Consider the following 110,885-nt stretch of genomic DNA (forward strand, 5'->3'; position numbering starts at 1 on the left):
CACCCTCAACACACCCCAGCTGAAGGAAGATTTCGGCAAACCGGCCCCGCGCTTCCTGGCCGACCCACACCTCGCACTCGACAGTCCCCCGGTCGCCAAAGCCCTCATGAACGCCGGAATGGACAAAATCTCGTACACGGCAGCCCAAAAGCTCCAGAGGCCAGGTCTACTGCCCATGTACCAAGCCCAGATCTCCCACCGGGAAGAGTCGAGCAGCCACACCTCGACAAGCCAGCCGACTCAGCCGCACAACCTCTACGCCACGTCCACCGTCGCGTCCGTCCTGGCACAGGCTGAAGAGAGCCTGACGGCCGAGACCGCCGCTCTGGACGTGTACCAGGCCCACCGGCAGATGTATCCGGATCTGCCGACGATGCCTCCCCGCGGACTTCAGGTCGCCCTTCACCCGGCATCGGTCGGAAAGGTGGGCGGAGATCCCCTCATCGTCACCCTCAACACACCCCAGCTGAAGGAAGATTTCGGCAAACCGGCCCCGCGCTTCCTGGCCGACCCACACCTCGCACTCGACAGTCCCCCGGTCGAGAAAGCCCTCATGAACGTCGTAGTGGACAAAGACTCGTACACGGCAGCCCGAGAACTCCAGAAGATAGGTCTACTGCAGGAGTACCAAGCCCAGGTCGACCGCCGGAACGAGTCGAGCGCCCACACCCCGCCAAGCCAGCCGACCCCGCCACACAACCCCTACGCCACGTCCGCCGCGGCCTACCTGCCCACCGCGCCGGGCACCGGACAGCACGAAGATGCCAGGGCCGCAACCACACATCCCGCATCAGGCCCCGCCTGGCAACCGTTCCATTCCTTCCCCGCCGCGCCTGCCAACCGGCCCGCCCCCGGCCGATGACGACCCCGCCCCCCTTGCCACGGCGGTCACGCGATCCGCTGCCTGACGATCCTGTCCGGATCCGCCACTCGTCGAGGGACGCAGCACACCGCACCCACACACCGACCCGGCCGGCCCCTGGCCCAGGATGACCCACCCCTCAGAACAACTCCGCCGAAGGCCCACAGAAAGGCACATCCCCTATGCCTCCCCTGAACGACGACCAGCAGCGCAGAGCACAACAGTTGGCGGAACCGCGCGCCGACGACCTCTCAGCGTTCACCCGAGACGAGCTGGGGTTGCGGCACATCGCGGGCCAAGAGGCTGCCGCCGACTCCGCCCCGGCGCAGGTTGACGAGAGTGAGACGGCGCAACTTGCCGCACTGGACGTGTACGAGGTCCACCGGCAGACGTCCGAGGGATGGCCGGTGATGCCTCCCCCCGGACTCCGGGTCGCTCTCCACCCGAAATCGGTGGGGAGGGAGGGCCAGCAGCCACTCATAGTCACCCTCAACGCACCCCAGCCACCCGAACAGGCCAACGTGTCGCCCCCGCCCTTCCTGGCCGACCCACGACTCGAACTCAGTGATTCCGCGGTCCACGGGCCCATTCGGAACGCCGGAGTGGACGAGACCTCGTACCAGCGAGCCCAACAGCTCCAACAGCCCCAATGGCAAGATCTCCTGCTCCGGTTCAACGCCCGGGTCCTCTTGCGCGGAGAAAATTTCGACCGCCGATCCCTGGCGGCCCAGCCGACCCAGCCGCCTCAGCCGACCCTGCCACACAACCCCTACGCCGCATCCGTCGCCGCCTACCTGCCCACCACACCGGGCAGCGGACAGCACGCAACTGCCGGAGCCGCAACCACACAACCCAGGTCAGGCCCCGCCGGACAACCCTTCGGGCACTCCCCCGCCGCACCTGCCAACCGGCCCGCCCCCGGCCGATGACGACCCCGCGCCACGCATCACCGACGGCCTTCCCGGGAACACCCTGCTGAACCTCCGGGAAGGCCCCGGCGCTCACCGCTCCCGCCCCCGTTCCTTCCCGCCTCCGCTGGAACCGTCTTTCCCGGTGCGGCAGTCTTCTCTCCCGTGGGGAACGTTCCGATGCAGAGTGGACCGGGTGGTGCGCCCGCGCCCATGGTGGTGTGCGGCGACGACGGGCTCGCGCACCGGCTGGCCGCCGAGTTGCGCGGGGTGTACGGCGCCCAGGTGACCCTCGTCGTACCGGCCGGCGCGCGCACGGCACGGCCCCCGGTGGTCGGGCGGGCGCGGGCCGCGTCGGCCGCGCTGCTGGACCGGGTGAACGCGGCCGTCGGCCGGGCCGCGGGCAACGGCACCGGACTCGCCGGACTCGGCACCGGACTCGCCGGGCTCGGCAGCGGCGGTACCGGCGGCTCCGGCGGCTCCGGCGGTGAGACCGGCCGCACCGACCGGGTGTTGGAGGCGGCCGAGCCGACCGAGGCGGTGCTCGCCGACGCGGGCGTGGACCGGGCCGCCGCGCTGGCTCTCGTGTACGACGACGACGAGACCAACATCCGTGCCGCGCTGACCGCCCGTCGGCTCAATCCGCGACTGCGGCTCGTGCTGCGGCTCTACAACCGGCGGCTCGGCCAGCACATCGAGGAACTCCTCGACCAGGCCGCCGCGTTGGCGACCGGCGACGGCCCCGACTCCGTCGGTGACGCGTCGACGACCGTGCTGTCCGACGCCGACACCGCCGCCCCCGCGCTGGTCGCGACCGCGGTCGCCGGCACCCGCAAGGTCGTCCAGACGGACGGGCTGCTGCTGCGCGCGGTGGAACGGCCGCCGCTCGCCCCGGGACAGGTCGCCGACCACGGGCTGCGCACCCTGGCGCTGCTGTCGGCGACCGGCGGCGATCCGGCCGGCGCGGACGGCTCCGAGGGCGGCGGGGAACGCGGGCCGCAACTCCTGCCCGACGAGGCGGACGTGCCGGGCGCCACGGGCTGCGGGAGCATCGTCCTTGAGCAGGTGTCGTACGCCGCCGGGCAGCCGCTGCCGGCCGGCCGCACCGGGGTCGTACCGCCCTTCGCCTCGCTGTTCTCGCGGCGGCTGCGCTGGTCGCTGGCCGGGCTCGCGGGGTGTGTGATCGCGCTGGCCCTGGCGCTGTGGCTGGTGACGGGGATCCATCCGCTGGGCGCGTTCTACCTGACGCTGCTGGACCTGTTCGCGATCGACGAACCGGCGCTGGGCAAGCCGCTGGGGCGGCAGATCCTGCAACTGCTGTCCGGTCTGGTCGGGTTGCTGCTCCTGCCGGTGCTGCTGGCGGCGGTCCTTGAGGCGCTCGGCACCTTCCGGACCGCGACCACGCTGCGCAAGCCGCCGCGCGGACTCGGCGGGCACGTGGTGCTGCTGGGCCTCGGGAAGATCGGCACCAGGGTGCTGACCCGGCTGCGGGAGCTGCACATCCCGGTGGTGTGCGTGGAGGCCGATCCGGAGGCGCGCGGCCTCGCCACGGCGCGGCGGCTACGGGTGCCGGTGGTGCTCGGGGACGTCACGCAGGAAGGCGTGCTGGAGGCTGCCAAGATCCACCGGGCGCACGCGCTGCTGGCGGTGACCAGCGCGGACACCACGAATCTGGAGGCCGTGCTGTACGCCCGGTCCGTCCGCCCCGACCTGCGGGTGCTGCTGCGGCTGTACGACGACGACTTCGCGACCGCCGTCTACCGCACCCTGCGGGCCGCCCACCCCCGGGCGGTCACCCGCAGCCGCAGCGTCACGCACCTGGCCGCGCCCGCCTTCGCCGGAGCGATGTTCGGCCGGCAGATCCTGGGCGCGATCCCGGTCGAGCGGGAGGTGCTGCTGTTCGCCGCCGTGGATGTGGACGGGCATCCGCAGTTGGAGGGGCGCAGCGTGGCCGAGGCGTTCCGGGCCGGGGCCTGGCGGGTGCTGGCGCTGGAGGGGAAGCAGCAGCAGCCGTCCGCCGACCATGTGCTGAGCGCCGGTGACCGGGTGGTGCTGGCGGCGACCCGCCAGGGACTGGCGGAACTGCTGGGCCACCACCACCGGACCCCGTAAACCCCCGCACCGGCCGGCCCGCCCGGGGCCGTCGGCCCGCCCGGAGCCGTCGGCCGCCGGAAGCCGTCGGCCGCCCGAGCCCGGCGGCGGGCGGCCGGCACGGGCGGCGGCGGGCGGCCGACACGGGCGGCGGGGCGAGCGGCACGGGCTGCCGCGGCAAGTGAAAGCCCACGCCACTCGTCCCTCTCCGCCGCCCGGCCCCGCTCCACCACCCGCCCCGACCCACCAGCCGGGCCTTCACCACCCGGCCCTTCACCACCCGGCCCGCTTCACCACCCGGCCCACTGCGCCCTGCGGACTACGCCGCCCTATGGCCCTACTTCGGGAGATGCCGCTCCGCGAAGTCCAGTTCCAGCCGTACCTGCTTGATCCGTTCGTCCACCACCAGGGAGCCGTGGCCCGCGTCGTAGCGGTACACCTCGTGGACCGCGTCCCGGGCCGCGAGCCGTGCGACGTAGTTGTCGATCTGCCGGATGGGGCAGCGCGGGTCGTTGACCCCGGCGGAGATGTAGACGGGGATCTTCACGTCGTCGACGTAGGTGAGCGGGGACGAGGCCCGGAAGCGGTCGGGGACCTCCTCGGGGGTGCCGCCCAGCAGCGTGCGGTCCATGGCCTTCAGCGCCTCCATCTCGTCCTGGTACGCCGTCACGTAGTCCGCGACGGGGACCACGGCGATGCCCACGGTCCAGGCGTCCGGCTGGGTGCCGATGCCGAGGAGGGTGAGGTAGCCGCCCCAGGACGCGCCGGTGAGGACGAGACGGGCGGGGTCGGCCAGGCCCGAGGACACCGCCCAGTCGCGGACCGCGGCCACGTCCTCCAGCTCGATCAGACCCACCCGGTGCTTCAGGGCGTCGGTCCACGCGCGGCCGTAGCCCGTCGAGCCGCGGTAGTTGACCCGGACCACCGCATAGCCGTGGTCCACCCAGGCGGCCGGGCCCGCGGCGAAGGAGTCGCTGTCGTGCCAGGTGGGGCCGCCGTGCAGGTCGAAGACGGTGGGGAGGGGGCCGCTCGCCCCGGCCGGCTTCTGGATCAGCGCGTGGATGCGGCCACCGGGCCCGGTCACCCACGCGTCCTCCACCTCGACGGAGGGCGGGCACCTCATCCCCGGCGGGTCCAGGACCACCTGGCCCGTCGTCGAACGCACCGCGGACGGCTCGGCGGCCGACGACCACAGGAACTCCACGCTGTCGTCGGGGCGGGCCGTCGCGCCGGAGACCGAGCCCGGCGGCGTCGGGATGCGGGTCAGCCCGCGGCTCGCCAGGTCGTAGCGGAACAGTTCGCTGCGCGCCTCGAAGCTGTGCGCGATGAGCAGGGCGCTGCCGTCCGGATACCAGTCGGCGCTCACGTCACCCGGGAGGTCCAGGTCCAGATCGGTCTGCTCACCCGACGCCACGTCCCAGACCAGCGGCTCCCAGCGGCCACGGCGCTGGTGGCCGATCAGCAGCCGGGTGTCCCCGTCGACCGGGGCGAAGCCCAGCACTTCGAGGCCCAGCTCCCGGGTCCCGCCCTCGCTGTCGTCGAGTTCGGCGACCGTCGTGCCGTCCGGGCGCAGCACGCGCAGCGCGGAGTGCATGGCGTCGCCGTGCTCGGTGTGCTCGATGGCGATCAGCGCGCCGTCGTGCGAGAGGTCGCCGACGCCCGCCGACTCGCGGTGCCGGTACAGCTCGAACGGCGCCTCACCCTCGCGGGCGACATGGATCGTCGTGCCGTCCTCGTCCGTCGAGCGCCCGACGACGGCCGTGCGGCCGTCCCGGGCGAGGGCGAGACCGGCCGGGTAGGAGGGGTCGAGCCCCGGTGTGGCGAGTTCGTCGTCGCCGCCCGTGAACGGCTGCCGGCGCCACACCCCGAACTCGTCGCCGTCCTTGTCGTCGAACCACCAGATCCACGCGCCGTCCGGGGAGAGCAGCCCGTCCGTCGTACCGTTCGGCCGGTTCGTGGCCTGACGCTGCGCTCCCGTGGTGCGGTCCCACGCGTACAGCTCGTAGGTCCCCGTCGCGTTCGACACGAACAGGGAACGGTCGGGCGCGTCCTGCGCCCAGTCGGGCAACGACACTCGCGGCGCGCGGAAGCGCCTCTCCCAGTCCGGCATTCTGCTCTCACTCCTGGCCCCAGTCATGGCCCCATACTGCCTGGTCCCGCCGACGGCCGTGGCGGAGTACCCCCAGCCTGTGGACAACCCGGCGCCGCTGTCGGCGACCCCCCGCCCGAACGCCTGGGAACAGCCCGTACCGTGGTGGCGTGTACCGGTTTCTGCTGACTCCCCGCTGGTGGGGCATCAACGTCTTCGCGCTGCTCGCCATCCCGCTGTGCGTCTTCATGGGATCGTGGCAGCTGAGCCGGTTCGAGTCGCGGGTGCAGGCAGGCCGTGACGCGTCCGAGAAGGTCACCACGGACCGGACCGAGGCGGCTTTGCCGCTCGCCGGTCTGCTGCCCGTCGACACGGCCACGTCCGGCAAGCGGGCCATCGCCACCGGCCGTTACGACAAGCAGCTCCTCGTACCCGACCGGCAGCTCGACGGCAGGGACGGCTACTACGTGCTGACGCTGCTGCGCACCGGCTCCGGCAAGGCGCTGCCCGTGGTGCGCGGCTGGCTGCCCGGCACCGCGGACGCGGCGAAGGCGCCCGCCCCGCCGACCGGCGAGGTCACGGTCACCGGTGCGTTGCAGGCGTCGGAGACACCGGGTGACAACGGGGTGAGCGCCCAGGGCGGGCTGCCGCCGGGGCAGACGGCGGCGATCAGTTCGGGATCGCTGGTGAACCTGGTGTCGTACCCGGTGTACGACGCGTGGATCACGCTCGACAAGGGCGACGCGGGGATGACGGCGGTGCCCGCGACGGTGCCGCAGGGCTCGGGGCTCGACCTGAAGGCGTTCCAGAACCTCGGGTACACCGGCGAGTGGTTCGTCTTCGCGGGTTTCGTGGTCTTCATGTGGTTCCGGCTGCTGCGCCGGGAGGCGGAGTACGCCCGGGACGCGGAACTGGGTCTGTTCCCGGAGGGCGAGCCCGAGGAGAAGGCCGGGGAGAAGGCCGCCAGCCCGTCGGTCGCCTGATCCGCCGGGGGTACGGGAGTCCGGCCCGCCAGGGATACGGGAGCGCGGTCCACCGAGGGTACGGGGCTGATCCGCCGGGAGTACGGGAGTCCGGCCCGCCAGGGATACGGGAGCGCGGTCCGCCGAGGGTACGGGGCTGATCCGCCGAGGCGGGCTGGTGGCGTGCGGTCCGCCTCTCGCCGGTGGTCCGCCGGGCAGGTGGGCTGCCGGAGGCGGTGCCTAGGAGCCGGCCAGCACTCCGGTCCAGTAGACCGTCCCGGCGCAGGCGCCGGGCACCGTCGTGGCGACGGTCGGCGCGCCCGCCTGCGGAGTGTGGGACACCTGGACGCTGCCGTCGGCCGTGCCCTCCGCGGGGAGCATCTGCGTACTGGTGCCGGCCGCGCCGCCGTCGGACGTACTGCCCGAGGCGGCGGGGGGCTGGCTGGGGCTCGGGTCGCCGGTGGGACCGCCGGTGCCGGGGCCGCCGGTGCCGCCGTTGCCCGGGGGACAGGTCTCCGAGGGTACGAAGGCGAACTTCTCCTCGTAGGCGGCGCCGGGCAGCAGGAGCAGGCCGGTGGCCTCCTGGGACGGGGCGGGCAGGCCGGCCGCGGCGTCGCCCGCGGCGTGCCGGACCGTACTTATCCTGGCCGGGTCGGCGGCGCCCTGGGCGAGAGCGCTCACGGTGCCCGCGCCGTCGACGCTGCAACCGGCGGTGGAGACGTTGGTGACCCGGAAGGTGCCGTAGACGACGCCGGCGGAGTCGGGGGCTTCCACGGTGGCGGTGGCCTGGCCCAGCTGGGTGGCCGTGCACGCCGGGGCGACGGCGCCCTTGGTGGACACGGGGCCGGTGGCGCCGTCCGTGCCGCCCTCGGTGTCACGGCCCTTGTCCGGGTTCACGTCCTTCGTGCCGCCCTTGTCCTGGCCGGCGGTCTCGTCGTGGCCGCCGCGCGTGGCGGTGGTCCCGCGGCCCGGGTCCGCGCCCCGGCCCGCGCCGCCCTGGGCCTGGGAGGCGTCACCGGCGATGGAGGTGTGGGGATCGGTGCCGCCGGACTGGGAGACGTGGACGAGGGCCGGGACGGCGGTGCCGACGAACAGGGCCGCCGCCGCCATGCCGACCGCGGCGTGCCGCCTGCGGGTCCGCCGGGCGGGCACCGCGCGCCGCAGGTGGTCCAGGGTGCCGTCGCGCGGCTGAAGGTCCTGGACCGCCGAGTGCAGCAGCCGACGCAGGTCCGGTTCGTCCGGGTCGGGGCCGTCCGGCCCCGTGGGGGCCATGGACAAGCCCCCTTCCTCCTGGCCGAACCCGTCGGGCCCGGTGGGGGCCTGATCGTCGGGGCCGTGGTTCACAGTTCCGTTCCCAGCGTGCGATTGCGTCTTGTCTTGGTCGTGCCGCCCCGGCGGCTCGGGCCGGGCATCGGGCTCGGGACGGCCGAGGGACTCGCCAAACTCGCGGGGCTCGCTCATGTGGCCGCCTCCATGGCCAGTCGCAGCGCCGCGATGCCGCGCGAGCCGTACGCCTTCACGGAGCCGAGCGAGATGCCGAGGGACTCGGCGACCTGCGCCTCGGTCATGTCCGCGAAGTACCGCAGCACCAGGACCTCGCGCTGGCGGCGCTGGAGGCCCTTCATCGCTTTGATCAGGGAGTCGCGCTCCAGCTGGTCGTACGCGCCCTCCTCCGCGCTCGCCATGTCGGGCATCGGTTTGGAGAGCAGCTTCAGCCCGAGGATGCGGCGGCGCAGGGCGGAACGGGACAGGTTGACGACCGTCTGGCGCAGATAGGCGAGGGTCTTCTCCGGGTCCCGGACGCGTTTGCGGGCCGAGTGGACGCGGATGAACGCCTCCTGGACGACGTCCTCGCAGGAGGCGGTGTCGTCGAGGAGGAGCGCGGCGAGGCCGAGCAGCGAGCGGTAGTGCGCCCGGTAGGTCTCGGTGAGGTGGTCGACCGTCGTACCGGCCGCCGCGGTCTCCTCGGCGCCCTCGCGCTGGCCGGGGATGCGGGCGGGCCGCGCTGCGGGCATGGGCGCGATCACCGGCATACCACCGGGCACGCCGGGGACGCGGGGACGCAGCGCCGCGGGGCGGGGGCGCAGGGACGCGCCGCGCACCGCCGTACTGAATTCGAGTACCTCAGCCACGCCAGTTGGACACGCTTCCCCCCACAGGGGTTGTACGTGCCGGACGTCACTTTTGCGTCGGACGGCGCGACCGGCGACGTCTGCACGCCGGGCAGCCCACCCGACGATTCCTCATATGTCGCCATACGCCCCGTTCTTCCCCTGTGTCCCATATGAACGGGCGTCCCCACGCCCCGATCACGGCGTCCCCACGCCAGGATCATCGCGTCCCCACGCCCCGACGGGGGGACGTTCACACGTACCGCCCCGAAGAGGCGATCGCAAAGACGCTCCCCGCCCTGCGCACGGTTGCGGAGAGCGGGGAGGAAAATTTTCGGATGCAGAGGGCATCCTGATCAAGTGGTCCGAACCATGCTCCCCGCCACACTGCCCCGCGGAGCCGGCCCCCCGATCCCCACCGGACCAGGGCATTTCCGGCGTCCGGGCATTTCCGGTGCCTCAGGTGAGTACGGACCCGGACCGGGTTCCTCCGGGCCGGGACCCCGGCCCGGACTCCGGCCGGGACTCCGGCCGGGACTCGGACCGGGGCGGGAGACCGGAATCCCGTCGTCGCGGACGTCCGGTGCGGCGCGGCACGACCGGGAGACGGATCCAGCGGATCCAGCGGATCCGTGACCCGCCGCGCGGTCACGCGTATTCCGCCGCCACCAGCTCCGCGATCTGCGCGGTGTTGAGCGCCGCGCCCTTGCGCAGGTTGTCCCCGCAGACGAAGAGTTCGAGCGCCGTGGGGTCGTCCAGCGCCCGCCGCACCCGGCCCACCCAGGTCGGATCGGTCCCCACCACATCGGCGGGGGTGGGGAACTCGCCGGCCGCCGGGTTGTCGAACAGCACCACGCCGGGTGCCGTGGCCAGGATCTCCCGGGTGCGCTCCACGGTGACCTCGCCCTGGAAGCGGGCGTGGACGGTCAGCGAGTGCGCGGTGACCACCGGCACCCGGACGCAGGTCACGGCGACCGGCAGCTTCGGCAGCCCGAGGATCTTGCGGGACTCGTCCCGCACCTTCATCTCCTCCGACGACCAGCCGTCCTCCCGCGGCGACCCCGCCCAGGGCACGACGTTCAGCGCGACCGGCTCCGGGAACGGCCCGGTGCGCTCCCCCACGGCCCGCCGTACGTCACCGGGGCTGGTCCCCAGCTCCGTGCCCGCGACCAGGGCCAGCTGAGCCCGCAGCGTCTCCACTCCGGCCTGGCCCGCCCCGCTCACCGCCTGGTACGACGACACCACCAGCTCGCGCAGCCCGAACTCGGCGTGCAGCGCGCCCAGGGCGACGATCATCGACAGGGTGGTGCAGTTGGGGTTGGCGACGATGCCGCGCGGCCGGATGCGGGCGGTGTGCGGATTGACCTCGGGGACCACCAGGGGCACGTCCGGGTCCATCCGGAAGGCGCCCGAGTTGTCGACCACCACCACGCCCTTGGCCGCGGCGATCGGCGCCCACTGCGCGGAGACCTCGTCCGGTACGTCGAACATGGCGACGTCGACCCCGTCGAAGACCTCCTCGGACAGGGCCGCCACCTCGACCTCCTCCCCGCGCACGGTCAGCTTGCGGCCGACCGAGCGCGGAGAGGCGACCAGACGGATCTCGCCCCAGACGTTCGCCCGCTGGGACAGGATCTGGAGCATGACCGTGCCGACCGCTCCGGTCGCTCCCACGACCGCGAGCGTCGGACGTGCGGTCATCGGCCGGTGCCCCCGTAGACGACTGCCTCGTCGCTCTCGGAGTCGAGGCCGAAGGCGCTGTGCACCGCGCGGACGGCCTCCGCCACGTCGTCGGCACGGGTGACCACCGAGATCCGGATCTCGGACGTCGAGATCAGCTCGATGTTCACGCCCGCGTCGGACAGCGCCTCGAAGAACCCGGCGGTGACCCCGGGGTTGGTCTTCATACCGGCGCCGACCAGGGAGATCTTGCCGATCTGGTCGTCGTAGCGCAGGGAGTCGAAGCCGATGCCGGGACGGTTCTTCTCCAGCGCGTCGATGGCCTTGCGGCCCTCGGTCTTCGGCAGCGTGAAGGAGATGTCCGTGAGGCCCGTGGCCGCGGCGGACACGTTCTGCACGACCATGTCGATGTTGATCTCGGCATCGGCGATCGTGCGGAAGATGGCGGCGGCCTTGCCCGGCTTGTCGGGCACGCCGACGACCGTGATCTTGGCCTCGGAGGTGTCGTGCGCGACACCCGAGATGATGGCCTGCTCCACCTTCGCGTCCCCTTGCTCGATCGGCTCGCTGCTGACCCACGTGCCCTTGAGCCCACTGAAGGAGGAGCGGACGTGGATCGGGATGTTGTACCGGCGGGCGTACTCCACACAGCGGTGGAGCAGCACCTTGGACCCGGACGAGGCCAGCTCCAGCATGTCCTCGAAGGAGATCCAGTCGATCTTCCGGGCCTTCTTCACCACCCGCGGGTCGGCGGTGAACACGCCGTCCACGTCGGTGTAGATCTCGCAGACCTCGGCGTCGAGCGCGGCGGCGAGCGCCACGGCCGTCGTGTCGGACCCGCCGCGGCCGAGGGTGGTGATGTCCTTCTTGTCGGCGCTGACGCCCTGGAAACCGGCGACGATGGCGATGTTGCCCTCGTCCAGCGCCGTACGGATCCGGCCCGGTGTGACATCGATGATCCGGGCTTTGTTGTGGACGGAGTCGGTGATGACGCCCGCCTGGCTGCCGGTGAAGGACTGGGCCTCGTGGCCCAGGTTTTTGATCGCCATCGCCAGCAACGCCATGGAGATACGCTCTCCGGCGGTCAGCAGCATGTCGAACTCTCGCCCGGCAGGCATCGGTGACACCTGTTCGGCGAGTTCGATCAGCTCGTCCGTCGTGTCGCCCATCGCGGAAACGACGACAACCACCTGGTTGCCGTTCTTCTTCGCTTCCACGATCCGCTTGGCGACGCGCTTGATGCCCTCGGCATCGGCTACGGAGGAGCCTCCGTACTTCTGCACGACAAGGCCCACGTGCGCTCCTAGCTCATTGTGTCGATTGCCCGCCCAGTCTAACGATCGCCCGAATATCCCCTCCTGAGTACCGCATGGTGAGATGTCCGGACGTTCGCGCCGAGCGCTTGTCGGGTGAGTCCCTGCCCAAAGTTTTGCGACTGATACGCGAGTGACGGCTGTGTGTCGCCTTACAGTTTCCGATGGCCGGCGCCCCGGAGGGGTGGTTCCCCCGTGTCCGGGCGAAGCCGGGAGCGGCGGGGAACGGCGAGCCCCCGCCCGGCCGTGGACGCCCGCCCGTGCGCCCCGCCCCGCTCAGGCGCACCGCCACCGCCCCTGCCAGCCGACCGCGCCCCGCAGCACAGCACAGCGCCCGTCAGGAGCCGCCCGTCAGGAGCCGTCCACCGGAGCGCCCGCGCGCAGCCCCAGCGGTGCGGCGATCTCCTGCTGCATCACCCGGCCCGCCTCGAACTCCAGGGTCTCGTCGCCCATGCCCTGGTCCGTGTCGAGGCCGTCCAGCTCCTCCAGGGGCTGGTCGAGGCGGACGTGGGCGAGGACCGAGTGCAGGGCGCGCAGGGTGGCGGAGGCGGTGGAGCCCCAGTTGGAGAAGTAGGAGAACTGCCACCACCACAGCGCCTCCGTGGTGCGGCCGGCCCGGTAGTGGGCCATGCCGTGGCGCAGATCGGTGATCACGTCGGCCAGGTCGTCCGAGATCCGGGCGGGCACCGGTGCCGTACGCGGCTCGTAGGGGTCGAAGACCTCCGAGTACACGTCGACCGGCTCCAGGAGGCGGGCGAGGTTCTCGCGCAGTTGGTCCGCGTCCGGGTCCGGGCCGGTGTCGGTCTCGTAGCGCTCCTCGGGGACGATGTCCTCGTGGGCGCCGAGACGGCCGCCGGCCAGCAGGAGCTGGGAGACCTCCAGGAGGAGGAAGGGGACCGCCGAGTCCGGCTGGTCGCCCCTGGCCACCTCCGTGACGGCCACCAGGAAACTCTCCACCTGATCCGCGATCTGGACCGCGAAATCGTCCGGGTTCTGCGTCGTGGCGTGCAGCGTGGCGTCAGACATCTAGGAGTCGTCTCCCCTCGAAGGCGCGGCCGAGGGTCACCTCGTCCGCGTATTCCAGGTCGCCACCCACCGGGAGGCCGCTGGCCAGGCGGGTGACCTTCAAGCCCATCGGTTTGATCATGCGGGCGAGGTACGTGGCCGTCGCCTCGCCTTCGAGATTGGGGTCCGTGGCCAGGATCAGCTCGGTGACGGAGCCGTCCGCCAGGCGGGCCAGGAGTTCCCGGATGCGCAGGTCGTCGGGGCCCACGCCCTCGATCGGGCTGATCGCGCCGCCCAGCACGTGGTACCGGCCGCGGAACTCGCGGGTGCGCTCGACCGCCACCACGTCCTTCGGCTCCTCGACCACGCAGATGACCGAGGGGTCGCGACGGGGGTCGCGGCACACCGCGCACCGCTCCTCCTGCGCCACGTTGCCGCAGACCGCGCAGAACCGGACCTTCGCCTTCACCTCAAGCAGCGCCTGGGCGAGGCGCCGCACGTCCGTCGGCTCCGCCTGGAGGACGTGGAAGGCGATCCGCTGCGCGCTCTTGGGACCGACGCCGGGCAGCCGCCCCAGCTCGTCGATGAGGTCCTGGACCACGCCTTCGTACAACGGACTGCCCTTCCTGAAGTCGTTCCCGGTACGTAACGGTAGATGGCCGCCGCCCTCCCTAGGAAGGCGGTGCGGGTGGCCTGCGGGTGGCGAACGTCAGAACGGCAGGCCGGGGATGCCGGTGCCGCCGCCGAGACCCTGGGCCAGCGGGCCGAGCTTCTGCTGCTGGAGCGTCTGCGCGTTCTGGTTGGCCGCCTGCACGGCGGCGACGATCAGGTCGGCGAGGGTCTCCGTGTCCTCCGGGTCGACCGCCTTCGGGTCGATCTTCAGGCCACGCAGTTCACCGGCGCCGGTCACGGTCGCCGTCACCAGGCCGCCGCCCGCCTGGCCGTCGATCTCCGTGTTCGCCAGCTCCTCCTGGGCCTTCGACAGTTCCTGCTGCATCTTCTGGGCCTGCTGCAGCAGCTGCTGCATATTGGGCTGGCCTTCACCGGGAATCACGATCAGCTCCTGGTTCGGTGTCGTCTTCCTCCGTTGTGCACGAGCCTACGTGGTCCATGCGACCGTCGCTCCGCCACTCTTTCGAGTGAGAGCAGCACGGCTCCTATACCTGATCAAGCCCCTCTTACGGGTTGAAAAGCCGCGAAAGCTACGTCTTCGCCACCCATTGGGCGGTAGGAAGGACGCCGCGCGTGAGCATCCTTCGTCACGCGACGTGACCGGTCGCGATCAGTAGGGAGTACCGGGTGGGTCAGCCGGAGATGCAGCCCGAGGGTCCCCCTCAGGACGGGCGGGGCGAGGGCGCGGCCGGGCTGCGGCCGGGCGACCTGACCGGCCGGGCCTTCCCGCCCGGGGACTGGGGAGAGCCGGCCGACCGGCTCGACGAGCTGTACCGGTGGGTGGAGCGGGGGGCGTTGGACACGGCGGCCTGGTACCTCGCGGGCCGGGTGTGGAAGCGGCGCGGGGCGCTGGTGCTGCGGGTGGGGACGGCCTGCGGGACGGTGGGCGGGGCCACGCTCCCGCTGCTCGAACTGACCGGGGTGACCGACCGGGCCGCGCCCTGGGGGTATCTGGCGCTGATGTTCGCCGGGGCGTGCCTCGGGGTCGACCGGTTCTTCGGGGTGACGTCCGGGTGGATGCGGGACGTGGCGACCGCGCAGGCCGTGCAGCGGCGGCTTCAGGTCTTGCAGTTCGACTGGGCGTCGGAGAACGTGCGCGAGGTGCTGGGACCGGCGGAGGGGACCGCGGGCGAGGCCGCCGACCGCTGCCTCGCGGTGCTGCGGCGGTTCTCGGAGGACGTGACGGAACTGGTGCGCACGGAGACGGCGGACTGGATGGTGGGGTTCCGCACCGGGACGGCCCCGCTGGGCCTCCAGACGGCCCTGGCCCCGGGCCCGCGCCCGGACCCGGCCGGCGCACCGGGCCGCTACCCCAGCCCGCCGGGCACCCCCACCCGCCCGAACATGCCGCGGCAACGGCCGCCGGAGCCGCGGTGAGCGTGCCTCACCACGGCGTCCCGGCGGCCGGCGTGCGGGGGCCGGCGTCAGGGGCCGAGGTCGGGGCCAGGGTCGGGGTCCGGTCGGCGGCGGCCGTCAGCGGGCACTGGCGGGCGCGGGCGGAACGGGTGCCGGCGGGGGTGTGCGGGCCCACGCGTCGCAGTCCGCGTTCCCGGCCGAGTTCTTGCAGTCGATGTAGCCCTGACCCTGGATGATGTCCTGCCCGTCCCCGTCGGCGACGTAGTTCCTGAACTTCAGGGCCAGGGAGCCCTCGCGCGGCGTGCCGCGCGTGTAGACGTACTCGATCTCGCGGTACGGGTAGTCGTACGGCTTGAGGTTCTTCGCGCTCTCGTACGCGTCCCCCGGGGCCTCGCCGTCGATGTCCACGGCGTGCAGTTTCCCCTGGGACCCCTTCTCCGCGAGGTTCCATTCGCTGTACCCGACGGCGCCCGAGATCCCGCCCACCTTGTCCAGCACCTCACTCGTGGAGTCGAGTTCGCAGCGCGGCACCCGGTCGCCCGAGGTCCGGTCGTAGTCCAGGTGCTCGCAGTCCAGGGCGGTGTGGGCGGGCTCGCTCCGGCCGAGCACCCGCCGCTGGAAGACCTGCCGCGTCCCGGAGCTGACGTCGCGGCTGACGAGGTGGACCGCCAGGTCCGGGAATCCCTCGCCCAGCTCCCGCCAATTGGTGACGTCGCCGCTGTACAGCTTCTGTATCTGCGCCGTGGTGAGGTTTCCCAGGCGCTCGCCGTCCACCCGCACGTCGTTGTTCACCACCAGCGCGTAGAACGGCATCGCCACCATCTCCGCCTCCAGGTCGGGCAGGTTCTCCGGGTTGGGGGTGTCGGAGAAGGCGATGCCGGGGCCGTCCGCGCCCGGCTGCGCCAGTTCCCGCAGACCCGCCACCGAACCCTTCAGCTTCAGCTCGATCGCCGCGTCCGGGCACTTCTCCTCGTAGGCGTCCGCCACCGCTTCGAGCGCGGGCTGGAACGCCGTCGAGCCGGCGACCTCCAGCGTGCCCGTCGCGCAGTAGGCCGGCGGTGGCTTCCCTTCCCTGCCCTGGGCCACGACGATGCTCGCGAGGGTGAGGACGCCGGCCGTGAGCAGGATGCTGATGAGCCGCGCGGGCCGGCTGAACAGCGGCGGCTTGTCGTCCACGGGGATCGCGCGGTTGAGGCGGACCTGGCCGTTGCGGATGCCGCCCGTGACCCGTATCGGCCGCCCGACACCGCCGCCGGACAGCAGCACCAGCAGCTTGAAGTAGTCGCCCCGGTTGAGCGGGACCCGGGGGATGCGCAGGCTGCTGCCCTCGTAGCCGAAGCCCCGCTCCGGCGCGAAGTGGCCCATCAGGTGATCGGTGTGGTTCGGCTGGGTGACCGACACGCCCCGGACGGTGCGGTCGGTGAACACCGCGGTCAGACCGTACTGGTCAGGGCCGGTGTAGTCCTCCCGGTCGATGCCCCCCGAGCCGTCGTTCTCGATGCGCAGCAGCACCAGGGTCGCGTCCGCCATGTCCGGCGCCTCGTCGAACAGACCCAGGCGGCGGTTGAGATTGTCGGCCGCGCCCTCCCCTATGGGGTTGTCCATCTGTACGCGGTAGCCGATCCGCTTGCTGCGCGGCACCCGGCGCTCGTACCAGACCATGCCCGCCGACGCGGCGATACCCAGCACCGCGGTTCCGACGGCTACGACGTTCTGCGGATCCAGCCAGCCCATGGTGAGCGCCCCCGCCACTGCTCCGAGTCAAGGTGGGGTCACCGTAGGCGCAGGAGAGAGGGCATTCGGGCCTCGTCCGCAGAAGTTCTCCGGACGTTCAACCACCGCACGGGAAACGGCCGTTGGGCGCACGGACCGCGCCCGGACCGCCCGTCGCACCCGCCCCTCGCACCCGCCCTCGCGCACCCGCCCTCGCGCACCCGCCGCGCTCACCCCCGGCTGTACGTCAGGGTCTCCCCGCTGCTCTGCGTCGTACGCCGGATCCGGCCGTCCGGCAGCAGGCTGATCTCGGTGGCCGAGCCGGGAGTGCACGACGACGCCGGTTCGGCGGTGGCCACGGTCGACGGGCCGATCCGCAACGGGCCCTCGCCGCCGGGCTGTTCGGTCAGCTCCGCCCGGAACACACAGTGATAGGTGCCGCCGCCGTCGCTCGGCCCGTCGGCGACCAGCGTCAGCACGGACTCCCCCACCTTCCCCTGCTCGATGGTGAGTTCGCGGGTGTTGTGCCCGGCGGCGTTCTCGATCGACGCCGTCCAGGTGCCCAGGTACGCGGTCGGCACCGCGCCGTCCGCGGACCCCGAGGAGGGCGGCGCACCGGTCGTGGGCCTGCCGCTGTCCGGTGGGGCGGTGGTGCCGGTGCCGCCTCGGGCGTGCTCGTCCGCGGCGCCCTGGTTCAGCACCGCGTACACCGTGCCGCCCGCGGCGAGCGCGGCGACCAGCGCGATCGCGACGAGCAGCACGGAGGCCCGGCCGCCGCGCCGCTCCCTCTTCGGGTCGGGTCCGGGTCCGAGGCCGTACGAGTCCGGGGCGATCGGCGAGGGCCCGTACCGCGGACTCGGGCCGGAGCCGTCGCCGTACGGCGGGTACGGCTGCTGCGGGCGGCCGTGGCCGGCCGGCTGGGTGTGCTCGCGCGAGGGGCCGTACGCACCGGGCGCCCCCGGGTCCGCGTACCCGCCCGGAGCGCCGTATGCGCCGGGTGCGGGGGCTGCCGGGGAGGCGTCCGGCGGGGGGGTCCGGCCCGCGGCCATCGTGGGGAGGTGGTCGAGCGGCGGTTCGCCGGCCGGGCCGCCCTGGCTGCCCGGCCACGGCGGGGCGGCCGGGGCGTGTTCCGGGGAGGCGTCCGGGGCGGGCACGCCGGGCTCCCCCGCGGGGGGCACCCGGTCCCGCGGCGTCCCGCCCCCGTCCGGCCCGGCCGCGCCCGCGTGCGGATCCGCCGCGCCCCCGTCCGGGACCGTCGCACCGCCGCGCGGCGACGCCGGGCCACCGTGCGGCACCGCCATGCCACCGAGCACGGGCGCCGTGTCACCGTTGCGCACCTGCGCACCGCCGTACGGAGACGCCGGGCCACCGCCCGGCACCGCCATGCCACCGAGCACGGGCGCCGTGTCACCGTTGCGCACCTGCGCACCGCCGTACGGAGACGCCGGGCCACCGCCCGGCACCGCCGCGCCGCCGTCATCGCGAACGGGTCCGCGGCCCGGCCCCGCCGGATCCGTGCCCGGTGCCGGGCCGTCCGCGGGGGTGCCGCCCTCCGGGTCCTCCGTATCGAGCAACCGCACCGCGTGCCGGCCGAGTTGGGCCACCAGGGAGGCCGGCAGCCACGGGTCCCGTGACCGGCCGTCGGACACCATGTCCTCGGCGTCGGTGTGCGCGAGGATCCGGTCGAGCGTCGGCCGCGCGGCCGGATCCTTGCGCAGGCACTCCCGGACGAGGTCGGCGATGCCTTCGGGGACGCCGGTGAGGTCGGGGTCCTCCTGGGCGATGCGGAACATCAGGGCGGGCACCCCGCTCTTGGCACCGCCGAAGGGAAGCGCGCCGGTCGCCGCGTAGGCGAGCAGGGAGCCGAGGCAGAAGACGTCGCAGGCGGGGGTGATGCGGTCGCCGCGCACCTGCTCGGGCGCCATGAAGCCGGGCGAGCCGACCAGCGAGCCGACGCTGGTGAGCCCGTCGCCGTGCGCGGTCTCCAGGGCGCGCGCGATCCCGAAGTCGATGACCCGCGGTCCGTCGATGGTGAGCAGCACGTTGGACGGCTTGAGGTCGCGGTGGACGATCCCGGCGGTGTGGATGTCCTTCAGGGCGTGGGCGAGACCGGCCGCGAGGATCCGTACCGACCGCTCGGGCAGCGCCCCGTGATCGCGCTCGACGACCTGTTGGAGGCTGGGCCCCGCGACGTACCCGGTGGCCACCCACGGCACGGCGGCCTCGGTGTCCGCGTCCAGGACCGGTGCCGTCCAGGCTCCGCCGACCCGCTGTGCGGCCTGCACCTCCCGCCGGAACCGCGCCCGGAACTCCTCCTTCCGGGCGTGCTCCTCGCGGACCAGTTTCACGGCGACGGTGCGGCCCCGGCCCGACCGGGCCAGATATACCTGTCCCATGCCGCCCGCGCCCAGCCGCGCCAGCAGCCGGTACGCCCCGATCTCGCGCGGGTCGCCGGGCCCAAGCTTCTCCACGGAACCGCTCCCTCCCCCAAGTGTGTGTGCCGCGCACCGAGAATAGTGCGACCCTCGAACATGTCGGCCGACACCGTCCACGCGACTGCCGCACCCCCGCCTCCGGGCGACACCGGACCCGACGCCTCCGATCGGCACCGGTACGGCACGGAGCGCGGCACCGGGCACGAGCGCGGCGGTGCACCCAGCACGGGCGCGGCAGCGCCGACGCCGTCGACAACCTGTCGCGGAAACCCCTCCACCACAGAACAGGACGCCGATGTCCGGCCCGCGTCCCGGACATCTAACCTCACCGCCATGACCCCTCAGCCCAACCCCGCCGCCGGCGCCGCAGTGAAGGCGGCGGACCGTGCGCATGTGTTCCATTCCTGGTCCGCCCAGGAGCTGATCGACCCGCTCGCCGTGGCCGGCGCGGAAGGGTCGTACTTCTGGGACTACGACGGCACGCGCTACCTGGACTTCACCAGCGGGCTCGTCTTCACCAACATCGGCTACGGGCATCCCAAGGTCGTCGCCGCCATCCAGGAGCAGGCCGCGTCCATGGCCACGTTCGCGCCCGCGTTCGCGGTCGAGGCCCGCTCCGAGGCGGCCCGGCTGATCGCCGAGCGGACGCCCGGCGACCTGGACAAGATCTTCTTCACCAACGCCGGCGCGGACGCCGTGGAGCACGCCGTGCGCATGGCGCGGCTGCACACGGGCCGCCAGAAGGTGCTGTCGGCGTACCGCTCGTACCACGGCGGCACCCAGCAGGCCGTCAACCTCACCGGCGACCCGCGCCGCTGGGCCTCCGACAGCGGCTTCGCCGGCGTCGTCCACTTCTGGGCGCCGTTCCTCTACCGCTCCCGCTTCTACGCCGAGACCGAGGAGCAGGAGTGCGCGCGGGCGCTGGAGCACCTGGAGACCACGATCGCCTTCGAGGGACCGCACACGATCGCCGCGATCATCCTGGAGACGATTCCCGGCACGGCGGGCATCATGATGCCGCCGCCCGGCTACCTCGCGGGCGTGCGGGAGCTGTGCGACAGGCACGGGATCGTCTTCGTCCTGGACGAGGTGATGGCCGGGTTCGGGCGGACCGGCGAGTGGTTCGCGGCCGACCTGTTCGGCGTCGTACCGGACCTGATGACCTTCGCGAAGGGCGTGAACTCCGGATACGTGCCGCTCGGCGGGGTGGCCGTCTCCGGTGAGATCGCCGAGACCTTCGGCAGGCGCCCCTACCCGGGCGGGCTGACGTACTCCGGCCACCCGCTGGCCTGCGCCGCCGCCGTCGCCACCATCAACGCCATGGAGGAGGAGGGCATCGTCACGGGCGCGAAGCGGCTGGGCGAGTCCGTGGTGGGGCCGGCGCTGCGGGAGCTGGCCGGGCGGCACCCCAGCGTGGGCGAGGTGCGCGGCGTCGGCATGTTCTGGGCGCTGGAGCTGGTCAGGAACCGGGAGACCCGCGAGCCGCTGGTGCCGTACAACGCGGCGGGCGAGGCGAACGCCCCGATGGCCGCGTTCGGCGCCGCCGCCAAGCAGCACGGACTGTGGCCCTTCATCAACATGAACCGCACCCACGTCGTGCCGCCCTGCACCGTCTCCGAGGCCGAGCTGAAGGAGGGGTTCGCGGCCCTGGACGCGGCCCTGACCGTGGCCGACACCTACACGGAGTGAGCCCTCCCGGGCACCGAGGCGCACCGGCTGCAACCCGAACGCGTAAGGTGGCGTGCTCGTAGACATAAGCGAGTACATCACCCGTTCGTGTGAGGAGAGGCCGCCGACGATGCCGGGCAACGGCGCCGTGACGCGCAGCACCCTGCGCCAGCAGATCGCGGACGCGCTTCGTGACGAGGTGCTCGCGGGGCGGCTCCAGCCGGGGCTGGCGTTCACGGTGAAGGAGATCGCCGACCAGTACGGCGTGTCGGCGACTCCCGTCCGGGAGGCGCTGGTCGACCTGTCCGCGCAGGGCATCCTGGAGGCCGACCAGCACCGCGGCTTCCGGGTCCCGGAGTACTCGCCGGCCGACTTCCGCGCCATGGTCGCGGCCCGCAGCCTGGTCACCGACGGCATGTTCCGGGTGCTGTCCGAGGAGCACGACGCCTTCCGGGACCCCGCCGACCCGCGGGCCACGGCGGCGCTCGCCGCGGTCCGGCGGCGCGGCGAGGAGGCCGAGCGGGCCGCGCGGGCCGGCGAGCTGACCGTGCTCATCGGCTACGACCTGCGTTTCTGGCGCGAGCTGGGCGCCCTGTTCGGCAACCCCTACCTGTCCGACTTCCTGCACCGGCTGCGCCTGCTGTCCTGGATGTGCGCGGTGCAGCACCTGCGCCGCCTGCCGGAGGTGCGCGGCCTGCTGTGGTCCGGCCACACCGAACTGGTCGACGCGCTGGGCCGCCGGGACGCCGCCGCGGCCCGCGCGGTCGTCGCCGCGTACAACGCGCACTCCCTCGCCCTCATCGAACGGCTGGCGGCGCGGTGAACGGCGGCCCGGAGACGGTCGACCTCAGCGTCGTCGTCCCCGCCTACAACGAGGAGGCACGCCTCGGCCCCACCCTCGCCGCGATCACCCGCTATCTGAGCGAGACCGAGGGCCGCTGGGGCGCATGGGAGGTCGTCGTCGCCGACGACGGTTCGACCGACGGCACCCGGGACGTCGTCACCGGTCTCGGGCATCCCCGGATCCGGCTGGTCGGCTCGCCCCGCAACCGCGGCAAGGGCCACGCCCTGCGGCTCGGCGTCGCCGACTCGCGCGGACACCGGGTGCTGGTCACCGACGCCGACCTGGCCGCCCCCATCGAGGAGCTGGAGCGGCTGGACAAGGCGCTCAGCGAGGGCAACACGGGGGCGATCGGCTCGCGTTCCGTGCCCGGCGCGGACATCGCCCACCGGCAGCACCCGGTGCGCGAATGGCTCGGCCGGGCCGGGAACCTCCTGATACGCGCGACCGCGGTGCCCGGCATCCGGGACACCCAGTGCGGCTTCAAACTGTTCGACGGCGACCGGGCGCGCACCGCGTTCGCGGCCTCCCGGCTGGACGGCTGGGGCATCGACGTGGAGGTGCTCCACCACTTCCACCGCTCGGGCTGGCCGGTGGCCGAGGTCCCGGTGCGCTGGAGCCACCAGCCCGGCTCCAAGGTCGGTCCGCTCGACTACGCGCGTGTGCTGGCCGACCTGGTCCGGCTGCGGGCCCGCGCGCCGCGCCCCGCCGACCTGCTGGCGGCCGTCCTGTTCCTGCTGATGGCCGTCGCCCTCTACTCGGGCCGCTTCTTCGACCCGGGCCACCGCTACTTCCCCGACTCCCTCCAGGACCAGAACCAGTGGGAGTGGTTCTTCGCGGTGACCGCAAAGAACATCGCCCATCTGCACAACCCGCTCTTCTCCGACCTCCAGGGCTTCCCCGACGGCGTCAACCTGATGGCCAACACGGTCATGCTGGGCCTGTCGGTGCCCCTCGCGCCGCTGACGCTGCTGGCCGGACCGGCCATCGCGCTGAGCGTCTGCATGGCGCTGGGCCTGGCCGCCACCGCGGCGGCCTGGTACTGGCTGATCGTGAAACGGGTGGTGCGGCACCGGGCCGCCGCCTTCCTCGGCGCGTCCCTGGCCGCCTTCGCCCCGCCGATGGTCAGCCACGCCAACGCGCACCCCAACTTCGTGGTCCTGTTCATGGTCCCGCTGATCATCGACCGGCTGCTGCGGCTGTGCGCGGGCGCCCGGGTGGTGCGGGACGGGATCGTGCTGGGCCTGATGACGGCGTACCAGATCTTCCTGGGCGAGGAACCGCTGCTGCTCGCCTCGCTCGGCCTGCTGCTGTTCACCGCCGGGTACGCGGTCGTCCGCCGGAACGTGGCGCGGCTGGCCTGGCGGCCCCTGGCCAAGGGCGTGCTGATCGGCGCGGCGGTCTGCCTGCCGCTGGTCGCCTACCCGCTGTACTGGCAGTTCGCCGGACCGCAGAGCTACAAGAGCGTGCTGCACGGCGACAACGCGGGCAACAGCCCGCTGTCCCTGGTCGCCTTCGCCGAGCGCTCGCTGATCGCCGGGGACGCGCAGACGGCGAACTCCCTCTCGCTCAATCCCACCGAGCAGAACGCCTTCTACGGCTGGCCCCTGGTCGCCCTCGCCCTCGCAATCGTCGTACGGCTGTGGGAGCGGGCCCTGGTCAAGGCGCTGGCGTTCACGGCGGTGGCCGCGGCGGTGCTGTCGCTCGGCCCGAAGATCCGTATCCCGCTCACCGACACGGTCTTCCCCGGTCCGTGGGCGTGGCTCGGCCGGCTGCCGCTGTTCGAGTCGGTCATCGAGGGCCGGGTGGCGATGATCTGCGCGCCCGCGCTGGGCGTGCTGCTCGCCGTCGCCGTGGAACGGCTGGCCACCGCGGTGCGCACCCCCCAGGCGCGGTACGCCGGGTACGCGGGACTGCTCGGTGTCGCCCTCGCGCTGCTGCCGCTGGTCCCGGCGCCGCTGAAGTCGGTGGAGCGGGCGCCGGTGCCGGCGTTCATCGCGGACGGGATGTGGAAGCCGTACGTCCACCAGGGCGAATCACTTGTCCCGGTGCCGCTGCCCGACCCGGGAGCCGCGGAGGCGCTGCACTGGCAGACCGCGGCCGACCTCGGCTTCAAGCTGCCCGGCGGCTATTTCAACGGCCCCTACGGCGCGGACCGCGTCGGCATCTACGGCGCCGTCCCGCGCTACACCTCCGACCTGCTGCGCGACGTGCGCTACTCGGGTGTAGTCCCGGACATCGGCAAGGACTGGCAGGCGCAGGCCCGGCGGGACTTCGCGTACTGGAAGGCGGGCGTCCTGGTGCTCGCCCCGCAGACCAACGACGGTCCGCTGCGCGAGGCCCTGACGAAGCTGACCGGCAGGCCGGGGAAGTGGACCGGCGGCGTATGGGTATGGGACCTGCACGAGGGGAGCTGACTCCGCACCGCAGCGACTACCCTTCCCTTTCCACCTGCTGTGCGGGCAACCGTGCCGCGCGCCGATGCGAGGAGCCCTCTTTGGCCTGTGACCTGTGGCTGGTACCGCTCGTCGACGTGTTGTGCCACACCCCCGACAACCCCTTCGCCGAGGAACTCGCGCTCTACAACAAGGTGCTCGCCGAGGCCGGGCTCCCGCCGGTTCCGGTGTACCAGTACATGCCGGGCCTGTCCGGCGACGTCGCCCCGGTGGCCGGTTTCGACTACGACGCGCTGCACTTCCTGCGCCGGACCCATCTGCTCCAGGTCTGCGGACTGCCGGTGACCCCGGTGGACGATCTGGGGGGTGACTACGAGCAGCTGCTGGAGATGTTCGAGTCGACGGCCCAGCAGTCGCACCTGGTCTGGCACTACGACCACGCGGGCGCCTATGTCCCGGTCGACTTCCCGCAGCCGCTGTCGAATGACGAACTCCTGGCGGGCAACGGCCCGTTGGGCTCCTCGCACGGCCTGCTGCGGGAGCTGGAACAGGTGGCTCCGGCGATCGGCATCGACCCGGCGAACCCACCGGCCGCCCCGGCGGCGCCGAGCGCGCCCACAACGCTGGAGGAGCCGGCCTCGCCCGCGCCGTACGACCCGAGCCCGTTCGCCCGGGAACGGCACGTCTGGCTCGGCCTGCACGCCGCGGCCACCCGGAGCCTGGCGCAGGGCTCGATGATCGTCTTCAGCTGACGGGCCCGTGGCGCCTGTGGCCGGGGCGAACCGTTCGGGAGGGGCACGGTTGCCGTGCCCCTCTGCCATCATCACGAGGTGATCACAGCTTCCCGACGTTCCGTCCTCACCGTCCTGGCCGCCGCCGGGCTCGGCACCGCGCTGCCCGCCGCGCTGGGTGCCGTGCCCACGGCCGCAGCGGCCGACGCCTACGCCTCCAACACGGACCTCTACCAGCGGCTCGCCGGGCTCGAAGGCATCGACTTCGCCCGCCGCTACCGACGTCACGCGTACACCGACGACGACCAGTCCACGACCCCCGCCACGTACGCGAGGACGGCCGTCCTCGCCCTGCACGGCGGCGGCATCGAGACCGGCACCTCCGAACTGTGCCTGGGCATGGCGGGCTACCACCCGAAGGACCTCACGCCGCACTACGGGGCCGGGGCACCGCTCTACGACTACTGGATGTTCGAGGGCATCAAGTCCAGCGGCAACTCGGCGCTCCACGTCACCGCCACCCACTGCGACGACCGCGTGGCCCGCTCGCTCGCGGCCGGAGTCCTCAACGTGGTGAGCGTGCACGGCTGCAAGGCCGACCAGGCGGGCGCCCCCGCGACCCGCCCCGAGGCGGTGGTGATCGGGGGCCGCAACACCGTCCTGCGCCAGTACCTCGACGAGGAGCTGAGCGCGGCGGGCGTCCAGACGATCGACGTGGCCGCCGACGACGACATCGCCGGCGTCTCCCCGGACAACATCTGCAACCGGACCCTGCTCGGCATGGGCGCCCAGCTGGAACTGACGACGGAGCTGCGGGCTTCCATGTTCGACACCAACACCCTCAAGGGCAGGGCGGGTTCGGTCAACGCCGAGTTCTGGAAGTTCACGGACGCGGTGCGGGCGGCGGTGGCCCGCATGGAGGCGGATCCGTCCCAGGCCGTCCTCTGACGGAGCCCGGTGGGGGCGGGCCCCGGCGGTCGGTCGAACGCCGGGGCCCGCCCGCACGGCGGAGCGTCAGTCGCAGGACTCGCGGTAGGACAGGTGCGGGAACAGCCCTTCCCACTGGTCCCGCGGGACGTTCAGGGGGTACGACGCGCACATCTGCGTGTAGAGGCGGTCGGTGTCGAAGTCGAGGAGGTAGGTGCTTCGGTCGGACGGGGAGCTGCCCCAGGTCCGCTCGACGGTCATCGCCAGCCGGTCAGGACCCTCGGACGAGTCCGAGCGGGGTAGGTGAACGTCCTCCGCCATCGGCAGTTCGACGAACTCCGGGGTGTCCCACCTGCCGTCCGGGCCGACGGTCCAGACGCGGTACGGCGTGCCCGTCACCACGCGGCGGCCGTCCGGGGTCACGGCGATGGAGGAGATCTCACGGTCGAACAGCTGCTCGCGCTTCTTCCTCGGGCGGAGCGGGTCGGTGACGTCCCAGAACTCGACGGTGCCGTCACTGAGCGCGGTCGCCAACTCCCCCTCGCCGGTGGGGTAGTTGTTGCCGGGGGCTCCGGGAATCCGGGCGCCCTTGACCGGATTCCCGGGGCGGGACAGGTCCCACACGCGGATGGTGTCCCCGACCTCTTCGGTGATGAGCTGCTGGGACCCGGCGACGTACATCGCGCCCTGCATCGCCGCCACGTCCTTGATGCGATCGCCCTTGCGGGGACGGGTCGGGTCGGACAGGTCCCACAGCCGGAGATCCGCCCCGTTCTCGACGGTCGCCAGTGAGTGGTTCCCCGTGAACCAGAGCGCTCCCATGCCGATGAGCCCCGGGCTGATCGAGGCGTCGACCGTGCCGACCCGTACCGGTTTCGCCGGGTCCTCGATGTCGTAGAGGGCGATGCCGGACTCCTCCGCCGAGCCCGCGGCCAGCAGCCGGCCGTCCGGGCTCACCACGACGTGCGGGGTGTCGGCGGTGAGACGGACGCTGCCGCCCCTCGTCGGCCCGCCGTCGGCGTCGAACTCCCAGAACTGGAAGGTGTGCTCCAGTCCCTCCGTCCAGTAATGGGCAAGGAGCACGGGCGTCTTGCGGCCGGTCAGGAAGTACTTCGCCTCCCAGCCCTTGGGCAGGGTGTAGCGGACCTTCGGTGCGCGCGGATCACCGATGTCCCATATGCGTGTCTTGGTCGTGTAGTCGGGGTTGTCGGTCTCGGCGAGGACCAGCCCGCCGTCGCCGCTGAAGGCGCTGGTGCCCGCCTCGACGACGGACGGCACCCTGCCCTCGATCGAGGGCGCCCAGGCCCGGCCGGACCACAGCCGGATCTCGCCGGCCACGTCACCGGACGCGAGATACCGGCTGTCCGGGCTGTAGGCGACCGACTGGGCGGGCTCTCCGGTCGGCAGCGCGGAGAGGGCCGGCCAGTTCTCCACGTCCGAGAGCTCTCCGGTCACGTCGCCCCGGTGAATCCCGTTGCTCCGGTCCGCACCCACGAGGAGGGTGCCGTCCGGGCTGAAAGCGAGCGAGGGAACGCCGTCAGGGTGGCTGCCCCAGTAGTCCCGATATTCCTCCGCCTCGACGCGCCGCAGTTGCCGTCCCCCCACCAGCTCCCACCAGGCGGCCCTCCCACTGGCCCCGGTGGCGACCACCAGGTCGCGCTTCGGGTGGGCGGCGACCGCCATCACCGTCTCCGCCTTCTCGGTGTCCCGCAGCACGGGCCGGTCCGGATCGGTCAGGTCCCACAGCCGCACCTGGGCGGGCGCCTTGCTCGCGCCTTCGCCGCTGCCGCTGCCGTTGCCCGTGATCAGGTGACGTCCGTCGCGCGTGAACGCCAGGGAGATCACCGCCGCCTCGGCGATCGTCCGCTCGGTCCGCAGTGCGGGATGCGCCGGGTCGGCCACGTCCCACAGCCGCAGCCGACCCGCCTCGCCGCCCGCCTCGCCGCCCGCCTCGCCGCCCGCCGCCAGTGTCCTGCCGTCCCCGCTGAACGCCAGGGTGTAGGTCTGGCCCTTGGCGATCGGCACCCGCGCCACCCGCTCGGGGTGCCGCACGTCCGCCGTGTCCCACAGCGTCAGCGAGTCGTCCGTCTGCGCGGCCAGCAGCCGCTGACGCGGGTGGTAGGCGATGGCCGCGCTGCCGTCCACGGTGAACCGGCCGCCCTCCACCGGCACCGACGGCTTCGAGACGTCCCACAGCCGCACCTTGCCGCCCACGTGACTGGCGGCCAGCACCTCGCCGTCCGGGCTGTAGGCCAGGTTGAGGACCGGCTTGCGCTCCGCACCGGCCGGGCTGAGGTGCGTCGGCGCCACCGTCGTCGCCGCCGCGTACAGGCTGGACCGGGTCTCCGAGGTCCGCGCCGTGCGGTACGCGGCGAGGCTGAGGCGCAGGGCCGTCTGCGGGTCGCGCTCGCGCATGACGTCGGCCTGCGTGGCCAGCTCCCTGGCGATCAGGCTGCGCTCCCGGTCGGCCGCCCGGCCGTTCTCGTAGAACGCCCAGCCCGCCAGCGACGCGGCCACCAGGGCGAGGGCGGAGAGCCCGGCGATCCAGGTCCGGGTGACCTGTCGCCGACGCCGCTGCGCACGGTCGGCCGCGCTGACGAAGTCCCGCACCACCTGCCGGACCGGCAGGCGGGAGGACTCCTCGGCGGGCTCCCCGGCGGACGACTCCTCCGGGGAGCCCGCAGCGGACTTCCCGGCAGACCCCTCAGCGGACTTCCCGGCCGCCGTCCGGGCCGCCGTCCGGGCTGCCTTCCCGGCCGACTTCCAAACCGACTTCCCGACCGGCTCCCCGGCGGCCCCCTCGGCAGACTCCCCGGCGGACTTTGCAGCCCGCTCCCCGGCGGACTTCCCGGCGACGAGCGCCTTCGCCTCGTCCAAGCCGGTGCCCGTCCACAGCCCGCTGCCGTGCTCGGCCCAGGACTCCGCCGCTTCCGTCAGCCGCCGCAGCCGCAGCAGGTCACCGCGCACCTCGCCGATCCAGTCCTGGAGCCGCTGCCAGGCGTAGAGCAGCGAATCGTGGCCGAGCTGTGCCCCGCCCTGCTCGTCCACGACGACGAGGCGGGCGTCGGCGAGGCCGCGCAGCAGGTCCTCGGCGCCGAACAGTTCCTCCCGTGCGACCCGGCGGCGCACCAGCCGGCCCTCGCCGTCGGCGACATGGACCATGGCCAGCAGCAGCCGGCGCAGGCGGGTCCGGCCCCGGCCGTCGAGGGCGTCGTAGATCCCTTCGGCGGTCCGGGCGACGGCGTCGCGGATGCCGCCGGTCTCCTGGTAGGCGGCGTAGGTGAGCGTCGTACCGCGCCGCCGCAGCCAGATCTCCCGCAGCGCGTGGGCCAGGAACGGCAGCGCCGCCGCGTCGCCCGGACCGCCGCCCGCCGCCCGCTCCTCGGTCACCTCCCGCCGCAGGATCTGCGGCACCCCCTCCTCCCACTGGAGTCCCTCGTACCGGGCCGGTCCCACGATGGCCGCCTCGACCTCGGCGTCGTCGAGGGCGGGCACGGTGAAGTGGTCCCGCGCCACGAGCGGGGCCAGCTCACGGTCGCGCAGGGCGTCGTCGTGGTAGTCGGCGCGCAGGGCCAGCACGATGCGGGGGCCCTGCGCGGCGGTGAGCGCGGCGGCGAAGCGCGCCCGCTCGGTGCCGTCCGCGCCGTGCGTGAAGTACTGCTCCAACTGGTCGACGACCAGGACTTCCGGCGCCCTGACGGCCTGCTCGCCGCGCTCGGCTGCGGAGGCCGGGCGACTGAACCGGCCCTCCTCCAGATCCCGTACGACCTCGGCGAGCGGTCGGTCCACGGCCGCCGCCCAGCTCTCCGCCAGCGCCCGAAACGGCCGCGCGCCCGGCGCGGACACGATCCGTACGCTCCCCAGGCCGGCGTCCTCGGCCGCCACGCTCAGCCCGGCCCGCAGCAGCGAGGACTTGCCGACGCCCGAGGTGCCGAGCACCACCAGCGGCTCGCCGGGCCGGGTCCGCTCGACGCGCCGCAGCAGCTCGCGGGTCACCTGCTCGCGGCCGAAGAAGAGGTGGTGCTGCTCGGGGAGGAAGGGCACGATGCCCGGATAGGGGCTGACCGCGTCCGGGTCACCGGGGACGGGGGCGGGGTCGGCGCCGGGGGTCGGGGCGTACCGGTGGTTGGCCGTGACCACCAGCTCCGCCATGCGGGCCGTGCCGCCGCCGTACGGCCGGGCGGGACCGCCCTGGAGCCGCTGGTCGAGGAGCCGGTAGAGGCTGCCGGGCGTCAGCCACCTGGGGCCGCCCGCGTCGCCCCGGCGCAGCAGGTCCAGCAGCTCACCGGTGAACAGGGTGTACTCGGCGCCGTCGGGGGCGTACGCCAGTGTGTCGCGCAGGGCGGAGGCGAGCAGATAGCTGCCCTGGGGACGGCTGCCGCCGAACGGGTCCGAGGCCGGCGGGCGGCTCGGCTCCCGGGCGTTCCCGGCGAAGCAGCAGTCGAGGACGACGAGCGGGTCGCCCGGCCCGTCGCTGAGATAGCGCTCGATCTCGTCGTAGGGGACGGAGTGCGCCGTGTCCGTGAGGGACCCGGTCGCCGCGGTCGCCAGGTACAGCCGCCCGCCCGGCCCGCGCAGTCCGTGGCCGACGTGGCAGAAGACGACGGTCCCGCTCTCGTACCGCCCCTGCGTGGGCCCGGCCAGGTCCACGGCCTCGGCGAGCGCCGCGAGGACCTCGCTCGGTGACTCGGGATCGCACAGCAGCCGTACCCGGTCGCCCATGCCGCACTCCGTGGCCAGCGCCTCGGCCAGGGCCCGCGCGGACCGCACGGCGGACGGCAGCGGGGTCACCCCCTGGCCGGGGTGGCTTCCGGTGCCGACCACCACCGCCCGGCAGCCCGGCCCGCTCAGGTCCCGCCGCACCGTCCCTGGTAACGGCACGGTCAGTCACCCTGCCCGGCCGGGACCCGGGTCCCCTCGTCGGCCGGCGGCTCCCGCAGGGCCTCGGCGACCCGCTGGGCCAGTTCGCCCGCGCCCTGTGCCGTCAGCCCGCGGACCTTCTCGGAGGAGACGACGACCTGGGTGCCGTCGGGCTGGTTGATGGTGACGGTCTGGTTGCCCCGGCGGTTCTGCAACCAGACCACGACCGCCGCTCCGACCGCCGCCGTCGGCCCGCCCGGGGCCAGGACCAGCGTCAGCACCTCGCTCCACGCGCCCATGGCCCCCGCCGGGGTGCCGCCCGCGGACTCCCGCCGGAGCAGACCCCGCAGCTCGGGGTCCTGACGCAGCCAGTCGTACAGGTCGTCCGTGGCGCCCGCGCGGTCGCCGGTCCCCGTCGCAACGGCCAGTGTGATGCGCACCTTGCTCCCCCCTGGAGAAGACCAGTACCCGATCGCACCTGTCGCCAAGAAGCGTACATCCCCAACTACCCCTGCAAACAGGGCAGTTGGGGATGTCATGTGCGGAAACCGGTCCGGGACGCCCCGGACCGGGACGCCCCGGACCGGGAACGCGGAGCGGTCCGGAGCAGGAGACAGGAGAGTCCGGGGCGGATGTCAGAGGAACGAGTTGATCTCGATCGTCTCGTCCCGGCCGGGGCCGACCCCGATCGCGGAGATCGGCGCCCCGGACATCTCCTCCAGCGCCTTCACGTAGTTCTGCGCGTTCTTGGGCAGGTCGGCGAAGGACTTGGCCTGGGTGATGTCCTCGGACCAGCCGGGCAGCGTCTCGTAGACCGGCTTGGCGTGGTGGAAGTCCGTCTGCGAGTACGGCAGCTCCTCGACGCGCCGGCCGTCGATCTCGTAGGCGACGCAGACCGGGATCCGCTCCCAGCCGGTGAGCACGTCCAGCTTGGTGAGGAAGAAGTCGGTCAGGCCGTTGACCCGGGTCGCGTAGCGCGCGATCACCGCGTCGAACCAGCCGCAGCGCCGGTCGCGTCCCGTGGTGACGCCCCGCTCGCCGCCGATGCGGCGCAGCGCCTCGCCGTCCGCGTCGAACAGCTCGGTCGGGAACGGTCCGGCGCCGACCCGGGTCGTGTACGCCTTGAGGATGCCGATGACCCGGCTGATCTTCGTCGGGCCGACACCGGAGCCGGTGCAGGCGCCGCCCGCCGTGGGGTTGCTGGAGGTGACGAACGGATAGGTGCCGTGGTCGATGTCCAGCAGCGTGCCCTGCCCGCCCTCGAAGAGGACGACCTTGTCCTGCTCCAGCGCCTGGTTGAGGACCAGCACCGTGTCGGCGACGTACGGCTTGAGCTGCGCGGCGTAGCCCACCAGCTCCTCGACGACCTGACCGGTGGCGATGGCGCGCCGGTTGTAGAGCTTGGTCAGCATCTGGTTCTTGGCGTCGAGCGCCGCCTCGACCTTCTGCTGGAGGATCGACTCGTCGTACAGGTCCTGGACCCGGATGCCGACGCGGTTGATCTTGTCGGCGTAGGTGGGGCCGATACCGCGCCCGGTCGTGCCGATCTTCCGCTTTCCGAGGAAGCGTTCCGTCACCTTGTCGACGGTGACGTTGTACGGGGTGATGATGTGGGCGTTACCGCTGATCAGGAGCTTGGAGGTGTCGACGCCGCGCTCGTTCAGACCGCTCAGCTCGGAGAGCAGGACCGACGGGTCGACGACGACGCCGTTGCCGATGACCGGAGTACAACCGGGCGAGAGGATTCCGGAAGGGAGCAGGTGGAGTGCATACTTCTGGTCACCGACGACGACCGTGTGGCCGGCGTTGTTGCCGCCCTGGTACCGGACGACGTAATCCACCGAGCCACCGAGCAGGTCGGTGGCCTTCCCCTTGCCCTCGTCACCCCACTGAGCACCGAGCAGCACAAGTGCGGGCACGCGCGTACACCCCTTCCGGGCGGGGCATGTCCAAGGTCAGGGGCGTACGCGCAGGGTTCACCGCCACGCACCACCGCGACCGCCGTCGGCCGCACACAACCGTCGGACCGGATGCCCCGGAATAGACGAAGCCCCTGGCGCAATATCGCAAGGGGCTCTTGCACAAAGATGCTACCCGAGGAAGTGAGGCAGGACCGAGGTGGCGACTTTCGCGACGTCCGATCAGCTGCTGGTGATCATCGACCCGGTTGCCCGGCGGACGGACGGCGAATCCGTACGCATCGCGAAAGACGTGCTGAGCGCGGGTGCCACCGCGAAGCTGTGCCTGCCCGACGGTCCCGAGGAGTTCGCGCGGGCGCTGGCGCGCAGGGGTTCGCGGCGACCGGTGGTGGTGGGCGACGACCGCGCGCTGGTACGGGCCGTGTCCCTGCTGCACCGGCAGCGGGAACTGGCCGGATGCGTGCTGTCCATGGTGCCGGTGGGGAGCGTGCTGACGCTCGCGGAGGCCCTCGGGCTGCCGACGGGGGCGGTGGCCGCCGCGCGGGCGGTGCTCGACGGGGTCGGCCGCCCCATGGATCTCCTGGTGGACGACAGCGACGGGGTGGTCCTCGGCGGTCTGCGGATACCGCCCGTCGTGCCACGCGCGGACCGGCCGGCCGAGCCGGTGGGCGCCACCGCCGTCGCCGGCCGTCCGTGGCTGCGCTCGACCTACCGGTCACTGGTCAGGACCCTGGCGTCGTCCAGGCCGTCCCGGCTCGCCCCGGCCCCGCCCGGCCCCGCCCGGCTGCGGGTGGAGGTCGACGGGGTGACGCTCGTCGACCTGGACCAGCCGGTGGAGGCGGTGTCGGTGACACGGGGCGCCGGCGGGGTCGTCGAGGTCGAGGCGCGGCCGGTGTCGGTGGGGGCGGAAGCCTCGCTCCTGCGGGCGGCCGGCCACGCGGTGACGGTGACCGGGTCGTCCTTCCGCTACCAGGCGGACGCGACGGTGACCCTGCCGGTACGGACCCGGACGTGGCGGATCGTGGAGGGGGCGTGGCGGCTCACGGTGCCGAGGGGGGCGTGAGTCGGACGGTCCTCGTGCGGACGGTCAGTCCTCGTGCGGATCCTCGGGGTCCGCTGCGGGGGCCTGGAAGCCGTCGGTGTCGAGGACACAGTCGAACGGCTCGGGGATATGGAGCTTCTCGCCGAACGGCTGGGTGAGGCGTCCCTGGTATCCCTTGTCCGACGGTGACCAGTAGACCGTTGCCACCTCCTGCTGCATGTCCAGCAGGAGGTACACGGGGACACCCGCCCGGCCGTAGATCTCGACCTTGTCGGTCAGGTCCGCGTCCCGGGTGGACGGGGAGGTCAGCTCAGCGACGAATGACAGGGCTTCCCCGTCGAGGCGATTGCTGGTACTCCGACGAACACGCTGGTGAGCCGCGTGGATGTCAGGGCCGCAGGCAGATTCGATGCCCGGGAAGACATAGAGCAGCGGGCCCCAGGTGATGCGGTGGTCCTCGGGCAGATGAGGACGCAGCTGATCGCAGACGAGGTCCATGACGTCCGCGTAATACCCCTTCGACCACGGCGACACGACGATGTTCCCCCTGACGATCTCGGCCTTGTAGCCGTCCGGCACGTTCAGCTGGTCGAGGAGGTCCAGAAGCTCCTCGAAGCCGCCACGGGGTTCGACGTCGTCTATCACGGGTCGCTCTGTCATCAACGTCATGATGCGCCCTCCCTCGCCAGCAGACCAGTCGCGACCCAGAGTAGCCGACCGCACACGCATCGAAAGGATGATTTTCGCGGGCCGCCGACGTCCGCCGCCGTCACCTCCACCGCCCGGCCCGCGCCGCCGGACGGGTCACGCGCCGAAGGTCTTCTCCCGGTGCACGCGCCAGCGCTCCACGAGCATGTCGAACTCACTCTCGATGAACTCGAAGAACGCGAGCGTCTCGGCGAGGCGGCGGCCCGCCGGCGTGTCCGCCCCCAGCGTGGCGACGCCCTCCCGCAGGGCGTCCTCCCACTGCTTGATGACCGACTCGCGGTTCGCCAGCGCCTCGTACCACTGGTCGCTGCGCACCCGGTACAGCTCACGGCGCGAGCCCGGCTCACGCTGCCGGGAGACCATGTGCACGTGGGCCAGGTACCGCACCGCGCCGGAGACCCCGGCCGGTGAGACCTTCAGGCGTTCGCCCAGCTCGGCCGAGGTGAGGGAGCCGGAGTCGGAGGCCAGCAGCGCCACGAAGACCCGGGCCGCCATCCTCGGCATCCCGGCCTCGACAAGCTGTGCCGCGAAGTGCTCCACGAACCGCGAGACGACTTCCGGATCCCGCGCGCCCCCGGCTGTTTCCGTCATGCGTCGATCATCTCCCCTGCTAGGACCCGCCCGGCCATCCTACCGGTGGTTCATACGCTTCCTTAACTTCACAAATTTCTGAAAGAAGCGTACGTTCTGAATCCATGACGAAGGCAATCACGGTCTCGGGACTCCACAAGTCCTTCGGCCGCACCCACGCGCTGGACGGCCTCGACCTGGACGTCGAGACCGGCGAGGTGCACGGCTTCCTCGGCCCCAACGGCGCCGGCAAGTCCACCACCATCAGAGTCCTGCTCGGTCTGCTGCGGGCCGACTCCGGCGCCGCGCAGGTCCTGGGCCGCGACCCGTGGGCGGACGCGGTCGAGGTGCACCGGCGGATCGCCTACGTGCCCGGAGACGTGAACCTGTGGCGCAACCTCTCCGGCGGCGAGGTCATCGACCTCTACGGCCGGCTGCGCGGCGGCCTCGACCAGCGGCGCCGCGCCGACCTGATCGAGCGCTTCGAACTCGACCCCACCAAGAAGGGCCGCACCTACTCCAAGGGCAACCGGCAGAAGGTCGCCCTGGTCGCCGCCTTCGCCTCCGACATCGACCTGCTGATCCTGGACGAGCCGACGTCCGGCCTCGATCCGCTGATGGAAGAGGTCTTCCAGAAGTGCGTCGAGGAGGAACGCGACCGGGGCCGTACGGTCCTGCTCTCCTCGCACATCCTCAGCGAGGTGGAGGAGCTGTGCGACCGGGTGAGCATCATCCGCAAGGGCCGCACGGTCGAGAGCGGTTCGCTGGCCGACCTGCGCCATCTCACCCGGACCAGCGTCACCGCCGAACTCGCGGCGCCGCCGAACGGTCTGACGCGCCTGCCCGGCGTCCACGACCTCGACGTCCAGGGCCGCCGCGTCCGCCTCCAGGTCGACACGGACAAGCTGAACGACGTCCTGCGCGCACTGAGCGAGGCGGGCGTGCGCTCACTGACGTCGACCCCACCGACGCTGGAGGAACTGTTCCTGCGGCATTACCAGGAGGACGAGGACGAGGACGACCGGGGCGACGGGGGCGACCGGGGCGACGAGGGCGACCGGAGCGCGCCCGTCTCCGCCGGGGCCGACCCGGCCGGGGGCGACGACCCGGCCGGCGCCGCGCACGGGACCGGCGAGGTGGCGCGGTGACCGCCACGACGACCCTCGCCCCCGAAGGCCGGAGCACCCCGAGCGCCCGCGCCGGCGGCTCCCGCCACCTGGCCGGCACCGGCGTCCTGCTGCGCTTCGCGCTGCGCCGCGACCGGGTGCTGATCCCGGTGTGGGTCGCGGTGAACGCGCTCATGGTCCTGTCCATGCCGAAGTCGCTGACCAGCCTGTACGGCACCGAGGCCGCGCGCGCCGACCTGCTGCGCCAGATGGACACCAACTCCTCGCTGCGCGCCCTCGTCGGCCCGGTCTTCGACGACTCGCTGGGCGCCCTCACGGCCTGGCGCGTAGGCGTCTACGCGGCGGCGCTCGCCGCGGTGACCAGCCTGCTCGTCGTCGTCCGGCACACCAGGGACGAGGAGGAGAGCGGCCGGCAGGAACTCGTCTCGTCCGGCATGGTCGGCCGCCGGGCCCCGCTGACGGCGGGCCTGCTGGCCGCGGCGGTGGCCAACGCCGTACTGGCGCTGCTCGTCGTCGCCGGCCTCGCCGGGCAGGGCGGCTCGGGGGCGGTCGCCTTCGGCCTGGGCATCGCCGGTGTCGGCATGGTCTTCGCCACCGCGGCGGCGATCGTGGCCCAGCTGACCGAGAGCGCACGGCTGGCCCGCGGCCTGACCGCGGGCGTGCTCGGCGCCGCCTTCGTGCTGCGCGCGGCCGGCGACTCGTCGTCCGCCGACGGCTCCTCGGTCCTGACCTGGCTGTCCCCGCTCGGCTGGCTGGAGAACCTGCGGCCGTACGCCGGTGAACGCTGGTGGGTGCTGCTGCTCCTCGCCGCCGCCGTGGCCGCGCAGGCGGCCGTCGCCTACCTGCTCGCCGGCCGCCGCGACACCGGCATGAGCTTCCTGCCCACCCTGCCGGGTCCGGCCCGGGGGCGGCTGGGGTCGGCGGGCGCGCTGGCCTGGCGGCTCCAGCGGGGCGGCGTCCTCGGCTGGGCGGTCGGTTTCTTCCTGGCCGGGGTGGTCTACGGCGGGATGACCGACGGCGCGGCCAAGCTGGTCGGCGACAACCAGCAGGCCCGGGACCTCTTCGAGCGTATGGGCGGCCGGTCCGGGATCACCGACGCGTTCCTCGCCTCGATGGTCGCGATCATGGGCCTGGTCGCCGCCCTGTACGTCGTCTCGTCCGTGCTGCGGGCACACGGCGAGGAGACCTCGGGCCGGGCGGAACCGGTCCTGGCCGGGGCGGTGGGCCGGCTGCGCTGGGCCGCGGGGCATCTGACGATCGCCTTCGGCGGGGTGGTGCTGTTCATGCTGCTGACCGGCCTCGGCTTCGCCGCCGGCTACGGCAAGGAGGTCGGCCCGATCCTCGGGGCGTGTCTGGTGCAGGTGCCCGCGGTGTGGGTGGTCGGCGGCCTCGCGGTCCTCCTGTACGGGGTGCTGCCGCGCGGCGCGACGGCGGCCTGGGGCGTCGCCGGGGCGGTGCTGCTGATCGGCTGGGTCGGCCCCGCGCTGGACGTCCCGCAGGCGGTGCTTGACCTGTCCCCCTTCGGTCACCTGCCCAAGCTGCCGGGCGGCCCGATGGAGTGGGGTCCGGTGCTCGTCCTGCTGGCGCTGGCCGCGGCGCTGACCGGCGCGGGTCTCGCCGCCCTGCGCCGACGGGACCTGACGACCTGACCCGGCCCGATCCGCGGTGCCGGACCTGGCGGCCCGCCGACCTCGTGGCCCGCCGCCGGGGCTCCGCCCGCCTGCCTGCCGCTCCGGCGTCGCCGGCACCCGGCACCCGGCACCCGGCACCCGGCACCCGGGGGGAACCTTCGGCGGCCCGTACGCGTCCGTCCCGGGCATGGGACAGCGTATGCAGGCCGCCGCAGGATGCCTGACCGCGGCCGTCGGCGCGGGCGGCGGGCTCGCGCTGTGGTCCGTGGATTTCCAGGGCCGGTTCGTGCGCTTCGAGCAGAGCCCCGACTGGAGTGTCCTGTATGCCGAACTCCCGCTGGCGGTCCTCGGCGGCATCGCCGCCGCACTCGGCCTGTGGGCGCTCTGGAACTTCGTACGCCGGACCAGAACATGACGCCCGGCTCAGAGGGTGACGCTCAGCCCCTTCAGGCCGCGGATCACGAAGTTCGGCTTCCGCTCGGGCTCGGCCGCCAGGGCGAGCGCCGGGGCCTTCTCCAGCAGCGCGGTCATCGACGCCGCCAGCTCGATCCGGGCCAGCGGGGCGCCGATGCAGTAGTGGATACCGGCGCTGAAGGAGATGTGCGGGTTGTCCTTGCGGCCCAGGTCCAGCCGACCGGGGTCCGTGAAGACGGCCGGGTCGTGGTTGGCGGAGCCGAACAGCAGGGCGACCTCCGCTCCCCGCGGGATCGTCGTGCCGTCGATCTCGATCTCGTCCAGCACCCAGCGCTCGAACAGCTGGAGCGGGGTGTCGTAGCGCATCAGCTCCTCCACGGCGGAGGGGACGAGTGAACGGTCGGCGCGCAGCGCGGTCAGCTGGTCCGGGTTGCGCAGCAGCGCCCACCACCCGTTGACCGTGGCGTTGACGGTCGCCTCGTGGCCCGCGTTCAGCAGCAGGACCGCCGTCGAGACCATCTCCTGACCGGTCAGCCGGTCGCCCTCGTCGTGAGCGGCGATCAGCCCCGAGATCAGGTCCTCGCCCGGCTCCCTGCGCCGGGCGGCGATCAGCTCCAGCAGATACTCCGAGAACTCGGCCGACGCCCGGACCGCCCTCGCCGCCGCCTCCTCGGACGGGTTCAGCTCGTACATCCCGCAGATGTCCGCCGACCAGGGCCTGAGCTGCGCCCGGTCCGACTCGGGGATGCCCAGCATCTCGGCGATCACCGCGACCGGCAGCGGCTCCGCGACCTCCGCCAGCAGATCGCCGCCGCCCGCCGCCACCAGCGCCGACACCAGTTCGTCCGCCAGCCCGTGGACGTACGGCTTCAGCCGCTCCACCGTCCGCGGCGTGAACGCCTTCGACACCAGCCGCCGGATCCGGGTGTGGTCCGGCGGCTCCAGATCGAGCATCCCGTGATCGTTGAGCGTGTGGAACGGCTCGTGCTCCGGCGGCGGCGCCGTACGCCCGAAGTCCTCGTGGGTGAAGCGGTGCTGATACGTCCGGCCCAGCCGGCGGTCGCGCAGCAGCGCCGACACGTCCGCGTGGTGCGGGACCAGCCACTGGTTCGTGGGCTCGTAGTAGTGCACCCGGCACTTTTCACGCAGTTCGGCGTAGGCGGGGTACGGGTCGGCGAGAAACGCCGGGTCCCACGGGTCGAAATCAGCCATACCGGGGACGCTAACCCGGCGCCTACCCCTCTGACCAGGGGTGTTCCTTCAGGTGGTCAACGAGGGCCGTGAAGGAGGCGGTGGGGAAGGAGAGCGCTGCCCGGGAGACTGCGGCAACAGGATCTCCTGAGACTGCTCGGACGGGAATTCACCCCCGAACCACCGAGAGGCCCTGCCTTCATGCGCCGCTCCTGCCACAATCAACCGATCAGGACCCCTGTGAGACCAGACAAGCCCGTTGAGCGGTAAGCGGAAGCCTTCTCAACTCCACGGCTTCTGGCAGCAAGCTCTCAGGCGACGGTGTATTCAGCATCCCCGAAGTCCGCGACTACGCGCAGTCGACCGCCGAGCGCTTCCACGTAGGCCCGGAGGGTCGCGACCTCCGCGCGATCCAGCTCACCGTGCTCGATCGCGGAGACCCGAGGTGCTGAGACCCCCATCGACGCGGCCACTTGGCGCTGAGTCAGCGCCTGTTCCCGCCTGACCTCCGCGAGCTTGTGAGCACGCACTTCGGCGGTCAGCCGGTCCATGGCCGCTTGTTTCTTCTCAGCCGACCGCACCGGCAACCCAGCGGCCGCACGCCGCTCGCGCGCCTTGCGCTTGGTTTCCTCCCAGCTCACCGTGGTCATTCGTACTCCCTGGTTTCAAGATCAGCCAGATGCTTCCGGTACCGCTCCTCAGCAAGCGGAATGTTGATGTCGTACCAGCGCTGCCAGTTCCCGGCCTTGTCACCGGCCACCAGCAATACAGCCCGGCGCACCGGATCGAAGACGTGGAACCGGCCACTGGTCGGTCGGCTCGCAGTACAGCACCCGCCCCGGGCGGGCTGGGGACGCTAACCCAGCTACCGTGCTTCTGACCAGGGGTGTTCCTTCAGGTGGTCGATGAGGGCCGTGAAGGAGGCGGCGGGGAAGGAGAGAGTGGCGCGGGTGGGGGCCTTGGAGTCGCGGACGGCTACGCGGGTGAGAAGGGTGGCGATCTCGACGCAGGTGTCGCCCTCGCCACCATCGGAGTACGTGGACTTACGCCAGTTCATCAGAGTTCCTTGATCAAACGATGGGTGAAGTGCTGCGTTGCCCTGATCCGCCTGGCGCGGGGAGAGCCACGTTCCGGCAAGTACTGCACCCTCCGGGGACGCTAACCCGGCGCCTACCCCTCTGACCAGGAGTGTTCCTTCAGATGGTCGACGAGGGCCGTGAAGGAGGCAGTGGGGAAGGAGAGGGTGGCGCGGGTAGGGGCCTTGGAGTCGCGGACGGCTATGCGGGTGGGAAGGGTGGCGATCTCGACGCAGGTGTCGCCGTCGCCACCATCGGAGTACGTGGACTTACGCCAGTTCATCAGAGTTCCTTCGCCAAGCGGTGGATGAAGTCACGCGACGCCACAGGGTCCAGCGACGCACTCTCCACCCTATGTAACAGCGCCCGTAGTTGGTCCAGTTGAGATTCGGCATCAACGAACGCGACGCCGGTGGGCGAGTCCCGCATCCCGGTGTCCAGCCGGGACACAGGGCCTCCCGCATACATCATCGAAGCCCCGGAACCGGCAAAGCCGTCCTGGTCCATAGGAATCACGCGCACGACGGCCCGCCCCTGCTCCAGCAAGTCCAAGATCTGGCGAAGCTGGGCACGCGAAGACTCTCGGTCGGAAACACGGAGCCGCAATGCGACCTCGTGGATGATCGCCTCATACGGGGTCGGGTTGTCACCCTCGATGACAGCACGACGCCGCATCCGGTGCTCCACCCTCGGGGCCACTTCCTTCTCCGGTAGCTCCGGGTTCATGTAGGAGTAGACCGTGCGTGCGTAGTCCGGGGTCTGGAGGAGCCCTGGGATGCGGGTGATCACGATCTCGCGCAAGAACGTTGCATGGTGTTCTGCTTCGGCCGTGTCCATGAACACCGGAGGTAGTACTCCCCTGTACTCCTCCCACCAGCCACGCGTCCGGTCGGTGGCCATTGCCACCAGCGCGTCAATCAATGCCTCGTCCACGCAGGCGTAATGAGCCGCGAGGCGCCGCACCCGCTCCTCGCTGGCACCGGCAAAACCCAGTTCCACCTGGCTTATCTGGGCCGAGGTCGAATTCAGCAGCCCGGCTACCTCACGCGCCTTCAGTCCGGCCGACTCCCGCAGTCGACGCAGCTCACTACCCAGCCGCACCTGCCGCGCTGTGGCGTGACTTCTCGGCGCCATGCACCCTCCTCAACAGCCCTGCGATGGTGCCTCGTTCGAGCGCCAGACTACGCCATGCGGTTGCGCGAGGAATAATTATTGCCCTACCGTCAGTCACGCGACGCACACGCTGCGAAACCCCGGGACACCGGAAGCGCACCGCCCCGTCCTGCCACGACGGCTGCGGCACTGCCACCGCCCGACACCGCCGCGAAACTCCACCACCCCACCTCGACCTGGAGTTCACGCATGCCCGAGAACGAACCCGAACGCTGGGAATACTCTCTCCACATCCCCAACGACCCCCGCGCCGTCACCGTCTGCCGCCGCACCCTCCGTCTGATCCTCACCCTGCACGGCCTGATCACGCTGGTCGACACGGCCGAACTCCTCGCCGCGGAGCTGGTGTCCAACGCCGTGCTGCATACCAAGGGTCCGGCAGCCCTGCGGGTGCGCTGGTCGCCGCCGGGGACACTGCGACTCGGCGCCTGGGACACGGACCCCGAGCCGCCGGAGCCCCCGCGACCGCTGGACCACCTCACCGATGCCGAGAACGGCCGCGGCCTCACCCTGGTCCGCGCCTGTGCGGACGTGTGGGGCTGGCAGCCGCAGTCCAGGAACGGCAACCGCGGCAAGTACGTCTGGTGCGAGTGCACCCTGGCGGGCCTGAACTGAGCCGCCTCCCGTTCCGGAGGCGAGACGCTTTTCTTCAGCCCGGAGTGACCAACCGCGCCTCATACGCGAACACCGCCGCCTGCGTGCGGTCGCGCAGGCCCAGTTTCACCAGGACGCGGCTCACATGGGTCTTGATCGTCGACTCGGCGACCACCAGACGCTCGGCCATCTCCGAGTTGGACAGGCCGTGGGCGATGAGGACCAGCACCTCCGTCTCCCGCTCGGTCAGATCGCCGTACGCGGCCTGCGCGGTGGGGGTCAGGCGCGGGGCGTCGGACAGCTTGGAGAACTCCGTGATCAGGCGCTTGGTGACGGAGGGCGCGAGCAGGGCCTCGCCCGCCGCCACCACCCGGACGCCGTCCGCCAGTTGCCGGGCCGAGGCGTCCTTGAGCAGGAAGCCGGAGGCTCCCGCGCGCAGCGCCTCGTACACGTACTCGTCCAGGTCGAACGTCGTCAGGACCAGCACCTTCGCCGCACCGTCCGCGGCGACGATCTCCCGTGTCGCCTCGATGCCGTTCAGCTCGGGCATCCGGATGTCCATCAGCACGATGTCGGGGGCGAGTTCCCGCACCCGCTCGACCGCCTCCCGGCCGTTGACGGCCTCGCCGACGACCTCGATGTCCGGCATCGCGTTGAGCAGCACCGAGAAGCCCTCACGCACCATCATCTGGTCGTCCGCGATCAGTACGCGGATCGTCATGCCTCGTCCTCGCCCACCATGGCGACCGGCAGGAACACCGTCACCTCGTAGCCTCCGTCGACCGGGCCCGCCGTCATGTCGCCGTCCAGCATGGAGACGCGCTCCCGCATCCCGGTGATGCCGTGCCCGGCGCCGGGCGAGGGCTTCACCAGTTCCTTCGCGGGCGGCGGGCCGTTGACTATGCGCAGGCCCAGCCCGCCGAGGACGTACCCGATCTCCACCCGCGCGCTCGCGCCCGGCGCGTGCCGCAGTGTGTTGCTCAGCGCCTCCTGGACGATCCGGTACGCGGACAGCTCCACGCCTTGCGGGAGTTCGCGCACCGCGCCGGTGACCACCTTCTCCACGTCGAGCCCTGCCTCCCGCACGTTCGCGAGCAGCGCGTCCAGGTCGGCGAGGGCGGGCTGCGGGGCGTCGGGCGCCGCGTAGTCCTCCGCGCGGACGACCCCGAGGACCCGGCGCAGCTCGGTCAGCGCCGCCACCGCGTTCTCCCGGATGGTGACGAACGCCTTCTCCAGCTCCGGCGGCGGGTTCTCCACCCGGTAGGGGGCGGCCTCCGCCTGGATGGCGACCACCGACATGTGATGGGCGACCACGTCGTGCAGTTCGCGGGCGATGGTGGTGCGCTCCTCCAGCAGGGTGCGGCGGGAGCGCTCGTGCGCGGTCACCGTCTGCTGCGCGGTCACCTCCTGCTCGGCGTCACGGCGTATGTGCCAGACGGTGACGGCGAGCAGGAGCAGCGCGGCGAGGAGCAGCATGGGGCCGGTGTTCGGGCTGTAGTAGTAGCCACCGGTGAAGACGCCGGCGGCCCCGACGCCGTAGCCCGCCGTCACCAGCCACATCCAGGCCGCCGTGCGCGGGCGGGTGCGGATCGCGACCACCGTGAGCACCGTCAGATGGCCGAGGAAGCTGCCCGGCGGCCACAGAAAGCTGCCCGCGGTCGGGCTGAGGGCCGCGACGACCATGGCCGCCGGGAACGACAGCCAGAACGCCGCCACCGGGCGGACCAGCGTGAGCAGGACCGGGGCCAGGGTGAACAGAGCGCACACCAGGGCCGCTACGCCGAAGCCCGCATATCCGAGAGAGATGAGCATCGCCAGGGCGCCGAACGCGGCCACCGTGGCGTGCGGGGCCCAGGACGCGTACTCCCGCTTGCGGTCGGAGAGCCGACGGGTGAGTGGTCCGTCGGCGCTCGTGCGAGGCAGCGGGCGGTAGGCGAAGGCGTCGTGGAACAGGTCCTTCCGCAACCCGCGAAGGGCCTCGATCGCCGCCCGGACCTCCGGGCTGCGCGGCTTGTACGCGTCGTACCGGCTGTCCGGTCGCGTGGTCTGCGTGTGCGTCGTCTCGGTCACGTACAGAACGGTAGGCCGGAGCGGGGGTAGCGGTCGTCACCTGTGAGAGGGGTCGTCGCGGGTCCCTCTCAGGTACTACGAGTACGAGCCGGGTCCGCCCGACGGAGCCCGCCGCACCCCGTTCACCACGCCAACTGCCCGATCTCCTCCGCCACCACCGCGCACGCGTCCGCCGCCGGATCGATGAGCGGGAAGTGCCCCACGTCCTCCAGCAGGGTCAGGCCCACCACCTCGCCCGCCTTCGCCGCGGCGTCCGCGTACGCCTCGGCGACCGCCTGCGGGACCACCACGTCCGTGCGGCCCTGGACGAGCGTGGTCGCGATGCCGGTCGGCAGCAGCAGGGCCGGGTCGGCGTACGGCCGGCGTACCTGGAACTCGTCCTGTCCGCCGAGCAGTTGCAGCGCCGCGTTGCCGCAGACGTCGAGTTTCTCCGCGACCGTGAAGTCCGCGATGGGGGCGAGGGCGACCACCCCGCGCAGTTGCGCGGGCCGGTCGGTGCGCCAGGGGGAATCCGCGGGCAGCACGTGCCGGGCCGCCGCCCACAGGGCCAGCTGGCCGCCCGCCGAGTGGCCGGTGATCACCGTGCGGCGCAGGTCGGCCTGCGGAAGTACCTCGCCGACCAGCGCGGGCAGCGCGTCCAGCGCGGCGGCGACGTCGTCGAAGGTGTCCGGCCAGCGACCCGCTACCGGGGTTTCGCCGCCCCCGGCCGGTTCCGAACCGCCGCGCCGGTACTCGACGTTGGCCACGGCGAAGCCGCGCCGCGCCAGGAAGTCCGCGAACGGGGTGATGTGCCGCCGGTCGTACGGCGCCCGCCAGGCACCCCCGTGCAGGACGACGACCAGCGGGCAGGGGACGGCCGGTGACGAGGACGCCGTGTCGCGCGGGGCATAGAAGTCGATCACCTGGTCGGGGTGGTCGCCGTAGGCGGCCGTGCTATCAGGATCGACCGGCGGGTGCGAGAAGACCGACTCCTCTTCGGCGGCGGCACGGGCTGCGGCGTCGTCCGGCATGCTCAACCTCTCAGCGACGATGGGGGTACCTCCCAGGCTTTCGGCACTGGGGAAGGGTTTGGCGGACCAGAGATGATGGCAGCCGTTGGCGGGGACGCTATCAGGCCAGTGACGTGCGGGGACACGGGGATGTCACGCTCAGTGAGGGGCAAAACGGTGCTGTTTCGCACGAGCCGGGCAACCTATACAGACCGGCGCCACCGGCCGAGCGCGCGACGGTGACCCGCGGGCCCCCAAGGCCCCCGAGCCCGCAGGCCCAGGGGCCGGGGTACGGGGGCCAGAGGTCCGGGGGCCAGAGGTCCGGGGGCCAGAGGTCCGGGGCCTACGGCACTACCCCGCCGTCACCTCCTCCAACACCTCCCTGAGCACCCGTGCCGCCCGTTCCACGTCCCCGAAGCCCACGTACAACGGAGTGAAGCCGAAGCGGAGGATGTCGGGACGGCGGAAGTCCCCCACCACCCCGCGCGCGACCAGCCGCTTCATCACGTCCCCGGCGGCGGCGCAGCGCAGGGCGACCTGGCTGCCCCGCTCCTCGTGGGCCACCGGCGTCAGGGACTCCACCAGACCCGCGGGAACGTACGCCGCGACGCACTCCAGGAAGAAGTCGCTCAGGGCGAGGGACTTGGCGCGCACAGCCGCCACCGACACCCCGTCCCAGACGTCCAGCGCGGCCTCCAGCGCCAGCATGGACAGGATGTCCGGGGTGCCCACGCGCCCGCGCCGGGCCCCCGGCGCCGCCTCGTAGTCGGGGCGCATGCCGAAGGGCTCGGCGTGGGAGTTCCAGCCGGGCAGCGGGGAGTCGAAACGGTCCTGGTGGCAGCGGCGCACATACAGGTACGCGGGTGCGCCCGGACCGCCGTTCAGGTACTTGTACGTGCAGCCGACCGCCAGGTCCACGCCGTGCTCGTCCAGCCCCACCGGCAGCGCGCCCGCGCTGTGGCACAGGTCCCAGACCGCCACCGCGCCCGCCGCGTGCACCGCCGCCGTGAGCGAGGGCAGGTCGTGCAGGCGGCCGGTGCGGTAGTCGACGTGGTTCAGCAGCACCGCCGCCGTACGGTCGCTCACTGCCGCCGGTACCTCGGCGGGGGCCACCGGGCGAAGGGTGTGGCCGGTCAGCCGGGCCGCCGACTCGGCGATGTAACCGTCCGTGGGGAACGTCGTCGCGTCGACCAAGATCTCGTCCCGGGCCCCGTCCCGAATCTCGTCCCGGCCCTCCCCCACCGGCCCCACCGGCCCCGCCCGCCCCACCAGCCGCACGGCGCCCACCAGTGCCTTGAACACGTTGACGCTCGTCGAGTCGCCCACCACGATCTGCCCCGGCGCCGCGCCGACCAGCGGAGCGATCCGGTCGCCGATCCGCTCGGGCGCCGTCCACCAGCCGCTCTCGTCCCAGGAGCGGATGCGCAGTTCGCCCCACTGCCGGCGCACCACGTCGGAGATCCGGTCGGCCACGTGCACGGGCAGCGCGCCCAGCGAGTTGCCGTCCAGGTACACGGCGTCACCGGAGCCGTCAGGGTTGTCGGGGTCATCAGAGTTGTCGGGGGTGTCCAGGACGAAACGGGAGCGCAGCGGGGCCAGCTCGTCCGTCGCGTCCAACTGCCGTGCGGTGACGGCCGGTTCGCCGCGCGTCCGGATGGTGGCCGGTCCGGTGGTGTCAGACATGGGACCTCGCCGTCCACAGCTCGGGGAACACGTTGTTCTGTGCGCGCTTCTCCAGCCAGGCGACCCCGGCCGAGCCGCCCGTGCCGGTCTTGGCGCCCATCGCGCGCCGGGTCGCGACCAGGTGGTCGTTGCGCCAGCGCCAGACCAGCTCGGCCACGTCCGTCAACGCCTCGCCGAGGCGCGCGAGTTCGCCGTGCTGGTCGCCGGAGTAGACCGCCGTCCAGGCCGCCTCGACGGCCGCCGAGGGCTCGTGGCGCCGGGACACGTCCCGCCCCAGGACCTCGGAGGGGATCGCGTGGCCGCGGCGCGCGAGGAGCCGTACCACCTCGTCGTACAGGCTCGGCTCGTGCAGGGCCTTCTCCAGCTCGGCGTGGACGCGCGGCGCGCCCCGGTGCGGGACCAGCATCGACGCGGACTTCTCGCCGAGCAGGAACTCCATCCGCCGGTACATCGCCGACTGGAAGCCGGAGCCCTCGCCGAGCGCGGAGCGGTACGAGTTGAACTGGGCCGGGGTGAGCGCGGCGAGCGGCTTCCAGGAGGCGTTCAGCGCCTCCAGCTCGCGTACGGACCGCTTCAGCGCGTCGATCGCGTCCGGCACCCGGTCCTCGCGCAGCGCCCGTGCCGCCGTCTCCCACTCGTGCACGACGACCGTGAACCACAGTTCCATCACCTGGGTGGTGACCAGGAAGACCATCTCGCCGGGATCGTCGGAGAGGGTGTGCTGGAGATGGGTGAGCACGTCCGCCCTGACGTAGTCCTCGTACGGCGTCGTGCCCGCGAAGTCGAGATGCGGGGTCTCGGGCTCAGCGGCCTCGGGAAGGGGGTGAGCCGGTTGGGACATCGCTGTCTCCTGCTGTACTCCGGGTAGCGGTCCGCCCCTGCCGATGCCGACACGGGGGCCCCGGTCCCCACCCGCATCCTCCGCAATCACCCGGGCCCCGGCAAGCCCGGACCGCCCACCGGCCCGCCCCGCCCGCCGCCGGTGGCACACTGCATCCATGACGACCCACACGAACCTGCTCGGCGGCCCCGACCCGACGTACCTCCCCGAGAACGCGGAGGCCGCCCGGCTGCTGGACGAGGAATCCCTGTCGCCCGCCGAGGTCGCCGCGCAGCACCCGACGTTCTCGCGGGCGTGGGCGGCGCTCGCGGAGGAGGCGTTCTCGGCGGGCCGGGTCATCGAGTCGTACGCCTACGCCCGTACCGGTTACCACCGCGGACTCGACGCCCTGCGGCGCAACGGCTGGAAGGGCCACGGCCCGGTCCCCTGGAGCCACGGCCCCAACCAGGGTTTCCTGCGCTGCCTGGCCGCGCTGGCGCGTGCGGCGGGGGCCATCGACGAGAAGGAAGAATACGAACGCTGCCGCCAGTTCCTGCGTGACAGCGACCCCGCGGCCTACGCGGAACTCCTCGCCTGACCTCCGTCCACGACCACAGCGAGCGACAACCACGGCCACGGCCACCCGCCACCGCCGCGACCTACCGCCGCGACCCACGGCCCGGGACCCGGACCGTACTCCCGGACCCGAGCCGGAGCCCCCGCCCCGGGCCTGCTCCGGACTCGGGTTCGCCCCCGTTACGCGGGGCGGCCCCGTCACCCGGGTTCGGCCCCGTCACTCGGATTCGCCCCCGTCACCCGGTTCGCCCCTCCGTTTCAGGCGCGGCATCGCCCTCAGCGCGGGTCCCGGCCGCGCTTCCCGGTGTCCAGGGGAGGTGACGTGATGTTCCCGTGGGTACGGCACTCCGGGACGTTGCAGTCCGGGGCCGGGCGGCGCACCGCAGCGAAGGCCAGCACCCCGCCCAGCACCAGGACGCCCGCGCACCACGGCATCGCCCGCCGGAACGCCGCGTCGAAGGCGTCCGCGGAGCGGTAGGCGTCCGGCCCCATCCCGGCCAGCAGCGGCAGCGCGGCCACCGCGATCAGCCCGGCGGCACGGGCCGCCGCGTTGTTGATGCCGCTGGCCAGACCCGCCCGCTCGGTGTCCACGGAGGCGAGCACCGTGGCGGTGAGCGGGGCGACCAGGATGACCATGCCGGCGCCCATGACCAGGAGCGCGGGCAGTACGTCCGTGAGGTAGTCGGCCTTCTTGCCCACCCGCAGTATCAGCAGCATTGCCGCCGCGCAGAGCAACGGCCCGACGGTGAGCGGGATGCGCGGCCCGATGCGGTCGGCCAGCGCGCCCGATCGGGCCGAGAACAGCAGCATCAGAACGGTGGTCGGCAGCAGCGCCGTACCGGCCTGGAGGGGCGAGTAGCCCGCGACGACCTGGAGTTGCAGCGCGGTCAGGAAGAAGAAGCCGCCGAACGCCGCGTAGACGCACATCGTGACCAGGTTGACCACGGTGAACTGGCGGGACGCGAAGATGTCGAGCGGCATCATCGGGTCGGGGCGGTGCTTCTCGACGTACCCGAAGGCGACCGCGGCCGCGACCCCGGCGACCGCGGTGACGGCGACGACGGCCGAACCCTGTCCGGCCTCGATCAGGGCGTACGTCACCAGCGCCAGGGCGAGGGCCCCGAGGGCCGCGCCCAGCACGTCGAAACCGCCGTGGGCTCCCTCCGCCTGCGCCCCCGTACCCGCTCTGCCGCCCCCGGCCCCGGCCGCGGCTCCGTGCGGCCGGAACTCGCGTCCGCCGGACTCGGGCACGTGCCGTACGGCGATGGGGGCGCACACCAGCGCCACCGGCACGTTGATCAGGAACACCCAGCGCCAGCCGGGGCCGTCCACCAGCCAGCCGCCCAGGAACGGGCCGACGGCCGCCCCGATGCCCCCGAACCCCGACCACAGGCCGACCGCCTTGGCCCGGTCGTCGGGGTGGAAGGACGCCTGGATGAGCGCGAGGGAGCCGGGGGTGAGCAGCGCGCCGCCGACGCCCTGGAGGGCGCGGGCGCCGACGAGGACGCCGGCGGTCGGGGCGACGCCGCACAGCAGGGAGGCGGCCGCGAACCAGACGACCCCGATCACGAAGATCCGGCGGCGGCCGTAGCGGTCGCCCAGCGCACCGCCGAGCAGGATCAGCCCGGCCAGCGTGACCAGGTAGGCGTTGACCGTCCACTGGAGGGCTGCCAGGTCCACGTTCAGGTCGCGGCCGATGCGTGGCAGGGCCACGTTGACGACGGTCGAGTCCAGCAGGGCCATGCTGGAGCCGAGCACGGTGGTGAGCAGGATCCACTTGCCCTGGGGCGAGGCGAGCCGGACGTCGGGCATGCCCCAGGTATACCCGGATACAGCGCGAGCCCGACCCTGGGCGGGCCGGGCTCGCTGAAATCCCTCGTACGGTACGTACCGCGGGCGGGCGGAGCTACTTGATCTTCGTGCCGGCCGAGCGCAGGTTCTGGGTCGCCTCGACGACGCGCCGGGCCATCGACGCCTCGGCCAGCTTGCCCCAGGTGCGCGGGTCGTACGTCTTCTTGGAGCCGACCTCGCCGTCGACCTTCAGGACGCCGTCGTAGTTCTTGAACATGTGGTCGACGACCGGACGGGTGAAGGCGTACTGGGTGTCCGTGTCGATGTTCATCTTGACCACGCCGTTCTCCAGCGCGGTCGCGATCTCCTGCTCGGTGGAGCCGGAGCCGCCGTGGAAGACGAAGTCGAACGGGGACGGCTTGTTGTACTTGGCGGCGACGCCGTCGTTCAGCTCCTTCAGCAGCTCGGGACGGAGCACCACGTTGCCCGGCTTGTACACGCCGTGCACGTTGCCGAAGGAGGCGGCCAGCAGGTAGCGGCCCTTCTCGCCGAGGCCGAGCGCCTCCGCGGTGCGGATCGCGTCGTCGACCGTGGTGTACAGGGAGTCGTTGATCTCGTGCGAGACGCCGTCCTCCTCGCCGCCGGTCGGGGTGATCTCCACCTCAAGGATGATCCTGGCGGCGTGGGCGCGCGCCAGCAGTTCCTGCGCGATGGCCAGGTTGTCGGCGAGGGTCTCGGCGGAGCCGTCCCACATGTGGGACTGGAACAGCGGGTTCTGCCCGGCCTTCACGCGCTCCTCGGAGATCGCGATCAGCGGACGGACGTACCCGTCGAGCTTGTCCTTCGGGCAGTGGTCGGTGTGCAGGGCGACCGTCACCGGGTACTTCTCGGCGATGATGTGCGCGTACTCGGCCAGGGCGACCGCGCCGGTCACCATGTCCTTGCTGTACTGGCCGCCCAGGAACTCGGCGCCACCCGTGGAGATCTGGATGATGCCGTCGCTCTCCGCCTCGGCGAAGCCGCGCAGAGCCGCGTTCAGGGTCTGGCTGGAGGTGACGTTGATGGCCGGGTAGGCGAACTTGCCTGCCTTCGCCCGGTCGAGCATCTCGTTGTAGACCTCGGGGGTTGCGATGGGCATCTGTCCGCTCCTTGAGTGTGCGGGTCGGCGATCTGCGTACTACGGCCCTGACCTAGACCTTGGGGGTGACGTCGTCGTCGTCCCCATCTTTCCAGACATGGGCCCGTGCTCGGCTCCCCCGGCGGCACGGCGCCCCGGGGTGCGGTCGACGCCGTGCGTCAGTCGAGTCCCAACTCGTCCTTCGAATAGGCGAAGAGGTACGGGACGCCCGCGCCCTCCTGGATCTTCTCGGCGGCGCCGGTCGCCCGGTCCACGATCGTCGCGACGGCGACGACCTCGGCACCGGCCTCGCGCACGGCCTCCACCGCGGTGAGCGGCGAGCCGCCGGTGGTGGAGGTGTCCTCGACGACCAGCACGCGGCGGCCCTTGATCTCCGGGCCCTCGACGCGCCGCTGCATGCCGTGCGCCTTGGCGGCCTTCCGTACGACGAACGCGTCCAGCCGACGGCCGCGCGCGGCGGCGGCGTGCAGCAGTGCGGTGGCGACCGGGTCGGCACCCATGGTCAGCCCGCCCACGGCGTCGAAGTCGAGGTCCGCGGTCAGGTCCAGCAGCACCTGCCCGACCAGCGGCGCGGCCTCGCCGTCGAGGGTGACGCGGCGCAGGTCGATGTAGTACTCCGCCTCCAGGCCCGACGAGAGCGTCACCGTGCCGTGCACCACGGCCTTGTCCTTGATCTGCTGCAGCAGCGCGCCGCGTACGTCCGTCATGCCGCCCAGCTTAGAGGCGGCGCCGAGGCCGGTCAGAGGCGGCGCCAGCGCCAGGCGGCCGTGGCCTCCAGCGGCTCCAGCGGCGTGACCAGGCGGGGCAGGGTGTTGAGCCCGTTGGGCGGGCCGGTCTGCGGCTCGACGCAGACGGCGGCCTCCTGTTCGTCGTAGACGACCGCCCACTGCTCGCGGCTGGTCACCGTCAGCTCCAGCTGTCCGGGCCAGGTGAGGGTGACGTCCACGCCGTCGGGCATGCCGAAGCAGTCGTCCCAGGGGCCGGGCCGGGGCTCGATCCGGTTGCCGGTGGGCAGGTGGTCGGCGCCGCGTTCCTCCTGCCAGGCGGGCGTGAAGCCGAGCCGTACGTCCTCGCCGCCCAGGTTCCGGTTGAACCACGGGTGCCAGCCGACCTGCGCCGGGAAGGACGAGCCGTACGTCTCGACGGACAGCGTGAGGGTCAGGCTGTCCTCGGTCAGGGCGACGACCTGGGTGACGCGGCCGGGGTAGGGCCACGGCTCGACCAGGTCGTAGGTGATGACGGCCTCGTCGGCCAGGACGCGGGCGGTGCGCCAGGCGCCGTCGCGGGCGGTGCCGTGGATGGCGTGCGGCGGGGAGTTGAGCGGCATCTGGTGCGCGGTGGCGCCGTTCAGGAAACGGCCGTCCCTGATCCGTCCGCACCAGGGAACCATCGGGAAACAGCCGTAGCGGTCGCCCTGCCGGAGCAGCTCGGTACCGGCGATCCGGAGCCCGGCGACCCGCCCGCCGTTGTCCGGCCGCAGGCTCACCTCCGCGTCGCCCGCGGTCAGCGTGATGGGTTCGTTACTCACGGGACGACCCTACTGGGGCGGTACGGGAGAACGGCAGCACCCCCGGGACCCTTCTGACGGATCCCCAGCACCCCCGGGGCCCTTCTGACGGATCCCCGGAAGGACCTCAGCGACGTCTGCGCAGCGCCCTGCCGACCACGATCGCCGAGGCGAGGGCGAGGGCCGCCGCGGGGGCGGCCCAGCGCAGCGCGGAGTTCGCGGCGACCGTCTCCGGGACCGGTACGGGGGCGTAGCGCCCGCGCGGCGGGGCGTGGTCCACCTCCTCCGCGCTGCGGCCGATCATGGTCCGTCGTGCGTGCGCCGCCTCGGCGGGCAGGCCGCCGACGGGCGCGACACCCGCCGGGCCGCCACGGACCCCTTCCCCGGCGCCTTCCCCGGCGCCTGCCGCGGCCCCTTCCCCGGCCACGGCCCCTTGCTCGTCCTCGGCCTCGTCCTCGTCCCCGGCCTCGTCCGCCGCGTCGGGAGCCGGCGAGGGCGGCGGCACCTCGGTCTCGAAGACGGACGCCGGCGCGTCGTCCTCGGAGCCCGCCTCCGAGTCCGCCTCGGAATCCGCCTTGGAACCACGGGCGTCCGCCCCCGGAACCCCGGCGTCCGCCCCGGAACCCGACTCGGCGCCCTCTGTCCGCCCGGTGTCCGCCGTCCCCTCGGCCGCGTCGGCCGCCCGGGTCCCGGCCGCAGGCCCGACGGAGTCCTCCGGCGCGCGGCCGGGGGTGTTCTCCGGCGCCGCGGCCAGGGCCTCCACGCTGCGGCTCAGCAGCCGGACCGCCGCCGAACCCACCGCGTCCGCGGGCAGTTCGGCGACCCGTCCGTCCGCGGCGGCCGTGCCCTCCACGGTGACGGCGGTGCCGCCGTCGGCGTCGCGGAGGCGAAGGACGAGGGCGAGCTTGACCTGGCCGGTGCCGCGCGCCTCGGTCGCCTCACCCGTCACCTCGTAGGAACCGTCGTCCCGCGCCGAGACGCGCAGCGATCCCCGGTAGGTGATGGAGTGGCCACCGATGCGCACCTTCAGCCGCCCCGCGACCGGTTCGGCACCGGCGTCCTGCTGGAGCCCGGGAACCGCCCGGGCGATGCGCGCGGGCTCGGCGAGCGCCTGCCGCAGCCGCTCGGCCGGAACCGGAACGAAGACCTCATGCTCCATGTCGGCTGAGCCTACCCACGAGCGGCCGGTACGTACCCCCCTGTGGGCCGCCCGGTCGTCATTCCCCCCGGACCGCCGGTCGTCAGTACCGCGGATGCACCAGCGTGGAGGCCGGCACGCCGGTGATCCGGGTGCCGGCCGCCGCCCGAACGTCCGCGGCGAGCGACTGCGGGGTCAGGGTGCGCAGCCGCGGCCCCGCCGGGTCCAGCCGCAGCGGCGGCGCGGCGGAGCCGGGCGCGGCCAGCACGAATCCCCAGTCGTGCGGGGTGCGGGAGGCGCCCGCGGAGCGGTCCGGGCCCGCCTTGAACCCGGGGTCGTGGCCGAGCACCCGGTAGGGCGCGGTGCCGAACCCCGCCGCGCGCATCGTCGCCTCCACCGTCCAGAAGACCCGCGGCCGGGCGGCCACCGGTCCGGCGTGCACCACGAGCCGGCCGTGCTCGGCCAGCACCCGCCGGGTCAGACCGTAGAACTCCTCGGAGTAGAGCTTCGTACTGGCCGTGATGCCGGGGTCCGGCAGATCCGCGATCACGACGTCGTACGTGCCGGTGGGCGCCCCGCGCAGCCAGCCGAAGGCGTCGTCGGTGGTGACGTGGACGCGGGCGTCGCCGTAGGCGTGGCCGTTGAGGGCGGACAGCCCCGGGTCGCGGCGGGCCAGCCGGAGCAGGCCCGCGTCGAGTTCGACGACGTCGATCCGGCGCACGCCCGGGTGGCGCAGCGCCTCCCGGGCGGCCAGTCCGTCCCCGCCGCCGAGGATGAGCACGCGCGCGTGCGGGCCGGTCATCGCGGGGTGGACCAGCGCCTCGTGGTAGCGGCCCTCGTCCCGGCCGCCGACGCGCAGCCGGCCGTCGAGGTACAGATCGAGGGGGTGGCCGCGGGTACCGCCGGTGAGGACCACCTCCTGGACGTCGGTCTGGAGGGCCACGCGTACGTCGCCGTCGTACACCGCCTGCCGGGCGAGCCGTTCGAAGTCGTCCACGAGGACGGCGGCGGAGGCGAGCAGGCCGAGGACGGCGATGTTGGCGAGCAGCAGCACCCAGCGGGGCCGGCGGCCGAGGTCGCGGCGGAACAGGCCGAGGACCAGGGCGCCGCCCGCGACGGCGTTGACCGCGCCGGTGAGCAGCGCGCCGGTCAACTGGCCGAGGAACGGCAGGAGCAGGAAGGGGAAGGCGAGGCCGCCGACGAGCGCGCCGACGTAGTCCGCCGCGAACAGGTCGGCGACCGCGCCGCCCGGGTCCTGCCGCCGGATGCGCTGGATCAGCTCCATCAGCAGCGGCACCTCGGCGCCGATCAGCAGGCCGATGGCGAGCGAGAAGGCGACCAGCAGACAGCGGGGGCCGCTGGCCCACAGGCCGCCCCAGTCGCCGGTCCAGGCGAACAGGGCGTACAACGCCATCGCGCTGCATCCGCCGACCAGCGCGAGGCCCGCCTCGATGGCACCGAAGGCGGCGGCCGCGTGCCGGCGCAGCCGCTTCGCGGCGAGCGAGCCGAGGCCCATCGCGAAGACCATGACGGACAGCACGACGGAAGCCTGGGTGACCGAGTCTCCGATCAAGTACGAGGCGAGGGCGACCAGTTCGAGTTCGTAGACGAGTCCGCAGGCGGCGCAGACGAAGACGCCCGCGAGGACCAGGAACCGTCCGGTCCCGGGCCGGACGGACAGCCGCGCGGGTCCGCTCCGGAGCGGCGGGACACCGGGAGGGGCGGGAGCGTGCGGTTCGATCACTCTGCGACGTTACGTCACATGAAGGGCACGCTTCGTCACCCACACGTGTGGAACTGCCCCGGATGACGCGCGAGGCGTTTATCCCGCCACAACACTGTCGGCGCCCTGCCCGCCCGCGCCGAAGGCCGTCCGCACGGCATCGCGTTCCAGCGGCCGACGGCGGCTCCCGCCGACTACATCACGCCCCGGATCCCGTTCCAGATGACGTTCCGGATCGCGTCCCGGATCCCGTTCCGGATGACGTTCCGGATCCCGTTCCGACAGACGGCGTCGCGGTCCATCCAGGCTGCACGGCGGCCCATACGGGCCGTACGGCGGTCCATACGGGCCGTACGGCGGTCCATACGGGCCGTACGGCGGTCCACACGGGCCGTACGGCGGTCCACACGGGCCGTACGGCGGTCCACACGGGCCGTACGGCGCTCTATCCGGGCTGCACGGCGGGCACCCGCACGCCCACCCGTGTCCGCGTGGCCACCAACTGGCCGTCCTGCGGGTACGCGTGCCAGGTGCGCCAGTGCACCTGGCCCTCGTGGTACTGGGCGAGCATCGCCGTGAAGGCGTGGGGGCTGCCGGGGAAGACACCGGCGAGACCGTGGGGATGGTCGGAGACCAGGGCCAGCAACTCCTGGGCCCGGCCCGCGAAGGACCCCGGCGGCAGGAACTCCACGCGGGCGGCGAACTCGTATTCCCAGTCGCCGACGCGCTTGGCGACGCCCAGCGGCAACGGCGTTCTGGACCCCGGGATGCACGCCACCGTCTCCGAGCAGCCGCCCCGCTCCTCCTCCAGGAGTACCTGGTGGGAGGCGCCGAGCAGTCTCAACTGGAGTTTCGCACGGGCCAGTTCGAGATCGAGGGTGGCGAGGGCGGGAAGCGGCTCGCGTCCCAGCGCCCAGGCGAGGTCGGCCGCGCGCGTGTCGGTATAGGAGGTGTTCAGGGTCGTGAGCATGGATCGGCTCCGCTAAGCACGCAAAGATGAAGAGGGAGTGTGGTCCGGCACGCCACGGTCGACACCGGGAGATCGGCCACATCAGCCCGGTCGGCGGCCCAGCCAGCCCAGCCAAGGAGCGGGGTGTCTGCCGGACGTCCGAGGGGCTGCGTTGGTGATTTCGAGGGAATCACGAACTGTGCTGCCGCCACAGCGTTTTTACCCAACTTAGTCGGGTTTCCATCCCTCAGAGGGCTCCACAGCTCACCTGTTCAAGCAAAGCGTGCGCCCAGCGCACGTTTTGCGCGGCTGGGCGCCCGTCGGAAGCCTTCGTCCGACAGGCGCCCCTGCGCGGGCGAGGGTGAGGTGGATGATGCCCGGTGAAGCTCAGCTGCCCCGTGTCAGCTGCCTCCGCCGCATCCGCCGCCGCACGACGACCCGCCGCCACAGGACGAGCCGCCGCCACAGGAGTGTCCGCCGTGCCCGCCGTGCCCGCCGCCGGAGGACGAGCCGCACGACGAACCGCCCGCGTCACCCGCCCACCAGCTGCCGCCGGACGCGGACGAAGAAGACGAAGAAGACGAAGCCGAGGAACGGGACGAACGGGATGCCCGCCCCCGGCCGCTCATCACGTACGCGCCCTTCTTGCGCCTGCGTGCGCCCTTCGCCACAGACCCGATGACCAGGATCACGATCACCGCCAGGATGATGCCGAAGACCATGGCGCCACCCTCCTTCCATTCCCCCGAAGCGACCCCCCGTGGGCGCCTCTCGTGGTGCGTGACTGCCGTGTGCACGGGGGATGCCCCACCCTCTCCCGGGCCAAAGCAGAGTTGAGGAACTCCAGAGCTTCGGCGCAGGATGACCGGCATGACCTCCACCGCACGCCCACTGCTCAACCGCCGGCTCGCCGAGTTCGGGACGACGATCTTCGCCGAGATGTCCGCGCTGGCGGTGCGGACCGGGTCGATCAACCTGGGTCAGGGCTTCCCGGACACGGACGGCCCCGAGGAGGTGCGGGAGGCGGCCGTACGGGCACTGCGCGAGGGGCGCGGCAACCAGTACCCGCCCGGCTCCGGCGTTCCCGAACTGCGCACCGCCATCGCCGGCCACCAGTTGCGCTTCCACGGCCTGAGCTTCGATCCGGACACCGAGGTCCTGGTCACCGCGGGTGCCACCGAGGCCATCGCCGCCGCGATGCTCGCCCTGCTGGAGCCGGGCGACGAGGTCGTCGCGTTCGAGCCGTACTACGACTCGTACGCGGCGAGCATCGCGCTGGCGGGCGGCACCCGGGTGCCGGTGACGCTACGGCCGCACGAGGGCGGCTTCCACCTGGACCTGGACGAACTGCGCGCCGCGGTGACGGACCGCACCCGGCTACTGCTGGTCAACACCCCGCACAACCCGACGGGGGCCGTGCTCACCCGTGAGGAGCTGGCCGCGATCGCCGCGCTGGCGGTGGAACGGGACCTGCTGGTGGTGACGGACGAGGTGTACGAGCACCTGGTCTTCGACGGCGCGGAACACCTGCCGCTGGCCGCGTTCCCCGGCATGCGCGAACGCACGGTCACCATCGGCTCCGCCGGGAAGACCTTCTCGTTCACGGGCTGGAAGGTCGGCTGGGTGACGGCGACGCCCGAGCTGGTGGGCGCCGTGCGCGCGGTGAAGCAGTTCCTGACGTACGTGTCCTCGGGGCCCTTCCAGTACGCGGTCGCGGAGGCCCTCGCCCTGCCGGACGCGTACTTCGAGACGTTCCGCCGCGACATGCAGACCAAGCGGGACATCCTCGCGACGGGCCTGACGGAGGCGGGCTTCGAGGTCTACGACACCGCCGGCACGTACTTCATCACCACCGACATCCGCCCCCTCGGCGAGACCGACGGCTTCGCGTTCTGCCGTTCGCTGCCGGAACGGGCGGGCGTCGTCGCCATCCCGAACGCGGTCTTCTACGACCACCGGGACGCGGGGGCGCCGTTCGTGCGGTTCGCGTTCTGCAAGCGGGTGGAGGTGCTGAAGGAGGCGGCGAAGCGGCTGCGGCAGCTGTCGTAGCCGGTCAGCCATCGTGGTGCAGTCGCCGTAGTCCTTGCGTGCGGAAGAGGTCGAGACGTCTTCGAAGCTTGAGCGCTTGCCTTCCCGGCGGGCGTCCTCGCGGAGGATCGCCGGATCGAGGGCGGAGTTCTCGTCGGCAGGGAACGTCGGCAGGGAACGTCGGCAGGGAACGTCGGCAGGGAAGTGGACGCAGACGTCCACGCCCCGAACAGAGGTGACTGCGAACGGCCCGCTCGTCCCCGCCGTCCTGGGGGGCGGAGCAGTATCTGACGTACGTCGGCGCCGACCTCCGCCGCAAGCGCGCGACCTGCTCTGCGACGGTCACGGGCAGCCGGGTTCGAGGTCGACCAGCCCCAGGGCCACGTTTCTCGTCACCACTCAGAAGATCCCCTTGTACCCCTGCCACCCGGTGGCGATCTTCGTGCCGGCACCGAACGCCCCCTTGCCGTTGCCGTTGTTGCGCCACAGGTTGCCGGAGGTGTCGCGGGACAGGAGGTCGGCCTTGCCGTCGCCGGTGAGGTCGCCGACGCCGATGACGGTGTTGTACGAGCCGCCCCAGGCGGAGAAGATCTTCACGCGTGCGGAGAAGGTGCCCTTGCCCGTGCCGAGACAGCGGTACAGGTTGTTGGACTTGTCCTGGGCGACCAGGTCGCCGATGCCGTCGCCGTTGAGGTCGCCGACGCCCACGATCTTCTTGTACGTCTTCCAGTCGGCGTAGAGCTTCACACGCGCGGAGAGCTTTCCGGTGCTCGTCCCCTTGTAGAGGTAGACCGCGCCGGTGGCGGAGTTGCGGGCGATGAGGTCGGGACGGCCGTCGCCGCTGATGTCGCCGGGCGAGGTCAGGACGTCGTACTGGTTCCAGCCCTTGCCCAGCGAGGTGTGCGGGGTGTTGGTGAGGAACGCCTGACCGAGCCTGGTCCGGTACACCCGCAGTTCGCCGCTGCTGAACCGGACGAGGATGTCGTTGCGCCGGTCGCCGTCGAGATCGCCGAACGGGACGAGCTTCACGGAGGTGGGCCAGCCAGAGGCGGACATGGCCTTGCCCAGGGTGCCCGTGCCGGTGCCCGGCCGGTAGCTGATGGCGCCGGAGGAGTTGAGGGTCAGGACGTCGCCGGTTCCGTCGGGCGCCCAGGAACCGCCACCGGTGAAGTCGTGGCGTACGGCGGCCCCGTCGGACACCTTCACCGTCTGCGACACGGTCAGCGCGCGTCCCGAGCCGTCGGCGGGCGGGATCGTCACCGTGAAGGTGTAGGTGCCATTGGGGACGAGCGCGCCCTTGGCGTCACGGATGTCCCACCGCGCGGTCAGATTGCCCTGCACCGTCCCACCGGAGAGGGTGCGGACGACGACACCGGTGGCCTTGCTGGTGAAGGTGGCCGTCCAGGAGGCGGCCGGTTTGGAGAGGAGCCCACGCCACTGCCACCACGGGCTGACGGCCGCGCTGCTCTCCCCCGCGTTGCCGGTCGTCTCGGACTCGACGGCGGAGAGCGGCTGGGTGGCGACCCCGCTGGGCACCAGGTGGATCCGGTTCTCCGTGTCGACGTAGGCGACGGGCCCGCCGAACTTGTCCACGGTCCAGGTCGTCCCACGCCCGCCGGACGTGCCCGCCGGGAGGTCGGCTATCTCACGGGTGGTCGCGGTGCCGTCGGCGAAGGCGGTGAGGAGCAGCGTCCCGGTGGTCGTGTCCTGCCGGACGAGGTATCCGTCGCCGAGCTGGACCTGGCCGGACGGCACGGGCGTGTTCTTCTTCGCCGTTCGGTCCCAGACGCCGGCCGTCCCGCCCGTACCGCAGGACCAGTAGATCCAGCGGCTCACCACCTGGAGCTCCTTGGGGACGCACGGGGCGCCGGTGCTGACGGTGGTGGCGATCGCGCCGGTCTTCAGGTTCCTGGCGGTGACGACACCGTTGCCGGAACCCGGCGTCCACAGGCTGGTCCCCCAGACGGAGGCGGCTGTGGCGGAGCGGGTGAGGACGGGCTGCAGGTCGGTGTAGACACCGAGGTCGCCGACGTACTGCTTGCTGGGGGAGGAACCGTTGACGACCGCGTAGCGGCCGGTGACGTCGAGGACGGTGCCGGCGGCCGAGGGCAGGTAGAAGAAGCCGGCCTGGTCATCGCGGTCGACGGACTGGACGTACGAGCCGACCGGGTCGGCGTCGGCGGTGAAAGTCACCGCGCGACCGTCCCCGGTGGCGTACGGGCCCGTGTCGCGGCCGTCCCACTTCTCCCAGGTCCGGGTGCCGGGCGTGCCGTCCGCGGCGATCGGCCGGGTGTAGTAGGCACCCAGGAAGCTGCTGTCGGCCTCGCCGGTGGCCAGGGTGCCGTTCTCCAGCGACAGCCGCGTGATCTTCGCCGCTGCCGGCGGTACGGCGGCCAGTTCGGTCAGTGCCGGGGTGTCCGCGCCCGTGTCGGTGACCCGGCGTACCGCCCAGTGCCCGGCGTCGGCGCCGCCGACGACCAGCAGGCCGCCGTCGGGGGCGGGGACGACGGAGCTGTTCGCGTGCCGGAGCAGGGTGACCGGGGCGCCGCCCGTGACGGGGACGGCCATGAGCTGCTCGCCGGACTCGTCGGCCAGGTCGGAGGGGTTCGACGGCACGGTACGGGCCACCACGAGCCAGTCCCCGGCGATGCCGACCGACGGGGTGCCCTCGGTGCCGGGCAGGGTCACCGTCGTCCCGGGGGCGGTGAGGTCGCCGCGGTCCAGGACGTGTGCCACCGGCGTGGTGCCGGACGGGTACCAGACCAGCCGGTCCGCGCTCAGCTCGACGGCGGCCGGCGCGGCGGACACGGTCACGTCGCCGGTGACCTTCGCGGCGGCCAGGTCCACCAGCGCCAGGTGCTGCACGCCCCCCAGCGCGTAGCCGACGACGGCGGTGCCGCTGTCGCCGCCCAGCACCCGGAAGTTCGCGGTGATCCCGGCCGGCCACCCGTCGACGAGGGTGCCGTCGGCCGGGGCGTCGCCGCCGTAGAGCCACAGCGTGCGACTGCCGGCCGTGTCCTGGGCCTGGGTCAGCACATGGGTGCCGTACGTGGCCAGGTATGCGCCGTGGGTGAGGGTGACATCGGTGTTGGTGGCGGCGGAGAGGTCACGGAGGACGACCTTCTGGGTGGGCGAGACGACGTCGGTCACGATGTCGGACGACGAGCCCAGGTAGCCGGCGAGTTCGAGTCGCGGCAGCTCGCCCAGTTCGGTCGTCGCACCGGTGGCGTACGACGTCCACAGGTAGCCGGAGCGCCCCTCCTGGGCGTGCAGGTAGCCGTCGGCACCGGCGCTGTGGAGCCGGTCGGCGCGGGGCTTGTAACGGTCGGACTGGAAGACCTTTTCGGTCGCGAGTGCGGTGCTCCCGGTGCCGTCGCCCGCATCGGCCGTGCCGACGAGCGGACCGGGACCGGCGACAACGGTGAGGACTGCCAGCGCGGCGACGACGCCGCGGGCGGTGGTACGACGAGCCATCGTCGCCTCCTGAGGGCTTCCGGCGGAAAGAGGCGTGACGGAGGTCGACTGCCGGGAAGGCGCGTGTTGATGCTGCCGCGAAATATCCGCCCCCCGAACTTCCCCCCCACACGCGGCGAGCTGAGAATAACAGTGGCCACAGGTTTCTCTGGGGCACCGGTAGGACGAGATCCTGATCGTCTCCGCGACGGCCACCGGGCCGGCGACGCCAGGTCCCTTCTCGGCGCACCTGCCGTTGCCTGTGACGTCGTTGCCGTCGCCGCGCGCCAGACAAAATGCTCCCTGCCGCAGCGGGCGTCCCCTGCGTCCGGCTCGCATTCTGCAAACGCGCCGAGGTGCTGCTGGATGCGGCAGAAAGGCTCCGCAAAGCGCTCGCGCACCGACCGCCGCCGCAGGTCGATCCTCGCATTCCCCGTCGCCCGCCCCGCCCCACCCGCCCGGAACGTCCACACCGGAGGCCGCATGCTCCCGGCCGTGGTACCGGCGCTTGCCGCACCACAGAGTGGGACGTACAATTTCTTGTACGTCGAAGGAGGGTTGACCGTGAAGACCATGACGTATTCCGAGTCCCGCGCGCGGTACGCCGAGGTGCTCAACTCCGTCACCGACGACCGCGAGGAGGTCGTCATCACCCGGGCCGGACATGAGCCGGTCGTCATCGTCTCCCTTGAGGACTACGAGTCCCTGAAGGAGACCGCGTACCTGCTGCGAAGCCCGGCGAACGCCCGGCGCCTGCTCGCCTCCATCGACGAGCTGGAGAACGGCGGCGGCACCGTACGCGAGCTCGCGACCGACGAGTGAGGGCCCCGGGTTGAAGATCACCTTCTCCTCCCGTGCCTGGGAGGACTACCTGTGGTGGCAGTTGCAGGACCGGAAGATCCTTGAGCGCATCAACACACTCATCGCGGACATCGCCCGGAACGGCAACAAGGGGATCGGCAAACCGGAACCCCTCAAGCACGGATTCCAGGGCTATTGGTCGCGCCGCATCAACGACGAGCACCGGCTGATCCACAAGGCGACCGAGGACGGCGTCCTGATCGCACAGTGCCGCTACCACTACGAGAGCTGACCGGTGAACCGCGGCGATCCACCGGTCCCGTCCCCTCCGCACGGTGCGTTCAGTCGTACGGCGGAGAGCGGCGGACTTCTCAGCCCGCGCCCCGGTCGGCGACGGCTTCGCCTTCTGCCGCGCGCTGCCTGAGCGCTGCGGAGTGGTGGCGATCCCCAACGCCGTCTTCTACGACCACCGCGAGAAGGGCGCACCCTTCGTACGCTTCGCCTTCTGCAAGCAGACGGGCGTGCTGGAGGAGGCCGTCGCCCGCCTCAGGACACTGGGAGCACAAGGGTCTTGGGGTTTGGGCTACTCAGTGTCCTTCGGGTGCCGCGGTGAGGCGTACACCAGGATCACAGTCGAGGTCTCGGGGCTGACCAGGTAGCGGACCCGGCCGCCACTGGTGATCTCGTATTCCCACTGCTCCAGCTCGGAGCCCTTCCACTCCTTGGCCGCGTGCCTGCCGCGGAGCTGGTGCTGACGGTTCCAGTTGGCCCGCGACAGCGGGTCTGTGCGAAGGGCTTCCAGGCAGCGATGGGCGTTCGGCAACGCCACCCGGCACAGCTCCTCCCAGCCGGTCGCGGCCTCCGTCGTCCCAAGGATGACGTTCCAGCCGCTCAACGGAGGAACACTGACCCGATCACCTTTCTTCGGGCTCACTCGTGCACCTCGACCGGGCCGAGGTCGACTCCACCGAGCGGACGCAGTGCTTCCCTGAGCTGGTCGGGGTCGGCGTTGACGCGGGCAGTCGCCCGCCACGACACGATCGCTCGGTGCACGGCTTCCCTGGCACCCAGCTCAGCGGCGTCGGACAGCGCGTCCAGGAGCTCGACGGTGAATTCCCGGACCTCTTCGTCGTCCAGGTGACGCACCCACGGGAACACCTCGGGCAGCGCGAGCAGAATCGACCTGGCCCCTCCGTCCTGCTTCATCAGGGCGAGGAACAGCCGCGACGCGGTGGTCAGGTTCTCCTCGGTACGCTCCGCGTGTATGGCCGTGGTCAGCACCATGTCGGGCGCGTCTCGATGTGTGACACGCAAGCACCCCAAGGCGGCGGCCCTCGCGGCGACCGCCTTCGGGTTCCGGGACAGATCAGTGAACGATACGGATTCCGACTCCGTTGCCGGGTGCGCGATCCTCATACTCAGACTGTACTCAGATTACGCTCTGATTTCTACGGGAGAGAGCAAAGGGCTGACAGGACCCGGACCACCCGACGCCGGCACCGAACGGTTCCACCGGTGCGCTACGGCGTTTTCGACGGCGTTTCCCACAGCCATACGGTGCGGTCGTCGTGGTCGTTGCCCGCGACGAGCCGGCCGTCCGGGCTGAAGGCGACGGCCCCCTCCACGCCTTGCTCCTTGCTGTCCGCCAGGACGGCGCTCGGTTTGCGGTCGGCCACGTTCCACAGCATCAGACACCGCCGTACCGCCCCTGTCCTGCCCCCGCCGTAGCCCCTCCGCGCGGGCCGTCCGGACTCCGGGACCCGGGCCCCGCGGCTGCGGGATCCGGCGCCCGCGGCTGTCACGTCGCCACGCCGACGGCCGTCACGACGTACCCGCTCGGCCGCACACTGCTCGCGCGCCCGCGCTCGCCCCTGCAAGCTGCGAAAATGTGAGCCACGCAAGTCCCACCCTCGTCCCTGCCGCTCCCGCGGTGTCCCAGGAGCCCGGCCCCCGGGAGCGTGTCCGGGCCCGGCTGTCCCTGCTGACGGCGAGCGGGATCGCGCTCGGGGTGTTCGCCGTCACCCGGATCGCCGGGATCGCCGTGCTGGCCGTGGCCGCCTGGACCCGGGACAAGCAGCCGCTGGCCCTGCTCGGCCGGTCCTGGGACTCCGTGTGGTACCTGGGCATCGCCGCGCACGGCTACGGCCGCACCCTGGCCTTCGAACCGGACGTCATCCACAGCGACCTGGCGTTCTTCCCGCTGTACCCGGCGCTGGTGCGGGTCGTGACCGCCGTGACGCCGTTCGGCGGGGGCGCGGCGGGACTGCTGGTGTCCTGGGCCGCCGCCGGGGTCGCCGCCTGCGGGATCTACGCGGTGGGGGCACGCCTGTACGGCCCCGGCGTGGGCACCGTGCTGGTGGTGCTGTGGGGGCTGCTGCCGCACTCCGTGGTGCTGTCGATGGCGTACACCGAACCGGTGCTCACCGCGTTCGCGGCCTGGTCCCTGTACGCCGTGCTGGCCGGGAACTGGCTGTGGGCGGGCAGCCTGGCCACGTTCGCCGGGCTGTCCCGGCCCAACGGCATCGCGGTGGCCGCCGCCCTGATCGCCGCGGCGGCCTGCGAGGCGTACCGGATCCGGCGGCGCGGCGGCCGGTTTTCCCACAGGCTGTGGACGGGCGCCGCGCTAGCGCCGCTGGGCTGGACGGCGTACGTGCTCTGGGTCGGGCGGCGCAAGGACGACCTGCTCGGCGGCTACTTCGAGGTGCAGCGGCTGTGGGGGTCGCGGTTCGACCTCGGGCGCGGTTCGCTGCACTTCGTCCGCGGGCTGCTGGTCCGGGGCGACCGGTTCGTCTTCTCCGTGGCGCTGCTGATCGTGGCGCTGGCCGTGCTGCTGTACGCGCTGCTGGTCGCCGAACGGGCCCCGCTCCCCCTCCTCGTGTACAGCGGGGTGCTGCTCCTGATCACGCTCGGCGGCTCCGGCTTCTTCGAGTCCAAGCCGCGCTTCCTGCTGCCCGCGTTCCCGCTGCTGATTCCGCTGGCCCGAGCCCTGGTACGGACGGCGAGAGCCCGGCCCTGGCACGCGACCGTGGTGGTCTGCGCCCTGGCCGGGCTCTCCTTCGGATACGGCGCCTATCTCGTCGTGCTCGCGCGGACGCCGCTGTGACGGCCGTGACCGCCCGGCCGCCGCCCCAGCACGCACAAGAAGCACGGAGCGCACAGGACGCACAGAGCGCACAGAGCGCACAGGACGCACACGCACAGGACGAACCGGATGAGCGGGACGCACGGGGCTGGGACGGTGGCGGCTCACCTGCCGTGCCGGGTCGCCGCGCCACCGCGCGCCAGGGTGCGGAGCGACGGTGTCACTCCTCGTCGTCGGGCTTGTCCGCCTCGTTGACCTCCTGTTCGAGGCCGAGCTGCTCCACCAGCCACTTGTCGAACTCGATCGCGGCCCGCACCCAGCTGACCGTGGAGGTGACGAAGTGGTTGAGGTCGACGCCGGTGCTGATCAGCATCTGCGCCTCACCGATGAGGCGGACGGTGCCGTCGTCATGGGTGTGCGTGTACACCTTGGGCCACAGCGTCCTGCGGTTCCAGTCGTCGATCGACTCCAGGAGCTGCGGCTTCTCCTCGATCTGGTGCGGCCGGTCGTAGAAGGTCCGCACCGAGAAGACCGCCTGATCGGGCTCCCCACGGAACATGAAGTACGTACGGAACTGCTCCCACGGCGCCGCGAGGTCACCCTCTTCGTCGACGACGTACTTCAGCTCCATCTGGTCGAGGAGCTGCTTCACAAGATCCTGATCCGGGACGACGGGGCCCGCCGGTCCTTGGGGCTGCGGCTCGGGCTGGCCCCCGAAGTTCGGAATCGAGGACGGGTCGATGGTCACCGTGAATTTCCCTTCGTACGGATTCCGCCATCCTCCCTCATCCGGGGAGGGGGGTGGCAAGCCCCGGCGGCACTGTCCGCCACGGGCAGACACGATCCGGTCAAGGCTTTACCCGCACGCCACGAAGCACGTGCCCGCACGCCATCCGGACGCGCCGCCGCCCGTCTCCCCGGCCCGGTTCCGGCCGGGAGACGGACGGTGGAGACAGGCGGTGGAGACGAGCGGTGGAGACGGGCGGTCCGGACGGGCGATCCGGACCCGCGACGGGTCAGAGTGTCTTGCCGGTGGACGGGCCGACCAGCAGGCCGTCGCCGAAGGCGTCCACCCGGACCGTGTCGCCGTCCTTGACCTCCCCGGAAAGGATCTCCTTGGCGAGCCGGTCGCCGATGGCGGTCTGGACCAGACGGCGCAGCGGGCGGGCACCGTAGGCCGGGTCGTTCCCCTCGTCCGCCAGCCAGGCCAGCGCCTCGTCGGTGATCTCCAGGGTGAGCCGGCGCTCGGCCAGCCGCCGGGCCAGCCGGTCGATCTGGAGCCGGGCGATCCGGGCCAGTTCGTCCTTGCTCAGGGCGGAGAAGACGACCAGGTCGTCGAGCCGGTTCAGGAACTCCGGCTTGAAGGAGGCCCGGACCACTTCGAGCACCTGCTCCTTCTTCTCGTGCTCGCTGGTGGTCGGCTCGACCAGGAACTGGCTGCCCAGGTTCGAGGTGAGGACGAGGATCGCGTTGCGGAAGTCGACCGTACGGCCCTGCCCGTCGGTCAGCCGGCCGTCGTCCAGCACCTGGAGGAGGATGTCGAAGACCTCGGGGTGCGCCTTCTCCACCTCGTCCAGCAGGACGACGCTGTACGGGCGGCGGCGCACCGCCTCGGTCAGCTGGCCGCCCTCCTCGTAGCCGACGTACCCGGGGGGCGCGCCGACCAGCCGGGCCACGCTGTGCTTCTCGCTGTACTCCGACATGTCGATACGGACCATGGCCCGCTCGTCGTCGAAGAGGAAGTCGGCGAGCGCCTTGGCCAGTTCCGTCTTGCCGACGCCGGTCGGGCCGAGGAAGAGGAAGGAGCCGGTGGGCCGGTCGGGGTCGGCGATGCCGGCCCGGCTGCGGCGCACCGCGTCGGAGACGGCCCGCACGGCCTCGGTCTGGCCGATCAGCCGGCGGCCCAGCTCGTCCTCCATGCGCAGCAGCTTCTGCGTCTCGCCCTCCAGCAGCCGCCCGGCGGGGATGCCGGTCCAGGCGGCGACGACGTCGGCGATGTCGTCGGAGCCGACCTCGTCCTTGACCATGGTGTCCTTCGCGGCCTCCTCCTCGGCCTCGGAGGCGGCCTCCATCTCCTTCTCCAGCTCGGGGATCTCGCCGTACAGCAGCTTGGAGGCGGTGTCGAAGTCGCCGTCGCGCTGGGCGCGTTCGGCCTGGCCGCGCAGGTCGTCGAGGCGTTCCTTCAGCTCGCCGACCCGGTTCAGGGACTGCTTCTCCTTCTCCCAGCGGGCGTTGAGACCGCGCAACTCCTCCTCCCTGTCGGCGAGGTCGCGCCGCAGCTTCTCCAGGCGCTCCCGGGAGGCCGCGTCGGTCTCCTTGCCGATCGCCAGCTCCTCCATCTTCAACCGGTCGACGGCGCGCTGGAGTTCGTCGATCTCCACGGGCGAGGAGTCGATCTCCATGCGCAGCCGGGAGGCGGACTCGTCGACCAGGTCGATGGCCTTGTCGGGCAGGAAACGGGAGGTGATGTAGCGGTCGGAGAGGGTGGCGGCGGCCACCAGCGCGCTGTCCGCGATCTGCACCTTGTGATGTGCCTCGTAGCGGCCCTTGAGACCGCGCAGGATCGCGATGGTGTCCTCCACGGTCGGCTCGGCGACCAGCACCTGCTGGAAGCGCCGCTCCAGCGCCGGGTCCTTCTCGATCCGCTCGCGGTACTCGTCGAGCGTGGTCGCGCCGACCATGCGCAGCTCACCGCGGGCCAGCATCGGCTTGAGCATGTTGCCCGCGTCCATCGCGGAGTCGCCGCCGGCGCCGGTGCCCACCACCGTGTGCAGCTCGTCGATGAAGGTGATGATCTGCCCGTCGGAGTCCTTGATCTCGGCGAGGACGGTCTTCAGCCGCTCCTCGAACTCACCCCGGTACTTGGCACCCGCGACCATCGCGCCGAGGTCCAGCGCCACCAGCCGCTTGTTCTTCAGCGACTCCGGTACGTCGCCCTTCACGATCCGCTGGGCGAGGCCCTCGACGACGGCGGTCTTGCCGACGCCGGGCTCGCCGATGAGCACGGGGTTGTTCTTGGTACGGCGGGACAGCACCTGGACGACCCGCCGGATCTCGTGGTCCCGCCCGATGACGGGGTCGAGCTTGCCGTCGCGGGCCGCCGCGGTGAAGTCGGTGCCGAACTTCTCCAGGGCCTTGTACTGGCCCTCCGGATCGGCGGTGGTCACGCGTCGCCCTCCCCTTGCCTTCTGGAAGGCCGTCTGCAGTTTCTTCGCGTCGGCGCCCTGCCGGGCCAGCACCTCGCCGGCCGCGCCGCCCTTCGCCGCGATACCGATCAGCAGGTGCTCGGTGGAAAGGTAGTCGTCGCCGAACTCCTTCGCGCGCGCGGCCGCGTCGGCGAGGACGGCGAGCAGCTCGCGGTTGGGCTGCGGGGGCGCGACGGTGGACCCGGCCACGCTGGGCAGCCCGGCGAGCACCTGCTCGGCCCCGGACCGTACGGCGGCCTGGTCGGCGTCGACGGCCGCGAGCAGGTCGGTGATGTTCTCGTTGTCCTGCCCCTGGAGCAGAGCCAGCAGCAGGTGGGCAGGCGTAAGGTCCGGGTGTCCCTCGGTCACGGCTCGCGTGCTGGCCGCGTTGATCGCGTCCCGGCTCCTGTTGGTCAGCTCGGCGTCCACGTTCGCGTTCTCCTCCTCGGCGTCGGCTCGTCGGCCAGTTGTCGGCCGCGTCTCCCGGTGCTCCCAGTGCTGACTTGACCAACGTACACAAAGTTGAGTCTATTCCACTCAAGGCGAGACCGGGAGCCCGGGGACCGTCCGGCATCGGCCGGGGACCGCCCGGCATAGGTCGGGGACCGCCCGGCATAGGTCGGGGACCGCCCGGCATAGGTCGGGGACCGCCCGGCATAGGTCGGGGCGGGGGGCGGGTCCCGGTCCTCGGCCTCCCGGGCAGCCCGCCTCCGCGCCGACGTGCCGCCCGGCCCTGGAGTAGTTTCCGGAGGCATGAGCCGACCGACCGTGGACTACGCCGTGGACCTGGACGCACCGGACGCGTCGTACCTCGCCTTCTGGCGGGAGCGCCATCTGTGCACCCTGACGACCCTCCGCCCCGACGGCAGCCCGCACGTCGTGCCCGTCTCCGTGACCTACGACCCCGAGGCCCGGCTGGCCCGGGTGATCACGAACGGGACGAGCGCCAAGGCGGGCCATGTCGTCGCGGCCGGCCGGGCCGGTGCCCGGGTCGCCGTCTGCCAGGTGGCCGGGCGGCGCTGGGCCACCCTGGAGGGCCGGGCCTTCGTCAGCACCGACCGGGAGCGCGTCGCGGAGGCGGAGCGGCGCCACGCGGAGCGGTACGAGCGGACGCCGTCGCCGAACCCTTCCCGCGTGGTGATCGAGATCCGGGTGGAGCGGGCGCTGGGGAAGGCGTGATCCCGGGGCGGCGGCCGGGATTCGGGCCGCACCGGGAGCGCGGCGCGGAATCCGCCCCGGGGCGGGTCGAGCCGGGGCGAGCCCGGCCGGGTCGAGCCCCGTTCCGGCCCCGGCGCCCTTCCGGTGCGCAGCCGACCACGGACCGCCACAAGCGGTTTTGAGCCAGCATGAGAACAGGTTGATGTCGCGAAATATCCCCTGAAACGACAGCGGCGTCACCGTGTTCAGGTCACGGTGACGCCGCTGCGGGGGGAAGTACCTGAGCGATCTATAACGACGGGGGAATCGCGTCAGGCACTGCGGGGGGTGGCCGAGATAGTCCTCACATCCGGGACCTCCGGCTCTGCCAGCCGATGGTCCCGCTGATCCAGGTTCACAAAAATCATTCCGTACCGAATGGCACATCGCACAGGTTGCGGAGCCCCTCGGGGCTTCCGCAGACACCGGTACGCCCGTACGTCCTCGTCCTCGTCCCGCGTGACGACGACCGGCTCGCCGAACACGGTCACCATCAGCGAGTCACCGCTGTGGGGGATGGCGGTGACCAGGTCGATGAAGTGCCAGCCGGATCGATAGGCGGTCGCCATCTCACGGCGGAAGGAGCGGTCGTCGGGTGGAGTGCTCACGTCAGCCCCCGGCTCCCACTACCGGCGGGAGCGGCCACGACGTGTTGCTCGTGCTCTGCGCGGGGGGCCACTGGGTGCCCTGCGCGACACTAGGCCAGCTGGTGTTTGCCCGAACATCGCCCTTCGTGCCGGAGAAACCGCCCAACGCACCGACGGCCACCAGGGCAGAGAAGGCAGCGACAAGCACCGAGCGAAGCATTTTCTTACCCATAGTCGGCTTCGTCCTCACTTGAAGGTCCCCTTTTCCCCCGTCAGGTACGACGATGGCTCATTCGGGCACGTCATGGCCACACAATCGGTGCATCATGTTCCTGCATGTTCAGGACCCTGGGGGGTGGAGATTTGGCAACGAGTCACTCAAAAGCGACACATCCCCACGCTGTGACGGAGCTGTGTGAGGATGGTGGCCGTGTCTATGCCGCGGCTCTACGCACGGGACACGTCTCGCGCACAGCTGTGGAAGCCGCCCCCTGCCTGCTGGAGTTCGGCCTGCTCCACCCGGACCCTGACGACCCGGACCGGCTGCGCCCGGTGCCGCCCTCGGTCGCCCTGGTCCAGCGGCTCGGCCCGATCGAGCGTGAGATAACCGAGCGGCGGCGGCTGACGATCGAGCTGGCGGACGCCTTCGGACCGTTCATGACGCTCAGCACGCAGGACACGGCGAGCAGCGATTCGATGACCCTGCTGGAGGGCAGCGAGCGGATCAACGCCGCGCTCAACCTGGCCACCGAGCAGTGCCGCACGGAGGTGCTGACGGTCCAGCCGAGCGACCGCATCTCCGAACGCAGCGTCCTGAAGGGGCTGGAGCGCGACCGGCCGCTGATCGAACGCGGCGTGCGGATCCGCACCCTGTACCAGCACACCGCCCGCCACAACCCGGAGAAGCTGGCCTACGCCGCGCACCTCGCCGACGGCAAGGCGGAGTACCGCACCATCGACGAACTGGTGGAGCGCCTCATCATCTGCGACGAGACCGTCGCGTTCATCCCCATCCGCGACGACCAGCAGGTCGCGCTGGAGCTGCGCCAGCCGGGCCTGGTCCGCTATCTGGTCAAGGTCTTCGAGTTCATGTGGAACCGCGCCGTCCCGCTGGGCACGGACGGGCCCTACGAGGCCGCCCCCGACGGCATAACGGAGATCCAGCACTCCATCGCGAAGCTCCTCGTGGAGGGCCATGTCGACGAGGCCATCGCCCGCCGGCTCGGCATGAACGTCCGTACCTGCCGCGCCCACATCGCCAAGCTGGCCCAGTCCCTGGGCAGCGGCAGCCGCGCCCAGCTCGGCTATCTCATCGCACGCTCGGGGATCCTTGATCAGGAATACTGAGCGGGCTCTCGCCGGCCGGGCGGTGTGTGCCGTCCAGGCCCACCTGGGCGATGCGGACGCCCAACTGGGTGCGGCTGGCGGCGCCGAGCGTCTCCGACAGCCGCGCGATGTGCGCGCGGCAGGTACGGACGCTGATCCCCAGGCGCTCGGCGATCACCGCGTCCTGGTGGCCCTCGGCCAGCAGCGCGGCGATGGACTGCTCGCGGTGCGAGATGCCCTCGATGCCGGTGTCGGGCAGCGGGGCGGTCAGCGGGATCGCGAGGCGCCACAGCCGTTCGAAGACCGTCACCAGGTATTCGACCATCGCCGGGTGCCGCAGCTCCAACGCCATCGTGCGGTCGGTGTTCGCCGGGATGAAGGCGACCGTGCGGTCGAACAGGATCAGCCGGTCGATGACCTCGTCCAGGGTGCGGGCCTCGACCGCGTCACCCATCAGTTCCAGGTAGTTGAGCAGTCCCTGGCCGTGCCGTGCCACGTGCGTGTACAGGTCGCGCATGCGCACGCCCCGGCCGCGCAGCGCCAGCGCCCGGTGCAGCCCCTCGGTCAGCTCGGCCTCCCGCCGGATGCCGCCTGGCTGCACCGTCAGCACCTCGGTGGTGCAGGCCGCGGTCGCCTCGTCCATCGCCGCCTGGATCCGGGACAGTCCGTCGAGGACCCGGATCGCGGTGCCCTCGGCCGGTGCCGACGCCGGGGCCGGCAGCTGACGGCCGAGACCCGCGTACCGCTCGAAGGCCGCCACCGCCGAACCCACCCGGCGCTGACTCTCCCTGACCTCGTCGTACATCACGCGCAGCAGCCGGGTCATGACCTCCTGCGGGGAGGTCGGCACCAGCCAGTCCATGTCGTCCGGGTCCGGGTGCAGCAGGGCGAGATCCAGCAGGCAGGGCACCGGCTCGGCATCCATGCGCGGCACCCGCCCGCTCCGTACGGCCCGGGAGTACACGCTGTCCCCGGCTTCGCACAGGCGGTCGGCACCGTGTGGATGCTCCTCCGTTCCGCGCCCGGTCATCGCCCATTCCACCCCCGGTTGCTGCCACTTCCGCAGCGCAACTATGCGCGGCCCCGACCGGCTCCGCAACACGGCTGCCCGCGCCGTGCCCAGCGTGATCCGGTGGATTCTCCCGGTTCCTCCCCGGCGTCTTTCGGCCCTCCCGCAGCCGGTCGGCCGGTCCGCCGACGCCCGTCGGCGAACTCCCGCACCGCCGTGAGCAGGTGAAATCCCCTCAGCGACCACTGTGTCACCCTGCGCGTCCACGCCGCCCCGGGCCGTATGCGGAAGACACCCGCAGACCGGCCGACACCCGGATCAGGATGTTTGTACGAGCGAGCCGGAACAGGGGGTTCTACGGGGCCCCGGGACGCGGCATACGGGACTCGGGAGTGGGGGTCGGAAATGGGGGTCGGAAATGGGGGTCGGGGATGGGACTCGGGACGAGTACGGCGGGCGAGTACGGCGGGCGGGTACGGCGGGCCGGTCGGGTCTGACCGCGCATCGCGTACGGCGGTGGCGGGCGCGTGGTGACCGGCAGGCGCGTACGGCGGTGGCGGCGCGCGGGACGACAACGGCGCGCGCAGCAGCCGGTGGGGCGAGCGGCCGGCGGGGCGGCCGATCGGCGAGGAGGGCGACCAGCGGGGCCCGGCCTGCGCCGTGGACGGCGCGGAGGTCGCGTACCGGCGCTCGGACGGCCGCCTCCGCGCCCCCGGCGGCGTGGCTCCGGCGGGGCGGCCGGAACCCGGTGAACGGCCCTCAGAAGCCCCACAGCAGCCGTCAGGCCCCCCTGGGCACTCCCTCCTCACCCGTCCCGCGCACCGCCCGCACACGGCCACTCGACGGACACGGCCACGAGCACGATTACGAAACACGAGCACAAGCACGGGCACGGAGCGCCGCGTTCAGGGGCACGGAGCGCCGCGTTCACGGCCACGGCCCGCCTTCACGGCCGTAGCCGCTACTTCAGGCCGAGCGCGTCGCAGTCCGCCTTGTAGTCGGGCGTGCAGATGTCGGAGACCTTGTAGATGCCGTCCGCGATGACCGTGCTCTTGATGTTGTTCTTCGTCATCGCGCTCACCTGCACCAACTGGGCCGGGATGTCCTTGGTGGTGGGGCTGTTCACCCGGTCCGGGGTGAGCGCGTCGAACTGGATGTCCTTGCCCTGGACCTTGGCGAGCGCCATCTCGGCGGCCGTTTCGGCCTCGTCCGGGTAGGACTTGTAGACGGTCATGTACTGGTCGCCGGCGACGATCCGCTGCACCGCCTCCAGTTCGGCGTCCTGGCCGGTGATCGGCGGCATCTCGACGACCCCGCCGGCCTTGAGCGCCTTGACGATGCCGCCCGCCATGCCGTCGTTGGCGGAGTAGACGGCCGCGATGTCGTCCTTGCCGATGTCGTGGAGGGCACGGGCCATGTTGGCCTCGGCGTTCTCCGGCTTCCAGTCCTTGGTGTCGAACGACGCGGCCACCGTCACCTTGCCGTTCAGCGCGGCGAGGGCGCCCTGCTTGACCTGCTTGGCGTTCGGGTCGGTCAGCGCGCCGTTCATCATGACGATCTTCCTGGAGGATTCGGTGCCCGACCCCAGCGCCTCCAGCAGGGAACGCCCCTGCAACTCGCCGACGAGTTCGTTGTCGAACGAGATGTACGCGTCGACCGGCCCCTCGGCCGGCCGGTCGTACGCGATGACCGGGATGCCCGCGTCCTTGGCCTTGCGCACCTCGCCCGCGATGCCGTGCGCGTCGACCGCGTCCAGCAGGATGACGTCGACCCTGTCGTCGATCATCTTCTGCATCTGCGTGGCCTGCTTCGCCGCGTCCGCCCCGGCGTTGGCGTAGTCGACCTTGCCCTGCCGGCCGGTCAGCGAGTCGACCTTCGACTTGATGATGGGGTAGTCGAACTTCTCGTAGCGCGTGTTGGCCGTCTCCGGCAGCAGCAGGCCCACGGTGACGTCGTCGCCCTTGGTGGGACTGGCGCTGTCGCCCGAACTGCCCGTCGCGTTCAGAACGCCACAGCCTGCGAGCGGGAGGATCACCGTGGACGCAGCCACGGCCATGACCATACGACGCATTCGAGTGCTCACCTTAGGTGCGTTCGGGACGTGAGGGCTTGATTCGGCCCAGGTGACTGAAAAGCCAACGCGTCGACACCACCCGCGTCAAGGAGAAGTGCCTAACGAGTGCGCAACGTAACGTCCAGTCGTTGCTGTGAAGGTCTGGCGGAACTCTCTTGAAGCAGCAGGTACGGGGCCTCCACCCAGGGCAGTTCAGGAGAAGGCAAAGATCCGTCCAACCTTGATTTCTTCACATGAGCCGACGTCAGGAACGGCCGTCGGGACCGCCCCGGCCACCCCGGCCCACTCCTCCGCGTCCACCCCGGCCCTCCCCGGCCCTACTCGGCCTTCCCTCGGCCTTCCCTTTGCCTCCCCGGCCCTCCCCGGCTCTCCCCGGCCCTCCCCGGCCCTCGAACGGCAGGTCCCCGCTGAGCGTGCGCGGACACGGCAGGGGCCCGGAGGATCACCTCCGGGCCCCTGCCGTACGTACTGCCGTGCCGCGCCGGTCAGTCCTTGGCCTTCTTCGGCCGCCACACGACCAGCGCGCTGGTCTGCTGGACCTCCTGGTACGGCACCAGGTCGCGGCGGTAGGAGGCGTGGACGGCTGCCTCGCGCTGCCGCATCGCCGCCGCCGCGCCGTCCAGCGCCGCCTGTAGTTCCGCGGCGCGGGCCTGTAGGGCGGCGACCTGGTTCTCCAGTTCGATGATGCGCTTGATGCCGGCCAGGTTGATGCCCTCGTCCTGCGACAACTGCTGCACCTGGCGGAGCAGTTCGATGTCGCGGGCCGAGTAGCGGCGGCCCCGTCCCGCGGTGCGGTCCGGGGAGACCAGGCCCAGCCGGTCGTACTGGCGCAGCGTCTGCGGGTGCAGGCCGGAGAGCTGGGCCGCCACCGAGATGACGTAGACCGGGGTCTCCTCGGTCAGTTCATACGGGTTACGTCGACGGCCGTCCATCTCTCTCAGGCTCCCTTCGCGGCCTCGAACAGCTCCGTCCGCGGGTCCTCACCCACGGTCGCCTCGCGATACGCCTCCAGCGCGTCACGAGCCTTCCCCGTCAGGTCCTTGGGAACACTCACCTCGACGGTGACCAGCAGATCCCCGCGGGTGCCGTCCTTGCGGACCGCGCCCTTGCCCCGCGCCCGCATGGTGCGGCCGTTGGGCGTGCCCGGCGGGAGCTTCAGCGTGACCGGCGGCCCGCCCAGGGTCGGTACCCGGACCTCGCCGCCGAGCGCGGCCTCGGTGAACGTCACCGGGACGGTCACCGTGAGGTTGTCGCCCTTGCGGCCGAACACCGGGTGCTCGCCGACGTGGACGACGACGTACAGGTCGCCCGCCGGTCCGCCCCGCTCGCCCGGGGTGCCCTTGCCGCGCAGCCGGATCCGCTGCCCGTCCGTCACCCCGGCGGGGATGCGGACCTGCATGGTCCGGGACGACTTGGCCCGCCCGCTGCCCTTGCACTCCGTGCAGGGGTGCTCGGCGATCAGGCCGCGGCCCTTGCAGTCGGGGCAGGGATCGGTGAGCGAGAAGCCGCCGCCCGAGCCCCGCGCCACCTGCCCGGTGCCGACACAGGTCGGGCACACACGCGGCGTGCCGTTCTTGTCGCCGGTGCCCGAGCATGCCTTGCAGGGCGCCTGCGAGGACATCCTGAGCGGCACCGTGGCGCCCTCGATGGCCTCCGTGAAGCTCAGCGTGACCTCGGACTCGATGTCCTGGCCGCGCCGGGGCTGGGTGCGCGTGGTCCCCGCGCCGCCCCGGTTGAACAAGCCCCCGAAGACGTCACCGATGCCACCGCCGAAGCCGCCCGCGCCCTGCCCCTGGCCCTGGGCGCCGCCTCCGAAGAGGTCGCCCAGGTCGAAGTTGAAGTTGCCGCCCGCGCCCGGCCCCGGGCGGTAGCCGCCGTTGCCGAAGAGGGCGCGCGCTTCGTCGTACTCCTTGCGCTTCTTGGGGTCGCCGAGGATGTCGTTCGCCTCGGAGATCTCCTTGAAGCGCTCCTCCGCCCTGGCGTTGCCCTTGTTGGCGTCCGGGTGGTTCTCGCGGGCGAGTTTCCGGTACGCCTTCTTGATCTCGGCGTCGGTGGCGTCCTTGGGGACGCCGAGGACCTTGTAGTAGTCCTTCTCGATGAAGTCCTTGGTGCTCATCCCCGACGTCCCTCCTTCCACTCGGTGCTTACGTCAGCCCTCTTCCGGGCCACCGCTCTCCTTGTCATCGGCGGAACCGCCGGCACTACCGGAACTACCGGAACCACCAGAACCACCGGAGCCACCGGAGCCACCGGAACTTCCGGGCTTACCGGAGCCGCCCGCCGCGTTCTCCTCGCCGCCCTCCGCCTTGGCCGACTGCGCCCCGGGCTGCGGTTCGGCCACGGCCACCCGCGCGGGGCGGATGGTGCGCTCGCCGAACCGGTACCCGGGTTGCAGGATCGCCACGCACGTCGTCTCCTCGACGTCCGGCGCGTACGAATGCATCAGGGCCTCGTGGATCGTCGGGTCGAAGGGCTCGCCCTCCTTGCCGAACTGCTGCAACCCCATCTTCGCGGCGACGGTCTCCAGCGATTCGGCGACGGACTTGAAACCGCCGACGAGTTCGCCGTGTTCCCGGGCCCGGCCGATGTCGTCGAGCACGGGCAGGAGTTCGGTCAGGAGGTTCGCGATGGCGATCTCCTTGACCGCGACCCGGTCGCGCTCGACGCGGCGGCGGTAGTTCTGGTACTCGGCCTGCAGTCGCTGGAGGTCCAAGGTGCGCTCGTTGAGCGCGGTCCGCACCTGGTCCAGCTGGGCGACCAGACCGGCGTTCTGCCTTGCGTCCCCGGCCGGGGCCGCCGCCTCCTCCGCGGAGGAGGCGGCGGCCTGCGGCTCGGCGTCTTCGGGGGTGGCGCCGGAGGGGACGTCGGGCTTCTCGTCGAAGCCCGGGGTCTCCTCCGTCACGCGGCACCGTCCTTGCGCTCGTCGTCGACGATCTCCGCGTCGACGACATCGTCGTCGGCCTTGGCCTCACCGGCACCGGACGCGCCGCCGGCGGCGGCCTGCCCGGCCTGGGCGTCGGCGTACATGGCCTGGCCCAGCTTCTGCGAGACGGCCGCGACCTTCTCGGTGGCGGTGCGGATCTCGGTGATGTCCTCGCCCTTGAGCTTCTCCTTCAGCTCGGCGACGGACTCCTCCACCTCGGTCTTGATCTCGCCGGGGACCTTGTCCTCGTTGTCCTTGAGGAACTTCTCCGTCTGGTAGACGAGCTGCTCGCCCTGGTTGCGGGTCTCGGCGGCCTCGCGGCGGCGGTGGTCCTCCTCCGCGTACTGCTCGGCCTCCTGGCGCATCCGGTCGACCTCGTCCTTCGGCAGCGAGGAGCCGCCGGTGACGGTCATCTTCTGCTCCTTGCCGGTGCCGAGGTCCTTCGCCGTGACGTGCATGATGCCGTTGGCGTCGATGTCGAAGGAGACCTCGATCTGCGGGACGCCGCGCGGCGCCGGCGGCAGACCGGTCAGCTCGAACATGCCGAGCTTCTTGTTGTACGCCGCGATCTCGCGCTCGCCCTGGTAGACCTGGATCTGCACCGACGGCTGGTTGTCCTCGGCCGTGGTGAAGATCTCCGAACGCTTCGTCGGGATCGTGGTGTTGCGCTCGATCAGCTTGGTCATGATGCCGCCCTTGGTCTCGATACCGAGGGACAGCGGGGTCACGTCGAGCAGCAGGACGTCCTTGACCTCGCCCTTGAGGACACCGGCCTGGAGCGAGGCGCCGATGGCGACGACCTCGTCCGGGTTCACACCCTTGTTGGCCTCCTTGCCGCCGGTCAGTTCCTTGACCAGTTCGGCGACGGCGGGCATACGGGTGGAGCCGCCGACGAGGACGACGTGGTCGATCTCGCCGAGCTGGATGCCGGCGTCCTTGATGACGTTGTGGAACGGCGTCTTGCAGCGCTCCAGCAGGTCCGCGGTCAGCTGCTGGAACTGAGCGCGGGTCAGCTTCTCGTCCAGGTGCAGCGGGCCCTCGGCGGACGCGGTGATGTAGGGCAGGTTGATCGAGGTCTCGGTGGACGAGGACAGCTCGATCTTGGCCTTCTCCGCGGCCTCACGCAGGCGCTGGAGGGCCATCTTGTCCTTGCCGAGGTCCACGCCGTGACCGGACTGGAACTGCTTGACCAGGTAGTCGACGACGCGCTGGTCCCAGTCGTCACCGCCGAGGTGGTTGTCGCCGTTGGTGGCCTTCACCTCGACGACGCCGTCGCCGATCTCCAGCAGGGACACGTCGAAGGTGCCGCCGCCGAGGTCGAAGACGAGGATGGTCTGGTCGTCCTTGTCGAGGCCGTAGGCGAGGGCCGCCGCGGTGGGCTCGTTGACGATGCGCAGGACGTTGAGACCGGCGATCTCGCCGGCTTCCTTCGTCGCCTGGCGCTCGGAGTCGTTGAAGTACGCCGGGACGGTGATGACCGCGTCGGTGACCTTCTCGCCCAGGTAAGCCTCGGCGTCCCGCTTCAGCTTCTGCAGGATGAAGGCGGAGATCTGCTGCGGGTTGAAGTCCTTCCCGTCCAGCTGGATCTTCCAGTCGGTGCCCATGTGGCGCTTCACGGAGCGGATGGTCCGGTCCACGTTGGTGACCGCCTGGCGCTTGGCCACCTCGCCGACGAGCACCTCGCCGTTCTTGGCGAAGGCGACGACGGACGGCGTGGTCCTGGCGCCCTCTGCGTTGGTGATGACGGTGGGCTCGCCGCCCTCCAGAACGCTGACGACGGAGTTAGTCGTGCCCAGGTCGATGCCGACCGCACGTGCCATGGTGATTTCCTCCAGCTGACTTGAGTGGAACGGACTCAAGTGTGCATGAGGTCGACCGCTGGGTCAACAGACCTGAGTCCGTGACGCTCAACTCTTATCCGCTCCTTACACGCAACTGAGTGCTGACCTGCGACGACGCAACGCGACGAGCGCCGTACACCGGCACACGCAGCAGCAGAAGGATGACGAGCAGGGCACCGCCCGCCACCCACAGCACGCTCTCCTCGTCCGCCCAGCCGGTGTGCGCGAGCACCCCGGTGAACACCCCGGAGAACGCCGCGACGGCCGACAGCACGGTGGCCCCCTGCGGGGTGAGTCCGAGCCGCCGCAGCCGGTGCGCCAGATGGTCGGGGCTCGCCCGCAGCAGCGACCGCCGGGCCGCCAGCCGGGACACCGCGACCAGCACCAGATCCAGGCCGGCGACGGCGGTCAGCGCGAACAGCACCTCGGCGCTGGACCCGACGCCGTACCCGGCCCGGGTGAACACGCCCGCCGCGGCCAGCAGGAACCCGGTGAACAGGGAGCCGCAGGCGCCGAGCCCGATCCGCGCGGGATGCCAGTTGTGCATGAGGAAGCCGGTGAGCGCGGCGGCGAGCACACTGAGCAGTACGGCCAGCCCGTCCATCATCTCGGCGGCGGCACAGACCCCCACCCCGAAGGCGGTCAGCACCCCCACGGTGCCCGCGAGCCCGTCGGCGTGGTCGAGGGCCCGGAAGCCGAGCGTGACGAACACGATCCACGCCACGGCCAGCGCCCCGGCGGCCACCCCGGTGTCCTCGTACGGCACGACACCGGCCGCCGCCACCGCCGTACCCGCCACCAGCACCCGGGCGCGCAGCCGCCACACGTCGGCGACCAGCCCGAGCAGGGCGACCCCGGCGGCGGCGAGGAGCAGCCCGCCCACCCCGTCACCGAGCGGCGCGACCCGGGTCCACTGTCCCGCGCAGGCGACCAGACAGGTGACGAGGACGACGGCCGCGCCGCCGAACAGCGGCACGGGCCGTCGGCTGCGGCGGTCGACGAACCCGGCCCGCAGTGCGGGCACGCGGAGCAGCGCCGCGAGCAGGGCGGCGAGCAGGAGTGCGGCGGTGGCCGCGAGGATCCCGTAGAGCACGGCTCCCAAACTAGGAGCGAAGTGAGCAATTCTGTATGAATAACACGAATAACACGATTGACTCGTACGATTTGATCACCTGACGGACGGAACGAACTCCGCGGACCGGCGGCACCGAGGGGCGACGGCGGGAACGCTTCACGGCCCCGCCCCGACCGCCCGCCCACGTGCCGCTGAGCGATTCAGATCACCCCGCACCCCGCTACAGTGCGACGCAAGATTAGGGGTAACCTCAAACCGACTGCATAAGTTACCGCTTAGTAATTACGAGGCCGCCTCAGGAGCCCCCATGCAACTCGCCGCGATCATCGTGTCGCTGGTCCTGGCCGTGGTCGGCGTGGCGCTGTTCGCCCGAGCCATCGGCCAGATCTACCGCTTCGTCCGACTCGGACAGGACGTTCCCGCCGGCACCCGCACCAATGACCCCCAGCAGCGCACCCTCACCGTGGTCAAGGAGTTCCTCGGCCACACCCGCATGAACCGCTGGGGCATCGTCGGCGTCGCGCACTGGTTCGTGGCGGTGGGCTTCTTCACCCTGGTCCTCACCCTGGTCAACGCCTTCGGTCAGCTGTTCCAGGCCGACTGGTCCATCCCCGTCATCGGCGACTGGCCGCCCTACGAGGTCTTCACCGAACTCATCGGACTGCTCACCACGCTGGGCATCCTCACACTGATCGTCATCCGCCAGCTGTCCCGGCCGGACCGTCCGGGCCGCAAGTCCCGCTTCGCGGGCTCCAGCTTCGGCCAGGCGTACTTCGTCGAGGCCGTCATCCTCATCATCGGCCTGGCGATCCTGACGCTGCGCGGCCTGGAGGGCGCCCTGCACCACGTCGACGGCTACGAGGCGTCGTACGTGATCTCGTACCCGCTGGTCACGGCCTTCAAGGGCCTCGGCCTGAGCACCTTGCAGAACCTGGTCTACCTGGTCGCGCTGATCAAGATCGCGACGTCCTTCATCTGGATGATCACCGTCGCCCTCAAGACGGACATGGGCATCGCCTGGCACCGCTTCCTCGCCTTCCCCAACATCTGGTTCAAGCGCGAGAGCGACGGCGGCACCGCCCTCGGCGCCCTCCAGCCGATGACCTCCGGCGGCAAGCCGATCGACTTCACCGACCCCGGCGACGACGACGTCTTCGGTGTCTCGCAGATCGAGCAGTTCTCCTGGAAGGGCCTGCTGGACTTCTCCACCTGCACCGAGTGCGGCCGCTGCCAGAGCCAGTGCCCCGCCTGGAACACCGGCAAGCCGCTCTCCCCCAAACTCCTGATCATGTCCCTCCGGGACCACGCGCACGCCAAGGCGCCCTATCTGCTGGCCGGTGGCGGCAAGACGGCGGAGGGCGAGGAGAAGGCGTCCGCCGAGGCACTGAAGGACGTCCCCGCCGCCGCGCTCGCCGAGGCCGAACGCCCGCTGATCGGCACCGCCGACGAGAGCGGGGTCATCGACCCGGACGTCCTGTGGTCCTGCACCACCTGCGGCGCCTGCGTCGAGCAGTGCCCCGTCGACATCGAGCACGTCGACCACATCGTCGACATGCGGCGCTACCAGGTGATGATCGAGTCCGCGTTCCCGTCCGAGGCGGGCACGATGCTCAAGAACCTGGAGAAGAAGGGCAACCCCTGGGGCCTGAACAAGAAGCAGCGCCTGGAGTGGACCAAGGAGGTCGACTTCGAGATCCCGGTCGTCGGCCAGGACATCGAGGACCTCACCGAGGTCGAGTACCTGTACTGGGTCGGCTGCGCCGGCGCCCTGGAGGACCGCGCCAAGAAGACCACCAAGGCGTTCGCGGAACTCCTGCACATCGCGGGCGTCAAGTTCGCGATCATGGGCGGCGACGAGAAGTGCACCGGTGACTCCGCGCGCCGCCTCGGCAACGAGCCCCTCTTCCAGGAGCTGGGCATGGACAACGTCATGGCGCTGAACATGGCGTTCGGCGAGGAACTGGACGACGACGGCAAGGCCACGCCCGAATCGCGGAAGCCGAAGTCCGCGAAGAGGATCGTCGCCACCTGCCCGCACTGCCTCAACACCATCGGCAACGAGTACCCGCAACTCGGCGGCGACTACGAGGTCGTCCACCACACCCAGCTGCTCCAGCACCTGGTGGACGAGGGCAAGCTGATCCCGGTCACCCCGGTCGAGGGCATCATCACCTACCACGACCCGTGCTACCTGGGCCGCCACAACAAGATCTACACGCCCCCGCGCGAGATCATCGGCAAGGTCCCGGGCCTGCGCAACGAGGAGATGCACCGCCACAAGGAGCGCGGCTTCTGCTGCGGCGCGGGCGGCGCCCGGATGTGGATGGAGGAGCGGATCGGCAAGCGCATCAACAACGAGCGCGTCGACGAGGCCCTCTCCCTGAACCCCGACATCGTGTCGACGGCCTGCCCCTTCTGCCTGGTCATGCTCACCGACTCGGTCAACGGCAAGAAGAACGACGGCACGGCCAAGGAATCCATCCAGGTCGTGGACGTGGCCCAGTTGCTGCTCGACTCCGTCAAGACCCCGGTCGACCCGGCGGGCACGGCGGAGCCGGAGAGCGAGCCGGAGCCGGAGCCGGTGAAGTGACCGGCGGAGCATCGATGAAGTACCGGTGAAGTGACCGGCAGAACTCCGGTGAGATGAGACAACCGGTACGGCCGACGCCCCTGTGCCCGCACGGACACGGGGGCGCGGCCATGTCCGGACCCGGAGGCACGGCAATGTCCGGACCCGGATACGCGACCATCACCCGCCCCGGCCCCGGGCAGGCGCCCCCCGGCCCGAGGTAGGTGGCCGCACCCCCCGGCCCGAGGTAGGTGGCCGCACCCCCGGCACGGACAGGTGCCCGCCCCGCCCCGCTGCCGAACCACCCCCTCGGCGCGCGCGGCCCTACTCCCCTGCTCCCCCTACTCCCCCTTCTTCGCCCCCGTGTGCTGGACCACCTCGAAGGACCACAGCGTGGAGTCGGTGGCCGCGGGCTTCGGGCGCTCCCCGCCCTCGCCGGCGCCCTGGTGGGCGGCCTTCATCGGGCCCTCCATCCACGCCTGGAACGACTCCTCGTCCCGCCAGCGCGTGTAGACGAGATAGGTGTCGGTGCCCGCCACCGGGCGGAGGAGTTCGAACCACTCGAACCCGTCGGAGTTCTCCACGGCGTGCGCCCGGTGGGCGAACCGCTGCTCCAGCGTTTCGCGCTGCTCGACCGGCACGGTCAGTACGTTGATTTTTACTACGCTAGGCACATGACACCTCTCGTCAAACGGGGGCCCGACTGGACGCCTAATCTGGACCATGTGCGCGCAGTGTCCTACATCCGACAGTCAAGGAAGCGTGAGGACGACTCCGCGTCGTCCCCCGAAGCACAGCGGATCAAGTGCGAGGCGCTGATCACGGCCAGAGGCTGGGACAACGCGGGCCACTTCGCCGACGTCGGTAAATCCGGCTGGGACCCCAAGGTCGTCCGGCCGGGTGGTGGTCAGGCTGGTCCCCGATCCCGCTGAGGCCCCGTACGTGCGCGACATGGTGTCCTGGGCGCTGGGCGGCATGACCGCATCGGCCATGGCTCGCAAGCTGAACGCCGAGGGCGTACCGACCAAAGCAGCGGACATGTCGGCGCGTGTGACCGCCCGTCGGGCCCGAGGCATCAGCCGGCCGCTGGAGCGTACGACGTGGGTGTCGTCCACGGTGCTCCGCATCCTCCGTGACCCGCGCCTTGCCGGCTACGCCGCCGCACGCCAGGGGACCAAGCGCGTCATCCTGCGCAACGACTCAGGGGCCCCGCTGGCTGCACATGAGCCGATCATTCCGCCGGATGACTGGTGATGCCTTCAAGACGTACTCGACGGCCGTGCTCTCCAGGTGGTCCGCCAGGGTGGGCGCTCGGTGCCGTCTCTGCTGGGTGGCGCCGGGATGCTCTTCTGCGGTGTCTGCGGATCTTCCATGGTGACCGACCGGAGGGAGGGCAAGCAACTCTATCGGTGCAACCGAGCCCAGTCCGGCGCCGTGCCGGGACACGGTGGTCTGGCCATCAACATGGACGCCGCTGACGACGTGGTGGCCCGTACCGTGTGGTCCCGGCTGACAGTGCTGGACCCCGAAGACCCCGAAGACCCCGAAGATCTCGAATGGCTTGCCGAGGCCGCACGCCGGTTTGCAGCGCAAGCGGACACGGGTGAGCGACAGGCCGAACCAGCAGCCGCCCGTGCCGAGTTGGAGCACGTACGCGAAGCGCTCCGCACGCTGTATGTCGACCGGCAGGCAGGCTTGTACGCGGGTGCCGTGGGTGACCAGATGTTCCGTGAGTCCGTGGAGCGGTTGACAGCGCACGAGGCGCGAACGGCCGGACGCGTGGAAGAACTGGGGACCGCCGAGGCCGGAGCACGGTCGCGATCCCCTCAGAGTGGACGGATCCGGAGGGAGACCCGCTGGCGCCGGAGTCGACGTGGGGCAGTTGGGGCCTGGCGGACCGGCGTAGCTTCTTGGCGTTCTTCGTCGACCGCATCACCATTGCCAAGTCCATCGGCCGTGGCCGGAACACGAACACGGAGGATCGGGTGACTGTGCACTGGGCAGAGGCTCCAATCAGCTAGGGCTAGGCGCCTGAGCGCCGCCTACGGCCCGTTGCCGGAATCCCTCCGGCGGCGGGCCGTAGGCGACGTGGTCGCCCGTGACGCGTTGGAGACTGCCGCCCAGCATGCCGACAAGGCTCGTGACCCACTGCCGTTCGTGTGGACGGGGCAAGTTGGGCGACGCCCGGCGGGGAGTGGCGGGATCTTCCGCTGATCCGCAAGGGAGTGGGGACTGGCTGGCGGACGTGGTCGCCGGGCTGCGCTGGCACTACGCCCCCGGAGCCGGGGGAGTGGTGATGGCGGCTGCAGCTTGGCGCAGAGACGCGGCTTCCTGGTGCAGGAGCGCCCGTGCTCCCGCTTCGGTGAGCAGCGCACTGGTGTCGACGGTGTCAAGGCGGGGGTGGTCACGCCGAGCCACGTCGATCATCACGGATGAAAGGTCGATACCGAAAGCGTCCACACCCAGTTCGTGCAGGTGAGCGGTGACGTGTCCAGGTCCGCAGCCCACGGCCGCCACGGGCCCACCGCCAGCGGCGTGCACCAAGTCGGCGAACAGCGCCAGAGCCGCCTGAAGATACGGCGCCCCGGCCAGAGCCTCGCGTAGTGGGTCGGCATAGCTGAACGCGACCGTGTCGTAGGAGGTCCGGGTGTCTGCCAACCAGCGGTCCGCTGCGTCCGGCAAGAACGCCGACCGTGCCGGGCTGCTCGCTGCTCTTGACTACATGCGGGAGGGTGACACCCTCACCGTGTGGCGGGGCACACCACCGCCACCCGGCCCCCACCCCTAAGGGACGGCCGCCTTCTCGGCCTCCCGGCCCCTTAGGGGATGTCACAGGTCGGCCGCAAAGGCGGTCCCAAAAGGCCGGGCCCGGCCCGTGACTCTCCGAGACCGGGTACGTTCGATGACGTGGCTGGATTCAGGATCGGACGCGGCGGCCGTAACGACCGCGCCCCGCAAGCGCGACCGCAACAACCTCCGTACGGGCAGCAGGCGCCGCAGGGACGCCCGGCACCCCAGGGACGGCCCGCGCCCCAGGGACCGTCGTACGGCTATCCGCCGGCGCCACCGCAGCCGTACCCCGGCCGGCCGCAGCACCCGCAGCACGGCGGCGGTCCGGGCGGCGGCCAGTGGCCGCAGACGAACGGCGGCTACGGCGGCCCTGGCGGCCACGGCGAACCGGAGTACTTCGGCGACGGCGGCGGCTACCCGCAGCACGGCGCGCACGACCCGTACGCGGCCGACAACCCGGGCCACACCCAGGCGTTCTCGATCGGCGAGGACCCCTACCAGCAGAGCGGGACCTACCAGGCGGGCGCGGCGGCTGCCCCGGCCGGTCCGATCGGCCCGCGCCTGCACTGGAAGGACCTGCTGCGCGGCATCGTCGTGGCACCCGACCAGACCTTCCTGCGGATGCGGGACTACACGATGTGGGGCGCGGCCCTCGTCGTGACCTTCCTCTACGGCCTCCTCGCCGTCTTCGGCTTCGACGGGGCCCGCCAGGACGCGATCAACGCGACACTCTCCAACGCCGTCCCGATCGTCCTGACGACCGCCGTCGCGATGGTGCTCGCCGCCTTCATCCTGGGCGTGGTCACACACACCCTGGCCCGTCAGCTCGGCGGTGACGGCGCCTGGCAGCCCACCGTGGGCCTGTCCATGCTGATCATGTCCATCACGGACGCGCCCCGCCTGGTCGTCGCCATGTTCTTCGGCGGCGACGCGGGCTTCGTCCAGATCCTGGGCTGGGTGACCTGGATCGCCGGCGGCGTCCTGCTGACCCGGATGGTCAGCCGCTCCCACGACCTGCCGTGGCCGCGAGCGCTGGGCGCGTCGGCGATCCAGCTGATCGCACTGCTGTCGATCGTGAAGCTGGGCACCTTCTGACCCGGAGGCCCACCGCACCCGACACGGGCCACACGGGCCCCTGACCGCCCCCGCGCGACCTCACCGGCGGCGACGTCCAGGGGCCCGCCCCGCCACACCCCACACACCCCACACACCCCCACCGGCCGACTCGGCCCCCGATCCTCAGATCGCTTCGGTGTTCTCCTTGGGCGCCTGCCCCGGCCGAACGACCGGAGGGAGCACGCTCCAGGGGAAGTTGATCCACGCGTCCGTGCGCTTCCAGACGTACTCGCACTTCACGAGGGACTGCGGCTTCTCGTAGATCACGGCCGATCGCACCTCGGCGACCGTGTCCAGACAGAAATCGCGCACCAGCTTGAGCGTCTTGCCGGTGTCGGCGACGTCGTCGGTGATCAGCACCTTCTTCTCGGAGAAGTCGATCAGCTTGGGAACGGGCGCGAGCATCACGGGCATGTCCAGGGTGGTGCCCACGCCGGTGTAGAACTCCACGTTCACCAGGTGGAGGTTCTTGCAGTCGAGGGCGTAGGCCAGCCCGCCCGCGACGAAGACGCCGCCGCGCGCGATGGACAGCACGATGTCCGGCTCGTACCCGTCGTCGGCGATGCTCTGCGCCAGCTCGCGCACGGCGACGCCGAACTGCTCGTAGGTCAGGTTCTCGCGTATGTCATGCACGCCGCTCACGCCGCTCACACCTGCGTCCGGTGGAAGTTGAGGTAGGAGCGGGAGGGGGTGGGCCCGCGCTGCCCCTGGTACCGGGATCCGTACCGCTCGCTGCCGTACGGGAACTCGGCCGGCGAGGTGAGCCGGAACATGCACAGCTGCCCGATCTTCATGCCCGGCCAGAGCTTGATCGGCAGGGTGGCGAGGTTGGACAGCTCCAGCGTGACGTGCCCGGAGAACCCGGGGTCGATGAACCCGGCGGTGGAGTGCGTGACGAGCCCGAGCCGCCCAAGGGAACTCTTGCCCTCCAGGCGCGAGGCGAGGTCGTCGGGCAGGCTGATGACCTCGTACGTGCTGGCGAGGACGAACTCCCCGGGATGCAGGATGAACGGCTCGTCGCCGTCCGGCTCGACGAGCCGCGTCAGATCGGCCTGCTCGACGGAGGGATCGATGTGCGGGTACCGGTGATTCTCGAACACCCGGAAGAAGCGGTCCAGCCGCACGTCGATGCTCGACGGCTGCACCATGGATTCGTCGTAGGGATCGATCCGCACCCGCCCGGCGTCGATCTCGGCCCGGATGTCCTTGTCTGAGAGAAGCACGTCCCGAGGATACGCACGGCGCGCGGAGCCGCGACAATCGCGACGACTCCGCGCGCCGACGAGACGACCGGGAAGGCCCGGCGGAACCTGGCGACCACCACCGCCACCGTCCCGGCTCACCCCGAGGCGCTACGCCCTCTCACTCCCCCTACACCGACTCACGCCCCCACACCCGCACTCACACCCCGACCCAGCGGCCGCCCTGACTGCCCCGCGCCCACCACTTCCCTACCGCTCCCCCACCACATCCCTGCTGAACTGCTTCCCTCTTGCTTCCCTACTTCTTCCCTACTGCTTCTCGACGAGCGCGACCGGCACGGCGCTGCGCAGCCGGGCGCACCGTGGACACCGGACGAGCCGGCCGGGGCCGAGCCGCTCGGCCTGCTGCATCGGGAACGTAGCGGTACTGAACACGTGCCCATCGGCACAGCGGACGACGGTGCGTTCCATCAAGTCCAAGAGTCCCTTCCCCAAGAGCTGCGTCCGGCCAACTGCCCTGACGACAAAAGCCACATTACGGGATCAAAGAGACGACACTCCAGGCGGCACTCCGGCCCCACCCGGCCCCTCTCCCAGGCCCACACCGTACGCCCCAACTCCGGCCACCCGCACCCGGATCCCACCCCTGAAACGCACTCAGGCCCACGGCATCAGCGCCGGGGGCCTGCGATGAGGTAGAGTGAGCGAACGTTCGGACACCGAATCGGACGACTCCGGTCGGCGTCTTACGCGGGTGTAGTTTAATGGTAGAACATCAGCTTCCCAAGCTGAGAGCGCGAGTTCGATTCTCGTCACCCGCTCCAAGCGAAACCCCCAGGTCAGAGACCCGGGGGTTGTTTGTTGTCTAGACCAGTGGGCAGCCCGCGCACCGCCTTCTCCATTTGCGTGGCGACGAGGATGGATGCGGCCGCCTCATCCACGAACAGGGCGATGGGAGCCGGGCGTTCACTGTCCCGCAGGCCCCGCTGGGACCGGCAGCGGCCCGGGACTCGACTCCGGACCCAGATACCCAGGAGCACGGCGGCGGCGGTACTCAGGAAGACGTATCCCACTCGACCTCCGATCCTGGACCGGGCTCAGTTCAAGCGGTAGGTGTCTTCGAGTTCCTGTCGATCGGCAGGTAGCAGCACGTCGGAGACTTGCAGCGCCTGCCCGGCGGCGTCGTACGCGATGACCAGGACGCTCAGGACGGGCGTACCCGCCGGCATGCCCAGCAACTCGGCTTCATCGCTCTGCGGCAGCCGGGCCGAGACCCGTTCCGTCACATGGTCGTAGCGGATCTTCTTCCGGGTCTCCAGGTGCTGGCGCGCACTGCCGCTCAGGGACTCCGGACTGTCCAGGTCGGTGCCGTCGACCAGGCCGGCGGGAAAGTACGACGAGACCAGTTCGACCGCTTCGCCGTCCTCTTCAATGAGGTACCGGCGTACGTGGACTTTGGCCCGCTTGGGCAGCCCGAGCGCGGAGGCGACGCGAGCGGGAACCGGGACCTGACCGACCTCAACGAGGCGCCCCGGGGTCTGCGACTCGTCGCGCTCCAGCGCCTCACGACCCCGGCGGTCCTTCTGCTCGACCACGGCCGGGTGCCCACGCACGATCGTGCCGTATCCCTGCCGGGACTCCACCCAGCCGTCCCGCTTCAGCAGCTCAAGAGCGCGTACGACGGTCGGGCGGGACATCCCGAAGGACTGCACCAGCTGGTTTTCACTGGGGACACGGGTGCCGGGCGGATACGTGCCGTCCTCGATGCGGCCCTGGAGCGTCTGGGCCAGGCGTACGTACTTCGGTGGCTCCACTTCATACGCCATGAACGCCGCCACCCGTCGAGATTGGCCAAGTCAACTGGTCAACCAGACCAGCGGCTGTGCGATCGCCGCAATAGACGGGGGTCAGATCTCCCCCAGGACCGCCATGCATCGGCCATCACGAAGGACACGACCGTACCGCCGAGGCGGCTCGGGCCGGAGTGCCAAGAGTCGGCGATGGCGTCGACCAGGAGCAGGCCCCGCCCATGCGCGTCACTGGCATCCGGACGGCGTAACCGCACACTCGCCGGAAACCCGGGGTTGTGCACCTCCACGCGGAGCGAGGTCCCCTCGCGGAACCACTCCACCCGCACGACCCACGATTCGTCCGACCGCCCGTAGAGGATCGCGTTCGTCACCAGTTCGGAGATCATCAGCGCGCAGTCGTCGACCGAGCAGGCCGGCTCATACGGAGCGATGAACTTCCGGAACCAGCGCCGAGCCATCGGCACGGAGTCCGGAGCAGTATGACGCGCCCCTGTGGCGCATTAATGAGGATCTTTGAAAACGGCTCTGTCCGCAGATTCGTGAAAGCACGGGTCAGCGACGTGAAAGCAACGTCTCTTGCCTGGGTGTTCCACCCCGTGGCAATCAAGGCGGTCGGGGAAGTACAGACAGTGACCGGCTGTCTTGTGACGATCGACGGCTCTGCTGGTTCACGCCTGGAACTCGGTGAGATCGATGGTGTGAACGCGCAGCGGATAGCCGTACATCGGGTGGGCTGTCTCTCGCTCCGGCACCATGCCGAGTTTGCGGATGACGTTCTCGGAGGCGTCGTCGCCCACTCGGTTAATGCTGATGACACGGTCGAGGCCGCGGTCCTGGAGCGCAAACTCCAGTGTGGCATGGGCGGCTTCGGATGCGTATCCCTGACCCCAGAACTGTGAGCCGAGCCGCCAGCTGATCGCCACGGCGGGCAGTACCTCCGGCAGGAACTCGGGCACCGAAAGACCCGTGAAGCCGGCCAGCTCCCCCGAGGCCAGCAGCTCGACGGCAAAGAGTCCGAAGCCTTCCTCCTCCCACTCCTCCTCCCACTGCTCGATGGCCTCCACCGTGTGCTCCAGATCACGCACTGAGCCGTCGTCAATCCAGCGCGTGACCCGCGGGTCCGCGTTGATGTCCGCCATCGGCGCGAGGTCGTCGTCATGCCAGCGACGGAGGAGGAGGCGGGGTGTACGGATCTCGGTCATGGTGCTCATCCTGCCGAAGGCAACGGCCTCATCGGTAACCGGCGCCCCCGTGCTGCCGCTCCGGAAGACAAAGCATCAAGCCGCCTGCACCGCACAACGTGAAGAGTGAGTCACCGAGCTGACGCCCAGGTAGGCGATGTGACACTTCGTCGGTGCGGTCGCAAGGTGAGGCCGAATCGGTGGCAGCCTCCCGTAGCACCGAGATCGTTCACGGAACTGCGGTCAGAGCCTTGAAAACGGCCAGGGTTACTCATCGCCCCAGTCGGTCCTGTCTGCAACGGAGCGGGGAGTTCAGCTAGCGCCGCGCGCTCGACGAGGCTAGTGGATGCTCGACAGTGCCTCGCGGGCCGAAGCAGTGAACTTCTCTAGCCGACGGTGGAACTCGGCCTCCGCTAACTCGTACGCGGCCCATGAACCCTCGTCTGACTGCTCTAGGGGGTGTAGCGCCCTGTTGGCTGTGATCACCGACTTGCTGAGTGTCTCCGCGGCCTCAGCCACATGCGTTGGCCCCTCCAGGATGGCAAGGCGAATGCAGCGCATCAGAGGATCGAAGGCAACGCGCAACTCGCCGCGGAGCCTCTCAACGTGCTGCATCAGGTGCTCGTCAGGCCCCTTGAGCGCACCATCTGCGGCTCCGCTCAGAGTGAGGGCGTGAAGCCGGCAGATCGGTCAAGGCGGAACGGGGAACCTGAAGCCGTTGGGGTCCCCCCTCCCCGAGGGCAAGCTCGATGGCTTGGGCCACGTCCAATGGCAGTACAGATTTGGCCTCGCGACCGAACCAGTTACTCGGATGCGGCTGATTGGTGGTGACCACGAGTGTTGTCCCTGGGGTGTCCGCGTGCTCGACCGCGAACGTGCACGGTGACCAGGCCAGGCCCTGGAAGTAAGTCGGCCTGCGTCGCAGCCGCCAGCGGTAGGCCGTGCCGTCGACGACTGTGCGCCGTGCGCCCTTGCGGCCCAGTGCCATGGCTCCTCCTCGACACGGGGGATGCTAGCGGGCCCAGCTCTGCCGACCGTCTCAGTTTCCGTCTCATTCAGCGCCGTTCACGGTGGTTCAGGCGGGGCCGCAACGGAGGGCCGCCCCCGAAGCCGACCGCCCGTGAACCCAGGTGAACGGCCCCGGCCACACCCATCACCGCTACCACCACAGTTGGAAAGCGTGCGCCTGCGGTCGACGTACAGTACTGATTGGTGCGCGGCCGGCGCTGACAGGTCTCACTCTTGGCCATCGACGAAGCCCGACCGTCGGTTAGGTCCCGGGTTGCCCCGGGCCGCCCCCAGACAGAACCGGGGATGCAGCTGCTCTACAGAGCTGGACACCTCGGAAGCCGACCGCGCGTGAAAAACCCTAGCTATGGCCACTGACAATCCAGCCTGCGAACGTGGCACCCCTCGACCGTGATCCGCTCGCCCCGCGCACCACAACCGCACCAAATCGAGCGGGGAACAGCGGGGAACCACGATGAAACCCGCCGAGCCCCACGAGGCCACCCCTCGGTCAATCGCCCAGGTCAAGAGCCGAACCGCCCTCAGATGCCCGCAGCTTCCCAAGCTGAGAGCGCGAGTTCGATTCTCGTCACCCGCTCCAACACGAACCCCTAGGTCAGTGACCCGGGGGTTGTTTGTTGTCTAGACCGGTGGGCGGTCCGCGCACCATAAGGGCTCGGCTGGCTGCCGGTGCGCTTCTGCTTGTGGTGCGGGCCAACGAGCAGCCGTGCGGCCGAGTCAGGTTGCCGGACCGGTCCCTACGGCACGATCTGCGCGCTACCGAGAACTGCCACCGACCTGAACACATGGTGCCTGCGGTCAGCAGGTAGGGGCCCGGTGCGGTGCGGGAAGCGAGTGGGTGCTGGATTGCTTGGAGCGCGCGACACCATTCGGGCCACTGTGGTCAAGAGCCCGTTCCGCGTCGGAATTAGATGATCTCCGGCCACTGCGGTCCAAAAGGGTGTAGAGCGTACCGGAGGCAGCCACTTCTGAAACGACAGGCTCTCCGGTGTGATTGCTCGCCGGAGTCTCCCGACTGCGGACATGGGGACAGAGACAGTGGCACGCGGAAACGAGATCATCACCGTACTCGTGGACACCAAGAACGCCATCAACAAATCGGTGGATGCGCTCGGAGGCAGACTGGACTCCAGCCATCAGCAGCTGGGCCAGCAGGTGTCGGATGCCTTATCGCTCATCCGCCAGGACCACGGCGAAACCCGCGATCGGGCCAGCGCCGCCGCCTCCCAAGCCTCCCAGACGGCAGGGGAAGTCGCGGCGTTGAAACGTGAGGTCAATGCGCTACGCAGGACTGTCGAGGACCTCGCAGACCTGATCCGGAGCGCCCCCGCCGCCCCTGCACCCGCTCCTGAGCAGCCCATCGCGGAATCCCTGCCCAAGACGCCGCCCGCGCCCCTGAGCGCAGCTACGACACCCGGTGTCCTTCAAGCAGACGCCGCCGGGTCGGTACCTGCCACGCAGCCCACCAGCGGGTCGCTGGAGGAAGACCACGCCACGGGTGCGGAAGAAGCCGAATCTGACACGGACACCCAGCCTCCGATCGACGACCAGAAGCTCCCTGACCCGGAACACGACGAACGCACCAGCCATCGGGCCCTGCTCCTCCAGGCGGCAGGCATCGCCCGCGTGAACGTCGTCTGCCACCGCGATGCCTGGGACTTCATCACCCAACGGGCCACCGGACACGAGCATTTCGGCATCACCCCCACCGTCACCGACCAGACTGACGGCCTGGTCCGCGTCACCCTCTCCGGCCGCTCCCTCATCGGCATGCTGATCACTCTCCGCACGACGGATATCGACCGTCGGAAGGACTTCGACGGCAGCTGGGCCCTGGCCAGCAGGTTGTACAGCCGAATCGCCGATGACCTGTACAAGGCGAGCCGAGAAGGCGGCACCCCGCTCACGATCGTGTTCAACGACGGAATCACTGAAGCCGCTCCGCACGACGACTCAGACGCCCCCGGTACCGCAGCGAATTAGCCACACGTCCAGCAGGTGCAGCAGGGCCCCGGCCGCCGCTGCGATGGCCGATTTCCGCGTCGAGCGTGTCAAATAGCGTGGCGTGTCCACCACTGGGTGCGTTTCCTTTGCGGTGACCGCTGTTCCCACCAGCGACGATGCAGCGAACAGCAGTGCGCTCGCGGGAGGAGCCGGCAGGCCGGCGGCAGGCCGGCTTGACACGTAAGACATGTCGTCTTACGTTGACCGCGTGGCTGACACCATCACGATCCGCAGCGACTCGGAGACCGAGCACGCCCTGGATGTCCTCACCCGTGACGGCAGCTCACGCTCAGCGGCCATCCGCCAAGCGGTGCTCGAAGCCGCCCTGCGCAAAGAGCGGGCTGCCGCGATGCGTCGCGCCGTCCTGCGTATGCCGCTCGGCGAACCGGACGGCATCGACATCGCCGCGGAGATCGCCCGCAGCCGCGAGGACGAGCGCTGATGATCTATCTCGACTCGGCCGCCGTCGTGAAACTCGTCCACGCCGAGTCCGAGTCGCAGGCACTGCGGGACTGGCTCGACGAACGGGCGGAGACCGGATGGACGAGTTCGGTTCTGCTGGAGATCGAGTCATCACGGGCCCTGGCGCGCTGTGCCCCGGAAGCCGTCGCCCGGCTCCACCCGGTTCTCGACCTGATCGAGTTGGTGGAGCTGGATGCGAGCATTCGCATCTTGGCCCAGACAGTGAAACCGATGGCCGTACGGAGTCTGGACGCCATCCACCTGGCAACGGCTCTCCGCATCCGCTCCCAGCTCACCTCGTTCGTCACCTACGACAAACGCCTGGCCGACGCCGCCCAGGCGGCCGGACTGACCGTCGACATGCCTACCTGAGACGTCTCTTCACCGTCTGGATCCCCTGAGTCGGAATCCCCGACTGGGCCTCCCTGCCTACGCTGCCGCGTCGCTACGCGCTCCCGCAATGGCGCCCTTCCGGTGAGCTCTTGCTCTCATGGGTCGCCTTCTCGCCAGCCGCCCAGAGAGGCTCCCCCGCGCCTTTGAGTCGACGGCGTGCCCATAGCGTGCCCTTGACACTGGTCAACCACGGTCGACAGCGGTGCGAACCTCTCCCTTCAGCCGGCGTATCGGGCAGCGATGCCTGCGCGTTCTGCCCCCGTCGCCCGCCAGGAAGTCCGAATGGATGACGACGCCTTGCCCTCCGAGAGCCACCCCGAGGTGCGCATCGTCGCGACGACCCCTGCGGTCGCCCGGCGCGTGGCCGAAGTTCTCGTTCTTCGAGGAGTGCCGCATCGTCCGCGCGTACGGTGAACTGGACGCGCAGACCGTCGCACCACGGGTCAGCGCCCTGGCCGAGATCCGCACGGCCCGGCCCGGACGGCTGCTGATCGTCGTGGACCTGAGCGACATCACCTTCGCCGACTACAGCATTCTGCCCCCGCTCTGCGAGGCGTGGTGCGACTGCCGCGTCCGGGGCGGCTGGATCCGCATCGTCTACGACAACCACACGACCGGCCTGGTCTTCCGCCGCACCGACATGCTCGGCCGCTTCCCCGCCCACGCGAACGCACAGGACGCCTGGGAGGGACGATGGGCCGAGGCGACGGCCAACCGGGCCCGAATCGGGCCATCATCGACGGCCGGTGACGATGTGTGGCGGCTCGCCGGGCCGTGGTGAGGAGGGCCGGCGGGACGGACATCGGGGTGCACCCGGAGGAAATCTGTCACGGCGCGGCCACATGTCCGTGCGCGCCGGAGATAGGGTTGTGACACGACGCAGATGGTGCTGATTCCTTCGGAGCACGGGTGCCACGCACACCTAGGTCCTCCGTAGCGCTCCGTGAACGAAGGTGTCATGCCCGCCGAGAACGGCCCTGTCGTCGGCAAGCTCGACGATGACGACTACCCCGCCTACTCCATGGGCCGGGCCGCTGATGTGCTCGGCACCACCCCCGCCTTCCTGAGGGCCGTCGGCGAGGCCGGGCTGATCACGCCCCTGCGCTCGGAAGGCGGTCACCGCAGGTACTCACGCCGCCAGTTGCTCGTCGCCGCCCGCGCTCGCGAGCTGGTCGGCCAGGGCACCCCCATCGAGGCCGCGTGCCGCATCATCTCGCTTGAGGACCAGTTGGACGACGCCCTCCGCCTGAACCGCGAAATACGCCGGAAGCTGGACGAGAGCGGCACGAATATCTAGTTCCGCCGGTGCAGAAATTCCGACTCCAGCGGGATGAGAATCACCGGGCGTACACGAAAGTGTATGGCCGGTTCCTCGCGGGCTGTGTTAGTGTGGTAGCTGTTGCAGTTTTGGTTGCCAGAGATTTTTTCTTTGCATAGCTTTCCGGATCTTTCCGGAGGGGTGATCATCGCGGCGACTCGACCCCGCAAAGTGCAGGGTCCGGTACTGCCCCCCGAGGGAGATTCAATATGGCATCTGGCACCGTGAAGTGGTTCAACGCGGAAAAGGGCTTCGGCTTCATCGAGCAGGACGGCGGCGGCGCTGACGTGTTCGCCCACTACTCGAACATCATCAGCAACGGCGGCTACCGCGAGCTTCGGGAAGGCCAGAAGGTCAGCTTCGACGTCACGCAGGGCCAGAAGGGCCCGCAGGCCGAGAACATCGTCGCTGCCTGAGACTGACGCGCATCGTCGCGAGCCAGTGGCTCGCGCATCAAATGGCCGGGGCCCGCACACTTGGGGTGCGGGCCCCGGCCAATGCGTTACCCGGGAACCCGGACATTCCCTTACTCGATTTCCGGCACCTTCGGAATATCCGAGCTGATGCAGCCCCGGATTCGGCACCGAGAAGCTCGGCTTTCCGAATTTTCTTCGGCCCATTCTTGTGATTCCTCGTACGGCCGCCCGCCGTCGGACGGAATTCCTCGATACGCCGCATCGAGGAAGGTTCCTTCATGAACCGCACCCGTCGCACCGGCGGCAGTCCCGGTCGCCGCCCGGCAGACCGAAGCGACACGCGCTCGGCAGGCTCGTCCCGTGGCAGCAGCCGGACATCGCGAGGGCAAGGGATCCGCCGGCCGTGACCGCCGGGGCCGGGCCGCCGGACGGGGCGGGAACGGCCGGGCCGCAGCCCGAGCGCGGCGCTCCACCCCCGGACCCACCACATAGACCAGGCACGGGGAACGCGCCCCCGCTCCCAGCAGCCACGCCGAGATGTCGCCCTCCCGCCCGCCCCGACGAAGAGGAGAAGCCCTTGACGCCGACTCCGCCGATGACGCCGACTCCGCCCCGAGCACACCGGTCCGGCAAGGCCGACGGCACCGGTCTGACCGCCCGCGACGCCATGCTGTACGCCCCCGGGCCGCAGGTCGACGACCACATGGCGGTCGACGTGGCCCTGTCCGTGCTCATCGGTGCCCGGGTCCCGCACCTGCTCCTCCAGGACGAGGACGGGCGTTGCGCGGGACTGGTCACCCGGGCCCAACTCGCCGCGCACCGCGGCGGCTCGTGGTTCAGCGACCGGGCCCGGTTGCGGGACATCCCGCTCGACCGCGGACCGTTCACCGCGTCGACCGCCGCACTCGGCGACGCGGAAGCCGCCATGCGGATACGGATACTGAACGTCTCCCCCGTGGTCGACGACCACGGCTACGCCTTGGGCGTTCTCGCGCTCACCCCATGACCGCCGTCCGGCCGCCGTCGCGCGTCCGGCCTCTCCAGAGTCGTTCCCCGGTGTTCTCACCCATCCCCGCGGAGGCATCCATGCGCTGTGTCATCGCCCGTTTCCCCTTCGACCTGGCCAAGAGCGAGGTCGAACGGTCGATGGACGGCATCACCCCGGAACCCGTCACCGGTGTGTCCGTGACCATCGTCGGCCGGCTCTACCCCGTGATGCAGGTCGGGGAAGTGATCACCAGGCAGAACCGCCGGGACTTCACGCCCGGCGAGATGCGCCGCGCGCTGACCCGGCTCGGCTTCACCTGCCACGACGCGCCCCCGATCGGGCCGCCCAGGGACGCGCGAGCCGACGAAGACACGCTCGGCTGGTGACGATTTCCGGGATCACGGCGATTCATGTGCCTTTTGCCGGTTGGAAAGCCGAGGACCCGGCACTCGGTCTGTGAGCGGTCCGGACACGCAAACCTGCTCCCGGGGTCTGCCGGTTCGGCAAGGAGCCGCGAGCCGCACGAGATCGGTACGGCCCGCTCCACCCGGTTGCCACCGTGAGGATGCCCGGCGGCAACCGGTTGCGGCGCGGCCGGGCCCCGCACTCCGCGAATGCGAGCGCAACCGGTTCATGGGGTGGGCACTGCCGAACCACCGACCGCACTCCGGCAAGGACCGCGTACGCCTCGCACCACTCCCACCGACGGCTCCGTGCCCACGGCATGCCCACAAGGGCGGACACCCACGGTCAACAGCGGTGCGAACGGGACCTCACAACAGCTCCGACAGGATAGGTCCACGCAGGTCAGAGGCCACACGGCCAGTCAAGTGCCATCGCTTCCCAAGCTAAGAGTCAGCTCCAGGGATCACGCTCCTCCCCGCAGCCGGACTCTCATTGCTCGGTTACGCCGGCGCGCGCATGTGGCGAGGAAGCCCTTGCCAGTCCTCCATCGCGCCCTGCACCAGTCGCTGTAGACGTTCCTTGCCCTCGACCTTGAGTACGTCTCGCAGGCAGGCGCAGTCGACTAGGTCGTTGTTGCCGGCGACGCAAATGTAGATGCCCGCGATCTGCAAGCCCCGTGCGGCCGCCGAGAGTTTCGCATCCACCGGCAGCGGGATCCTCCGGGCCAGTTCTTGCGCGAAGATCCGCTCGATCCTGGGTCGCCCGAGCAAGCCGAAGAGGCCGCCTGCTGCGCGGCCAACGGCCTCATGTAATCGATCCTTGCCTTTGAGGATGCTGCGCGCCAACTGGGCGAGGTCATCACAGCCTCTCCGGCGGTGGCGCTTCACGAGCATTTTCCACGTCTTCTCCGAGACGTAGTCGGACGCGCGCTCAGCGATGACCGCGGTGCCACCGTGCACAGCGCCTGTTCAGGCGGGAGTCGCCGGTCAGTCGGTTCGGCGTGGCGGCCCGTAGACGTCGTCGAGGCGGAGCGGTGCGGGCGGGGGCAGGGACGGCGCGCCGTCCGTGGTCCGGCAGGACTGGAGGAAGAAGGCGAGCAGGCGGCGAGAGGCGGCCAGGGACACCTCCGGGGACTGCCCCACGACGCCGCTGTTCGCCAGGAGCAGGAGGGTGACGTCGCTGGGATCGAAGTCCTTGCGCAAGTGCCCGGTGTTCTTCGCCCGTTCTACCAGTTGGGCGAGTCCTGCCTCGGCGCGGGCGCGTTCGCGATGGAGGTCGGGATCGTCGGGAGACTCGTCGAGGAACGCGGCGCTGAACCCGCGGTCCTCGGCCTGCATCCTGCACACCTTGGCGAGGACGGAGCAGAGACCGCGCCAGGGATCGTCGTCCCGTAGGGCCTCGTCCAAGGCTGCGACGCACTCGGCGAACTGCTCGGAGAACGCCGCGGCGATCAGCGAGCCCCGGGTCGGGAAGTGCCGGTAGAGGGTGGCGGCGCCGACGCCGGCCCGGCGGGCGATGGTGCTGGAGGGTACGTCGGTGCCGTTGAGGGTGTACGCCTCGCGGGCGGCCTGGAGGAGCCGGGCGCGGTTGTGCCGGGCGTCGGCCCGCTGTTCCCGTACGGGGGGCTCGGAGGCGGACGAGGACGGGTTTCGAGACGACTGAGCAGGCATGTCTCTCACTTAACCACAAATGGAAGAGGTCATCCGCTTAGCGGGTTAGCGTGCTCTGGTGCCGCGGCGTCGAGGCCACCGAGGACGTCCGAGCCTCGTTGTTCGGCGGCGACTTTCCCTTTCACACGCGGCAGAGCGCTACGAGGAGACAACATGCGTGCAGTGGAGATCACCGAATTCGGCGGTCCGGAGAACCTCAAGCTGGTCGACCGGCCGGACCCGACCGCCGGGCCGGGCCATGCCGTGGTGGCGGTGGCAGCGGCCGGGGTCGGCTTCTTCGACGTTCTGCTGCGGCAGGGTGCCAAGCCCGACGTCGGCACCGGCACCGTACCCGGTCTGGAGGTGGCGGGCACGGTGGTCGAGGTCGGTTCCGAGGACGACGCCGGGTGGGTGGGACGCCGGGTCTTCGCGATGACCGGAGAGGGCGGCGGCTACAGCGACCGCGCCGTGGTGCCCGTCGCATCCCTCGTGGAAATACCGGAGGACGTCTCGTTCCATGACGCGGTGGCGCTCGGGGTGAATTCGCTGGTCGCCGCGGCAAGTGTGGAAAGGGCCGGCGTCAAGGCGGGCGAGCGGGTGCTCGTTCGAGGCGCCGGTGGCGGGATCGGCGTGCTCACCACCCAGTTCGCGGCCGCTCTGGGTGCGACGGTGGTCGCCTCCGTTCCCGACCGGTCCATCGCGCGGCGGCTGTACGACCTGGGGGCCGCGGAAGTCGTGGGCACGGACGCGGTCGACCCGGGCCCGGACGGCCGCTATCACGCCGTCATCGACATCGTCGCCGGTTCCGACGTGGCCGGCTTCGTCCCCCTGCTCCGCCCGAACGGCAGGTACGTGATCAGTGGTGTCGTCGCGGGTGCCCCCACCCCCGACTTCGGCATGGCACTGTTCGCGAACTTCCAGCAGTCCTGGACCATCTCGGCCCTCAGTCTCTCCAGCGCACCGTCGAAGACCGCGGCCGAGACCTTCGCACTTCTCTTCGCCGACCTGCGGGAAGGCCGCCTGGAGCCGGTGCTGCACGCCACCTTCCCGCTGGCCGAAGCCGCCGCCGCGCACACTCTGCTGGAGTCCCGCGCCACCTTCGGCAAGATCGTTCTGACCGTCTGATTCGGCGGGCCGAGCAGATCACCCCGTTGTACTGCCTGATGGGTGGTTCGCCTGGTCGGAAGCAGCGGCTTTCGGCCCGCCCGGACGGTGCCGCGGTCGACGACGCGGCGTGTGTTCGTCAGGGTGCCCTCCGGGGCGGGACGTCGGCCGGCCTGTCGTGTGCCGTGCCGGCCGACTCGGTGTCCGAGAGCGCGGCAGAGTGCGGCGAGGAGCCGCAGTTTCTCGTCGCCGTCGCGTCGCCGTCCCCGTTCCCGTCCCCGTTCCCGTCCCCGTCGCTGTCGCCGTCGCCGTCGCCGGGGCGGCTACCAGAAGAGGGCGTCGTTGGCGTTGTCCTGCCAGTAGGTGACGGTGGCGGTGCTGTTGAAGAAGACACCGCCATTCGGCAGGTTCAGGGTCTTCTCCTTGTTGGTCGCGTTGCCGTTCCTGTCGGTGAAGATCACGCCGAGGGTCTTCTCCTTGCCGCCGCCCTCGCCTTCGGGGGTGGACGTCGTGATGCCCGCGTACGCGGACTGGCCGTGCTTGAGCGTCACCACGGCCTGCGGCGTGGTGTCCTCGGCCCACGCCACCGGGGCCTGGGCGTCGGCGCCGGCCCTCAGGAAGGGGGCGATGTAGGCGTAGCAGGGCTTGGTGCCGGTGTTGGTGGCCTTGAGCAGCAGGTGGTTGATCGGGCGGGACACCTTGGTGACGGTCAGCTTGGTGTTCGCGGCGGTGCAGGTGACGATCGAGGGGGCCTTGTTGGTGGCGGCGGAGGCGGTCTGCGCGGTGGCCTGGAGGCCGACGAGCGCGAGGGCGGCGGCGGCGACCATGGAGGAGGCGGCGGCGCGGGAGACGAAACGAGTGGCGATACGCATGAGTGGGCTGCTTTCTCGGAATATCCGGAAGATGATCTTCTGGTTGTGGGCTGTGCCGGTCGGTCTTGTCTGGTCGTACTGCGTGCGGTGTACGTGGGCGCGCCGGAAGCGCGGGCCATGAGCACGGAGTTGAGCGAGGACGATCGCCAGGTCCGGCGCGGCGCCCTGCTTGGATGACCCAAGCCTGTGCCACACGGCGTTCCATCCGCCATTCCCTTCGGGGGTTTCGGGATGCTGGAACGCTCGCACCAGCTCTGAACTGCACAAACGCGGCCTTCCTGGGATGCCGGATGGAATGGAGGGCCAAGGTGGAGGGCTGTGCAGGAGGGTGAGCAGACCGCCGGCTCGGGCGGAACGACCGCACATGAACACCTCGACGTCGACACCCGTTTCGACATCAGCTGCGGCTTCGACATCGGCTTCGACATCGGCTGCGGCTTCGACATCGGCTGCGGCTTCGACATGGGCTTCGACTGTGACATCAGCTTCGGCTTCGACATCGGCTGCACAGGCGGGAGTTGAGCCCACGGTCAGGAGTTGGGCCCTCGTCCGGGCGGATGCGCCGTCGCACGGCGCAGGGGCACAGGGACACCGATGCGTGATCTGCGTGACTCCGTTTCCGGGCGGCACGCCCTACTCTGATCCCCGTGAGGCAGGCAGCCGCTGGGAAGGATGATCGGCGATGACGCCCCTGAGTACCGGGGACCCCGAGTCCATAGGCGGGTACACCCTTCTCGGCCGGCTCGGGGCGGGCGGCATGGGAGTCGTCTATCTGGGGGTGTCCGCCTCGGGACGGCAGGTCGCGGTCAAGCTCGTACACGGGCCGCATGCCCTGGAGGAGGAGTTCCGGACGCGCTTCCGGCAGGAGATCACGGCAGCGCGCAGAGTGAGCGGTGCCTTCACCGCGCCTGTCGTGGACGCCGACCCGGACGCCGACCGGCCGTGGATGGCGACGCTCTACGTGCCGGGGCTCAACCTCGCCGAAGTCGTGAAGCAGGACGGGCCGCTGAGCCTGCGGGAACTGCGCGCGCTGGGGCTGGGGCTCACCGAGGCGCTGCGCGACATCCACCGGGCGGGCCTGGTGCACCGGGACCTCAAACCGGGCAACGTCCTGATGACCGAGGACGGACCGCGCGTCATCGACTTCGGCATATCGCGCGCTTCCGACAACCAGAGCCTCACCACGACCGGGCGGATGATCGGCACTCCGCCCTTCATGTCGCCGGAACAACTGGCCTCCCCCCGAGACGTCACCCCGGCCTCGGACGTGTTCTCGCTGGGGTCGCTGCTGGTGTTCGCGGCCGTCGGCACGGGACCGTTCGACGCCGACAGCCCGTACATCACCGGCTATCAGGTGGCGTTCGGGACCCCGGACCTCGGCGGGGTGCCCGAAGCGCTCCTGGGCATCGTCGAGCGTTGCCTGGACAAGGACCCGGCCGCACGGCCGGAACTGACGGACATATACCGCATGCTTCAGGCGCTGCCGGAATCCGACGCCACCGGGTCCCCGAAGACCGGGCAGTCCGCGCGGCCCCGGCACCGCACCACTTCTCGGAACTCGGCCACCGCCTCCGCGGCTGCCGCGACCGTCACCGGCACCGGCAAGCGCCGCCGAGCCCGGGTCCTGCTCACCGCCCTCGGCGCGGCGCTGGCCGTCACGGGGCTGTGTGTCGGGCTGGGTGTCGTCGTGTCCGGTCCGGACACCACCAACTCCCAGACCGCCGCCGCCACCGCCACCGCCCGTCCCGCGTCGCTGCCCGACGGCTGGCGGCCGTGGCAGGCGAAGCTGCGGTACGACGTGAAGGGCGTCCCTCTCGACTACAACGGCCCCGGCTGCGTGACGGAGGGAGGCGCCCTGTTCTGTGGCGGTACGGGATTCACGGTCGCCAGGATCGACGCGGCCTCCGGCCGCACCCTGTGGCGGGTCGGCACCCGCCCTCAGGGGGCGCAGCCGATCGGCGTCCGCGACGGACTGGTCTACATGTACGAGCAACCCGACGACACGACCAGGCGCGTGGTGGCCCTCGACGCCGCTACCGGGCACCGGCGGTGGCAACGCGACATCAACATGGGCGCGGTGGCGGTCCTGTACGACGGCGGACTGCTGACCATGTCTCCGGACTCCTCGTGGTACGTGGCCTATGGAGCTTCCGGTAAGGAACTGTGGCGGGCGCCCTCACTGGACGAGTACTGCACTCCGTCGGTGCTCGGAGGAGCCCCCTACGCCCTCTGCTCGGCGGGCACCGAGGCCGGCCAGGCCCCGGTCGATCTGATGAAGCTCGCACCCGGCAGCCTGACCGAAACCGCCACCCTGCCCAAGAAGGCGGAACCGCTCGGCGCTGTCGACGGGCAACCCCTGTTCCTCGCCCCCCAGACCGCGAAGGACGTGTACGAAGCCGGGTACGAGAGGCCGTACAACGCGGTGCTGCGGGTGGACTTGGAGACCGGGCAGGTCAGACGGATACCGCTGGCGCGTCCGCTGACCGGCGCGGCCACCCTTGTGGGCAGCGTCGTCTACTTCGTCCGGTCCGACGGGACGGTCACCGCGGTGTCGGCGGACAGCGGCAAACAGCTCTGGCAGAAGGTGACGGACGTGGAGAGCCTGTCCGCGCCCGCGGTGTCGACGACGTACAAGCGGGTCTACTTCGCCAACCGCTTCGGCCGTCTGCTGGCTCTGGACAGTCGCACCGGAGCGGAGGACTGGAGCACCTCCGCACTGGACGACCCGGGGGACAAGGCGCAGGACTACCCGCCGCAGGTGCTGCTCGTCAAGGACGCGATCGTGGCGCTGGCCGGCGACACGGCCTTCTCCCGGGGCCCGGACGGGCCCGACTGACCGGCCGAGGCGATCGCCGCGCACCGTGCGGTTCAGGCCGGCGAAGACCAGGCCGCCAGGCCCCTTCTCGGCGAACGGGACGCGCATCGGCCTGTCGCGCCTCGTTCGTCCCGATCGGACGGGTACGCCGATCTCGAAACCGAACCTCGCGGCTTCGGCTTCGGCTTCGGCTTCGGCTTCGAGGAGACTGCGCGCGGAGTCCCGTAGCGGATGACGACGGTGCGGGCTCCATGAGTTGACCTTGGCAACCGAGAAGGATCGCGGTGGCCGAACTTGCTCCATCGCGACCGGGTTGTCGAGCGTGTTGCGCCGGCGCCACCGCCGTCGAACACCGCCCGGACATACAGATTTCACCGCGTGTTTAATGTACGCAATGTTTGTCGGTCGCAAAGTGCACAGATGTTCCAATTTTGAAGATTAAAACGGTGGACAAGATTCGGAAAATGAGATGTCATAAAGCGGCCGAAGGAGCGTCCGTGAAAGTCGGACAGACAAGGTCAAGGTATACATAATGCCTGACGTTCCCGAGGCGCGGTTTTTGCCATGCCGGATGTCGAAGGCCGTCGGACGGGGGTTGGGGGGCTTATGCGTGTTTCTATTCTTCGTGCTCGAATTCGGAAAAGGAATTCGACTGCGCGCGTCAACGGTCGCAGAATTGCTCGGAATCTTCGAACCGCTTGTTCCCACTGCCGTACACCACGGTCTCCGCATCCGTCGACCCACGATTCCGGCCGCGAGCCGGAACCGGCGATGAGGACTGCAATGAAGGCAGAGAGAACCAGTCGGCCGACGTCTTCCGCGACGTCGGTCGGTACGTCCGGTACGTCTGGCACGTCCGGTGCGTCCGGCACATCCAGTGCGTCCAGCGCGTCCAGTGCGTCCAGCGCGTCACGGAAGAAGCTCGTCGGCACCGCCGTACTGGCCGCCGCCGCGGGGCTGCTGACCTGGAGCGTCACGGCCGGCGGAGCGCCCGCCGACGACGGGGCACCGGTCGGCACGCCGGTGGCCGACGAGGCCCCGGGATACGCGGTGGAGAACTTCGGCTACCCGCAGGCCGACAAGATCCTGGCCGAGCAGAACATCGTGCTCAAGCGCGGTGACGGCCACATCGTCCTCGCCGACTGCACGAGCGGTACGGGGCTCCTGGAGATCTGGGCGCGGGTGAACAAGAAGGTGTGCTTCCGGGTCACCGGCACCTCGGGCTGGCTGACCATGGAGATTCCCGCCGTGTACGCCGTCCGCGGCAACGACTACACGACCCAGGTGGACATGACGGTCGGTGCGGAGAAGAAGTCCTTCGACATCGTCGAGAACACCTGGACCCCGGTCGGGGAATCGGTGGACGACCAGGCTCGTCAGTACATGCTCGTGGAGATCAGGACCTCCGCGTAGCCGCCGGACGCCGGCCACCGACCACCGGCCACCAGCCGCCGACCGCTGTCCGCCGTCCGCCGACCGCCGTCCGCGCCCCGCTCGTCCACCCGCCAACGGGCCGGGACCACGTACACAGGTCTCCCCCGGGCGCGATCCAGCACTCGGCGCAGCAGGCGCGTGGCAGCAGGCGCGGCTCAACGGCCGTGGCGGTCGTGGTGGCGGACACACCCGGCTGACAGCGGGTCAGCCGTCCTTCGTCGTACGAGGGATCGCCGGACCCCGTACGGCGTCATGGTCAGGGGCGGCAGGCCGGTTCCGTCGGCCCGCTCCCAGCGACCGCCGACGGGGTCGACATCGACGTCGGGCACGTCGCCCGAGCAACCGCCATGTCCCCGCACGTCGACCCCGTGTGCCCACGCCACCGCACCGACCCACGTCCACCCTCTTCCCCCGGTCCCGCAGCAATCCGAGGAATGCCATGTCTTCCAGATCGTCCAGGTCTTCCGGATCAACCGGATCAACCGGATCTTCTCGATCCGCCCGTTCTCCGCGGTCCCGCGGCATCTCCCGCGCGACGTTCAGTGCCGCGCTCATGACCACCGTGGTGGCGGCCGGGATGCTCAGCGCACCGGCCGCGGGTGCCATCACCGGTGCCGCCGGCAACTCGTACGCGTTCACCGCGCGGTTGGACATCGGTGACGGCCAGCGCGCCTGTTCGGGCACGCTGGTGTACACCGACTGGCTGCTGACGGCGGCCAGTTGCTTCGCCGCCGACCCCGCCGTGAGCCTGGACGTCCCCGCGGGGGCTCCGGCGCTGGCGACGACCGCCACCATAGGCCGCGCGGACCTCACCGGCACGGCGGGCCAGGTCCGCGGTGTCGTCGAGCTGGTGCCGCACCCGGACCAGGACCTGGTGCTCGCCCGGCTCGCCACCCCCGTCACCGGTATCACCCCGGTCGGCCTCGCCACCACCGCGCCCGCGGACGGCGAGACGCTGACGGCGGCCGGCTACGGCAGGACCGTCGACGAGTGGGCGCCGCTGCACCTGCACTCGGGCACGTTCAAGGTCGACTCGGCGGCAGCCACGGAGGTGTCCGTCACCGGTCAGAACGGCGCGGCCGTCTGCGCGGGCGACACCGGCGGGCCGCTGGTGCGCGACGTGAACGGTACGCCCCAGCTCGTCGGCATCAACAGCCGTTCCTGGCAGGGGGGTTGCTTCGGCAGTGACAAGTCGGAGACCCGTACCGGTGCCGTCGCCACCCGGATCGACCGGCTGCGCACCTGGATCGGTGTGAACGCCGGACCGGTCTGCAACTCGCAGGGTGTCCTGTACTCGGCGACCACGGCGGGCAGCCTGCTGCGGCGCAACGTCGACGATCCCGCGGGCGGCTCGGCGACCGTGCCGGAGGCCAGCACGATCGACACCGGCTGGGACCAGTACGGGCGGGTCCTGGCCGGCCCCGGGGCCACCTTCTACGGCGTCAAGAGCGACGGCCTGTACCTCAGTCACCGGGTCTCCTCGACCGGAACCTGGGACGTCCACCACCAGAAGATCAGCTCCGATCTGGGCACGTACGCCCAGGCGGCGAACCACAACAAGATCACCGTGGACCGCAGCGAGCACATCTGGTACGTCGACGGGGGCGGTGACCTGCGCTTCCAGAAGTACGACCGGACCACGGCGACCTGGGACCCGCAGGGCAACAAGAAGATCGACTCGGGCTGGGGCGCGTACACGCACATCTTCGCCGGTGACGACGGTGTGGTGTTCGGCATCGACTCCGCCACCGGCCATCTGGTGCGCTCCCGCTACGACTTCGAGAGCCAGCGCTGGATCGAGCACCAGGAGACGGTCAGCTGGTCCGACTGGCGGGACACCAAGGAGATCACGTCCTGGGGCGGTGACACGATCATCCGGGTCAAGCCGAGCGGCGAGATCCGGTACTACCGGTACAACGAGGGCACCGGGGTGTTCGGCACCACCTGGAACAAGCTGATCGGTTCGGGTACCCACTGGGCCGGCTACACCAGCATCAGCGGCGCGCCCGACTCCTGCCGCCTGCGCGGCGACCACACCCCCGACGCCCCGGCCGTGGACACCGGCCGCACCAGCGGCCCGGCGGTCCTGCAGACCAGCACCGGCGAGATCGCGTACGCCACGACCGACGCCACCGGACGCCTGGTGGTGGGCCGGCAGACCGACCCGGCGGACGCCTCCACCGTCCAGTGGACCACCGGCCCCGCCACCGAACTCTTCGCGGGGCAGCCCCAGCTCTCCGAGCAGCCCGACGGGAGGATCGCGCTGAGCGCGCACACCCCGGGCGGTGACACCCAGTGGCGCCGGCGCGGTGCGACCGACGGCGTCTGGGGGTCCTGGGTCTCCCTGGCGGGCGCCATGAAGGGCCACCCGGCCCTCGCGAAGACGGCGGCCGGTGTCCTGGTGGAGTTCGCCGTGGACGCCGAGGGCCACCCCTGGTACCGGGCCCAGCAGCGGGCCAACGTGGACTTCATGGGCTGGGTCCGGCTGTCCGGCGACGGCTTCGCCGGTCCGCTGACCGCGGTCGCCGTCCGCAGCGGCATCCAGTTGTTCGGCACCGGCTCGGACGGGCAGCTGCGCACCGCCACGTTCACGGACGGCGCGCTCGGCGCGTGGAGCACCGTCGGCGACCGGAAGGTGACCGGTGCCGTGTCGGCCGTCGTGTACGGCGACTACCGGGTCGGGGTGTTCGCGCGGGGCGAGGACGGCAAGGTGCTGTCCGCCGTCCAGGGCGCGGAGAACGCCGCCTTCCCGGCGGCCTGGACGCCGGTGGCGGACCTCACGGCGACCGGCACCCCGTCGGCCGTGATCGACCCGGCGTCCGGCTACACGCAGGTGCTCGCGCGGGCCGCGGACGGCACCCTGCGCCGGTCCTGGGAGGCCGCGTTGAACGAGTTCGGCGCCTGGCAGCCGTCGGTCCAGGCCGGCAGCGAGGTCTCCGCGACCGACCCGACCGCCTTCGCCTACACGGCGGGCACCTCGTCGAGGTGGGCGTTCGCGTTCCGTACCGACTCCGGCTCGGTCCGGGTGACGCCCGGGTCCTGAGCCGTGGGGCCGGCCCGGCCGGGTCGGCGGACAGGCAGTGCCGTGGGGCGGGGCCGGCCGGTCCCGCCCCACGGCCGAGGTGACCGATTCCCAGCTCGAAGTGCGGGCGGCACGGACGGACGGCCCGTGCCGCCCGCACTGTCCATCCCCGGTCCATCCCCGATCCGACCCCGGTCCGAACCCCGGTCCGACCCCGATCCGCCCCCGGTCCGACCCCGATCCGACCCCGGTCCGAACCCGATCCGAGGAGACAGACAGTGAGTGCCAGATGGAGAACCGCGGCCTTGTGGCGCGGTGTGACAGCCGCGCTGACAGCGCTGCTGCTGGTCCTGGGCGCCGAGTCGCGCCCGGCGACCGCGGCCGCGGAGGACGAACCGCCCTTCGACCGGGCGGACGTCGTGGAGGCGTGGAAGTACGGCGGCCCCGGCGTGAAGGAGGCCGCCGCGGTGGCCCTGCTGGGGTCCGACGACGACATCCAGACCTTTATGACCCAGGACATGCCGGACATCTGGGAGGACGACCTGCGGGTGCAGGTCGCGCAGGTCATGTCGCTGGGCGGGCCCAGCGTGCGGGCGGCGGCCGGCACGGCGCTGAGCGGCGGCGCCACGGAGCTCCAGGCGTTCCTGAACGAGAACTACGAGCCGGCCTACGAGGACGACCTGCGGGTCGAGGTCGCCACGGTGATGGCCACCGGCGGCCCGAGCGTGACGGCGGCCGGCAGCGCGGCGCTCGACGGCACGTCGGACGACCAGGAGGCGTTCCTCCAGAGCGGCCAGTACGCGGCCCGCGAGGACGACAACCGGGTGCAGGTCGCCCGGCTGCTGGCCGGCGGCGGTACGAACGTGAAGCTGCTGGCCGGGCAGGCGCTGGACGGCACGGCCGACGACCTGGAGGAGTTCCTCGACCACGGCTGGGAGGTCGCGGCGGCCCGGGACCAGGAGACGCTGACGGTCTCTCAGCTTGCGGATCTGGCCGACACGGCACGCAAGCGGGCCGCCGAGCTGACCGAGACGGCGAAGGAGCAGGCGGCCAAGGCCGAGGCGGCGACGAAGGCGGCCAAGGCGGCGGCCCTGGAGGCGGCGCAGGAGGCGCAGGCGGCGAAGGACTCCGCCGGGAAGGCCGCGGCCGCGGCGTCCCGCGCGGCGGCGGCGGCCGACCGGGCCGCGCAGTCCGCGCGTACGGCGGTGGCGGCTGCCGCCGCCGCGAACGAGACGGCACGGGTCGCGGCGACCGCCGCGGCGCAGGCCGCCTACG

Annotated in this window: 98 protein-coding genes, 1 tRNA gene and 3 pseudogenes; 43 read left to right on the forward strand and 59 right to left on the reverse strand. The window is 71.2% G+C overall.

From position 1 onward, the window contains the following. Both ACFC09_RS08000 and ACFC09_RS08005 read left to right on the forward strand, forming a co-directional pair. On the forward strand, positions 1–862 hold an 862-nt coding region (locus tag ACFC09_RS08000), incomplete at its 5' end, for a hypothetical protein (protein ID WP_376524884.1). A 1,121-nt stretch (positions 863–1,983) separates the two neighbouring features. Then, complete coding sequence (locus tag ACFC09_RS08005; RefSeq protein ID WP_376525035.1) at positions 1,984–3,882, forward strand: NAD-binding protein; 1,899 nt, start codon at positions 1,984–1,986, stop codon at positions 3,880–3,882. Positions 3,883–4,198: 316 nt separating this feature from the next. Here ACFC09_RS08005 and ACFC09_RS08010 read toward each other — a convergent pair whose 3' ends face one another. Then, positions 4,199–5,971 (reverse strand): prolyl oligopeptidase family serine peptidase, encoded by a 1,773-nt coding sequence (locus tag ACFC09_RS08010; RefSeq protein ID WP_376524886.1) that lies wholly within the window; start codon positions 5,969–5,971, stop codon positions 4,199–4,201. Positions 5,972–6,120: 149 nt separating this feature from the next. On the opposite strand from ACFC09_RS08010, the gene ACFC09_RS08015 reads away from it, so the two are divergent. Beyond that, positions 6,121–6,933, forward strand: coding sequence for an SURF1 family protein (locus ACFC09_RS08015; protein ID WP_376524887.1), 813 nt, complete (start codon positions 6,121–6,123; stop codon positions 6,931–6,933). Positions 6,934–7,152: 219 nt separating this feature from the next. On the opposite strand, the gene ACFC09_RS08020 is transcribed toward ACFC09_RS08015, so the two are convergent. The 7 genes from ACFC09_RS08020 to ACFC09_RS08050 all read right to left on the reverse strand — a co-directional run bounded on the left by ACFC09_RS08020 (position 7,153) and on the right by ACFC09_RS08050 (position 14,075). Next, positions 7,153–8,184: a hypothetical protein gene (locus ACFC09_RS08020; RefSeq protein ID WP_376524889.1), complete on the reverse strand. Its 1,032-nt coding sequence runs from the start codon at positions 8,182–8,184 to the stop codon at positions 7,153–7,155. Positions 8,185–8,369: 185 nt separating this feature from the next. Next, positions 8,370–9,044, reverse strand: a complete 675-nt coding sequence (locus ACFC09_RS08025; protein ID WP_376524891.1) for a SigE family RNA polymerase sigma factor — start codon at positions 9,042–9,044, stop codon at positions 8,370–8,372. Positions 9,045–9,671: 627 nt separating this feature from the next. After that, the gene (locus ACFC09_RS08030; RefSeq protein ID WP_376524892.1) at positions 9,672–10,724 is read right to left on the reverse strand and encodes an aspartate-semialdehyde dehydrogenase; all 1,053 of its coding nucleotides are present in this window, start codon (positions 10,722–10,724) and stop codon (positions 9,672–9,674) included. Further along, positions 10,721–11,998 (reverse strand): aspartate kinase, encoded by a 1,278-nt coding sequence (locus tag ACFC09_RS08035; RefSeq protein WP_376524894.1) that lies wholly within the window; start codon positions 11,996–11,998, stop codon positions 10,721–10,723. The genes ACFC09_RS08030 and ACFC09_RS08035 overlap by 4 nt, the downstream gene beginning before the upstream one ends. Positions 11,999–12,367: 369 nt before the next feature. Then, a complete protein-coding gene (locus ACFC09_RS08040; RefSeq protein ID WP_376524896.1) occupies positions 12,368–13,042 on the reverse strand; it encodes a DUF5063 domain-containing protein in 675 nt (224 codons plus the stop codon). Further along, positions 13,035–13,634 (reverse strand): recombination mediator RecR, encoded by a 600-nt coding sequence (recR, locus tag ACFC09_RS08045; RefSeq protein ID WP_376524898.1) that lies wholly within the window; start codon positions 13,632–13,634, stop codon positions 13,035–13,037. The genes ACFC09_RS08040 and recR overlap by 8 nt, the downstream gene beginning before the upstream one ends. 96 nt (positions 13,635–13,730) lie before the next feature. Further along, entirely contained in the window at positions 13,731–14,075 is a 345-nt protein-coding gene (locus tag ACFC09_RS08050; protein WP_376524899.1) for a YbaB/EbfC family nucleoid-associated protein, read from the reverse strand. 245 nt (positions 14,076–14,320) lie between these two features. Between ACFC09_RS08050 and ACFC09_RS08055 the strand changes: the two genes are divergently transcribed. Next, on the forward strand, positions 14,321–15,070 hold the full coding sequence (locus ACFC09_RS08055; RefSeq protein ID WP_376524900.1) for an SLATT domain-containing protein: 750 nt from the start codon (positions 14,321–14,323) through the stop codon (positions 15,068–15,070). Positions 15,071–15,166: 96 nt separating this feature from the next. Here ACFC09_RS08055 and ACFC09_RS08060 read toward each other — a convergent pair whose 3' ends face one another. Then, positions 15,167–16,783: a PstS family phosphate ABC transporter substrate-binding protein gene (locus ACFC09_RS08060; protein ID WP_376525036.1), complete on the reverse strand. Its 1,617-nt coding sequence runs from the start codon at positions 16,781–16,783 to the stop codon at positions 15,167–15,169. A gap of 209 nt (positions 16,784–16,992) precedes the next feature. Next, entirely contained in the window at positions 16,993–19,233 is a 2,241-nt protein-coding gene (locus ACFC09_RS08065) for a protein kinase (RefSeq protein ID WP_376524902.1), read from the reverse strand. 297 nt (positions 19,234–19,530) lie between these two features. On the opposite strand from ACFC09_RS08065, the gene ACFC09_RS08070 reads away from it, so the two are divergent. The 5 genes from ACFC09_RS08070 to ACFC09_RS08090 all read left to right on the forward strand — a co-directional run bounded on the left by ACFC09_RS08070 (position 19,531) and on the right by ACFC09_RS08090 (position 25,781). Then, positions 19,531–20,886, forward strand: a complete 1,356-nt coding sequence (locus ACFC09_RS08070; protein ID WP_376524903.1) for an aspartate aminotransferase family protein — start codon at positions 19,531–19,533, stop codon at positions 20,884–20,886. A 109-nt stretch (positions 20,887–20,995) separates the two neighbouring features. Further along, positions 20,996–21,688 carry a GntR family transcriptional regulator gene (locus ACFC09_RS08075; RefSeq protein ID WP_376525038.1) on the forward strand — a complete coding sequence of 231 codons (693 nt, stop codon included), beginning with the start codon at positions 20,996–20,998 and terminating at the stop codon, positions 21,686–21,688. Further along, positions 21,685–24,123 (forward strand): dolichyl-phosphate beta-glucosyltransferase, encoded by a 2,439-nt coding sequence (locus ACFC09_RS08080; protein WP_376524905.1) that lies wholly within the window; start codon positions 21,685–21,687, stop codon positions 24,121–24,123. Before ACFC09_RS08075 ends, ACFC09_RS08080 begins: the two co-directional genes overlap by 4 nt. Before the next feature lie 80 nt (positions 24,124–24,203). Further along, positions 24,204–24,854 (forward strand): hypothetical protein, encoded by a 651-nt coding sequence (locus ACFC09_RS08085; protein WP_376524907.1) that lies wholly within the window; start codon positions 24,204–24,206, stop codon positions 24,852–24,854. A gap of 78 nt (positions 24,855–24,932) precedes the next feature. Beyond that, positions 24,933–25,781: a poly-gamma-glutamate hydrolase family protein gene (locus ACFC09_RS08090; RefSeq protein ID WP_376524908.1), complete on the forward strand. Its 849-nt coding sequence runs from the start codon at positions 24,933–24,935 to the stop codon at positions 25,779–25,781. 66 nt (positions 25,782–25,847) lie between these two features. Here the strand turns inward: ACFC09_RS08090 and ACFC09_RS08095 are convergent, their stop codons facing one another. The 3 genes from ACFC09_RS08095 to ACFC09_RS08105 all read right to left on the reverse strand — a co-directional run bounded on the left by ACFC09_RS08095 (position 25,848) and on the right by ACFC09_RS08105 (position 32,539). Beyond that, positions 25,848–30,641: a hypothetical protein gene (locus ACFC09_RS08095; RefSeq protein ID WP_376524911.1), complete on the reverse strand. Its 4,794-nt coding sequence runs from the start codon at positions 30,639–30,641 to the stop codon at positions 25,848–25,850. A gap of 2 nt (positions 30,642–30,643) precedes the next feature. Continuing rightward, a complete protein-coding gene (locus ACFC09_RS08100) occupies positions 30,644–31,060 on the reverse strand; it encodes a hypothetical protein (protein ID WP_376524912.1) in 417 nt (138 codons plus the stop codon). A 195-nt stretch (positions 31,061–31,255) separates the two neighbouring features. Further along, on the reverse strand, positions 31,256–32,539 hold the full coding sequence (locus tag ACFC09_RS08105) for an adenylosuccinate synthase (RefSeq protein ID WP_376524913.1): 1,284 nt from the start codon (positions 32,537–32,539) through the stop codon (positions 31,256–31,258). A 199-nt stretch (positions 32,540–32,738) separates the two neighbouring features. On the opposite strand from ACFC09_RS08105, the gene ACFC09_RS08110 reads away from it, so the two are divergent. After that, positions 32,739–33,602, forward strand: a complete 864-nt coding sequence (locus ACFC09_RS08110) for a diacylglycerol kinase family protein (RefSeq protein WP_376524915.1) — start codon at positions 32,739–32,741, stop codon at positions 33,600–33,602. A gap of 24 nt (positions 33,603–33,626) precedes the next feature. Here the strand turns inward: ACFC09_RS08110 and ACFC09_RS08115 are convergent, their stop codons facing one another. Next, positions 33,627–34,250 (reverse strand): Uma2 family endonuclease, encoded by a 624-nt coding sequence (locus ACFC09_RS08115; protein WP_376524917.1) that lies wholly within the window; start codon positions 34,248–34,250, stop codon positions 33,627–33,629. 135 nt (positions 34,251–34,385) lie between these two features. After that, complete coding sequence (locus tag ACFC09_RS08120) at positions 34,386–34,880, reverse strand: GbsR/MarR family transcriptional regulator (protein ID WP_376524918.1); 495 nt, start codon at positions 34,878–34,880, stop codon at positions 34,386–34,388. Between the two features lie 104 nt (positions 34,881–34,984). Here ACFC09_RS08120 and ACFC09_RS08125 point away from each other — a divergent pair, with 104 nt between their 5' ends. The 3 genes from ACFC09_RS08125 to ACFC09_RS08135 all read left to right on the forward strand — a co-directional run bounded on the left by ACFC09_RS08125 (position 34,985) and on the right by ACFC09_RS08135 (position 38,032). Continuing rightward, a complete protein-coding gene (locus tag ACFC09_RS08125; protein WP_376524920.1) occupies positions 34,985–36,007 on the forward strand; it encodes an ATP-binding cassette domain-containing protein in 1,023 nt (340 codons plus the stop codon). Beyond that, positions 36,004–37,635, forward strand: a complete 1,632-nt coding sequence (locus ACFC09_RS08130) for an ABC transporter permease (protein WP_376524922.1) — start codon at positions 36,004–36,006, stop codon at positions 37,633–37,635. The genes ACFC09_RS08125 and ACFC09_RS08130 overlap by 4 nt, the downstream gene beginning before the upstream one ends. Positions 37,636–37,804: 169 nt before the next feature. Further along, a complete protein-coding gene (locus tag ACFC09_RS08135; RefSeq protein ID WP_376524923.1) occupies positions 37,805–38,032 on the forward strand; it encodes a hypothetical protein in 228 nt (75 codons plus the stop codon). A gap of 8 nt (positions 38,033–38,040) precedes the next feature. Here the strand turns inward: ACFC09_RS08135 and ACFC09_RS08140 are convergent, their stop codons facing one another. The 6 genes and pseudogenes from ACFC09_RS08140 to ACFC09_RS08165 all read right to left on the reverse strand — a co-directional run bounded on the left by ACFC09_RS08140 (position 38,041) and on the right by ACFC09_RS08165 (position 41,432). Continuing rightward, positions 38,041–39,243 (reverse strand): cytochrome P450, encoded by a 1,203-nt coding sequence (locus tag ACFC09_RS08140; RefSeq protein WP_376524924.1) that lies wholly within the window; start codon positions 39,241–39,243, stop codon positions 38,041–38,043. A gap of 290 nt (positions 39,244–39,533) precedes the next feature. Then, a complete protein-coding gene (locus ACFC09_RS08145; RefSeq protein ID WP_376524926.1) occupies positions 39,534–39,872 on the reverse strand; it encodes an XRE family transcriptional regulator in 339 nt (112 codons plus the stop codon). Further along, positions 39,869–40,012, reverse strand: a pseudogene (locus tag ACFC09_RS08150) (addiction module toxin RelE); the annotation flags it as partial. The gene ACFC09_RS08145 and the pseudogene ACFC09_RS08150, both read right to left, overlap by 4 nt. 75 nt (positions 40,013–40,087) lie before the next feature. Beyond that, positions 40,088–40,279: a DUF397 domain-containing protein gene (locus ACFC09_RS08155; RefSeq protein ID WP_376524928.1), complete on the reverse strand. Its 192-nt coding sequence runs from the start codon at positions 40,277–40,279 to the stop codon at positions 40,088–40,090. Between the two features lie 113 nt (positions 40,280–40,392). Then, positions 40,393–40,581, reverse strand: a complete 189-nt coding sequence (locus ACFC09_RS08160) for a DUF397 domain-containing protein (RefSeq protein ID WP_376524929.1) — start codon at positions 40,579–40,581, stop codon at positions 40,393–40,395. Beyond that, positions 40,581–41,432, reverse strand: coding sequence for a helix-turn-helix domain-containing protein (locus ACFC09_RS08165; RefSeq protein WP_376524931.1), 852 nt, complete (start codon positions 41,430–41,432; stop codon positions 40,581–40,583). The genes ACFC09_RS08160 and ACFC09_RS08165 overlap by 1 nt, the downstream gene beginning before the upstream one ends. 228 nt (positions 41,433–41,660) lie before the next feature. On the opposite strand from ACFC09_RS08165, the gene ACFC09_RS08170 reads away from it, so the two are divergent. Beyond that, the gene (locus ACFC09_RS08170) at positions 41,661–42,086 is read left to right on the forward strand and encodes an ATP-binding protein (RefSeq protein ID WP_376524932.1); all 426 of its coding nucleotides are present in this window, start codon (positions 41,661–41,663) and stop codon (positions 42,084–42,086) included. A 34-nt stretch (positions 42,087–42,120) separates the two neighbouring features. Here ACFC09_RS08170 and ACFC09_RS08175 read toward each other — a convergent pair whose 3' ends face one another. The 5 genes from ACFC09_RS08175 to ACFC09_RS08195 all read right to left on the reverse strand — a co-directional run bounded on the left by ACFC09_RS08175 (position 42,121) and on the right by ACFC09_RS08195 (position 47,648). Further along, positions 42,121–42,786, reverse strand: coding sequence for a response regulator (locus ACFC09_RS08175; protein ID WP_376524934.1), 666 nt, complete (start codon positions 42,784–42,786; stop codon positions 42,121–42,123). Beyond that, entirely contained in the window at positions 42,783–44,135 is a 1,353-nt protein-coding gene (locus ACFC09_RS08180; RefSeq protein WP_376524935.1) for a sensor histidine kinase, read from the reverse strand. The genes ACFC09_RS08175 and ACFC09_RS08180 overlap by 4 nt, the downstream gene beginning before the upstream one ends. 122 nt (positions 44,136–44,257) lie before the next feature. Beyond that, positions 44,258–45,145, reverse strand: a complete 888-nt coding sequence (locus ACFC09_RS08185) for an alpha/beta hydrolase (protein WP_376524937.1) — start codon at positions 45,143–45,145, stop codon at positions 44,258–44,260. Between the two features lie 330 nt (positions 45,146–45,475). Further along, positions 45,476–46,807, reverse strand: a complete 1,332-nt coding sequence (gene kynU, locus ACFC09_RS08190; protein ID WP_376524938.1) for a kynureninase — start codon at positions 46,805–46,807, stop codon at positions 45,476–45,478. Next, a complete protein-coding gene (locus tag ACFC09_RS08195; RefSeq protein ID WP_376524939.1) occupies positions 46,800–47,648 on the reverse strand; it encodes a tryptophan 2,3-dioxygenase family protein in 849 nt (282 codons plus the stop codon). Before ACFC09_RS08195 ends, kynU begins: the two co-directional genes overlap by 8 nt. A gap of 157 nt (positions 47,649–47,805) precedes the next feature. On the opposite strand from ACFC09_RS08195, the gene ACFC09_RS08200 reads away from it, so the two are divergent. Beyond that, positions 47,806–48,225: a DUF3151 domain-containing protein gene (locus ACFC09_RS08200; protein WP_376524940.1), complete on the forward strand. Its 420-nt coding sequence runs from the start codon at positions 47,806–47,808 to the stop codon at positions 48,223–48,225. Positions 48,226–48,479: 254 nt separating this feature from the next. Here the strand turns inward: ACFC09_RS08200 and ACFC09_RS08205 are convergent, their stop codons facing one another. From ACFC09_RS08205 to ACFC09_RS08235, 7 genes are all read right to left on the reverse strand, one after another. After that, a complete protein-coding gene (locus tag ACFC09_RS08205; protein WP_376524942.1) occupies positions 48,480–50,015 on the reverse strand; it encodes an MFS transporter in 1,536 nt (511 codons plus the stop codon). A gap of 94 nt (positions 50,016–50,109) precedes the next feature. Then, positions 50,110–51,132, reverse strand: a complete 1,023-nt coding sequence (gene fbaA / locus ACFC09_RS08210; RefSeq protein ID WP_376524944.1) for a class II fructose-bisphosphate aldolase — start codon at positions 51,130–51,132, stop codon at positions 50,110–50,112. A gap of 158 nt (positions 51,133–51,290) precedes the next feature. Continuing rightward, positions 51,291–51,839 (reverse strand): orotate phosphoribosyltransferase, encoded by a 549-nt coding sequence (pyrE, locus tag ACFC09_RS08215; protein WP_376524947.1) that lies wholly within the window; start codon positions 51,837–51,839, stop codon positions 51,291–51,293. A gap of 32 nt (positions 51,840–51,871) precedes the next feature. Next, entirely contained in the window at positions 51,872–52,660 is a 789-nt protein-coding gene (locus ACFC09_RS08220; protein WP_376524949.1) for an aldose 1-epimerase, read from the reverse strand. 106 nt (positions 52,661–52,766) lie between these two features. Continuing rightward, positions 52,767–53,798: an SRPBCC domain-containing protein gene (locus ACFC09_RS08225; protein WP_376524951.1), complete on the reverse strand. Its 1,032-nt coding sequence runs from the start codon at positions 53,796–53,798 to the stop codon at positions 52,767–52,769. An 82-nt stretch (positions 53,799–53,880) separates the two neighbouring features. After that, positions 53,881–55,521: a polyamine aminopropyltransferase gene (locus ACFC09_RS08230; protein ID WP_376524953.1), complete on the reverse strand. Its 1,641-nt coding sequence runs from the start codon at positions 55,519–55,521 to the stop codon at positions 53,881–53,883. A 424-nt stretch (positions 55,522–55,945) separates the two neighbouring features. Next, entirely contained in the window at positions 55,946–56,470 is a 525-nt protein-coding gene (locus ACFC09_RS08235) for a DUF2617 family protein (RefSeq protein WP_376524954.1), read from the reverse strand. A gap of 840 nt (positions 56,471–57,310) precedes the next feature. Here ACFC09_RS08235 and ACFC09_RS08240 point away from each other — a divergent pair. Beyond that, positions 57,311–58,498 carry a pyridoxal phosphate-dependent aminotransferase gene (locus ACFC09_RS08240; RefSeq protein ID WP_376524956.1) on the forward strand — a complete coding sequence of 396 codons (1,188 nt, stop codon included), beginning with the start codon at positions 57,311–57,313 and terminating at the stop codon, positions 58,496–58,498. Positions 58,499–58,876: 378 nt separating this feature from the next. Here the strand turns inward: ACFC09_RS08240 and ACFC09_RS08245 are convergent, their stop codons facing one another. Then, complete coding sequence (locus ACFC09_RS08245; RefSeq protein WP_376524958.1) at positions 58,877–61,951, reverse strand: FG-GAP-like repeat-containing protein; 3,075 nt, start codon at positions 61,949–61,951, stop codon at positions 58,877–58,879. Positions 61,952–62,494: 543 nt separating this feature from the next. On the opposite strand from ACFC09_RS08245, the gene ACFC09_RS08250 reads away from it, so the two are divergent. The 3 genes and pseudogenes from ACFC09_RS08250 to ACFC09_RS08260 form a co-directional block, all read left to right on the forward strand. Continuing rightward, positions 62,495–62,752 (forward strand): type II toxin-antitoxin system Phd/YefM family antitoxin, encoded by a 258-nt coding sequence (locus ACFC09_RS08250; protein ID WP_037676836.1) that lies wholly within the window; start codon positions 62,495–62,497, stop codon positions 62,750–62,752. Between the two features lie 10 nt (positions 62,753–62,762). Further along, a complete protein-coding gene (locus ACFC09_RS08255) occupies positions 62,763–63,023 on the forward strand; it encodes a Txe/YoeB family addiction module toxin (RefSeq protein ID WP_376524960.1) in 261 nt (86 codons plus the stop codon). Between the two features lie 91 nt (positions 63,024–63,114). Beyond that, positions 63,115–63,288, forward strand: a pseudogene (locus ACFC09_RS08260) (aminotransferase); the annotation flags it as partial. A 26-nt stretch (positions 63,289–63,314) separates the two neighbouring features. On the opposite strand, the gene ACFC09_RS08265 reads toward ACFC09_RS08260, so the two are convergent. The 3 genes from ACFC09_RS08265 to ACFC09_RS08275 all read right to left on the reverse strand — a co-directional run bounded on the left by ACFC09_RS08265 (position 63,315) and on the right by ACFC09_RS08275 (position 64,419). Beyond that, positions 63,315–63,626, reverse strand: coding sequence for a hypothetical protein (locus ACFC09_RS08265; protein ID WP_376524962.1), 312 nt, complete (start codon positions 63,624–63,626; stop codon positions 63,315–63,317). Between the two features lie 35 nt (positions 63,627–63,661). After that, entirely contained in the window at positions 63,662–64,015 is a 354-nt protein-coding gene (locus tag ACFC09_RS08270; protein WP_376524964.1) for a prevent-host-death family protein, read from the reverse strand. A 236-nt stretch (positions 64,016–64,251) separates the two neighbouring features. Further along, entirely contained in the window at positions 64,252–64,419 is a 168-nt protein-coding gene (locus ACFC09_RS08275; RefSeq protein WP_376524966.1) for a hypothetical protein, read from the reverse strand. 200 nt (positions 64,420–64,619) lie between these two features. On the opposite strand from ACFC09_RS08275, the gene ACFC09_RS08280 reads away from it, so the two are divergent. Further along, positions 64,620–65,834: a hypothetical protein gene (locus ACFC09_RS08280; RefSeq protein WP_376524968.1), complete on the forward strand. Its 1,215-nt coding sequence runs from the start codon at positions 64,620–64,622 to the stop codon at positions 65,832–65,834. A gap of 199 nt (positions 65,835–66,033) precedes the next feature. Here ACFC09_RS08280 and ACFC09_RS08285 read toward each other — a convergent pair whose 3' ends face one another. Continuing rightward, positions 66,034–66,561, reverse strand: a complete 528-nt coding sequence (locus ACFC09_RS08285; RefSeq protein WP_376524970.1) for a YbjN domain-containing protein — start codon at positions 66,559–66,561, stop codon at positions 66,034–66,036. A gap of 268 nt (positions 66,562–66,829) precedes the next feature. Further along, a complete protein-coding gene (clpB, locus tag ACFC09_RS08290) occupies positions 66,830–69,427 on the reverse strand; it encodes an ATP-dependent chaperone ClpB (protein ID WP_376524972.1) in 2,598 nt (865 codons plus the stop codon). A 324-nt stretch (positions 69,428–69,751) separates the two neighbouring features. On the opposite strand from clpB, the gene ACFC09_RS08295 reads away from it, so the two are divergent. Continuing rightward, positions 69,752–70,177 carry a pyridoxamine 5'-phosphate oxidase family protein gene (locus ACFC09_RS08295; RefSeq protein ID WP_376524974.1) on the forward strand — a complete coding sequence of 142 codons (426 nt, stop codon included), beginning with the start codon at positions 69,752–69,754 and terminating at the stop codon, positions 70,175–70,177. A 290-nt stretch (positions 70,178–70,467) separates the two neighbouring features. On the opposite strand, the gene ACFC09_RS08300 is transcribed toward ACFC09_RS08295, so the two are convergent. Then, a complete protein-coding gene (locus tag ACFC09_RS08300; protein ID WP_376525039.1) occupies positions 70,468–70,764 on the reverse strand; it encodes a (2Fe-2S)-binding protein in 297 nt (98 codons plus the stop codon). Between the two features lie 354 nt (positions 70,765–71,118). On the opposite strand from ACFC09_RS08300, the gene ACFC09_RS08305 reads away from it, so the two are divergent. Next, complete coding sequence (locus ACFC09_RS08305) at positions 71,119–72,129, forward strand: helix-turn-helix transcriptional regulator (protein ID WP_376524976.1); 1,011 nt, start codon at positions 71,119–71,121, stop codon at positions 72,127–72,129. Here the strand turns inward: ACFC09_RS08305 and ACFC09_RS08310 are convergent. From ACFC09_RS08310 to ACFC09_RS08340, 7 genes are all read right to left on the reverse strand, one after another. Then, entirely contained in the window at positions 72,092–73,138 is a 1,047-nt protein-coding gene (locus ACFC09_RS08310; RefSeq protein ID WP_376524978.1) for a LuxR C-terminal-related transcriptional regulator, read from the reverse strand. The two genes, ACFC09_RS08305 and ACFC09_RS08310, sit on opposite strands and share 38 nt — an antisense overlap. Positions 73,139–74,078: 940 nt before the next feature. After that, the gene (locus ACFC09_RS08315) at positions 74,079–75,188 is read right to left on the reverse strand and encodes a sugar ABC transporter substrate-binding protein (protein ID WP_376524979.1); all 1,110 of its coding nucleotides are present in this window, start codon (positions 75,186–75,188) and stop codon (positions 74,079–74,081) included. 488 nt (positions 75,189–75,676) lie between these two features. Further along, entirely contained in the window at positions 75,677–76,123 is a 447-nt protein-coding gene (locus ACFC09_RS08320) for a heat shock protein transcriptional repressor HspR (protein WP_376524981.1), read from the reverse strand. A gap of 5 nt (positions 76,124–76,128) precedes the next feature. Further along, entirely contained in the window at positions 76,129–77,307 is a 1,179-nt protein-coding gene (gene dnaJ, locus ACFC09_RS08325; protein WP_376524983.1) for a molecular chaperone DnaJ, read from the reverse strand. Positions 77,308–77,340: 33 nt separating this feature from the next. Further along, the gene (gene grpE, locus ACFC09_RS08330) at positions 77,341–78,093 is read right to left on the reverse strand and encodes a nucleotide exchange factor GrpE (RefSeq protein ID WP_376524984.1); all 753 of its coding nucleotides are present in this window, start codon (positions 78,091–78,093) and stop codon (positions 77,341–77,343) included. Beyond that, on the reverse strand, positions 78,090–79,934 hold the full coding sequence (dnaK, locus tag ACFC09_RS08335) for a molecular chaperone DnaK (RefSeq protein ID WP_376524986.1): 1,845 nt from the start codon (positions 79,932–79,934) through the stop codon (positions 78,090–78,092). The genes grpE and dnaK overlap by 4 nt, the downstream gene beginning before the upstream one ends. A 94-nt stretch (positions 79,935–80,028) precedes the next feature. Then, positions 80,029–81,048 (reverse strand): MraY family glycosyltransferase, encoded by a 1,020-nt coding sequence (locus ACFC09_RS08340; protein ID WP_376524988.1) that lies wholly within the window; start codon positions 81,046–81,048, stop codon positions 80,029–80,031. A 289-nt stretch (positions 81,049–81,337) separates the two neighbouring features. Between ACFC09_RS08340 and ACFC09_RS08345 the strand changes: the two genes are divergently transcribed. Beyond that, positions 81,338–83,620 carry a (Fe-S)-binding protein gene (locus ACFC09_RS08345; protein ID WP_376524990.1) on the forward strand — a complete coding sequence of 761 codons (2,283 nt, stop codon included), beginning with the start codon at positions 81,338–81,340 and terminating at the stop codon, positions 83,618–83,620. A gap of 320 nt (positions 83,621–83,940) precedes the next feature. On the opposite strand, the gene ACFC09_RS08350 is transcribed toward ACFC09_RS08345, so the two are convergent. After that, a complete protein-coding gene (locus ACFC09_RS08350) occupies positions 83,941–84,273 on the reverse strand; it encodes an antibiotic biosynthesis monooxygenase family protein (protein WP_376524992.1) in 333 nt (110 codons plus the stop codon). Between ACFC09_RS08350 and ACFC09_RS08355 the strand changes: the two genes are divergently transcribed. From ACFC09_RS08355 to ACFC09_RS08365, 3 genes are all read left to right on the forward strand, one after another. Next, on the forward strand, positions 84,274–84,531 hold the full coding sequence (locus ACFC09_RS08355) for a recombinase family protein (protein WP_376524993.1): 258 nt from the start codon (positions 84,274–84,276) through the stop codon (positions 84,529–84,531). Then, positions 84,503–84,853: a recombinase family protein gene (locus ACFC09_RS08360; protein ID WP_376525040.1), complete on the forward strand. Its 351-nt coding sequence runs from the start codon at positions 84,503–84,505 to the stop codon at positions 84,851–84,853. The genes ACFC09_RS08355 and ACFC09_RS08360 overlap by 29 nt, the downstream gene beginning before the upstream one ends. A gap of 87 nt (positions 84,854–84,940) precedes the next feature. Next, entirely contained in the window at positions 84,941–85,588 is a 648-nt protein-coding gene (locus tag ACFC09_RS08365; RefSeq protein WP_376525041.1) for a zinc ribbon domain-containing protein, read from the forward strand. A gap of 279 nt (positions 85,589–85,867) precedes the next feature. Here ACFC09_RS08365 and ACFC09_RS08370 read toward each other — a convergent pair whose 3' ends face one another. Continuing rightward, positions 85,868–86,257, reverse strand: a complete 390-nt coding sequence (locus ACFC09_RS08370; protein WP_376524994.1) for a methyltransferase domain-containing protein — start codon at positions 86,255–86,257, stop codon at positions 85,868–85,870. Here ACFC09_RS08370 and ACFC09_RS08375 point away from each other — a divergent pair. Then, positions 86,247–86,387, forward strand: coding sequence for a hypothetical protein (locus ACFC09_RS08375; protein ID WP_376524995.1), 141 nt, complete (start codon positions 86,247–86,249; stop codon positions 86,385–86,387). The genes ACFC09_RS08370 and ACFC09_RS08375 overlap by 11 nt on opposite strands. 38 nt (positions 86,388–86,425) lie before the next feature. After that, complete coding sequence (locus tag ACFC09_RS08380) at positions 86,426–87,484, forward strand: YIP1 family protein (protein WP_376524997.1); 1,059 nt, start codon at positions 86,426–86,428, stop codon at positions 87,482–87,484. A gap of 144 nt (positions 87,485–87,628) precedes the next feature. On the opposite strand, the gene ACFC09_RS08385 is transcribed toward ACFC09_RS08380, so the two are convergent. The 3 genes from ACFC09_RS08385 to ACFC09_RS08395 form a co-directional block, all read right to left on the reverse strand. Then, on the reverse strand, positions 87,629–88,138 hold the full coding sequence (locus tag ACFC09_RS08385) for a phosphoribosyltransferase (protein WP_376525043.1): 510 nt from the start codon (positions 88,136–88,138) through the stop codon (positions 87,629–87,631). Positions 88,139–88,152: 14 nt separating this feature from the next. Further along, positions 88,153–88,728, reverse strand: coding sequence for a dCTP deaminase (dcd, locus tag ACFC09_RS08390; RefSeq protein WP_376524999.1), 576 nt, complete (start codon positions 88,726–88,728; stop codon positions 88,153–88,155). Positions 88,729–89,016: 288 nt separating this feature from the next. Next, positions 89,017–89,142 (reverse strand): hypothetical protein, encoded by a 126-nt coding sequence (locus ACFC09_RS08395; RefSeq protein ID WP_376525048.1) that lies wholly within the window; start codon positions 89,140–89,142, stop codon positions 89,017–89,019. A 315-nt stretch (positions 89,143–89,457) separates the two neighbouring features. Here ACFC09_RS08395 and ACFC09_RS08400 point away from each other — a divergent pair. Beyond that, positions 89,458–89,531 (forward strand) — tRNA-Gly (locus ACFC09_RS08400). A gap of 273 nt (positions 89,532–89,804) precedes the next feature. Here ACFC09_RS08400 and ACFC09_RS08405 read toward each other — a convergent pair. The 4 genes and pseudogenes from ACFC09_RS08405 to ACFC09_RS08420 all read right to left on the reverse strand — a co-directional run bounded on the left by ACFC09_RS08405 (position 89,805) and on the right by ACFC09_RS08420 (position 92,687). Next, entirely contained in the window at positions 89,805–90,533 is a 729-nt protein-coding gene (locus tag ACFC09_RS08405; RefSeq protein ID WP_376525000.1) for a GntR family transcriptional regulator, read from the reverse strand. A 38-nt stretch (positions 90,534–90,571) separates the two neighbouring features. After that, positions 90,572–90,982, reverse strand: coding sequence for an ATP-binding protein (locus tag ACFC09_RS08410; RefSeq protein WP_376525001.1), 411 nt, complete (start codon positions 90,980–90,982; stop codon positions 90,572–90,574). Positions 90,983–91,186: 204 nt separating this feature from the next. Further along, on the reverse strand, positions 91,187–91,720 hold the full coding sequence (locus ACFC09_RS08415; protein WP_376525003.1) for a GNAT family N-acetyltransferase: 534 nt from the start codon (positions 91,718–91,720) through the stop codon (positions 91,187–91,189). 638 nt (positions 91,721–92,358) lie between these two features. Next, positions 92,359–92,687 (reverse strand): annotated as a pseudogene (locus ACFC09_RS08420) (hypothetical protein). A 1,112-nt stretch (positions 92,688–93,799) separates the two neighbouring features. On the opposite strand from ACFC09_RS08420, the gene ACFC09_RS08425 reads away from it, so the two are divergent. The 8 genes from ACFC09_RS08425 (at position 93,800) to ACFC09_RS08460 (ending at position 98,695) form a co-directional block, all read left to right on the forward strand. Beyond that, entirely contained in the window at positions 93,800–94,711 is a 912-nt protein-coding gene (locus tag ACFC09_RS08425) for a hypothetical protein (RefSeq protein WP_376525005.1), read from the forward strand. Between the two features lie 229 nt (positions 94,712–94,940). Further along, positions 94,941–95,174 carry a hypothetical protein gene (locus tag ACFC09_RS08430; RefSeq protein WP_376525006.1) on the forward strand — a complete coding sequence of 78 codons (234 nt, stop codon included), beginning with the start codon at positions 94,941–94,943 and terminating at the stop codon, positions 95,172–95,174. Beyond that, positions 95,174–95,566, forward strand: a complete 393-nt coding sequence (locus ACFC09_RS08435) for a type II toxin-antitoxin system VapC family toxin (RefSeq protein WP_376525008.1) — start codon at positions 95,174–95,176, stop codon at positions 95,564–95,566. The genes ACFC09_RS08430 and ACFC09_RS08435 overlap by 1 nt, the downstream gene beginning before the upstream one ends. A 307-nt stretch (positions 95,567–95,873) precedes the next feature. Continuing rightward, a complete protein-coding gene (locus tag ACFC09_RS08440; RefSeq protein ID WP_376525010.1) occupies positions 95,874–96,368 on the forward strand; it encodes an STAS domain-containing protein in 495 nt (164 codons plus the stop codon). Between the two features lie 177 nt (positions 96,369–96,545). Then, positions 96,546–96,884, forward strand: a complete 339-nt coding sequence (locus tag ACFC09_RS08445; protein WP_376525012.1) for a MerR family transcriptional regulator — start codon at positions 96,546–96,548, stop codon at positions 96,882–96,884. Between the two features lie 230 nt (positions 96,885–97,114). Beyond that, positions 97,115–97,321: a cold-shock protein gene (locus ACFC09_RS08450; RefSeq protein WP_376525014.1), complete on the forward strand. Its 207-nt coding sequence runs from the start codon at positions 97,115–97,117 to the stop codon at positions 97,319–97,321. Between the two features lie 595 nt (positions 97,322–97,916). Continuing rightward, complete coding sequence (locus tag ACFC09_RS08455; protein WP_376525044.1) at positions 97,917–98,327, forward strand: hypothetical protein; 411 nt, start codon at positions 97,917–97,919, stop codon at positions 98,325–98,327. 80 nt (positions 98,328–98,407) lie between these two features. Continuing rightward, positions 98,408–98,695, forward strand: a complete 288-nt coding sequence (locus tag ACFC09_RS08460; RefSeq protein ID WP_376525015.1) for an SCO5918 family protein — start codon at positions 98,408–98,410, stop codon at positions 98,693–98,695. A 519-nt stretch (positions 98,696–99,214) separates the two neighbouring features. Here the strand turns inward: ACFC09_RS08460 and ACFC09_RS08465 are convergent. Together ACFC09_RS08465 and ACFC09_RS08470 are read right to left on the reverse strand one after the other, a co-directional pair. Then, positions 99,215–99,673 (reverse strand): hypothetical protein, encoded by a 459-nt coding sequence (locus ACFC09_RS08465; protein ID WP_376525017.1) that lies wholly within the window; start codon positions 99,671–99,673, stop codon positions 99,215–99,217. A 27-nt stretch (positions 99,674–99,700) separates the two neighbouring features. Next, complete coding sequence (locus ACFC09_RS08470) at positions 99,701–100,384, reverse strand: TetR/AcrR family transcriptional regulator (protein WP_376525018.1); 684 nt, start codon at positions 100,382–100,384, stop codon at positions 99,701–99,703. 153 nt (positions 100,385–100,537) lie between these two features. Between ACFC09_RS08470 and ACFC09_RS08475 the strand changes: the two genes are divergently transcribed. After that, positions 100,538–101,488: a zinc-binding alcohol dehydrogenase family protein gene (locus ACFC09_RS08475; RefSeq protein WP_376525019.1), complete on the forward strand. Its 951-nt coding sequence runs from the start codon at positions 100,538–100,540 to the stop codon at positions 101,486–101,488. Positions 101,489–101,790: 302 nt separating this feature from the next. On the opposite strand, the gene ACFC09_RS08480 is transcribed toward ACFC09_RS08475, so the two are convergent. Beyond that, on the reverse strand, positions 101,791–102,339 hold the full coding sequence (locus ACFC09_RS08480; RefSeq protein ID WP_376525020.1) for a DUF4232 domain-containing protein: 549 nt from the start codon (positions 102,337–102,339) through the stop codon (positions 101,791–101,793). A 318-nt stretch (positions 102,340–102,657) separates the two neighbouring features. Here ACFC09_RS08480 and ACFC09_RS08485 point away from each other — a divergent pair, with 318 nt between their 5' ends. The 5 genes from ACFC09_RS08485 to ACFC09_RS08505 all read left to right on the forward strand — a co-directional run. Further along, positions 102,658–102,861: a hypothetical protein gene (locus ACFC09_RS08485; RefSeq protein ID WP_376525021.1), complete on the forward strand. Its 204-nt coding sequence runs from the start codon at positions 102,658–102,660 to the stop codon at positions 102,859–102,861. Between the two features lie 160 nt (positions 102,862–103,021). Beyond that, complete coding sequence (locus ACFC09_RS08490; RefSeq protein ID WP_376525023.1) at positions 103,022–105,175, forward strand: PQQ-binding-like beta-propeller repeat protein; 2,154 nt, start codon at positions 103,022–103,024, stop codon at positions 105,173–105,175. 918 nt (positions 105,176–106,093) lie between these two features. Next, entirely contained in the window at positions 106,094–106,567 is a 474-nt protein-coding gene (locus ACFC09_RS08495) for a hypothetical protein (RefSeq protein WP_376525046.1), read from the forward strand. Positions 106,568–107,141: 574 nt separating this feature from the next. After that, the gene (locus tag ACFC09_RS08500; RefSeq protein WP_376525024.1) at positions 107,142–109,631 is read left to right on the forward strand and encodes a tachylectin-related carbohydrate-binding protein; all 2,490 of its coding nucleotides are present in this window, start codon (positions 107,142–107,144) and stop codon (positions 109,629–109,631) included. Positions 109,632–109,927: 296 nt separating this feature from the next. Continuing rightward, positions 109,928–110,885: ALF repeat-containing protein (locus ACFC09_RS08505; RefSeq protein ID WP_376525026.1), on the forward strand; the 958-nt coding region annotated here is incomplete at its 3' end.

Source organism: Streptomyces sp. NPDC056161 (genome assembly GCF_042268025.1).
In the GTDB taxonomy this organism is placed as follows: Bacteria; Actinomycetota; Actinomycetes; order Streptomycetales; family Streptomycetaceae; genus Streptomyces.

Excerpts from the sequence above, each read along its gene's own strand:
- ACFC09_RS08005 (WP_376525035.1), top strand. The coding sequence starts at position 1,984 with ATGGTGGTGTGCGGCGACGACGGGCTCGCGCACCGGCTGGCCGCCGAG.
- ACFC09_RS08010 (WP_376524886.1), bottom strand. The coding sequence starts at position 5,971 with ATGCCGGACTGGGAGAGGCGCTTCCGCGCGCCGCGAGTGTCGTTGCCC.
- ACFC09_RS08020 (WP_376524889.1), bottom strand. The coding sequence starts at position 8,184 with ATGGCCCCCACGGGGCCGGACGGCCCCGACCCGGACGAACCGGACCTG.
- ACFC09_RS08030 (WP_376524892.1), bottom strand. The coding sequence starts at position 10,724 with ATGACCGCACGTCCGACGCTCGCGGTCGTGGGAGCGACCGGAGCGGTC.
- ACFC09_RS08040 (WP_376524896.1), bottom strand. The coding sequence starts at position 13,042 with ATGTCTGACGCCACGCTGCACGCCACGACGCAGAACCCGGACGATTTC.
- ACFC09_RS08060 (WP_376525036.1), bottom strand. The coding sequence starts at position 16,783 with ATGGGCTGGCTGGATCCGCAGAACGTCGTAGCCGTCGGAACCGCGGTG.
- ACFC09_RS08070 (WP_376524903.1), top strand. The coding sequence starts at position 19,531 with ATGACCCCTCAGCCCAACCCCGCCGCCGGCGCCGCAGTGAAGGCGGCG.
- ACFC09_RS08075 (WP_376525038.1), top strand. The coding sequence starts at position 20,996 with ATGCCGGGCAACGGCGCCGTGACGCGCAGCACCCTGCGCCAGCAGATC.
- ACFC09_RS08115 (WP_376524917.1), bottom strand. The coding sequence starts at position 34,250 with ATGACGTTGATGACAGAGCGACCCGTGATAGACGACGTCGAACCCCGT.
- ACFC09_RS08120 (WP_376524918.1), bottom strand. The coding sequence starts at position 34,880 with ATGACGGAAACAGCCGGGGGCGCGCGGGATCCGGAAGTCGTCTCGCGG.
- ACFC09_RS08125 (WP_376524920.1), top strand. The coding sequence starts at position 34,985 with ATGACGAAGGCAATCACGGTCTCGGGACTCCACAAGTCCTTCGGCCGC.
- ACFC09_RS08135 (WP_376524923.1), top strand. The coding sequence starts at position 37,805 with ATGGGACAGCGTATGCAGGCCGCCGCAGGATGCCTGACCGCGGCCGTC.
- ACFC09_RS08140 (WP_376524924.1), bottom strand. The coding sequence starts at position 39,243 with ATGGCTGATTTCGACCCGTGGGACCCGGCGTTTCTCGCCGACCCGTAC.
- ACFC09_RS08145 (WP_376524926.1), bottom strand. The coding sequence starts at position 39,872 with ATGACCACGGTGAGCTGGGAGGAAACCAAGCGCAAGGCGCGCGAGCGG.
- ACFC09_RS08155 (WP_376524928.1), bottom strand. The coding sequence starts at position 40,279 with ATGAACTGGCGTAAGTCCACGTACTCCGATGGTGGCGAGGGCGACACC.
- ACFC09_RS08160 (WP_376524929.1), bottom strand. The coding sequence starts at position 40,581 with ATGAACTGGCGTAAGTCCACGTACTCCGATGGTGGCGACGGCGACACC.
- ACFC09_RS08165 (WP_376524931.1), bottom strand. The coding sequence starts at position 41,432 with ATGGCGCCGAGAAGTCACGCCACAGCGCGGCAGGTGCGGCTGGGTAGT.
- ACFC09_RS08170 (WP_376524932.1), top strand. The coding sequence starts at position 41,661 with ATGCCCGAGAACGAACCCGAACGCTGGGAATACTCTCTCCACATCCCC.
- ACFC09_RS08175 (WP_376524934.1), bottom strand. The coding sequence starts at position 42,786 with ATGACGATCCGCGTACTGATCGCGGACGACCAGATGATGGTGCGTGAG.
- ACFC09_RS08185 (WP_376524937.1), bottom strand. The coding sequence starts at position 45,145 with ATGCCGGACGACGCCGCAGCCCGTGCCGCCGCCGAAGAGGAGTCGGTC.
- kynU (WP_376524938.1), bottom strand. The coding sequence starts at position 46,807 with ATGTCTGACACCACCGGACCGGCCACCATCCGGACGCGCGGCGAACCG.
- ACFC09_RS08195 (WP_376524939.1), bottom strand. The coding sequence starts at position 47,648 with ATGTCCCAACCGGCTCACCCCCTTCCCGAGGCCGCTGAGCCCGAGACC.
- ACFC09_RS08200 (WP_376524940.1), top strand. The coding sequence starts at position 47,806 with ATGACGACCCACACGAACCTGCTCGGCGGCCCCGACCCGACGTACCTC.
- ACFC09_RS08205 (WP_376524942.1), bottom strand. The coding sequence starts at position 50,015 with ATGCCCGACGTCCGGCTCGCCTCGCCCCAGGGCAAGTGGATCCTGCTC.
- fbaA (WP_376524944.1), bottom strand. The coding sequence starts at position 51,132 with ATGCCCATCGCAACCCCCGAGGTCTACAACGAGATGCTCGACCGGGCG.
- pyrE (WP_376524947.1), bottom strand. The coding sequence starts at position 51,839 with ATGACGGACGTACGCGGCGCGCTGCTGCAGCAGATCAAGGACAAGGCC.
- ACFC09_RS08225 (WP_376524951.1), bottom strand. The coding sequence starts at position 53,798 with ATGGAGCATGAGGTCTTCGTTCCGGTTCCGGCCGAGCGGCTGCGGCAG.
- ACFC09_RS08235 (WP_376524954.1), bottom strand. The coding sequence starts at position 56,470 with ATGCTCACGACCCTGAACACCTCCTATACCGACACGCGCGCGGCCGAC.
- ACFC09_RS08240 (WP_376524956.1), top strand. The coding sequence starts at position 57,311 with ATGACCGGCATGACCTCCACCGCACGCCCACTGCTCAACCGCCGGCTC.
- ACFC09_RS08245 (WP_376524958.1), bottom strand. The coding sequence starts at position 61,951 with ATGGCTCGTCGTACCACCGCCCGCGGCGTCGTCGCCGCGCTGGCAGTC.
- ACFC09_RS08270 (WP_376524964.1), bottom strand. The coding sequence starts at position 64,015 with ATGGTGCTGACCACGGCCATACACGCGGAGCGTACCGAGGAGAACCTG.
- ACFC09_RS08275 (WP_376524966.1), bottom strand. The coding sequence starts at position 64,419 with ATGCTGTGGAACGTGGCCGACCGCAAACCGAGCGCCGTCCTGGCGGAC.
- ACFC09_RS08295 (WP_376524974.1), top strand. The coding sequence starts at position 69,752 with ATGAGCCGACCGACCGTGGACTACGCCGTGGACCTGGACGCACCGGAC.
- ACFC09_RS08300 (WP_376525039.1), bottom strand. The coding sequence starts at position 70,764 with ATGGCGACCGCCTATCGATCCGGCTGGCACTTCATCGACCTGGTCACC.
- ACFC09_RS08305 (WP_376524976.1), top strand. The coding sequence starts at position 71,119 with ATGTTCAGGACCCTGGGGGGTGGAGATTTGGCAACGAGTCACTCAAAA.
- ACFC09_RS08310 (WP_376524978.1), bottom strand. The coding sequence starts at position 73,138 with ATGACCGGGCGCGGAACGGAGGAGCATCCACACGGTGCCGACCGCCTG.
- ACFC09_RS08315 (WP_376524979.1), bottom strand. The coding sequence starts at position 75,188 with ATGCGTCGTATGGTCATGGCCGTGGCTGCGTCCACGGTGATCCTCCCG.
- ACFC09_RS08320 (WP_376524981.1), bottom strand. The coding sequence starts at position 76,123 with ATGGACGGCCGTCGACGTAACCCGTATGAACTGACCGAGGAGACCCCG.
- dnaJ (WP_376524983.1), bottom strand. The coding sequence starts at position 77,307 with ATGAGCACCAAGGACTTCATCGAGAAGGACTACTACAAGGTCCTCGGC.
- dnaK (WP_376524986.1), bottom strand. The coding sequence starts at position 79,934 with ATGGCACGTGCGGTCGGCATCGACCTGGGCACGACTAACTCCGTCGTC.
- ACFC09_RS08345 (WP_376524990.1), top strand. The coding sequence starts at position 81,338 with ATGCAACTCGCCGCGATCATCGTGTCGCTGGTCCTGGCCGTGGTCGGC.
- ACFC09_RS08355 (WP_376524993.1), top strand. The coding sequence starts at position 84,274 with ATGACACCTCTCGTCAAACGGGGGCCCGACTGGACGCCTAATCTGGAC.
- ACFC09_RS08365 (WP_376525041.1), top strand. The coding sequence starts at position 84,941 with ATGCTCTTCTGCGGTGTCTGCGGATCTTCCATGGTGACCGACCGGAGG.
- ACFC09_RS08380 (WP_376524997.1), top strand. The coding sequence starts at position 86,426 with ATGTCACAGGTCGGCCGCAAAGGCGGTCCCAAAAGGCCGGGCCCGGCC.
- ACFC09_RS08405 (WP_376525000.1), bottom strand. The coding sequence starts at position 90,533 with ATGGCGTATGAAGTGGAGCCACCGAAGTACGTACGCCTGGCCCAGACG.
- ACFC09_RS08415 (WP_376525003.1), bottom strand. The coding sequence starts at position 91,720 with ATGACCGAGATCCGTACACCCCGCCTCCTCCTCCGTCGCTGGCATGAC.
- ACFC09_RS08435 (WP_376525008.1), top strand. The coding sequence starts at position 95,174 with ATGATCTATCTCGACTCGGCCGCCGTCGTGAAACTCGTCCACGCCGAG.
- ACFC09_RS08440 (WP_376525010.1), top strand. The coding sequence starts at position 95,874 with ATGACGACGCCTTGCCCTCCGAGAGCCACCCCGAGGTGCGCATCGTCG.
- ACFC09_RS08445 (WP_376525012.1), top strand. The coding sequence starts at position 96,546 with ATGCCCGCCGAGAACGGCCCTGTCGTCGGCAAGCTCGACGATGACGAC.
- ACFC09_RS08450 (WP_376525014.1), top strand. The coding sequence starts at position 97,115 with ATGGCATCTGGCACCGTGAAGTGGTTCAACGCGGAAAAGGGCTTCGGC.
- ACFC09_RS08455 (WP_376525044.1), top strand. The coding sequence starts at position 97,917 with ATGACGCCGACTCCGCCCCGAGCACACCGGTCCGGCAAGGCCGACGGC.
- ACFC09_RS08460 (WP_376525015.1), top strand. The coding sequence starts at position 98,408 with ATGCGCTGTGTCATCGCCCGTTTCCCCTTCGACCTGGCCAAGAGCGAG.
- ACFC09_RS08470 (WP_376525018.1), bottom strand. The coding sequence starts at position 100,384 with ATGCCTGCTCAGTCGTCTCGAAACCCGTCCTCGTCCGCCTCCGAGCCC.
- ACFC09_RS08475 (WP_376525019.1), top strand. The coding sequence starts at position 100,538 with ATGCGTGCAGTGGAGATCACCGAATTCGGCGGTCCGGAGAACCTCAAG.
- ACFC09_RS08480 (WP_376525020.1), bottom strand. The coding sequence starts at position 102,339 with ATGCGTATCGCCACTCGTTTCGTCTCCCGCGCCGCCGCCTCCTCCATG.
- ACFC09_RS08490 (WP_376525023.1), top strand. The coding sequence starts at position 103,022 with ATGACGCCCCTGAGTACCGGGGACCCCGAGTCCATAGGCGGGTACACC.
- ACFC09_RS08500 (WP_376525024.1), top strand. The coding sequence starts at position 107,142 with ATGACCACCGTGGTGGCGGCCGGGATGCTCAGCGCACCGGCCGCGGGT.